This is a genomic window from Streptomyces sp. NPDC048612 (assembly GCF_043199295.1).
In the GTDB taxonomy this organism is placed as follows: Bacteria; Actinomycetota; Actinomycetes; order Streptomycetales; family Streptomycetaceae; genus Streptomyces.
In genome coordinates, this window is the sequence record NZ_JBICVV010000019.1 from 1 (window position 1) to 112,836 (window position 112,836).

Sequence of the window (112,836 nt, forward strand, 5' to 3'; positions counted from 1 at the left end):
AGTATCGGGGCGACCCTCCGCCTTGCGATCGCACGCACCAGACGCCGCGGGGCCGCCCTTCGGGCGAACGACGGGAGTTTGACGACAGGCCCTAGAAGAAGGTGCGGATGAAGTCCGTGACCGTGCCGTCCGCCTCGACCAGCGGGATCAGCTGCCACTTGTCGAAGGAGGTGCAGGGGTGCGACAGGCCCAGCCCGATCCAGTCGCCGACCTCCAGGTCGCCGGCCCGCTCGGTGCTGACCCAGGCGTGCTGGTCGGACAGCTTGGTGACGGTGAGCCCGTCCGCCGGGCGCAGGCTGCCGTCCCGGCCGGACCGGACGACCCGGGCCTGCGGCAGGTCCAGGTCGTACGCCGCGTCCCGCTTGCCCGCGTTGAGGAACGCCTGCTCGGGCGTGGGGCGGGAGACGACCTGGGACCAGAGGCGGAAGGCGGGCTGCAGGGCGCCCTCGTCCGGGACGCGGTTGAAGGGGGTCAGCCGGCGGTAGTGGCCGTCGTCGTGCGAGACGTACGCGCCCGAGCGCAGCAGCTTGAGGACCGGCGCGGACAGCTCCGGCAGCTCGTCGAAGACCTCGGAGACCGTATCGAACCACGCGCTGCCGCCGGCGCTGACGACGATCTGGTCGAGGTCGGCGAACCGGCCCGCCTCGTCCAGCGCGGCGGCCAGCGCGACCAGCCGGCGCAGCCAGGCGGCCACCCGCTCGGCGGTGGCGTCCGGGACCTCGCCCTCGTAGCCGGCCACGCCGACCAGCCGGAGGGTGTCCACGCCCGCGATGGCGTCGGCGAGTTCGAGGCACTCGGCCTCGGTCCGGACGCCGGTGCGGGCGCCCTCGCCGGCGCCGAGTTCGAGGACCACGTCCACCGGGCGGACCGCGCCGGCCTCGCGCAGCGCGGTGTCCATCAGCTCGATGCCGCGCAGCGAGTCGACGTAGCAGACGAAGCGGAAGCCGGGGTCGGCGGCCAGCTCGGCGGCGAGCCAGCGCAGCGCGGCCGCGTCCACCAGCTGGTTCGCCAGGAAGATCCGCTCGATGCCGAAGTGGCGGTAGACGCGGGCCTGGTGGGGGACGGCGGCGGTGATGCCCCAGGCACCGTGCTCCAGTTGGCGGGCGAAGAGCTGCGGGGCCATGCAGGTCTTGCCGTGCGGGGCGAAGGCCAGGCCGTGCCGGCTGGAGTAGGTCTCCATCAGCGCCAGGTTGTGTTCCAGCGACTCGGCGGAGAGCGCGAGGACGGGGGTGGTGAAGCCGTCGGTGAAGAGGTTCCGGCGCTCGGCGGCCAGCTCGCCGACGGTGCTGCCGTCGGCGTCCGGGGGGAGTCCCTTGAAGCGGTGATCGACCCGTTCGTCGGTGAGTCCCTTGAGTCCCTGTGCGAGCCGTTCGCCGGCCATGGGGCCTCCTCAAAAGATCGTGTTGCACCTTCTGCAACGCTCATTGCGCGTATCGCTAACCGCTGTCTAACATCCGCTGCATTGCCCGGTCAACGGTGGACGACGCGGCGGGCAACGACCGGATGACCGCGCCGCGCGCGGCCCGGACGCACCGCATCGAAGGAGCGGAACCGATCGTGATCCAGCCCCCCGAAGTCAGCGGCACCACCGGCCCGGACGGCGCGCCCGCCCCGGACGTCGATGCCGTCTGCCTCGGCGAGTCCATGGTCACCTTCCTGCCCCGCCTCCCCGGGCGGCTCGCCGACGTCCCCTCCTTCGACCGCGCCATCGGCGGCGCCGAATCCAACGTCGCCTGCACCCTCGCCCGCACCGGCCACACCACCCGCTGGATCTCCCGGGTCGGCACCGACGGCTTCGGCGACCACCTGCTGGCCGCCATCGCCGGCTGCGGCGTCGACGTCGGCCACGTCCGCCGCGACCCGCGGCGCCCCACCGGCGTCTACTTCCGCACCGCCGGCGACCGCGCCACCGCCACCCACGAAGTCGCCTACTACCGCGCCGGTTCCGCCGCCTCCGCCATGACCGCGGACGGTCTGGACACCGCCGCCGTGCACTCCGGCCGCATCCTGCATCTGACCGGCATCACGGCGGCGCTGTCCGCCGGCTGCCTCGGCCTGCTGCGCGAGCTGACCGCCCGCCGCCCCGGGCGCCCGCTCCTCTCCTTCGACGTCAACTACCGGCCGGGGCTGTGGCGGGACACCGCGCGGGCCCGGGTGCTGCTCGACCTCGCACGCGGCGCCGACCTGGTGTTCGTCGGCGGCGACGAGGCCCGGGACGCCTGGGGCCTCACCGGCCCCCGCGCCATCCGCGAGGCCCTGCCGGAACCGCACACCCTGGTCGTCAAACAGGGCGAGACCGGGGCGACCGTCTTCCGCCGTACGGGAGAGCCGGGCGCCCGCCGCGACGACACCACCTTCGTCCCCGCCCTGCACGTCGACCCCGTGGCGGCCACCGGCGCCGGCGACGCCTTCGCCGCCGGCTTCCTCTCCGCCACCCTCCGCGGCCTCCCGGACCGCGCCCGACTCCGGCACGGCCACCTCCAGGCCGCCGCCGCCCTCACCGTCCCCGGCGACCTCGCCACCCCGCCGGCCCGGCCGTACGCCGACCGCCTGGCCGCCCTGGACGACTCCGCCTGGGAGAGACTGCACCTCGCTCCTGGCTGGACCGACGCCGACGCATCCGGCCACAGGGCCGAGGAGGAGGTACCCACGCAATGAACGAGCGAGGCGACAGAACCCCCGGGCGGTGCGCGCCCGGCGCGGGCGGGGCCGGGCGAAGCGAGGTTCCGGCATGAGCCAGACCGTCGACCGGGCACTGAGCATCCTGCCGCTGCTCGCCGAGGGGCCCGCCGACCTGGGCCAGGTCGCCGACCGGCTCGGCGTCCACAAGTCCACCGCCCTCCGGCTGCTGCGCACCCTCCACGAACACGGCCTCGTCTACCGCCAGTCCGACCAGCGCTACCGCCTGGGCGCCCGGCTCTTCGCCCTCGCCCAGCAGGCCGCCGAGAACCTCGACGTACGCGAGATCGCCCACCCCCACCTCGTCGAACTCAACGAGAAGTGCGGGCACACCGTCCACCTCGCGGTCCACGAGGAGAACGAGGTCCTCTACATCGACAAGGTCGAGAGCCGCTACCCGGTCCGGATGTACTCCCGGATCGGCAAACCCGTCGCGATCACCGTCGCCGCGGTCGCCAAGCTGCTCCTCGCCGACCTCCCCGAACCCGAGCGCCGCACCCTCGCCGAGAAGCTCGACTACCCCCTCTACACGTCCCGTTCGACCCCGCACGCCACGGCGTTCCTCGCCGAACTGGCCAAGGTCCGCGAACAGGGCTGGGCCACCGACCTCGGTGGCCACGAGGAGTCCATCAACTGCGTCGCGGCCCCGGTCCGCGGCGCGGACGGGCGCCTGGCCGCCGCCATGTCGGTCTCCGCGCCGAACGTGGTCGTCAGCGCCGAGGAACTCCTCGGACTGCTCCCGCTGGTGCGCCGCACCGCCGACGCCATCAGCCGGGAGTACTCCGGAACCGCCGTACCCGCCACCGACCCCGTACAGGAAGCCTGAACACCATGACCGAGAAGACCGCGCTCACCCCGGCCACCCACACCACCCCGCCCGCGAAGTTCTCCCACGGGGTCAAGAAGGGCAACCTCCTCCAGGTCGCGGGCCAGGTCGGCTTCCTCCCCGCCGTCGAGGGCCAGGCCCCCACCCCGGCCGGGCCCACCCTGCGCGAGCAGACCCTGCAGACCCTCGCCAACGTCAAGGCCATCCTCGAAGAGGGCGGCGCCAGTTGGGACGACGCGATGATGATCCGCGTCTACCTCACCGACGTGGCGCACTTCGCCGAGATGAACGAGATCTACAACGCCTACTTCGAGGAGCAGGGCCTCAAGGAGGCCCCCGCCGCCCGCACCACCGTCTACGTCGGTCTGCCCCAGGGCCTCCTCATCGAGATCGACGCCCTCGCCGTCCTGAGCTGAGCCACCCGCCGCGCCCCTAGTGAGCCAACCGCTGTGCCGTTAGAACGTCCGCACCACCCGCCGCACGGCAGGGCACCCCGCACCGGCGGGGCGCCCTGCCGCGGTCCCCCCTACCTGGAAATCCCCTGCCTGCCGACGGAGTTCCCCCATGCACCTCGCCGCCACGACCGCCGCCCCGGCTGCCCCACCGCCTCCGCACACCGGCGGACTGCTCGCCCTGATACCGGGCACCGCGGGCCTCCTGACGGTCGCCGCCCTGGGCATCGCCCTGCTCCTCGTCCTCATCATCAAGGTCCGGCTACAGCCGTTCGTAGCGCTGCTGACGGTCTCCATCGCGGTGGGCCTCGCCGCCGGCCTCTCCGTCACCGAACTCTTCGGCACGGTCCAGAAGTCCGACGCCGTCTCCCTGATCGAGACCGGCATGGGCGGCATCCTCGGGCACGTCGCCATCATCATCGGCCTGGGCACCATGCTCGGCGCGATCCTGGAGGTCTCCGGCGGCGCCGAGGTGCTGAGCACCCGGCTGCGCCACCTCTTCGGCGAGCGGCGCGAACCCCTCGCCATGGGCCTGACCGGCCTGATCTTCGGCATCCCGGTCTTCTTCGACGTCGGCATCTTCGTCCTCGCCCCGATCGTCTACGCGGCGGCCAAGAGGTCCGGCAAGTCGATCCTGCTGTACTGCATGCCGCTGCTCGCGGGCCTCTCCATGACGCACGCCTTCCTGCCGCCGCACCCCGGCCCGGTCGCCGCCGCCGGCCTCTTCAAGGTCGACCTGGGCTGGATCATCCTGATGGGACTCGTCTGCGGCATCCCCGCGGTGCTCGCCGCCTGGGCCTACGCGGCGTGGATCGGCAAGCGCCTCTTCGTCGGCGTCCCCCAGGACATGGTCGAGGCCGCCGACGAGGCCAGGGCCGCGGTCACCCGCGAGAAGGCCGCGGCCGGCGTCACGGCACACGAGGCCCAGGTCCCCCTGGCCACCGTCCTCACCATCATCGGCACCCCGCTGCTCCTCATCCTCCTGGCGACCTTCTCCTCCATCGCCCTGGACCCCTCGCCCGGCCGCTCGGTCATCGAGTTCTTCGGCCACCCCTTCGTGGCCCTGACGATCGCCCTGCTGCTCTCGTACTACCTGCTGGGCCTCCGCCGCGGCTGGTCCCGCACATCCCTCCAGACCGTCTCCACCGCGTCGTTGAAGCCGGTCGGCAACATCATCCTGGTCGTCGGCGCCGGCGGGGTCTTCGGCGCCGTCCTCAAGGCCAGCGGCGTCGCCACCGCCCTCTCCGACACCTTCCACCACGTCGGCCTCCCCGTCATCGTCCTCGCCTACCTCCTCTCCCTCGTCCTCCGCGTAGCCCAGGGCTCCGCCACCGTCGCCATCGTCACCACAGCCGGCATCGTCGTCCCCCTCGTCGAGAACCAGGGCCTCTCCCCGGCGCACCTGGCCCTGATCATCATGGCGATCTCGGCGGGTTCGATCTTCGCCTCGCATGTGAACGACGGGGGATTCTGGATGGTCAGCAAGTACTTCGGCATCTCGGAACGCGACACCCTGAAGTCCTGGACGGTGCTGGAGTCGGTGCTGTCGGTGGCGGGGTTCGCGGTGGCGGCGGCGGTGAGTCTGGTGGTGTAGGCACCGGCGGGAAGGGCCCTCCACCTACGCGGCGGGACGGCCCGGCACGGCGTCTGAGGGCGGCACACCACTCCCGTACTGCCGCGCACCCGCACGCGGCAGTACGGCCCACAACCGCGTCCCGTTTCCGGGCTCCGCCGACGCCGTGACTACGAAGCGTCGAAGAGGGTCAATTCCTCTGCGGGTTCACGCTGGATGGGCGCATCCGGCATTGTTCCACTCGGCTCGTAGGTCGTGAATACCAGATCGACGCTACCTCGGCTCTTCGCCTGGAGATTGATGTCTCGGCGGGTCGCCATGGACAGAACGTGGAATTCTGCGAAGATGTCACGAGTCAAATCGGTATCACTGTTAGTCATCGTGACATAAACGCCTCGCCGGGCCGCTTCCCGCATGGATTCAGCTAGGCGACGCTGGTCTTCCTCGCCGAACTGGCCAGGCGTGTAACGCTTGAAGTCCGCCCAGCCGCCGAGAGGGATGTATGGAGGGTCCAGATAGACCCAATCACCGGCCTCTGCTTCCGCCAACGCTTCCGCAAAGTCGCGACATTGGACCTCCGCCCCCTGCAGCGCAGCGGACGCGTTGAGCAACGTCTTCCGATTGTAGTAGGGGCGGTCATACGCACCGTACGGCACGTTGAACTGCCCCTTCCTGTTGACTCGCCACAGCCCACGGAAGCCCGTTTTATTTAGATAGATCACTCTCGCAGCGCGCTCCAGATCAGACATGTCACCGATATCACGCGCACGCTCTTCGTTAAAGAACTCGCGATTGTTGGGCATGCGATCAAGAAGGTCCATGACCTTTTCTGGGCTCTCGGCCACTTGTTGAAAACAGACGGCCAATTCTGGGTTCGCATCCGAAAGCGACGCCCCCGATGGGCCGATTTCGAAGAATAGCGCCGCACTTCCCATAAAGGGCTCAAAATAGCGCCCCTTGAACGGAGGGGCCATCGTGGCGAGCCGATCCGCATACCGGGTCTTCCCGCCGGCCCACTTCAGGAAGGAGCGCCCATCGCCGGAGCGATTGCTACTCATAGTCTGTAGACCCATCGTCGTCACGACCGGAAGTGTACAGGTCTTATGGAAGATCGTTCAGTCTTGGCTCGGTTTGGACTGCGCGCTAGGGAGCTGCGCGAGGCCGCCGGCTTATCGCAAGAGGGGTTGGCGCACGCAGCCAGACTTCACCGCACATACATCGGCGGGGTGGAGCGCGGTGAACGCAATGTCAGCCTTTTGAACATCATCCGCATCGCGCGGGCACTTGACGTCAGCCCTGCGACGTTGCTGACCGGAATCTGCGAGGGTGATGACAAGTGAAGAGGGAGCCAGGCTTCGAGTCTCCACGATGGAGCGACCCTTTCTGGCATGTCGTTCGAATGCTGGCCGATCAAATCAACGCCAAACATCGATACGCCGAGAAAATCCCCGCACGTGAGATCATTCCGGTGTTGAGGAAAGCCAATTCGGGCGCTGCGGATGGACTCATCCAATACCTCGACGGGCATAGCAGCATACTTGACAAGCTGTCTGACTACTGGTGTCGGCGAGGGGAAGCCTCCAAAGAAGCCTTTTCCCTACTTCGCACGGAGGATGAGGCGAAAAGCGACTACAGCATGGTGTCGGACCGCGCCCTCCAAAGCTACGGGGTAAAGCTTGAGGGCTACCATAAGTCCTCCAAGGCGCTAGTGAATACCGTCGACGCCATCGTCTATGAAGAGCAAAAGGCATTCGAGGTAAGCGTCAACACGAACCCGCAGAGCCGTGCAGCCGTAGTGTCGGGTGAGCACATCTGGGTCTCCCCTCGAAGGCTCGACGGGGCTATTCCCGGACTCTTCAACCCTACAGCTCTCTGGGAGATTAAAGAATACTGGGGGAAAACCCTGGGCGGCTCAAAAATGTCAGACGCCATCTACGAATTGCAGCTGGTTGGGACGGAGCTGCGACTCTTCGAGGATGAATTCGACATTCATGTAAGTCACTTTGCAATTATCGACGGGCTCCGGCAATGGGAATCGCGAAAGTCCGACCTCAGGCGCGCGATCGATCTCCTGTACTCAGGCCTTCTCGACGAGCTGATTGTCGGCCGCGAGGTACTCACGGAGTGGCCGCGTGTCGTGCGTGAGTGCTTTGAGCTTGCGCACGCGCAAGGGAAGTCCGGTGCGAAGGGTGAGCAACAGGAATCGCTCTTCGAGTGATCGGCGCCAGTACGGCCGACGCAACCACTGGCCGGGGGCCAAGGATTAGCCTCGATCGTTCATGAGTCCTCGTCGGTTGGCTGACGGGGATTCTGTGCTTGTGTGGTGCGGTTACTTCTGCGCCGGGGCAGGGCTGCTGTCCCCGCCGCAGGTGTTTGGGGATGTGGGCCAGGGCGAGTTGGGCGGTGGTGATGTGGGCGTTCGCGGTGTTGGAGCCGGCGTTGCCGGGCAGCAGCAGCGCGGCCACCGGCTCTCCGGAACCGGCCTGGGAGACGACACCGCGGCCACTGCCCTGGAGCCGCACACGCGGATATCCCCGCTGCTCTTCTTTACCTGGACAGACCGGCGCTGATCAGCCAGATGCGTTCGCAGGTCGCGGATGCCCCTTGCAGCGTCTCGCGGGACTCTTGTGAGGCGTGGTAGAACGTCCGCTCGACCATCCAGCACAGGGCGCGTGCCATCGCTGAGGCTTGTTCTGGTTCGGTGCCGGCCTGGATGCCGGCCCGTTCCAGGACGGCGGTGATGGCCGTGATGAACAAGTCCGCTGTATGGCTCCACAGCTCGCCGATCTCCGGCACGGTCAACGACAGGTCGATCGCCGTGCGCATGACCAGGCCGTGCTCGTTCCACAGCTCTACCGTGCGCTGCATGGCTTCTGCGATGGCCTGGCGGGGCTCGTCGGTCTGCGCGGTGGTCCGGGACCGCTCCCACAGATGCTCGACGGTACGCGCCACGAGTGCCACCACTACTTCTTGCTTGGAGCCGAAGTAGAAGTACAGGGCGCCGCGTGTGATGCCGGCGCCCTGGGCGATGTCGCCGACGGTCATGGCGTTGTAGCCCTTGTCCGCGAGCAGGGCTTCGCAGGTGTCCAGGATGGCCCGCTCCCGCAGATCGCCCTTGCGTTCGGTGCTGCGCCGGCTCCGCGCGGGGTGGTGGCTGGGCATCAGAGCTGAGCACCCTCGTCGAAGTCGGTCGTGCGGGAGAGCGTCTCCCATGCGCGGATGTCCTCGTCCACGGCAGTGCGCGCAGTGGTGACCAGCCGCAGCGCGTCCGAGCCCAGGACGAGGTGGGCCGGCGGCTGGTCGACCGAGGCGATGCGCACGACGGCTTGTCCAGCCTTGGCCGGGTTGCCGAGCTGGTTCCCGCTTGCCTTCTGCCGCGCTTCACGGATGGGATCGAACAGCTCGTCGTAGTCGTCGATGGTCCGCGCGGCGCGTGTCATGGACCGTCCGGCCCAGTCGGTGCGGAAGGAGCCGGGCTCGATCGCCGTCACGTGGATCCCGAACTGTGCGACCTCCTTGCCCAGTGCTTCGAGGATGCCTTCCAGGGCGAACTTGCTGCCGCAGTAGGCGGACATGCCGGGCACGGCCATGAGTCCGCCCATGGAGGTGACGGCCATCAGGTGTCCGCGGCGGCGTCGGCGCATGTGGGGCAGTGCTGCCTGCAGGGTGGCCACTGCCCCGAATACGTTGATCTCGAATTGCCGCCGCACCTCGGCCAGCGGGGTTTCCTCGAAGGTGCCCTCCAGGCCGTAGCCGGCGTTGGCGATGACGACATCCAAGGGGCCGACGCCTCGCTCCACCTCCGTGATCACATCCGAGACGGCGTGGTCGTCCGTCACGTCCAGGATGCGGCCGCGAGCGTAACCGGGCTCAAGCCCCTCGAAGGCCCGCAGGTCCTCCTCGGAGCGGACCGTGCCGACAACGGTGTGACCGGCAGCCAGGGCGGCCTGGGCGAAGGCACGTCCCAGGCCCGTGCTGACGCCGGTGATGAGCCAGTTCTGCCTCTGCATTGCTCCTCCAGGAAGGTCTCGCTGGGAGCAGGACTGCTCCCCGCCCAGAAAGTCTACACAGCGTCAATTTTTACCTTCGCCACGTTGGTTCTGGGTTACTCAACGGCATCACGCCTGGCCGGGAGAGATCCGGCCGCACCGAGACCGGGGCCCGCCGGCGCAGGCCGCTGTGCGCACTGGCTGGTGAGCTGCGGTGCCGTCCCGCGAAGTCACTCCGGCCGTCACCGTCCACATCCGGCAGGTCGTGGCCTGGCATGGTCTGGCGTCGCGGATCATTACCAGGATGCCGAGTTGCGGTGGCTGAGGGACGCCTCGGTGGGTCCTGCCGGCGGAGACGGGCTGATCAGCGTCAGGTGGCTGTTCACCTCCGGGATCATTCCCACGTGTCTGGTGTGATCACGGCGTCGAAGTCATCCTGGACAGCCCCGTTCACCGGGCTGAGCCCACAGCAGTTCGGCAAGCTGATCACAGCCTTGCAGCGCGAAAGAACCGACCAGGCACGCAGGGGCCGGCCGTGGAGCTTGCCGCTGGAGGACCGGGTCCTGCTGGTCGTCGCGTATGGGCGGACGAACCTGACCTTTCGGCAGTTGGCGGTGGAAGATCCTGCGCGACTGCCGCCTCCAACGCGGCGGTGTCCACTACGCCATGCTCGGCATCGCCCGTCTGCACAATCTCACGCCGGCCGGATAGGAGGAGCCGCCCTGGCCCACCATCACACCGGAGGCCGTTACGGGACAGCCCTTAGGTGCACCTCGCACCCGTCCGGGGCGCGGCGGGCCGCGTCGTAGTGGACGCGGCCCGCCTGTCGTCCCGGTAGTGGTGGGTCAACTGCCTTGGCAGTACTGCCCTTCCTTCCCGATCGCCCGGTACGGGCAGTCGGCGATCTCCAGGAGTCGGAGGACCGCCTCCCTGTTCCGTGACGTCTCCTTCGGGATCACCGAGTCCTTCGGGTAGAAGCCGCCGCCGAGGAAGGACGACGGGTACATCTCGAAGGTGTAGGCGAACACTTTCTCCTGGCCCCACAGCCAGTCGTCGATCGAGCCGTCGGTGATGTACAGGTCGCTGGACTGCTCGGGGGTGTAGCCGTTGGTGGCGGCCATGTTCTTGCCGATGGTGGCGAAGGCGTCGTGGTCGTCCTGGGTCATGCCGGGGCCGGTGTCGTCGTCGGTGTAGCCGAAGGGCCAGAGGACGAGTTCGCTGTAGGTGTGGAAGTCGATGGCGGCCTTGATCTGCTGGGTGCCGCCCACGTTGCGGCTGTGGACGAACTTCGAGACGACCTGGACCTCGGGGGCGGAGGCGGGGGACTTGCCGCGGTAGGTCTCGGAGGAGGGGCTGGAGGAAGAGCCGCCGCAGCAGCCCCACTTGAAGTCCCAGTTGCGGTTGAGGTCGGTGCCCGCGCTGCTGGAGCCGGCGTTGGGCTGGCGGTTCTTGCGCCAGCTGCGGAACGAGCCGGAGGCGATGTCGTACGCGCCGCCGTCCGGGTTGAGGTCGGGGATGATCCAGATCTCGCGGGAGTCGAGCATCTTGGTGATGCGGGAGTCGCTGCCGTACTTCGAGGTGAACTCGTTGAGCAGGTAGAGGGCCATCTCGACGGTGAGGTGTTCCCTGGCGTGCTGGTGGGCGGTGAAGAGGACCTCGGGTTCCTGCTCGTCCTTGGTGACGTTCTTGCTGAGTTTGAGGGCGAGGAGGGCGCGGCCCTCGTGGGAGGTGCCGATGACCTGCTTGCTCAGGAGGGCCGGGTACTTGGCGACGAGGGCGTCGATCTCCTTCGTGGCCTCGTCGTAGGTGTGGTACTTCGCGTAGCCGGCGGGGAAGTCCCTGGCCTTGGTGCCGGAGGGCGCGGGCCTGGTGGCCGGGGGGTCGGGCAACCTGCGGAGTGCGTGGCCGAGTTGGCGGGCGGCGGCGGCCTGGGCGCGGTTCGCCGTGATGACGGCCTTGCCGGCGTGGACCTCGTCGATGGTGGCGCCGGTCGCGGTGAGGGCGGTGCGCTGGGCGGGGGTGGCGAGGCCCGTCACCTCGTACTGATGGGGGAGTTCGGTGCTCGCCGCGGAGTCGGCGGCGGGCCGGGGCGAAGGCGCGTCCTGCGCCTGTGCGGCGGCGATGGGGGCGGCGAGTGCGAGGGAGAGGAGTGCGGCGAGGACGGTGGTGCGTCCGCCGCGGATACGTGGTCGCATGCGGTCTCCTGTGGGGTGTGAGCGAAGCGACGGCGTCAGTTTTGGCCGATGTCATGGCCGTGACAAGGGCTCGGACGGCCATATGTGGGGCGCGCGGGAATCGGCCACCGAATCAGTCACCGGAACCGACCACCGGAACCGGCCACCGAATCAGCCACCGGAACCGGCCACCCGGACGTGGCGAATCCCTCAACTTCCTCCTGAGGGGCGGAAATTGATTGCCAGGCGGTGCCGAGTCGCCAACAATGCGCACGACAAAACCGAAGGCCCGCGCAGGGTTTTTGGTGACAGACACTGAGAGGACCCCCACATGAACCGACCTCTCGTCGGCACCCTGGCCACGGCCGCACTGGGCGCCGCAACCCTGCTGGGCACCGTCGGAACGGCGCACGCCGCGCCGCAGGACGGTGACCGGCACCCCACGCAGCAGAAGACCAAGGCGGTGGACTTCGCCGGCAGTGTCGCGCTGAGCAACTGCTCCGGCTCGGTCGTCCGGATGCCCGGATCGAAGGCGGACGACCCGGCGCTGGTGATGTCCAACGGGCACTGCCTGGAGGGCGGGATGCCCGGCGCCGGTGAGGTCGTCGTCGACAAGCCGTCCAGCCGCAGCTTCACCCTGCTGGACAAGTCGGCCGGCAAGCTGGGCACGATCAAGGCCACCAAGGTCGCCTACGCCACGATGACCGACACCGATGTCTCGTTCTACGAGACCGGGTCGACCTACGCCGAGATCGAGAAGAAGTACAAGATCAAGCCGCTGGAGCTGGCTACCGAGCACCCCACCAAGGGCGCGAAGATCAGCATCGTCTCCGGCTACTGGAAGAAGATCTACTCCTGCGGCATCGACGGGTTCGCCGCCACCCTCAAGGAGGGCGAGTGGACCTGGAAGGACTCGGTCCGCTACACCCCGGAGTGCAAGATCATCGGCGGTACGTCCGGCTCGCCGGTCGTCGACACCGCGACCGGCAAGGTCACGGCCGTCAACAACACGACCAACGAGAGCGGCGAGAAGTGCACCCTCAACAACCCCTGTGAGGTGGACAAGAACGGCAAGACCACGGTGCGCAAGGGCATCGGGTACGCCCAGGAGACGTACCAGATACCGAAGTGCTTCGGCGAGGGCAACAAGCTGGACCTGAACGCCGAGGGCTGTGCGCTGCCGAAGCCGAAGGCCGCGCGCCGCTGAGCTGAGGCAGGTGCCGCACCCCGGGTCCCGTGCACGCAAGGCGCGTGGGACCCGGGGCGCGGCGTCCGGCCCCGGACGGGATGCCCCGGACGGGATGCCCCGGAGGGGACGCCCCGGGACGGGGACGCCCCGGGGCCGGTTACGGGAGGCCATGGACGTGCGCGCCCACCTGGTTCGCGAAGGCGTTGCCGTTGGCCGCGTCCCAGTTGGTCGACCAGGTCATCGCGCCACGGAGCCCCGGGTAGGTCCTGGAGGGCTTGAAGGAGCCGCAGCCGCTGCCCCGGGTGAGGCAGTCCAGGGCGGCGTTGACGACGGACGGAGCGGCGTATCCGCCGCCGGCCGCACGGGCCGAGGCCGGTACCCCGATGCCGACCTGGGACGGGTCGAGCCCGCCCTCCAGCTGGATACAGGCGAGCGCGGTCAGGAAGTCGATCGTGCCCTGGGAGTACACCTTGCCGTCGCAGCCGTTCATCGAACCGCTGTTGTAGTACTGCATGTTGACGGCGGTCAGGAAGTCCTTGATGCCGAGCGCCGTCTTGAAGTACTCGTTCTGCGGTGACTGCATGTCGATGGTCTGCGGGGCCATGGTCACCACGACGCCGGCGTGCCGTTCGTGCAGCGCCTTGAGCGCCTGGGTCATATAGGTCGCGTTGAGGCCGTTCTCCAGGTCGATGTCGACGCCGTCGAAGCCGTAGTCGTCCATCAGGCCGCCGACCGAGTCGGCGAAGTTCTTCGCGGAGGCCGCGTCGTTGACCGAGATCGCGCCCCGCTCGCCGCCGACGGAGAGGATCACCGACTTGCCGGCCGCCTGCTTCGCCTTGATGTCCGCCTTGAACGCGTCGGCGGAGCCGTAGCCGACGGCCGGGTCGAGGCGGAAGGTGACCGCGCCGGGCTGTCCGGTGGCCTCGGCGAACGAGACCGCGATGATGTCGTAGGCGTCGTCGACGTCCTTGAGCTTCTGCACCGTGGCGCCGTTGTCGAAGTTCTGCCAGTAGCCGGTGACGGCATGCCGCGGGACGGCTGTGGCGGATGCGGCGATTGCGGTGGATGCGGTGGATGCGGCGGGGGAGTCCGCAGGTGAGGTGGCGGGATGTTTTCCCGAGGCCTGGGCGGTGCCCGTGGCGACGAGGCCGGACGAGGCCAGTGTCACCGCGGCGAGTGCGGTCAGCAGCCGTCCCGGCACTCCGGTGCCCGTCCTGACTGCGGGTCTTCCTGATCGTGCGCGAACCACGACTGCCTCCGTGTGGGGGGAAGTTGGGGAGTGTGCGGATGCGTGTTCAGGCGCCTCTGTGCGTGCCGTACAACGTGGTCCAGACCAATCGGCCTGTCAAGGGTCGGCGCGGAGACGGATGTTCCTGCGCGGGATGCCTGGCCGGTATCCGCTGTTTCCCCGCGGGGTGATGGTGATGACGAGTAGCCCAGAACGTGTTCTCTGGGACGTATCTCTGTGGATAAAGTGCTGAGCGAATGGCGCCGATGGCGCAGAGCTGTGCCGATCCGCGGTCCCGGGACCCCCGGCGGCCGGAGGGAGTGGGGGAGCGACGTGCCGACCGCGATTGCAGTCACCAGCCCGGACCTCGCGCTGCCGTCGGCCGACCGGCGGACCCCCGCCGCCGTCGTCCTGCAGGCCCCGCAACTCCAGCCGCTGGACGACGCCCTGACGGAGACCAGCGCGGTGCTGGAACACCACGGCCATCTCGTCGCGCTGTACTCCGCCGTCTGCCCGCCGGAACACATCCGCCGGCTGCACACCCTGCGCGCCGTCCTGGAGAGCGACCGGATCGCCATCGTGCCGCTGTCCCTGCCGCCGCTGGGCGTGGCCTTACTCGCCCGTCAGCTGCGGCAGTTGTCGTTGTGCGACTTCAGCCCCGGTGTACTGGCCAGCGCGGCGCGGCTGCTGGCCCACTACGTTCACGCCGGTGCCCTGCTGGGCAGCGTCAGCGGCCTGGACCGGATCGAGGTCGACCTGCGGGCCCACATGAAGTCCTGGCTGCCCGGTGCGCACTTCGCGGTGCTGGCCCATCCGCAGCCGCAGCTGCTGCATCTGGACCGGCACAGCACCGAGGCCGGACTGCCGGCGCCCGGATTCGCCACCGAGCTCGCGGTCGCCCGCGGCCAGCTCACCTCGGACTGGGTGACCGAGGCGCTCGCCCCGGCCTGGCAGGTGCAGGGGCTGTACGAGACCCGGCTGCCCGCCGAGTCCGCCCGGTGGTGGGGCACCCAGAAGCTGATCGAGTTCGCCGCTGCCGTACCGGACGTGGCGGTCCTGCACCAGCTGGTGTCCTCCGTACGCCGCGAGGAGTGCGGCTGGTGCGGCCGGGAACTCCTCGGTGACCGCTGTGCGTTCTGCGCGTCCCCGCTGGCGCGGGAGCGGGCGACGGGGGGTGGCGGCCCGGGCCAGGGGCCGGCGGCCATAGGCGGGATCACGGCCACGGGCGGGTCGACGGCGACAGGCGGGTCGGCGGCCACCGGCGGCTCGGTTTCCGGGCCGGTGCGGGGCGGCGCCCTCGCTCCGGCGGCGGGTTCGGCGTCTGTGCCGGGTGCTGTGTCCAGTGCTGTGCACAGTGCTGCGTCGGGTGCTGTGCCTGCTCCTGACGCCGCGTCCGGTGGCGCGCCGGCCCCGGGCGGTTCCCCGGCGCCGGCCCCGTCGTCCGTCCAGCCCCCGACTCCGTCGTCCGCCCCGGCTCCGGCACCCGCCCCGACTCGCGCACCCGACGCCCCCGACCCCTCCGGGAGCCCCGATCTCCCCACGGCCGCCACCACCTCCGCCGCCTCCCCGCCCCCGGCCGGGCCGCCTCCCTCGCCATGGGAGGAGCGCGCCCTCTCGCCGGGGGTGCCGGATGCGCCCGATGCGCCCGGTGTGGTGGGCGTATGGGGCGGGCGGGCCGGGCGCCGGGGTGAACCCGGGCAGCTGGACGTCCGTGGGCCGGACCTCTCGGCGGGTGGGCAGGCGGTGGCGGGGAACCCCTACGGGGCCGGCATCCCGGCCCCCGGGAACTCGTACGGGTCCGGCCGCCCCGTACCGGGAAACCCCTACGCGTCCGACACCCCCCGCGCCCCCGGCGTGTGGGACCTGCCCGGCCACCCCGACTTCGCCGGGCACCCCGATGCCACCGGTCAGCCGGACCTCTCCGGCCACCCTGAAGTCCCCGGCACCCCGCGGACGGTGGCCCGCGTGCGCTGAGCCCGACCGGGCCGCCGCGGCCCGCCACGCCGGCCGGTCCCGCCGGCCGTCCGCCGGGTGGTCCCGCCCGGTGACCCCCGTTCCCTGTCCGACCGCCCGCCCCTTCTCCCCGTCCCGATCGAGGTCCCTCCCCCATGAACTCACGCCAGCGCCGCGGAGTGATCCTGCTGCTCCTGTCGGTTCTCTGTGCGGTCGGCGCGTTCGTCGGCGTGCTGTCGGTGATCAAGAACGTCGAGTCCAAGGTCGGCCCGGAGCGGACGGCGTACCGGCTGAAGACCGATGTCGCGGCCTATAAGGAGCTGAGTCCCGGGCAGTTCGAGAAGGTGCGGATGCCGCAGCGCTGGCTGCCGCCCACCGCCGTGACCGACCTGGACCGGGTCAGCGGCAGGATCGCGGTGACCCCGCTGAAGAAGGGCTCGCTGCTCCAGGACGACATGATCGTCGAGCGGCCCGCGCTGAAGGCCGGGCAGCAGGAGATCGCCATCATGATCGACGCCGCCACCGGTGTGGCCGGCAAGATCAACCCCGGTGCCCGGGTGAACATCTTCGCCACGTTCGAGGGCAAGCGCCCCGAGGACAGGCCGGTCTCCAAGGTCATCGTCGCGGGCGCCCAGGTCATCGACGTCGGCAAGCTGACGCCCCTGGAGGCCAAGGACCCCGGCGACACCACCGCCAACAGCCGGCAGGCCGGTGAGGCCGTCCCGATCACCTTCGCGCTGAACACCCAGGACGCCCAACGCGTCGCGTACGCCGAGTCCTTCGCCTCCCACGTACGGCTCGCCCTGCTCGCCCCCGGCAACGAGAACGCCATCCCGCCCGGCCAGCGCAGCTACACCCTCGACGGAGACAAGTGACCCGGAGCCTCAGGTGACCATCCGCATCCTCCCGGCCATCGGCGACCCGGACGCCGCACGCGCCGTGTCCTCGCTGCTCAGCCAGCTGCCGGACGCCGAACCCGCGCCCGCCGTCGCGGACTCCGCCGCGCTGCTCCACGCGCTGGCCGCCGCCCAGGGGACCGGCGCACCGGCCGGGGGCGCGCCCGCAGGCGGCCAGCCGTCCGCCGTGGAGGCGCTCCCCGAGGTCGTGCTCGTCCACGAACGGATCGGGCCGGCACCGGCGCTGGAGCTGATCCGCGAGGTGGCGCTGCGCTTCCCCGCCGTCGGCGTCGTACTGATCACCACCGACGCCGGGCCCGCGCTGTTCTCCGCGGCGATGGACGCCGGCGCCCGGGGCGTCGTCGGGATGCCGCTCGGCTACGACGAGCTGGCCGCCCGGGTACAGTCCGCCGCCCAGTGGGCGACGGGCGTACGGGTTCACCTCGGGGGCGCCCCCGAGACGGCACCCGGCCCGGCCGGCACGCTGGTGACGGTGACCGGCGCCAAGGGCGGGGTCGGCACCACCGTCACCGCCGTGCAGCTGGCGCTCGCCGCGCGGGCCGCCGGGCGCAGCGTCGCCCTGGTGGACCTCGATCTCCAGTCCGGTGACGTGGCCTCCTACCTGGACGTGCAGTTCCGCCGCTCGGTCGTCGACCTGGCGGGAATCCAGGACATCTCCGTACGGGTTCTCCAGGACGCCGTGCACGACCACCACACCGGCCTCGGCCTGCTGCTGGCGCCCGAGGAGGGGGAGCGCGGCGAGGAGGTCGACGACCGGGCGGCCCGGCAGATCATCGGCGCGCTGCGCTCCCGCTACGAGGTGGTGCTGGTCGACTGCGGCTCCCAGATGCAGTCCGCCAACGCCGCGGCCGTCGAACTCGCCGATCTGGCGCTGCTGGTGGCCACCCCGGACGTGGTGGCCGTACGGGCCGCCAAGCGGCAGGTCCGGCTCTGGGACCGGCTCCAGATCCGTAAGGCGGAGGACACCACGACGGTGGTCAACCGCCTCACCCGGAACACCGAGATCCAGCCGCCGCTGGTCGCCAAGGCCACCGGCACCCAGGTCGCCCGCACCCATGTGCCGGCCGCTTTCAAGGAACTCCAGCCCTGTGTCGACGCGGGCCGGATGCAGGATCTGGACAACCGGTCCACGGTCAAGCAGGCACTGTGCGCGCTGGCCGGCGAACTCGGCCTGGTCGACGCGCCGTCCGCACGGCAGGGCCGCGGCAGCCACCGGGCCCGCCCGACGCTGACCGGGCGCAAGCGCAAGGCCATAGCGCCGGGGGCGGCTCCCGGTTCCGGGGGAATTCCGGGTCAGGCATCAGGGCCGGCCTCCGGGACGGCGCCGGGTGCCGGTGCCCGGTTCGGCGCGCGGCGCGGCTCCGGGGCGGCGTCCGGCGGTCCGGGGCCGTTCGACCCGTCCGGCCCGTATGAGGAGGGCTGAGCGATGCGGCGCCTGCGGGGCGGTGACCGGGGACAGGTCGCCGTGGAATTCATGGGGCTGCTCCCGCTGATCCTGCTGGTCCTCGCCCTGCTCTGGCAGTTGGTGCTCGTCGGGTACACCTACTCGCTCGCCGCGCACGCCGCCGACCGCGGCGCGCGGGCCGCCACCGCCACCGAGGGCGGCGGCGCGGGCGCCTGCCGCGCCGCCGCCGAGGAGCAGCTGCCCAGCGCCTGGCGCGCGACCGCCTCGGCATCCTGCGGAACGGAGTCGGGCCTGTGGAAGGCAACCGTCCGGATCGACGTCCCGGTGCTCTTCCCCGGCGCGGGCAGCTATCCCTGGCACGTCACCGGCTCGGCCGGCGCCGCGAAGGAGGACACCGGATGACCGCCCGCCGTCTGCCCGCCCGGCTCCGCGGCCACGGCCGCGACCGGGGCCAGGCCTCCATCGAGTTCCTCGGCTTCCTGCCGATCCTGCTGGTCGTCGGGCTGGCCGTGGTCCAGCTCGGCCTGGCGGCCTACGCCGTCCAGCAGGCCGGGACCGGAGCGCGCGCCGCGGCCCGTACCGCCTCGATGGACGAGGCGGACCGGGAGACCGGCCCGGAGGCCGCCGGGCGGTCCGCGATGAGCGACTGGGTCGCGGAGCGCGCGAGCATCTCGGTGGGCGGCGGGGGCGCGGAGGTCAGCGCGACCGCGCGGGTGCCGATCCCCTCGGTCGTCCCCGGCGTCGACGACTTCGGCACCGCCACCCGCACCGCCACCATGCCCCGGCCGCAGGAACCCGGAGCACTGGGCCTCCGCGCCGCGGACCCGTACGAAGGAGCACCCCCGCGATGAGCCTGAAATCCCGGATCGTCGCACCCGAACCGGCCGGTGAGGCGCGCGAGGACAGCCATATGGTCGCCCTCTACCGCGCCAAGCTGCTGGAGGAGATCGACCTCGCGGAGATGTCCTCGCTGGCCGCGGCCGAGCGCCGCTCGCGGCTGGAACGCGTCCTGGGCCACATCATCAGCCGTGAGGGCCCGGTCCTCTCCACCGCCGAACGCGCCCAGCTCATCCGCCGGGTGGTGGACGAGGCGCTGGGCCTGGGCGTGCTGGAACCGCTGCTCGAAGACGCCTCGATCACCGAGATCATGGTCAACGGCCCGGACCAGGTGTACGTCGAGCGGGCCGGCCGGGTCGAGCTGCTGCCGGTCCGCTTCGCCTCGCACGAGCAGCTGATGCAGACCATCGAGCGGATCGTCTCCACCGTCAACCGCCGGGTCGACGAGTCCAATCCGATGGTCGACGCCCGGCTGCCGTCCGGCGAGCGCGTCAACGTGATCATCCCGCCGCTCGCCCTGAACGGCGCCACCCTCACCATCCGCCGCTTCCCGCGCGCCTACACCCTCGCCGAACTCATCGGCATGGGCACGCTCGACGAGCAGATGCTGATGCTGCTGGCGGGGCTGGTGCGGGCCAAGTTCAACGTCGTCGTCTCCGGTGCCACCGGCGCGGGCAAGACCACCCTCCTCAACGCGCTCTCCGGCCTGATCCCGGACGGCGAGCGGATCATCACGGTCGAGGACGCCGCCGAACTCCAGCTCCAGCAGAGCCATGTCATCCGGCTGGAGTCCCGGCCGCCCAACGTCGAGGGCAAGGGCCGCATCACCATCCGCGACCTGGTGCGCAACTCCCTGCGGATGCGGCCCGACCGGATCATCGTCGGCGAGGTGCGCGGCGGCGAGACCCTCGACATGCTCCAGGCGATGTCGACCGGCCACGACGGCTCGCTCGCCACCGTGCACGCCAACAGCGCCGAGGACGCCCTGATGCGGCTCCAGACCCTGGCGTCCATGTCCGACGTCAAGATCCCGTTCGAGGCGCTGCGGGACCAGATCAACAGCGCCGTCGACTGCCTGGTCCAGCTCACCCGGCACGCCGACGGCTCCCGCCGGATCAGCGAGATCGCCATCCTCGACTCCCGCGGCCACGAGGACTACCGGATCGCCACAATCTGCCGCTTCGACGCCGAGCCGATGGGCGCCGACCGGATCGTGCACGGCCGGTTCCGCTACTTCCCGCTGCCCCGCCGGGTCGCCGAACGCCTCTTCATGGCGAGCGAACCCACCCCGCCCGCCTTCGGCGTCGCCACCCACGACGACCAACTCGCCACCCGGAAGGCCCACTCATGACCGGCGGGAACCCCCTCGCCCTGTTCGCCATCGGCGCCACGCTGCTGTGCGGGCTGCTCGCGATCGCCGGCGTCCGGACGTTCGCGGCCGGGCGCGCCCAGCGGCAGGCCATCGTCGACCGGCTGGCCGACGAGCGGGGGCTGCCGGAGTCCGGACGGCGGCGCCGCTTCCCGTCCGTCGACCGGGCGCTGCACGGCACCCGCCTCGGCCGCCGCCTCGAACTGCGGCTGACCGCCACCGGCCTGGACGTCACCCCCGGCGAGTTCCTGGTCTCCATGCTCGGCGCGGTCCTCGTGCTGTGGCTGGTCGCCCAGGCCGTCCTCGCCCCGTTCTTCGGACCGATCGCCGCGCTGGTCGCCGTCTGGGCGGCGTTCGCCTTCCTCAACTGGCAGCGGCAGAAGCGCATCGAGCGGTTCATCAACCAGCTGCCCGAACTCTCCCGCATCCTCGCCAACGCCACCCAGGCCGGCCTGGCGCTGCGGACGGCGCTGGGCATGGCCGCCGAGGAGCTGGAGGCACCGGCCGGTGAGGAGCTGGCCAAGGTCTCCGACAAGCTCGCCGTCGGCCACTCCATCGACGAGGCACTCGGCGAGCTGGCCGAACGCCTGCCCTCCCGGGAACTCGTCGTGCTGGTCACCACGCTGGTGCTCGCCAACCGGGCCGGCGGCACCGTCGTCGGCTCGCTGCGCAACCTCACCAAGACCCTGGAGGAGCGCAAGGAGACCCGGCGCGAGGTCCGCACCCAGCTCTCCCAGGTCGTGGTCACCGCCTACGTCGTCCCGCTGCTCGGCATCGGCACCCTGCTGCTGATGAACCGGATCGCCCCGGGCGCCATCGACCGGATGACCTCCTCCTTCCTCGGCCAGCTCGCGGTGGTGGCGGCCTTCGTCCTCTACGGGTTCGGGTTCTTCTTCATCCGCCGCCTCTCCAAGATCGACGTCTAGGTATCGGTATCGCCATGACACTCGGAATCCTGCTGGCCCTCGCCTTCGCCCTCTCGGTCGCCGGTGTCTGCTGCGGTGTCGCGCTCTACCGGCGCGAGGCCCGGCTGCCGCCCGACCTGGCGCTGTCCCTGGAGGTCGGCGCGACCCGCACCACGGTGGTCGGCTCGGCCGTGGACCGCACCGGCATGCGCTACGCGCCGCTGGTGCTGCGGCTGATGGGCGACAAGCGCACCGCCCGGGTCCGCCGCCGCATCGACCTGGCCGGCAACCCGGGCGGGCTGACCGTCGACCGGTACGCCGCCCGGCGCGCCGTCTACGGGGCCCTCGGCTTCTTCGGCGCGCTGGTGATGTTCCTGCGCGGCCAGCCGCTGCTCGGCGTGCTGATGGTGCTCTTCGGCCTCTTCTGGAACGAGGTCGGCATCTGGGCCGCCATCCGTCAGCGCAAGGACACCATCGAACGCACTCTTCCGGACTTTCTCGATGTGCTGGCCGTCGTGGTCAGCGCCGGCCTGGGCTTCCGCCAGGCCCTGGACCGGGTCGCGGAGAGGTACGAGGGACCCTGGGCCGACGAACTCCGGATCACCCTGCGGCAGATGGACATGGGCGTCAGCCGCCGGGCGGCCTTCGAGGAACTGCGCAAACGCAATGACTCCGAACAGGTCGCACAGTTCGTCACCGCCCTCCAGCAGGGCGAGGAACTGGGCTCGCCGATCGTCGAGACGCTGATCCAGATCGCCGACGACATGCGCCGGACCGACGCCCAGAACGCCCGGCGCCGGGCCGCCCGCGCGGTTCCCAAGGCCACCATGGTCGTCACCACCTTCATGGTCCCGGCCACGATGATCCTGCTCATCGCCGGCTTCTTCCTGGGCTCCGGCACCAACTTCGGCTCCCTGATGGGCAGGTGACCCCCTTGCGGATGCACATCTCCGGGTGGGCGGGCCCGCCCGGCGCCGTTCCGTCCGGGGCGGCGCCCCCGCACTCGGCCGGATGAGTGCGGCGGCGGCCGGCTTCCCGTCAACTCCTTCGCAACAGCAACGAGTTGTGTCACAGTGGGTGGGCGGACGGTTGCGCTCGCACTATGGTGCGGAAGGATTGTCCGGTCTGCATGGGTGACAGAACGGGATGCGGTCCCGGAGGGGGAGCGGGGGTGGGTAGAGTGCGACCGAGTGGCCGAAATGCGACGTTGTGCCTGTCATCCTGGTCCCCGAACGAGGACGGGGTAGGGAATCCCTGTTCCGGGCACGCTGTTCCGGCGTACTTTTCTGGTGTCGTGAGCGCGGTCGAGCGCGCCGGCACCACGGGGACAGACCAGCCGGACCAGAGCGGTACGGCCGCCCATGGAGGGGAAGACGATGGCGAAGCGGGTTTTGGGGAACGACCGGGGACAGACCTCGATCGAGTACCTCGGCATCATCGCGGTGGTCGTGGCGATCGTCCTGGTCCTGTCGACCACGGACTTCGGCAGCCAGATCGCCAACGCCATCGCCAACAAGATCTCCGACGTCGTCGGCATTTAGCCCGCACCGCCCTCACCGTGCCGGCCACGACCCCACGCAACCGCCGGCGCGACGCAGGTCAGGCCTTCCCGCTCTACATCGTCGCGGTCGGGGGCCTGCTCTTCCTCGCGCTCGCCTTCTTCGCCGTCGGACAGGCGGCGGCCACCCGTAACGGCGCGCAGACCGCCGCCGACGCGGCCGCGCTCGCCGCCGGCCAGAAGTACCGCGAACTGCTGCGCAAGGGCGTGCTCGACGGGCTCCGCGACGGCAGCTACCGGACCGATCCGACGGCCTGGGAGGAGCTGCTGAACGGGCGCGGCGTCCTGTCCCCGGAGGCCTGTGAGAGCGCCAGCTGGTTCGCCGGCCGCAACGGCGCCCGGCTCTCCGGCCCCCGCTGCACCCCCGACTCCTGGCCCACCTCGTTCGCCGTCCAGGTCACCACCCACCGCACCGTGGGCGATTCGGTCATCCCGGCGACCAGCAGCGCGCATGCGTCGGCCGAGGCGACCTCGGTCGTCGACCCCCGCTGCACCCTCGCCCCCGCCACGGACGACACCGGCGGGACGGACGGCACCGGGGGGACGGACGACAAGGGCGGCAAGGACGACGACGGGGGCAAGGACGGCGAGGACGGCGAGGACGACGACGCCGCCCCCGTCGAGCTCACCTGCGACGGCAGGCGCTGGACGCTCGACCCCCGCCACCTGGAGGAACTGCCCGACGCCGCCGACCTGTTCTCCGTACACCTCGCCCATTGACCGCCCGCACCCCGACCACTCCCTTGAGACGACCCGACGACGATCAAAGGAATCGCATCCCATGAGCATTCGGCGCACCACGAAGGCCGCCAGGGGAGCGGTCGCCCTCGCGAGCGCGGTCGCCCTGGCGCTCGTCGTGGTCGGCTGTGGTGGCGACGGCGGCGGTGCGAAGTCGTCGGACGGCGACAAGCCACCGGCCCGCAGCACCGCCCCCAAGGACAGCGGCCCCGGCAGCCCGGCGGCCGACTCCGACAAGGTGATCGGCGAGATGAAGGGGCCGGACGGCGTGGTGGTCACCCTGCACTCCGTCGTCCGCGACTCCGGCGGCTTCGTCACCGTCAACGGCACGGTCACCAACCGCGGCACCCGCGCCTTCAACGCCATCGACTGGCGCTCCAACGAGACCGAGGTGCGCTCCCGTTCCTCCATCTCCGGGGCGACCCTGGTCGACAAGGCGGGCAAGAAGCGCTACCTGGTGCTGCGCGACACCAACGGCGAATGCCTGTGCACCACCGGCCTCAGCGGGCTGATGCCGGGGGCCAGCCGGCCGGTCTTCGCGCAGTTCCCGGCGCCGCCGGCCAAGGTGACCGAGGTCGACTTCCAGCTGCCGACCCTGCCGCCGGCCAGCGTGCGGATCACGGACTGAGCCCGATGACCGCGACCCAGATGCCCCGAGGCCGCCGCACGCTCCGGGCGCCCCGCGCCGCCGCCACCGCCGCCGCACTGCTGCTCACCGCGGCTCTGACGGCCCCCGTCGCCCATGCCGACCCGCCGGGCGTGACCGAGGACTCCAGCCCCCCGGTGCGCATCGACCCCGACGACCCCGATCTGCGGATGGTCCAGGGCGCCGAACTGGCCCCGTCCAAGGTGCTCAACATCAAGTCGATCGTCGAGGCCGACGACGGCTCCGAGCGCCGCCAGGACACCAACGACAACGTGACCTTCGCGCTCCAGGCTGAGGTCCTCTTCGGCAAGGACAGCGCCAAGCTGTCGTCGGACGCGCTGTCCCGGATCGGCACCATCGCCTCCGAGGCCAGGAAGCAGAACGCCACCAACCTGCGGGTCTTCGGCTTCACCGACAACCTGGGCTCATCGGGCCACGGCCTGGTGCTGTCCAAGAAGCGCGCAAGCGCCGTCCAGCAGGAGCTGGCCAAGGACCTCGGCTCGTCCGCCGGCTTCCAGATCCGCGGCTACGGCGAGCAGTACCCGATCGCGGACAACAGCACCGAGGAAGGCCGCAAGAAGAACCGCCGGGTGGAGGTCAGCTTCCCGCGGGCCTCGTGACGGGCGGCGGGGGCGGGGCGGTCGCCGGGGCCGGCCGCTTGCGGCGGCGGATGACCAGGCTGCCCGCCGCCTTGTCGTGCAGGGTCCGGCGCAGCGTCCGGTCCCAGAGGCAGGCCAGCGGGTCCAGCAGGCTGACCACCGGCACCAGCGCCATCCCCAGGTGGGCCAGATGCCGCCCCAGGGCGTTCCCGTAGGGGAGCGGGCCCCCGTCGGCGAGCCGTACCACGCTCAGCCCGCACAGCAGCTTGCCCGGCGTGCCGCCGCAACGGGCGGTCAGCAGCGGCGAGTAGAGGAAGAGCAGCGCCAGGGCCACCAGACCGGGCACGTAGAGGGGGGTGTGGTCCGTGCTGCCGCCGGAGGCGACGGCCAGGCCGACGCCCATGGTGACCAGGGTCAGCACGACGGCGGTGAGCACCGTGTCGAGCAGCAGCGCCAGCAGCCGCAGCCAGGGGCTACCGATGACGCCCGGCGCCGGGCCGGGGGACGCCGCAGGTCCGGGATGCGCCGGGCCCGCCGGAAACCCGGGGCCGGCCGGCGGCAGGTGCGCGGGCGGAGGAGTCGCGTTCATGCCGCGCATAGGACCATTCCCCGCTGCCCGGCGGCAACTTGATACCGGACGGGAGGCGCGCGGGCGGCCCTCAGCGGCGGGGTTCGACGGCCAGCCGCAGTCCGGGGCGCACGCCCCAGCGTGCCATCGCCCCGGCTTCCGCCTCCAGCACGTGCCGGGCGCGCGGGCGGGGGAGGCCCAGCCGCCCCGGGCGCATGGTGCGGACGGCCAGCACCGTGAAGTCCCGGCTCAGATAGGCGACATCGATCGCGAACCGCATCCGGAAGGTGTGCACCCCGCTCGCCGGGGTGAGCAGCAGCGCCCCCTCGACACCGTCACGCCGCAACAGCCCCCGCGCGCGGGCACGGTACGACGCCGCGATCTCCACCGCGATACCGTCCCCCACCCCGTACAGGACCCCCGGACCGTTCTCCCAACGCGCCATACCCAGCGTTCTATCAGCCCCCACCGCCGGCCCCCGCACTCCGCCCTTTCCGCGCGGACCGGCGCCGGACCGCTCTAGGGTCGACCCGTGTCACTGATGCTGATCGTTCTCGCCGCCGTCTACGGGGCCGCGGCCGGGCTGCTCATTCCGCGGCCCGTCCACCGGATGACCGTCGAGCCCGAGGAGGAGTGGCGCGCGGTCTGCCCCGGGGGACACGCGATCACCGGGCCGGCCCGGGGCTGGCTGGGGCGCGGGCGCTGCCCGGACTGCGGGCCGTACGGACCGGGCCCGCTGCCGGTGGCGGCGGGCACGTCGCTGGTCTGCGCGGCCCTGGCGGCGGCCACCGGGCCCCGGCCGGAACTGGCCGCCTGGCTGGTGATGGCGCCGGTCGCGGTGCTGCTGGCCGCCGTCGACTGGCGGGTCCGGCGCCTCCCGGACGTGCTGACGCTGCCGCTCGCCGTGGCGGGCGCGGCGCTGCTGGGGCTCGGCGGCCGGCTCACGGGGGAGACCTGGCCCTTTTGGCGGGCCCTGCTGGGCGGCCTCCTCCTCGGTGCCTGCTACCTCGTCCTCTACCTCGTGAACCCGCGCGGCATCGGGCTGGGCGACGTCAAGCTCGCGGTCGGCCTGGGGATCGCCCTGGGGTGGTACGGCCGGCAGACCCTCGTGGTGGGCGGCGCGGCGGGCGTGCTGCTCGGCGGGCTCTACGCCGCGGTGTTGCTACTGGTCCGGCCCGGAGCCCGGAAAACGGTCATGCCGCTGGGCCCCTTCATGATCATCGGGGCGTTCTGCGGGCTGCTCCTGGGCGCCGCGGCGACGGCCTGACCCACCGGGCCGGCGGCCTCCCGGAGCGCCCCGCCCCACCCGAGCCACGCCGCAGAGCGCGCCGGTGCACGCAGCACCCCACCCACGGGGTTATGGTGGAAACCCCCCCTCGGGCCGGTCCGTATCCCCCCCACGGACCGGCCCGCTTTTTTGTGCCCGCACCGGCGGGGCAGGACACGGGGGCTTTTTCCCGCCAGGCGCCTACCGGCGCGCCCAGATGTTCACACCGTCCGTGGTCCTGGCGAACTCATCGATCTCGGCCAGCTCGGCCGCCGTGATCTCCGGGGCGTCGAGCGCGGCGATATTGGCCTCCAGCTGGGCGACGCTGCTGGCGCCGATCAGGGCCGAGGTCATCCGGTCGTCGCGCAGCACCCAGCGCAGCGCGAGCTGCGCCAGAGACTGGCCACGGCGGCCGGCGATCTCGTCGAGGCCCCGGAGGCGGCGGACGACCTCGTCGGACAGCAGCCCCGGGTCCAGCGACTTGCCCTGGGCGGCACGCGAGCCCTCCGGGATGCCGTGCAGGTACTTGTCCGTGAGCATGCCCTGGGCCAGCGGCGCGAAGGAGATGCAGCCCATGCCCTCCGCCTCCAGGGTGTCCAGCAGCAGATCGTCCTCGGTCCAGCGGTTGATCATCGAGTACGAGGGCTGGTGGATCAGCGCCGGTACGCCCATCGCGCGCAGGATGCCGGCCGCCTCCCGGGTCTGCTCGGCGCTGTACGAGGAAACACCGGCGTACAGGGCCTTGCCCTGCTGGACGGCGGACGCCAGCGCGCCCATCGTCTCCTCCAGCGGCGTGTCCGGATCGAAGCGGTGCGAGTAGAAGATATCGACGTAATCGACGCCCATCCGCTTCAGTGAGGCATCCAGCGACGAGAGGAGATATTTCCGTGAACCCCATTCGCCGTAGGGGCCGGGGTGCATCAGATATCCGGCCTTCGTCGACAGAATCATCTCGTCGCGGTAGCCGCGGAAGTCCTGTGCAAAGATCTTGCCGAAGTTCAGCTCGGCGGACCCGGGTGGCGGACCGTAGTTGTTGGCCAGATCGAAGTGGGTCACGCCCAGGTCGAAGGCGCGGCGCAGGATGGCGCGCTGGGAGCTCAGGGTGCGGTCGTCCCCGAAGTTGTGCCAGAGTCCAAGGGAGATAGCGGGGAGTTTGAGTCCGCTGCGACCCGTTCGCCGGTACTTCATCGAGTCGTAGCGGGAATCCGCCGCACGGTAGTCGGTGCCAGTCATGCTCATCTCCCTATCACGTACTTGTGACCTACCTGATTGGGCTGTCGAGACAGCCGAGAAGTAAAGTTGCCCACTTGAGGCGACGGGGCGACCGCCATTGGCACGGAGGGGCTGGACCACACATGCTGCGATCTTCCGGGATGCGCATCCCTTATCCGCCTGCACTGCGCAATCTGGTCTACCGGCTGTACGCGCGCAGAGTGGAGGGTCGCCTGGATCACACCCAGGTGCCCAAGCACATCGGCGTCATCCTGGACGGCAACCGGCGCTGGGCGCGGGCCGACGGCCGGACGACCGAGCAGGGCCACCAGGCCGGCGCGGACAAGATCAGCGAGCTGCTCGGCTGGTGCGAGGAGACCGATGTCGAGGTGGTCACGCTGTGGCTGCTGTCGACCGACAACCTCGACCGGCCCGAGGCCGAGCTGAAGCCGCTGCTGGGCATCATCGAGAACACCGTCCGGGGCCTGGCCGCCGACGGCCGCTGGCGGGTCCACCACGTCGGCAACCGCGATCTGCTGCCCACCGCCACGCAGCAGGTGCTCAAGGATTCCGAGCAGGCCACCCGCGACAACACCGGCGTCCTGGTGAACGTCGCGATCGGCTACGGCGGCCGGCAGGAGATCGCCGACGCGGTGCGTTCGCTGCTGCTGGCCCACGCCGAGCGCGGCACCTCCTTCGAGGAGCTGGCCGAGGTCGTCGACATCGACCTGATCTCCGAGCACCTCTACACCCGCGGCCAGCCCGACCCGGACCTGGTGATCCGCACGAGCGGGGAGCAGCGGCTGTCGGGCTTCATGCTCTGGCAGAGCGCCCATTCGGAGTACTACTTCTGCGAGGTCTTCTGGCCGGCGTTCCGGAAGGTCGACTTCCTGCGCGCCCTGCGCGACTACGCCGCCCGGCACCGGCGCTACGGCTTCTAGGACCTGCCCGGGGCCCGAGCCCTCCGGCCGAGCCCCTTCGGGCCGCACCCACCCCGTCAGGCGTGTGACACCTCATACGCCCCCTGCGTCATCTGACGCCCCCTGACCTTCACCGGTGTCACGGGGCGTCACCAGGCCCCGCCGACTCCACGACCCGTCGGCGGGGCCTTTTCTGACGCTTCCTCCTCTGTGGACTCACCCGAATGCCGCCGTCGCTCGGTGCTCGTGTGTCACCCAAGGTTCATCGTCCGTGCGTCATTTGCCGTGGCATGGCGACGGGGGTTCGAGGGAATATCCCTTCCAGGTCGGCGTCAGGAACAAGCCATCAGACGCCGTATCTCAGCGGACGACATGGGGTCGTCCGCCCGGGAGGCCCTTTGCACATCACGGAGAGCCGTGCGCCTCGCACGGTCGACGCGGAGGGCCGGCGCCCGGCCCGCGCAATGCGGCCCGAGCCCGGTCCGGTCATGAGATGGCCGGGGGTCCCGGGGACGCCGCCCAGCAGCAGCTGGGAGAGCGGCGGTCCCGGGAGCACACCGCCCCGCGACGCCGTCGCACCCCAACCTCATCCGAGGGGGTTCGTCCACCCGTGGTGAACATCAAGCAGCGCCGTGAGCACGACCGGCGCACTTATGTCCTCGACACCAGTGTCCTGCTGGCAGACCCAGGCGCCATGGCCCGCTTCGACGAGCACGAGGTCGTACTGCCGGTCGTGGTGGTCACCGAACTGGAGGCCAAGCGGCACCACCCCGAGCTCGGCTACTTCGCACGGCAGGCGCTGCGCCTGCTGGACGAGTACCGGGTGCAGTTCGGGCGGCTGGACTCGCCCATCCCCATCGGGGATCTCGGCGGGACACTCCGGGTCGAGCTGAACCACTCCGACCCCGGCATCCTGCCCGCGGGCTTCCGGCTCGGCGACAACGACTCGCGGATTCTCGCCGTGGCACGCAACCTGCAGGCCGAGGGGTACGACGTCACCGTCGTCTCCAAGGACCTGCCGCTGCGCATCAAGGCGTCCTCGGTCGGGCTGCTGGCCGAGGAGTACCGCGCCGAGCTGGCGATCACCGACTCCGGCTGGACGGGGATGGCCGAGCTGACCATCTCCGCCGAGCAGGTCGACGATCTGTTCACGGACGAGACCGCCCATCTGCCGGAAGTCTCCGAACTTCCCGTACATACCGGACTTGTGCTGCAGTCCGAGCGCGGCAAGGCGCTCGGCCGGGTCACCGCGGACGGCGCGATCCGGCTGGTGCGGGGCGACCGGGAGGCCTTCGGCATCCATGGCCGCAGCGCCGAGCAGCGGATCGCGCTGGATCTGCTGCTCGACCCGGACGTCGGCATCGTCTCCATGGGCGGGCGGGCCGGTACGGGCAAGTCGGCGCTGGCGCTGTGTGCGGGTCTGGAGGCCGTGCTGGAACGCCGGCAGCACCGCAAGGTGATGGTGTTCCGCCCGCTGTACGCCGTCGGTGGCCAGGAACTGGGCTATCTGCCGGGCAGCGAGGCGGAGAAGATGAGCCCCTGGGCGCAGGCCGTCTTCGACACGCTGTCCGCGGTGACCACCAAGGACGTCATCGAAGAGGTGGTGGGGCGCGGCATGTTGGAGGTCCTGCCGCTGACCCATATCCGCGGGCGGTCGCTGCACGACGCGTTCGTCATCGTGGACGAGGCCCAGTCGCTGGAACGGAACGTCCTTTTGACGGTTCTGTCCCGTATCGGCGCCAACTCGCGGGTGGTGCTGACCCATGATGTCGCGCAGCGCGACAACCTCCGGGTCGGGCGGTACGACGGCGTGGTCGCGGTCGTCGAGAAGCTGAAGGGGCATCCGCTGTTCGCCCACGTCACGCTGAACCGCTCGGAGCGCTCGCCGATCGCCGCGCTGGTGACCGAAATGCTGGAGGAAGGCCGGATCTGACCGGCTGTGAAGGCGGCGCCGTCCGGTAAAGCGAAGGAGCTTAGCCGGGCGGCGTCGTGCTGCGCGTGGATATCCGAAAATCATGAGGCGTAAACGAGGTGTGAGCTTTCACACCCAGCGGGGAATTGCCTCGCGGCATCTCGTTCGGGCAGAGTCTGGGTCCTGTCAGGCCCCGCATACGGCAGCTCAACACCCCATGGGGGTGCCCCCGGCCGAACGAAGGTGAGGCTGGGGGAGGTGTGGAACGAACTCGAACTTCATAGCGAACAGCCGTATGCCGCCCGAGCACCACGCGGACCCCGAGGGGGACGTACCGGGCCAGTGCCTCCCGTGACCAGCCGGACCCACCCCGCTCAACCGGGCCCGGAACAAGGGGAGACCAGCGCCAGGGGCACGATTGCGTCCGCGAGGTCACCTATGCGGGCGATGCTGGAAGGAAAACGCGTGAGCCGGATCTCGGTCCGGGGATTCGCCGTGGCATCCGCCACCGCGGTCACCACCGTCGGCGCCGTAGTCGGCGTCGCTGCAGGCAACGAGCCCGCCTCGGTCAACAACACCGAGGCCACCGCTGCCGACGCGACGATCGCCGACATCCCCGCGGGCGCACAGGCCCAGGTGCAGACGGCTTCCCTGACGCAGCAGGCGGACGACCAGTCCACCCAGGCGGATGCGGCAGCCCTCAAGTCTGCGCAGGAGTCGGCCCGCAAGGCCGCAGCTGAGACCGCGCAGAACAAGAAGGACGCCGCGGACGAGGCCAAGGCGAAGAAGGAAGCCGAGGCGCGCGAGAAGAAGGAACAGGCCGCGACCCGGTCCTCCTCGCGCGGTGACCTCGGCGACCTCCTTGGCAAGGGCTCGTACTCCGTCGCCGACACGCAGGCCATGGCGCGCCAGATGATGGCGGGCGACCAGTTCCAGTGCTTCAGCAACATCGTGGACCACGAGTCCGGCTGGAACTACAAGGCCACCAACGCCAGCTCGGGCGCCTACGGGCTCGTGCAGGCGCTGCCCGGGTCCAAGATGGCCTCGGCCGGTGCCGACTGGCAGACGAACCCGGCCACCCAGATCAAGTGGGGCCTGAACTACATGAACGACCGCTACGGCAGCCCCTGCGGCGCCTGGTCGTTCTGGCAGGCGAACAGCTGGTACTAGGCCGTACGCCGCACCACAGCACTTCCGAAACCCCCGAACGCGCCCGCGTCGGGGGTTTCGCGCGTGCCGCCCAGGTAACGTCGTGCCGTCAGTGGTGGCGCGTGGGAGGGGAAGAGGAAGGACATGTCCAGATTGCCTCAGTGGGTCGGTGGCCTCGGTGCCGGTCTGACACGGCTCTCGCAGCGGCTGGAGGACCAACGCCGCCGAGCGGAAGCCGCGGCGGTCGCCGACGACACGGATGAGCTGAGGCGTGCCGGGCACGCGGACGCCCCCGCGGTCGAGGGCTCCGCAGCAGGCGGCCCGGTGGCCGACGGCCCGGTGGGCACGCTCACCGTGCCCCGTACACAGCTGCCCACGGCCGGGGACGGGGTGCCGGGGCCCGGGACCGAGCAGGAGCCCGCGCCCGCCGCGGGCCGCCCGCCGGAGTCCGTTCCCGCGCCGCCGTCGTACGCGCCGGCCGTCGCGGCCCGCCCCGATCCGGTGGACGCGGTGCCGTGGGGCGTACGGGTCGCCGCCGAGGCGGGCTGGCGGCTGCTGGTGCTGGCCGCCACCCTCTGGGTGCTGGCCCGCGTCATCACCACCATCGAACTGGTCGTGCTGGCCTTCGTCGCGGCGACGCTGATCACCGCGCTGCTCCAGCCCAGCGTGGGCTGGCTGCGCGCGCGGGGGCTGCCGCGCGGGCCGGCCACCGCGCTGACCTTCATCAGCGGGTTCGTGATCATGGGCCTGGTCGGCTGGTTCGTGGTCTGGCAGGTCCAGGACAACATCGACTCGGTCTCCAGCCGCATCCAGGAGGGCATCACCGAGCTCAAGGGCTGGCTGCTGAAGAGCCCGTTCCATGTGACCGAGAGTCAGATCAACCACATCGCGAAGAACCTGCAGGACGCGGTCGGCGCCAACACCGAGGCGATCACTTCGGCCGGCCTGGAGGGTGTCACCGTCGTCCTGGAGGTGCTCACCGGCATCCTGCTGGCGATGTTCACCACGCTCTTCCTGCTCTACGACGGCCGGCGGATCTGGAACTGGCTGCTCAAGCTGGTCCCGGGCGCGGCCAGGGAGGGCGTGGCCGGGGCCGGGCCGCGGGCCTGGCGCACGCTGACCGCCTATGTGCGCGGCACGGTCGTCGTCGCCCTGATCGACGCCATCTTCATCGGCATCGGGCTCTACTTCCTCAATGTGCCGCTGGCCGTCCCGCTCGCCGTCTTCATCTTCCTGTTCGCGTTCATCCCGCTGGTCGGCGCGGTGGTCTCGGGCGCGCTGGCCTGTGTCATCGCGCTGGTCGCCAACGGGGTGTTCACCGCCCTGATGGTGCTGGCGGTGGTGCTGGCCGTCCAGCAGATCGAGGGCCACGTCCTCCAGCCGTTCATCCTGGGCCGGGCGGTCCGGGTGCATCCGCTGGCGGTGATCCTCTCGGTGGCCGCGGGCGGACTGATCGCGGGCATCGGCGGCGCGGTCGTCGCCGTCCCGCTGGTGGCGGTCACCAACACGGTGGTCGGCTACCTCCGTTCCTACTCCACGGAACAGGCGCTGCGGATGTCGGTGGCCCCGCGCGGCGCCACCGCGCTCTCCGTGGCACCGACCCCGCCGCCCACGCCGCGTCCCGCCGGCGAGCCCCCGGAGTAGCCCCCCCGCGCACCGGACGCACAGAACCCCCGCAGACCTGAGGTCTGCGGGGGTTCTGCGCTGCGGGTGTCCGCGCCGCCGGAACTACTCGGCGAGCGCGGCCTCGGCGTCGAGGGTGGCGCCGACGGCCTGCAGGACGGACGCGATCTTGACGGCCTCCTGGATCGTCTCGCGGTCCACACCGGCCTTGCGGAGCACCTGCTCGTGCGAGTCCAGGCACATACCGCAGCCGTTGATGGCCGAGACGGCCAGCGACCACAGCTCGAAGTCGACCTTGTCCACGCCCGGGTTGCCGATGACGTTCATCCGCAGACCGGCGCGCAGGTTGCCGTACTCCGGGTCCGACAGCAGGTGCCGGGTCCGGTAGAAGACGTTGTTCATCGCCATGATGGCGGCGGCCGACTTGGCGGCGGCGTACGCCTCGGCGGAGAGGTTGGCCTTCGCCTCCGGCTCCAGCTCGCGCAGCACCTTCGGCGAGCGCGAGGCGATCGCGCAGGCCAGCACGGTGCCCCACAGCTGCTGCTGCGGAAGGTCACTGTTGCCGATGACCGAGCCGAGGTTCAGCTTGAGGTCCTTGGCGTAGTCCGGGACCGCGGACTTCAGTTCGTCGAGAGCCATGTCAGATCTGCCTCCAGTTCGCTAGCTGCGGTTCACTCGCCCGAGAGAAGCGCGACCGGGTCGAGGGTGTCGTCGCCCTTGGACCAGTTGCAGGGGCACAGCTCGTCGGTCTGCAGGGCGTCGAGGACCCGCAGGACCTCCTTGGGGTTACGGCCGACGGAGCCGGCGGTCACCATGGTGAACTGGATCTCGTTGTTCTGGTCGACGATGAAGACGGCGCGCTGCGCGAAGCCGTCCTCGCCCTCGATGCCCAGGTCGCGCATGAGCTCGTGCTTCGAGTCGGCGAGCATGGGGAAGGGCAGGTCGGTCAGGTCCGGGTGGTCCTTGCGCCAGGCGTGGTGCACGAACTCGGAGTCGCCGGAGAAGCCGAGGACCTGGGCGTCACGGTCGGCGAACTCGTCGTTCAGCTTGCCGAAGGCGGCGATCTCGGTCGGGCACACGAAGGTGAAGTCCTTGGGCCACGCGAAGACGATCTTCCACTTGCCCTCGTAGGTCTTGTGGTTGATCTGCTCGAACTCCTGGCCCTGCTCCAGCGAAACGCAGGCGGTCAGGTCGAACTCGGGGAACTTGTCACCGACAGTGAGCACGTACTCTCCTTGTTGCGCAGAAAGTCCCTTTTGGGGACTTTCCTTGAGGCTTGGACGGGTTACACAGTGGCACAGCAAGCATTGATCAGGGAAATAGCTAGACTGGTTGATGTTGATCGGAGGTGGTTATCAGTGGTGTCACCGGCAAGCCTGGGAGGCCGTCCCCGCCAGCCCAGCCTGGCGCAGCTGCGGGCGTTCGCGGCGGTGGCTGAGCATCTGCATTTCCGCGAGGCGGCGGCCGAGATCGGAATGAGCCAGCCCGCACTGTCCGGGGCGGTCTCCGCACTGGAGGAGACCCTCGGGGTGCAGCTGCTGGAGCGTACGACGCGCAAGGTGCTGCTGTCGCCCGCGGGGGAGCGGGTGGCGGCCCGGGCCCGTGCGGTCCTGGAGGCCGTCGGGGATCTGATGGAGGAGGCGGAGGCGGCCCGCGCGCCCTTCACGGGCGTGCTGCGGCTCGGCGTCATCCCGACCGTCGCCCCGTATCTGCTGCCGGCCGTGCTGCGGCTGGTCCATGACACCTACCCCGACCTGGACCTCCAGGTGCACGAGGAGCAGACCGCCTCCCTCCTGGACGGTCTGGCCCACGGGCGCCTCGACCTGCTGCTGCTCGCGGTGCCCCTCGGCGTCCCCCAGATCGCCGAACTCCCGCTCTTCGACGAGGACTTCGTCCTGGTCGCCCCCAAGGAGCACTGGCTCGGCGGCCGCGGGGACATCCCGCGCCAGGCCCTCCAGGAACTGGATCTGCTGCTGCTCGACGAGGGCCACTGCCTGCGGGATCAGGCCCTGGACATCTGCCGGGAGGCCGGACGGGACGAGAACACCCCCGTGACGACCAGCGCGGCCGGACTGTCCACCCTGGTGCAGCTGGTGGCCGGCGGACTCGGCGTCACCCTCCTGCCGCGCACCGCGCTCCGGGTCGAGACCGCCCGCAACGACCAGCTCACCACCGGCTACTTCGCCGACCCGGCCCCCTCGCGGAGGATCGCCCTGGCCATGCGCACGGGCGCCGCCCGCCAGCAGGAGTTCGAGGAGTTCGCCACGGCCCTGCGGGGCGCGTTGCGGGGGCTGCCGGTGCGGATCGTGGCGGGGTGAGGGTCAGGGGCGGCCCACTGCGAGGATCGCCTCGACGTCGAGGGTGATCTCGGCCCCGACGGAAGCAGGGAGGACGACGCGTTGTCCGGGGGCGTGGACGCGGTGGCAGCGGTATTCGTTGGCGAACGGGTCCGTCAGGACGTGGATGCGGCCCTTCTTGCGGTCGATGACCACATAGACCGGGATCTTGGCGATCGCGTAGGCGGTGACCTTCTTCTTGAGGTCGGTGGCGTAGTTGGATGAGGTGACTTCGAGTACCAGGCGGAAGACGGCCGGGTCGTAGCAGTTCTCCGCGACGAGGTGCTCACGGTAGTCGGCGTCGACGACGACGAGGTCGGGGACGGCGTAGTCCTCGGGACCCTCGGGGAGCCATACGCCCATGGCCTGCGTCACTCTGGTCTCCGCGCCGTGCGCGGCCGCGAACGCGAAGGTGAGGTCGGTCAACGCATCCCCGTGCGGGCCGTCCGGCGGTGGCGTCACGGTGAGCTCTCCCCCGATGATCTCGATGCGGTAGCCGGGAAGCTTGTCGGCGAGCCGGGCCGCTTCTTTGAGCAGCGCGGATTCGCCGTCACAGGGGTGCTCGACCGCTGCGGCAGACATGGCGCCTCCTAGTGGCTGGTATCGAGAGCATCATCGTAGGCCGGGCAGGCTTGCGCGTCCCGTACCACGATGTTCACCCGTTCGAGAGTGTCACCGCTGCCCTGATGCCCCCGCCCCCCGCGCATACGTCAGAAACGCCGCGCCGCTCTGGAGGACGGTGTGTTCGGTCAGCTCCCAGGTGCGGGGGTCGAAGGCGGTGTCCCGGGAGAAGAGCGGGATGCCGGTGCCCAGGGTGAGGGGGCTCAGCTTGACGATCAGCTGGTCGATCTCCGGGTAGAGCACACCGGCGAGTTCGCTGCCGCCGAGCAGCCAGATGTCCTTGCCGTCCGCTTGCTTCAGCTCGCGTACCTTCGCCACCGGGTCGGTGGCCACCAGCTCCACCGCCGGGTCCGGGCTCTCCTTCATGGTCCGGGAGAAGACCAGGTGCCGCAGGTGGGGATAGGCGTCGGTGAGGCCGGCCCGGAGGCCGATCTCGTAGGTGCGGCGGCCCTCCAGGACGGTGTCGAAGCGGGCGCCCTCGTCGGTGATGCCCAGCGCCGACCGGGCCTGCACCGGCAGGACTTCCGGCAGCTCGGCGGCCAGGTGCTTGACGTAGTCGTCGGCGATCGGCCAGAAGCCGTCCGGACCGGTGGGGTCGGCGCCGTCGGGGCCCGCGATGAAGCCGTCGAGAGTGGATGCGATGCAATAGACGAGTCGGCGCATTGGAGGGCCCCCCTTGGGCAGTTGGTGTGCACTGCTGCGCTGGAATGATCTCGCAGATTCACTCCGTACGCAGGCCATCCGGGCGCATCAGCCGCCACAGCGGCGGCAGGCTCAGGGCCGTCACGAACAGGATCACGCCGCCGCCGGTGGCGGTCATCCCCGCCACCACGGGGACGTCCACCGTCACCGGACTGCCGGTCATCGTCAGCAGCAGGGCGCCCAGCGCCAGCCCGCAGCCCAGTGCCAGGCCCAGACCGAGCACGACCGGGATGGCGGTCTGCCACAGCACCGACCAGCCCAGGGTGGTGCGGCGGGTGCCGTGGGCGTCGAGGGCGGACAGCGCCCGGCGGCGCTCGTGGAACTGCTCGACGGTGGAGATGACCAGGCCCGAGCCGATCAGCAGCAGGGTGATCACCGCGCCGGCGAACAGGCCGTCGCGGACGCTGGAGTACTGCGCGTCATGCGGGTTGTCGACCACGGACGCCTCGTTCATCGTCGGGTCGATACGGGCCGCGGCGTTGCGGATGTGCTCCACGGCGTCCGGGGTGGAGCGGTCGAAGCGGATCTTGAGTTCCGCGGTGGCGGACCGGAAGCGGCCGAGGTCGACCGCGGCGGGGGTGGCCAGCAGGTCGTAGCGGATGTGGTCGGGGGCGCGTCCGGGGTGGCGCAGCCGGGCGTCGCGGGCCGCCGTGGGGATCGTCCAGGGGTGCGGTCGCACCGGGTCGTACCTGGTGAACGCGGGGTTGAGGTCGACGGTCGTGCCGGGCGCCAGGGCGAGGGATCGGCCGCGGAGGCCGGTGAGGAACACCTCGCCGTCCCGACAGGAGTCCAGCCGGGCCAGGGCGCGCAGCTCGGCGCAGCTGCCGACGGCGATCGTCGCGGAGGGGCCGGCGGGTTCGTCGTGCCCGGCGGACCGGGAGCGCCCGGCGGCGGGCAGCGGGCCGATGTTCGCGTCGACCGTGCCGCGGACGGCGGTCACCCCCGGGGTGGCGCGCAGCGCGGTCAGCGCCCGCTGGACCTGCGGCCAGTCCCGGACGTCGCCCCACAGGCCGATCCGCGGCACCTTGCCGGACGCGGCGTACGCCTGGGCGAAACCGGTCTGCATCCCGGTCAGCAGCATGTGGACCGCGATGGCGCCGGCCACCGCGACGGTGATGCCGCTGACCGCGCGGGTGGCCGGGCCGCTGTTCAACTGGAGGCGGCGGACGGCGAGTTGCCAGGGGACCGGGCCGCCGCGCAGCCGGCCGACGACCGCGTCGACCAGCCAGGGCAGCAGCGCGGTGACCCCGAACAGCAGCAGCATCGCACCGGCCGCGAGCCGGACGGTGTGGAGCGGGGTGTCCCGCCACGGGTACTCCCGGACCAGCGGCACCAGCAGCGCGGCACCCGCGGCGGGCAGGGCCACCCGCCACCACAGACGGCGGCGGACCGGCGGACGGGAGCGGACGACGCCCAGCGGCTCGACGGTGGCCCCGCGCTGCGCGAACAGCGTCACGGCCACCGCCGCCGCCGGGACGAGCAGCGAGATCAGCGCCGTGGCGAGCGGGCCGGGGGTCACGTCCGAGGGGAAGACGTTGATGTCCCACAGCGTGATCAGCGGGGCCAGCTGCCGGCCGCCCAGGAACAGCGCGGCGCCCGCCACCAGCCCCGGCAACGAGCCGAACAGCGCCTCTCCCGAGGCGATCCGGCGGGTCGTCCGGACGTCGGCGCCGATCAGCCGGAGCGCGGCCAGCCGGCGCTCCCGGCGCTCGTTGCCGAACCGTACGGAGGTGCCGATGAAGACCAGCACCGGCGTCAGCAGCGCCACACAGGTCATGATCACCAGGACCACGGCGGGCGCCTGCACCGGCGGTCCGTGCCCGTTCCCGCCGAAGTGGTCGATGCGGGTGGCGTTGGCCAGGGACGGGGCGGCGCGCCGGGCGAGATAGGTGAGCTCCCGCGGGCCGCGCAGCCCCTCGTCACCGATGACGCCCGCCACCCGGTAGTCCAGCCGCTCGCGCAGCAGCGCGCCCCCGGGGGACGCCAGCAGGTCCCTGAGCGCGGGGGAGACCAGCATCCGGCCGGGGCCGGGGAGCCGGCGGACGCCGGGCGGGACCGGCGGATGCGCGCCGTCCGGGCGCACCAGGCGGCCGCGGATCTGCGCACCGCGGAACACGGTGTCGGCCGAGGCGTAGCGCAGGGTGTTGTCGGCGGGCGGGGGCTCATGGGTCCGGCCCAGGCTCTCGCGGGCCTGCTCCCGGCCCTGCCAGGCGTCCATCAGGGCCGGCACGGACGCGCCGAGCAGCAGGACGGCCACGCCCAGGGCGACACCGGCGGCCGTCAGCGCCGTCCGCAGCCGGCCCTCGCGGCCGCCGCCGGCCGCGAACCGCATCCCCATCGCGAGGTCCCGGGCCCAGGCCGCGGTGCCGGCCCGCAGGCGCGGCGGGCTCATCGCAGGCCCGCCGTCAGGTCCTTCACTCTGCCGTCGCGGACGACGACCTCCCGGTCGGAGTAGGCGGCGACCCGGGCCTCATGGGTGACCAGGACCACCGCGGCGTCGCTCTCCCGGGCGGCGTCGGTCAGCAGGGTCAGGACGCGTTCGCCGTTGAGGGAGTCCAGGGCGCCGGTGGGCTCGTCCGCGAAGAGCACCCGCGGCCCGGTGACCAGGGCGCGGGCCACCGCGATCCGCTGCCCCTGGCCGCCGGATATCTCTCCGGGCCGCCGGTCGTGCACGGACTCGACCTCCAGCCGCTCCAGCCACTCGCGGGCCCGCCGCTCGGCCTCCCTGCGCCTGGCGCCGTTCAGCCGCAGCGGCAGCGCCACGTTCTCCACTGCGGTCAACTCCGGTACGAGCTGCCCGAATTGGAAGACGAAGCCGAAGTCGGTACGGCGCAGGGCGCTGCGCCGGGCGTCGCTGAGGGCGGTCAGGGTGTGCGGGCCGTAGCGGACGGTGCCGGTGTCCGGGCGGACTATCCCGGCGAGGCAGTGCAGCAGTGTCGACTTGCCGGAGCCGGACGGGCCCATGACGGCGACGACCTCACCGGCGTGCACCGCGAACTCCACCCCGTCCAGCGCCGGGGTCGCCCCGTAGGCCTTGGTGAGCCCCTCCGCCGCGAGTAGGGGGCACCTCCCGGCGGAGCCGGGGGACGAGCCCTCCGGCGTCACCCGCGGACCGTTTCCGCCAGCTTGTCCAGCCGGGCGGCGGTCAGCTCCAGCCAGCGCAGATCGGCTTCGAGATGGAACAGCGCGTGGTCACAGATCAGCTGGTCGGCGAGGTCGCCGGTGCGCTTGCGCTCGGTCAGTGCGCGCATCAGCCGCAGATGCTCGGCGCGCTGGGCGTCCAGCAGGTCGGCGGCGTTCCGGCCGGTCATCAGGGCCAGTACGACCTTGGTGTAGAGCGTCGACTGGAGGTACGGCTCGGGCTTCTCGGGGCGGGCCAGCCACTGGGCGACGTCGGTGATCCCGGCGTCCGTGATCGCATACCGCTTGCGCTCCGGTCCGGCACCGGCCTCCACGGCGTCCACCTCTACCAGGCCGTTCTTCAGCAGCCGGGACATCGTGGAGTAGACCTGCCCGTAGTGCAGCGGGCGGTCCTGGCCGAAGCGCTCGTCGAAGGCCCGCTTGAGGTCGTAGCCGTGGCGGGGACCGGACTCCAGAAGGCCCAGCAGCGTGTGACCGATTGACATGCCGACCACCCTACTCGCGGGTGTACCGGCGGTGTATACGCGTACTGCATAGCGGCTCCCCGTGGCCGCCGTGCCCGTTCCCCGGCCGCCGTCCCGGCCGCTCAGCCGTCGCCCGGCTCCTTCGGTGGCCGGCCGCGCCGCGGCAGCGCCCCCGCTCCCTTCGGCAGCCGTCCCGCCTCGGCCAGCGCCTTGCGGAGCAGGAACTCGATCTGGGCGTTGGCGCTGCGCAGCTCGTCGCCGGCCCAGCGCGCCAGAGCGTCGTGGATCAGGGGGTCCAGCCGCAGCAGCACCTGCTTGCGCTGCTGCGGCCGCCGCGCGGGGGCCGGCCCGTCGCCGGAGCCGGCCTCCCCGGAGGTGTCGGGGTGCTCGCTCACTGGTAGAGCGAGCCCGTGTTCAGGACGGGCTGGGCGGCCCGGTCGCCGCACAGCACCACCATCAGGTTGCTGACCATGGCCGCCTTGCGCTCCTCGTCCAGCTCGACGATGCCCTGCTCGTTGATCCGTGCCAGTGCCTGCTCGACCATGCCGACCGCGCCCTCGACGATCTGCTGGCGGGCCGCGACCACCGCACCGGCCTGCTGGCGCTGGAGCATCGCCGAGGCGATCTCGGGCGCGTAGGCGAGGTGGCTGAAGCGGGACTCGATGATGCGGACGCCGGCGGCCTGGACCCGGGCGGTCAGCTCCAGGGCGAGCTTCTCGGTGATCTCCTCGGCGTTGCCGCGCAGCGACAGCGCGTCCTCGTCGTGGGCGTCATAGGGGTACTCGATCGCGATGTGCCGGACGGCCGCCTCGGTCTGGGTGGCGACGAACTCCAGGAAGTCGTCGACCTCGAAGAGCGCCTGGGCGGTGTCCTCGACCTGCCAGACCACGATCGAGGCCAGCTCGATGGGGTTGCCGTAGGCGTCGTTGACCTTCAGTACGGCGGTCTCGTGGTTGCGGACCCGGGTGGAGATCTTCCGGGCGGTGGTGAGCGGGTTGACCCAGCGCAGGCCGTCGGTGCGGATGGTGCCGACGTAGCGGCCGAAGAGCTGGATGACGCGGGCCTCGCCGGGGGCGACCATCTTCACGCCGGTCATGCAGAAGAGCGAGGCGAGCAGCAGCAGGATGCCGCCGATGAACATCGGGACGGCGACGGCGTTGTTGCCGCCGTCGCCGAGTATGCCGCCGACGACGATCACGGCGACGCCCAGCGCGACGCCGAGCACGGTCAGCAGCAGGGCGAGGCCGCCCGGAATGCTGTGCGCCGGGACCTCGCGGACCTGCGGTCTGGGCATCTCGGGCGCGTCGACGGCGAGGTCGCCGCCGGTGCCGCCGGTCTGGTCGGCCGGAGTCTGGTCGGTCATGTGGTCCCCGTTTCTCCAGGTGCGGTGCGTGATGTCCACCGCATTTGGTGATGTCGCTGGTCTAGCAAAGTGTTAGCACTTTAACGCCCGACGGGCGGCGCCGTCCAGAGGTCCGCGGGGGATTCGCGGCGGCAAGGTCGCAGGTGAGGGGGTGGTGACGAGCAAAACCCACTCCATGGTTCCGTCATGGCGGGTGCTGTTTGTCACGTCGGGAAAAGCCTTGATCGATGAGTATTTGTTTACAGATGCGGTGTTAGCTTCAACAGCTGAGTTAGCTGGGGGCGGAACGACTGGAGTTGCTGAAGCGATGGGCCGAGCGGAAGCGAGACGGGCGCGACAGGGGAGCGCTCGCCGTGCCAAGCAGACCGACGGGAAGTCCGGCATACGCCGCTTCTTCACCTGGAAGAAGCTCCTCGGAGCCTTTCTCGGGGTGTGCCTGCTGGGCATCCTCGGATTCATCGGTCTGTACCTGTACGTGGACATTCCCAAGGGCAACAGCGCCGCCAAGCTCCAGAGCAATGTCTACAAGTACGCCAACGGCAAGGTCATGGCCCGGGTCGGCCAGGTCAACCGCGAGAGCGTCCCGATCGACCGGATACCCAAGGACGTCCAGCGCACCTTCGTCGCCGCGGAGAACAAGACCTTCTACGACGACTCCGGCGTCGACCTGAAGGGCACCCTGCGCGGTGTGCTCAACACCCTGCGGGGCCAGGGCAAGCAGGGTGGCTCGACGATCACCCAGCAGTACGTCAAGAACTACTACCTGAGCCAGGAGCAGACGGTCTCCCGCAAGCTCCAGGAGATCGTCATCTCGCTCAAGGTGGACAACAAGTTCAAGAAGGAAGACATCCTCGCCGGCTACATCAACACCAGCTACTACGGCCGCGGCGCCTACGGCATCCAGGCCGCCGCCCAGGCCTACTACGGCGTGGACGTCGAGAAGCTCACCGTCTCGCAGGGCGCCTACCTCGCCTCGCTGCTCCAGGCGCCGAGCCAGTACGACTGGTCCAGCGCGACCAAGGCCGGCCAGAAGCGGGTCAAGGAGCGCTGGGCGTACACCCTCGACAACATGGTCGAGATGAAGTGGCTCCCCGCGGCGGACCGGGCCAAGCAGAAATTCGACGTGCCCCAGGACCCCAAGCCGCTGCCCGGCGTGAGCGGCCAGACCAGCTACCTGGTCAAGCAGGCCAAGCAGGAACTCTTCGCGCAGGGCGTCGACGAGAACGAGTTCGAGGCCGGCGGCTGGACCGTCACCCTCGGCATCGACCGGAACAAGCAGCAGGCGCTGGAGAAGTCCGTCAAGCGCAAGCTCACCGACGACCTCGACTCCAAGAAGCGCAAGGTCGACGGGGACGCCCAGCTCGGCGCCACCTCGGTGGACCCCAAGACCGGGCACATCGTGGCGATGTACGGCGGTGAGGGCTATCCGAAGCACTACACGAACAACGCCACGCGCTCCGACTACCAGCCCGCCTCCACCTTCAAGCCGCTGATCCTGGCGTCGGCGATGGAGAACAACGCGGTCACCCAGGACGGCAACCCGATCAACCCGAACACGATCTACGACGGCCGTAACCGCCGCCCGGTCGTCGGCGGGGACATCGGCTTCGCACCGCCCAACGAGGACGAGCACACCTACGGGAAGATCAGCGTCCAGGCGGCGATGAACAACTCCGTCAACGCGGTCTTCGCGCAGATGGGCGCGGACGTCGGCCTGGAGGAGATCAAGAAGACCGCGGTCAGCCTGGGCATGGACGGCTCCAAGATCGACGCCAAGCCCGCGATGACCCTGGGCACCATGGGCGCCAGCCCGCTCCAGATGGCCGGGGTCTACGCCACGCTCGACAACCACGGCGAGAAGGTCACCCCGACCCTGGTCAAGAAGGCGGTGCACCCGGTCAACGGCGTCCAGACCGAGGTCCCGCTCAAGGACCCGATCGGCGAACGCGTTCTCAGCAGCCGCACCGCCGACACCCTCACCTCGGTCCTGACCGGTGTGGTCAACGACGGCACCGCCTCGCAGTCCGTGAAGAACACTGCGTACGAGGCGGCCGGCAAGACCGGTACCTCCGACGACAACAAGTCGGCGTGGTTCGTCGGTTACACGCCCAAGCTGGTCACCGCGGTCGGCATGTTCGGCGAGTCCCCCAAGGGCGGCACCCAGGTCACCCTCAAGGGCACCGGCGGCGGCGGCCGGGTCAACGGCGGCGGCTACCCGGCCCGGGTGTGGGCCGACTACACGGAGTCGGCGCTGGGCGGCAACACCGGCGCGGAGTTCGACCTCGACACCGACCTCGGTGCCGGTGTCCCGCCGACCCCCACCCCGACGCCGAGCGACACCCCGTCGACCAGCCCCTCGCCGTCCGAGACGCCGAGCAAGAGCCCGTCGCAGACCCCGTCGAGCCCGAGCGTGCCGCCGACGAACAGCCCGAGCGGCAAGCCGTCGGACCCGGCCACCCCCACCGACCCCAGCTCCCCGCCGCCGCCCGACGGCGAGGACGGCGGGGACACCGGCGGCAAGCCGGCCGGCGGGGCCGCCGGCGGCGGTGGCACCAACCAGGACAGCCTGACCGGCTTCAACTGACGCCGGTCCCCGTGCACGCGCCGCGGCCCCCACCGTCGAGGTGGGGGCCGCGGCGCGTGCACGGGGGAGGCGGGGTCTCAGCCCCCGTTCACCTTGTGGGCGATCCGGTCGCCCACGTTCTTGTCGATGTTGCGCCAGTACTGCAGCGCCCGGTCCAGCACCGGACGGCTGACGCCGTTCAGCAGGTGGCCGGCCACATTGCCCACGAGCCGGTCGCGGGCCGCGTCGTCGAGGACCTGGCGGACCATGGTGCCCGGCTGGCCGAAGTCGTCGTCGTCCCGGCGCAGCGTGTAGGCCTCGCGGACCATCTCGCCGCCGGTCTCCCAGCCCGCGGGCTCCCCGTACCGCAGGGTGTCCGCGGCCGGGCCGCCGTAGCTGTTCGGGGCGTAGGGCCGGGCCGCGCGGGACGGCTCGAACCGCATCGGGCCGTCCTTCGCGTACGAGTGGACGGGCGCGTGCGGCCGGTTGGGCGGCAGCTGGGCGTAGTTGGGGCCGATGCGGTAGCGGTGGGTGTCCGCGTAGGAGAACAGCCGGCCCAGCAGCATCTTGTCCGGCGAGGGACCGACACCCGGCACCATGTTGGACGGCTCGAACGCCGCCTGCTCGATGTGGATGAAGTAGTCCTCGGGGTTCTTGTTGAGCGTCATCCGCCCGACCTCGATCAGCGGGTAGTCGCCGTGCGGCCACACCTTGGTCAGGTCGAACGGGTTGAACCGGTAGTCCGGGGCGTCCGCGAACGGCATGACCTGCACATACAGCGTCCACGACGGAGCGTTGCCGCCGTCGATGGCCTCGAACAGGTCCCGCCGGTGGTAGTCGCCGTCCTCGCCGGCGATCCGGTCCGCGTCCTCCTGGGTGAGGAAGTCGATACCCTGGTCGGTCTTGAAGTGGTACTTGATCCAGAACCTCTCGCCGCCGGCATTGACCCACATGTAGGTGTGCGAGCCGTAGCCGTTCATGTGGCGGTAGGTCTTCGGGATGCCGCGGTCGCCCATCAGCCAGGTCACCTGGTGGGCGGACTCCGGGGAGAGCGTCCAGAAGTCCCACTGCATGTCGTTGTCGCGCATCCCGTTGTCCGGGCGGCGCTTCTGCGAGCGGATGAAGTCCTGGAACTTGATCGTGTCCCGGACGAAGAAGACCGGGGTGTTGTTCCCCACCAGGTCGTAGTTGCCGTCCTCGGTGTAGAACTTCAGCGCGAAGCCGCGGGGGTCGCGCCAGGTGTCGGGGGAGCCCTGCTCACCCGCGACGGTCGAGAACCGGGCCAGCATCTCGGTGGTCCTGCCCGGCTGGAACAGATCTGCCCTGGTGAACTGGCTGACGTCGTTGGTGACCTGGAAGAAGCCGTACGCGCCGGCGCCCTTGGCGTGCACCACCCGCTCGGGGACCCGTTCGCGGTTGAACTGGGCCATCTTCTCGATGAGGTAGTGGTCCTGGAGCAGGATGGGGCCGTCCGGGCTCACGGTGAGGGAGTGTTCGTCGCTCTCCACCGGAACGCCGGCGTTGTTCGTCGTGCGAGGGACGTGCTGCGCGGAGCTGGTCATGGAGGAGTGCCTCCTGGTTCGACGGCGTGGAAGGAGGGCGGCCAGTCCCGTATTGGGGCAGTCAGTCCCTTTCGTCCACCCAAGCAGTCAACTCCCCCGACGGCATGTCGGCAAGAGTTGGACCCCGTCCGGTCTCAGACGGGGTCCAACATGTGGGACGGGCGCCGGAAGCGCGGCGGGGCTCAGCGGCGCGGCGTCCCCGCGGGCATCGACAGCTCGAACCAGACGACCTTTCCCATGCTCAGCCGGGTCGCGCCCCAGCGCCGCGCCATCCGGTTCACGAGGTAGAGGCCCCGCCCGCCCTCGTCCGACGGCCGGGCCTGGCGCAGCCGCGGCAGCTGCGGGACGTCGTCACCGACCTCGCAGCGCAGTACGTCCGTTCGCAGCAACCGCAGCGTGATCGGCCGCTCCGCGTACCGCACGGCATTCGTCACCACCTCGCTGACCAGCAGCTCCAGCTGGTCGGTCAGCTCGTCCAGACCCCAGCGCGCCAGCGCCCGCCGGGCCAGCCGGCGGGCCTGCCCGGCGGTCTGCGCCTTCGGGTCCAGATACCAGTACGCGACATCGCTCGGCGCGATCCCGTCGAACCGCGCCGCCAGCAGCGCGATGTCGTCATCGCGGTCGCCGGGGCCCAGCATGTCCAGCACCTCGTCGCACATCGGCTCCAGCGGCGGCGGGTTGGGGCCGGTCAGCCGGGCCGTCTCCGCCAGCCGCTCCCGCAGCTGCTCGATGCCGGTCCACACGTCCCGGATGCGCGACTCGACCAGCCCGTCCGTATACAGGACGAGCGTGGCGCCCGCCGGGGCGTCCAGCTCCACCGCCTCGAAGTCCACCCCGCCGACGCCGATCGGCGCGCCGGACGGCACCCGCAGCACCTCGGCGCGCCCGCCGCGGTGCAGCATCACCGGCGGCGGATGCCCGGCGTTGGCGATGGTGATGCGGTGCGCGACCGGGTCGTAGACCGCGTACATGCAGGTCGCCATGCGGTCCGTGCCCAGCCGCTGGGCCTGCTCGTCGAGGTGGTGCAGCACCTCCTGCGGCGGCAGGTCCAGCCCGGCCAGCGTCTGGGCGGTGGTCCGCAGCTGGCCCATGATCGCCGCCGAGGTCATCGAGTGCCCCATGACATCGCCGACGACCAGCGCCACCCGGCTGCCCGGCAGCGGAATCGCGTCGTACCAGTCGCCGCCCACCCGCGCGGTCTCCGCGGCCGGCAGATAGCGGCTGGCCAGCCGGACCCCGGTGGGCTGCGGCAGCGAGTCGGGCAGCATGGTGCGCTGCAAGGCGTCGGCGATGTACGCCTCGCGGCCGTAGAGCACCGCCTTGTCCACACCCAGCGCGGTGTGCGTCGCCAGCTGCGCCGCCACCAGCAGATCGTCCGGCTCGAAGGCCGGCCGGTCCGGGCGGCGCAGGAACACCGCGGCACCGATCACCCGGCGGCGCCCGCGCAGCGGCGCCAGGATCACCCGGTGTCCGCTGGGCAGCCGCGGGTCCGGACCCAGCAGCTCGGGCAGCGCCGTCCGCGCCGCCTGCGCCTCACCGAACAGCGGCCGTACGCCCCGCAGCACCTCGGCCAGCGGACCGCCGGGCTCCACCTCGGCCAGCTCGGCCGCGCTGCCGCCCATCGCCGGACCCAGATCGGGCTGCGCGGGCAGCACCGGCAGCCGGCCGCCGTTGGTGTCCGGCTCCTCCGGAATCCGGTCGGTACGGCGCAGCCGCAGCACCACAGGACCGGTCGGCCGCTCGTCGCCCACCGGCAGCGGGTCGCGCAGATAGACCAGGATCGCGTCGGCGAACGTCGGCACCGTCGCCCGGCACAGCCCCAGCACGATCTCGTCGAGGTCGATACCGCGGGCGATCCGCCGCGTCGCCGCCCCGATGAAGCGCAGCCGGTCACCGCCCGCCTGCCGGGCCGCGGCGACCTCACCGCTCTCGCCGGGATGGGCCGACCGGGCCGGCGGCGCCGGCAGCGGACCGGGCGGCGGACCGGCCGGCGCGGGCACCTGCGCCCCGGCGTCCTCCCCGGCCGCCGGCCGCGAGGTCTCACCGTGCGGGACGCCGGGCACCGCGGACCGGCCGCCGTGCGGCGCCTGCTCCGGCACCGTCCCGCCCGGCTCCGCACCGCGCGGCCGCGGCCGCCCGGCGCCCGAAGGGCCGCCCTCCCGCGGCCGCCCGACACCGTCACCGCTGTGCCGCGGGTGCGCCCCGTGATGCGGCTCCTCGCCCGGCTCGGGCGCCTCGGCGCGACCCACCGCGCCCTGCGCCACCCGCCGTCCGGAACGGGCCGACTCCCGGCCCGCCCCGTCCGGCCGTCCGTTCGCCGGCATGGACACCTCCCCGTACGAGTCGCCGTACGCCTCCCCATACGGGACCGAGGCGTCGCGTCCGGCGGCCTGGCCGCCGCGGTGCGCGGCGGAGTGATCGGTGGCGCGCCCGCCGGAGTGCCCGGCGGCGGCGCGGTCGGCGTCCGCCGACGGGTCCCGCCGCGCCGCGCCGTGGTCCGCGGCCGGCTCGCCGTCGCCGAGCCCGCCCGGCGAGCCGGCCGAGGCCGTGACCGTGCCGCCGGCGAGACCTATGTCGTCACCGCCGCGCACCGCGAAGCCGGTGCCGGGCCCCGGCACGCACCCGGCCGCGCCGGGCTGCTGGAGGGCGCTGCGCGGGTCGGGGACCGCGCCGAGCGGCGCCGTCCCGGCCGGCCCCCGGGCAGGGGACAGCGAGGACGCGGCGGTCGGGGCCGACTGCCGCGATTCGTGGGAGGTGGGGTGCTCCGTCACGCGTGGGATTCCATCCGTCCGGGGCTGCGCGCCCGACGTGCCGCGTTCCGGGCGCGCCGACCGTGCGGCCGCGCCCGACGCGCTGCGTCTCAAGCGCGTCGCAGGTGCAGAAAGAGCTGGATCTCGGGTGGTACGTCCGTACTTGACGGGGCGTATGCGTACGCATCCTCCCCGACGACGTCGAAACCCGCGGCGTGCACGACCCGGCGCAGATCGTCCCGCAGGTAACCCGATACCCGGACCGAGTTGCCCAGGAACGGAATCGTGAAGTCGTCCACATCCGCCTCGACCATCGACAGGGCGAGCAGCCCCTCAGGACGTAGGAGATCATGCAGCATGCCCAGTGCGTAAGGGATTTCCGCACGGGGCAGCATCAGCAGGGAGAAAAAAGCGGCAATACCGTCGAAGGAGCCGGTGCCGCCGAGCCGGCCGCCGCGCAGATCGGCGATGTCCAGCCGGTGGAAGTCGGCGCCGGGGACGTGCTGCCGGGCCAGTCTGATCATCGAGGGGGAGAGATCGACACCCACGACACGGTGCCCGGCGTCCGCGAGCTGGCGGGCGGTCGGCAGGCCCGTACCGCAGCCGAGGTCCAGGACGCGTGAGCCGGCGGGCAGGGTGTCGGCGAGCCAGGCGCCCGAGGCGAGCTGGCCCTCCTTGTGCGGAAAGGCGTCGTCATAGCGGTTGCCGATGGCGTCGAACGCCTCGGCCTGGCCCGCCCGGTCCAGTGCTAACCGGTTCAGCCCGTCGTATCCGTCGTAGCTAGTCGCGCTCACGACCTCGCCCCTCCTGCGACCGCGGTCAAGTTCGTTTTCCAGTTCTGGAGTTGCGCCTGTGCAGTCTTGCGGAGGACGATCCTACGTTTGAAGGCCCGGGGCGCAGCAAGGGGGCTCGGCCCCGTCTCCCGGCCCGCGGGAAACAGCTTTGCCCATAGGCGCACCTTTCCACGGTTCGCCCCCTTCACTCACGTTGTTTCACTTCACTCCCTCACGACCGCAAACGCTCCGGTGCGCGGTCCCAGTCCTCCGGGAGCCGGGGAACGTCCCAGGCCGGGTCGGGCCGCCAGTCCTCCCAGCCGTCGGCGAACGGTGCGCGCCAGGCCGTGATCTGTGCGATCGCGGCCCGGCCCGCCGATCTGACCTCGGCGGCCTGCGCGTCGGTCATCAGCCCGTCCCGCTGCGCCTGGGTGAACTCGTCCTCGTCCCGCCACTCCCAGTGCCGGTCCGGATAGACACAGATGTCGAGAAAGTGATCCTCGGAGTCAATGCCGCCCGCCCAACGGCGGCGCGGCTCCTCCAGATTGACGTACCAGTTCTTGAACTGCCAGCCGCGCTCCCAGAAGAGCCACACCGACCAGGGGTCACCGGGCCGGGCCAGTTTCAGCACACCGGTGCCGAACCAGTGGTCACGGGCGGTCCGGCGCGGCTTGGTGTAGCGGGTGGACAGCGGCTCACGGTGCACCGGAGTCCCGTCGGCGAGCACGGGTTTGACGACGGCGGTGCCGGGCGCCATCCACACCGCCAGCAGGTCATCGGTGTCCTGGACAACGGTCACGGGACGGCAGATGTGGAACCGCCCGGCGTCGGCGTTGTCGCGGTAGCGCCAGAGGACGTGGTCCCCCGGTGCCCAGCGCGCCCCGTCCGCCGCCCGCTTCGCCCCGGCCGCCCCGCGACCGCCGGCCGCCTCGCCTTCCGTCGTGTCCACCATGTCCGCTGTCATGAGCAGAGCTTAGTGGCGCGACAGGACGCGCGCCGTGACGTGAGCCGCACCGGGCGTGACGAACGCGGTATCCTTCGCCGCCCCGTTGTTACGGGTGCGTCATCCGCAGCACATCCAGCGCCTCGTCCAACTGCGCCTCGCTCAGCAGCCCCCGCTCGACGTAGCCGCCCTCCAGGACCACCTCACGAATGGTCTTCCGCTCCGCGAGGGACTTCTTGGCGACCTTCGCGGCCTCCTCATAGCCGAGGAACTTGTTGAGCGGGGTGACGACCGAGGGCGACGACTCGGCGTACTCCCGGGCCCGTGCCACGTTCGCGGTGATCCCGTCGACGGTACGGTCCGCCAGCAGCCGCGACACGTTGGCCAGCAGCCGCACCGACTCCAGCACGTTCTTCGCGATCACCGGCAGCATCACGTTCAGCTCGAAGTTGCCGGCCGCTCCGGCCGCCGCCACCGTCGCGTCATTGCCGGTGACCTGCGCCGCCACCATCAGCACCGCCTCCGGGATCACCGGGTTGACCTTCCCCGGCATGATCGACGAACCGGGCTGCAGATCCGGCAGCGCGATCTCCGCGAGCCCGGTCCGCGGCCCCGAGGCCATCCACCGCAGATCGTTGGCGATCTTCGTCAGCCCGACCCCGATCGTCCGCAGCTGCCCGCTGGTCTCGACGATCGCGTCCCGCGCCCCCTGCGCCTCGAAGTGGTTGCGCGCCTCGGTCAGCGGCAGCCCGGTCGCCCGCGCCACCTCCGCGATGACCGCGGCCGAGAACCCGGGCGGGGTGTTGATCCCCGTCCCCACCGCCGTGCCGCCCAGCGGAAGTTCCGCCAGCCGCGGCAGCGAGGCCCGCAGCCGCTCGACGCCGTACCGCACCTGGGCGGCGTAGCCGCCGAACTCCTGCCCCAGCGTCACCGGCGTCGCGTCCATCAGATGCGTCCGTCCCGACTTCACGACCTCGGCGAACTCCTCGGCCTTCCGCTCCAGGCTCTCCGCCAGATGCTCCAGCGCCGGGATCAGCTCGTCGAGCACCGCCGAGGTCGCCGCGATGTGGATCGACGAGGGGAAGACGTCGTTGGACGACTGGCTCGCGTTGACGTGGTCGTTCGGATGCACCTCCTGCCCCAGCCGCTCGCTCGCCAGCGTCGCGATGACCTCGTTGGCGTTCATGTTCGACGAGGTCCCGGAACCGGTCTGGAACACGTCGATGGGGAAGTGGTCGTCCCAGCGCCCCTCGGCGACCTCGGCCGCCGCCTCCTGGACGGCCGCCGCGATCTCCTTGTCCAGCACCCCCAGCTCGCCGTTGACCAGGGCGGCCGCGCCCTTGATGCGGGCCAGCGCCGCGATGTGCGCCCGCTCCAGCCGCTGCCCGGAAACCGGGAAGTTCGCCACCGCCCGCTGCGTCTGCGCCCGCCATTTCGCGTCTGCCGGCACCCGCACCTCACCCATCGAGTCGTGCTCGGTCCGGAAGCCGTCGGAGTCGCCGAATGCGCTGTTGTCGCTCATACCTATGTCAGTGCCCGGGAACCGCGATCTGTTCCCGGCCACCGCCCGGATGTCACCTGCCTGCGGGGCATCCCCCGTGCGGACACGCCCCCTTCGCGCACCCCGTCCCGCGCCCTTCCCCGAATATCCCCCGATGCCCCCTCCCGGACCGGAGCAACCCCCGCCCCGGACAACCGCCTTGAGCGAGTGCTCAAAACGCTCTACGCTGCGTTTTGAGCAACCGCTCAAAACGAGCAGGAGGGGGAAGTCGCATGGGGCTGTACGTGGAAGCCCGCATCCGTGCCGGGCTCGACGAGGTCTGGGACCGCAGCCAGCTGCCGGACCGGCACCAGCGCTGGGACCTGAGATTCACCGAGATCGACTATCTGCCGTGCGTGCCGGGGGAGCCGCAGCACTTCCGCTACGCCACCCGCGTCCTGCCGCTGCTCACGGTGCACGGCACCGGTGTCTCGGCCGGTGAGCGCAACCGGCCCGACGGCACCCGGACTTCTGCCCTCCGCTTCTCCTCCGCGCACCCGCTGTCGCTCATCGAGGAGGGCCGCGGCTACTGGCGGTACGTCCCGGACGGCGACGCGCTGCGGTTCCTCACCGGATACGACTACCGGCCGCGCTGGGGGCGCTTCGGCCGGATCGTCGACCGGCTCCTCTTCCGGCCGCTCATGGGCTGGGCCACCGCCTGGTCCTTCGACCGGCTGCGGCTGTGGTGCGAGCGCGGAATCACCCCCGAGCGGTCGCTGCGCCACGCCCTCGCCGAGCTGTTCGTCCGTATCGCCGCCGTCCTCGTCACCGCAGCCGTGGTCCCCGCCGCCGTGGCCGTCGGCCCCGTCCTCGCCGTGGCGGGCGCCGCGCTGCTGGTGCCGCCGCGGTCCGTCACCCCCGCGGCCCGCCGCTGTCTGCGACGGCCGCCGAAGCGGGCCGCCGGACGCGGCGGCAACGCCGCCCCCACCGCCCTCCTCGCCACTCTGGAGCAGTCATGACCTCCCTCTTCCAGCGCGCCCTGGGCGCCGACTTCGACCGGCTCCACCCGCAGATCCAGCGGCGTTTCTCCGTCGGGACCGACAGCGGTGAGGCCTGTGTCGGCCGGGGCACGATGGACCGGATCTGGCACGGCCGCAGCTTCGTCCGGCCGTTCCTCGCCCTCGGCAGCAGCCGCAACATCCTCGTCCCGCAAACCGGCCGTAACGTCCCCTTCGTCATCGAGAACGTCCCCTACACGGACTCCTTCGGCCGCGAGACCGTCACCTTCGTCCGGACCTTCGCCTTCCCCGGCCGCCCGCGCCGCTTCGACGCCACCATGGTCTTCAGCCCGGAGCGCGGCTGCGTCGTCGACTACCTCGGCACCCACCAGCACCTCGCCACCGACCTGCACTTCACGGTGGACGACAGCGGCGCCCTGATCATCCGCTCCGGCGCACACCGCTTCCGGGAGGGGCCGGTCGACGTCCGGGTGCCGGACCTGATCGGGGGCGACGCCGTGGTGCGCGAGTCGTACGATGAGACGGCCGGGCGTTTCCGTATCCAGGTACGGGTCGCCAACCGGTGGTTCGGCCCGCTCTTCGGCTACGAGGGGTCCTTCTCCGCCGAGTTCGTGAACGTCGCCGAGCGCGGAGTGCGCGCCGGGCTGCGTCCCCTGCGCGAGGAGATCAGAACATGAGCGCCGACACCCGTACGAAGCTGCTCGCCGGCGCGCTGCAGACACTCATCGAGCAGGGCATCGCCAAGACCTCGGCCCGCAGCATCGCCGCCGCCGCCGGGGTCAACCAGGCCCTGGTCTTCTACCACTTCGGCAGCGTCGACGAACTCCTCGCCGCCGCCTGCCGGCACGGCGCGGAACAGCGCGTCGCGCACTACCGCGAACGCTTCGCGCAGGTCACCAGCCTCGCCGAACTCCTCGAACTGGGACGGGAACTGCACACCGAGGAGCGCGCCGCCGGCCATGTCGCCGTCCTCGCCCAGCTCCTGGCCGGCGCCCAGAAACAGCCCCGCCTCGCCCCCGCGACCGTCGCCGGCCTCGCCCTGTGGATCGAGGAGATCGAACAGGTGCTGGCCCGGGTACTGGCCGGGACCCCGATCGCCGCGTTCGTGGACGTCGCCGGCCTCTCCCGGGCACTCGCGGCGGGCTTCGTCGGCCTGGAACTGTACGAGGGCGTCGACCCGGAAGGCGCACTGGGAGCCCTGGACGCACTGGAACAACTCTCCGGCCTCCTAGGCGTCCTGGAAGACCTGGGCCCGGTCGCCCAACGAGCGGTCCGCGCGCAGCTGCGGCGGGGCACCGCCCGACGCGCCCGAACGGCACCGGACGCCCGTTAGCCGCGGCCAGCTTCGGACGGGAAGGGGAACATCTCGTTTCCCCCTACGGACAGGCCGCGCTGTGGTCAACTGAGCGCTATCTAGCTGTAGACGAGGGGATGATCGTGGATGCCGAGCGTCTCTGTGCACACCTGCGGCAAGGGCCGGAGTGCGTTGACCGGGTGGGGTCCCCACCGGGGATTTCTTCGCGCGCTTCCGCTGGTGGCCGTCCTGCTCACGGGCACCGTTTCCTGCGGAGGGGGTTCCGAGCCCGCGTCGAGCGGCAAGGACCGTTCGACGAAGCCCGTGGCGAGTCCCTCGGCGGAGGCCAAGTCCCCCCGGCCGAAGGTGAAGGGACTGGTCACCTTGGCGGGCACCAATTTCGCCGTCTTCGACGTGAAGACCGGCAAGGAGACAGTGGACGCGTTCCTGCCGCATGACGCCAAGCCCAATGTGTGGAAGAGGGAAGCCTTTTCTTCCGACTGGCGCAACGTCGTCTGGACCACCGGCGAGGGCGAACTCTTCATCGGGGGCTACACAGATGTCGGGCGCGGGACCGGTCTCTACGGGAAGAAGCCCTTGAGGATCGGCGGTCGGCCGACATACTCCGGAGGGAAGCCCGGATACGCCCAGCCTCGATTCGGCCCCGATGGGACGAGGGTGTATTTCCTGGCCAACAACGAAGCGGTGTACTCCGCTGACCCGGAAAAGCCTGAGGACCTCAGGAAGGAACTGGCTCTCCCGAAGGGCACATTTTCCGCAGACGATGAGCTGACCTGGGGCATCACGGACGCCGGTGACGTGGTGAGGACCAAGGTCAGTCGCCCCGGGAAGACACTTGAGGCGACCAGCTCCGACGGGACGAAAACCATCGTCCACACCGACCACGGCTGGTTCCTGAAGGAGAAGGGCAGTTCCGCGGAGCCGAAGCTGCTGTTCGAGAAGCTCGTGACCTCCGACGGAAAGCCCGTGCAGGTCTACGCTGACTTCGGTCCGGGGCTCGACATCATTGGTTGGTACTGAGCGCGGCCGGCCGTCGCGGGTCAGTCTTCTCCCGTACCGCCGTAGTCGGCGGCGGCATGTCGTCCCAGGTATGACAAGAGCCCCCGGCACGCGCCAGGGGCTCTTGGGGCGGAACGGGAGCGTCAGCTTCCCGAGCGCACCGGAATGCTGGTGAACGTCGGGGCCGGGGCCGGGTCCTGGAAGAAGTCGTTGCCCTTGTCGTCGACGACGATGAAGGCGGGGAAGTCCTCGACCTCGATCTTCCAGACGGCTTCCATGCCGAGCTCCTCGTACTCCAGGACCTCGACCTTCTTGATGCAGTCCTGGGCCAGACGTGCCGCGGGGCCGCCGATGGAGCCGAGGTAGAAGCCGCCGTGGGTGCCGCAGGCGTCGGTGACCTGCTGGGAGCGGTTGCCCTTGGCGAGCATGATCTTGGAGCCGCCGGCGGCCTGGAACTGCTCGACGTAGGCGTCCATCCGGCCCGCGGTCGTCGGGCCGAAGGAGCCGGAGGCGTAGCCCTCGGGGGTCTTGGCCGGGCCCGCGTAGTAGACGGGGTGGTTCTTCAGGTACTCCGGCATCTCCTCGCCGGCGTCCAGGCGTTCCTTGATCTTCGCGTGGGCGATGTCGCGGGCGACGACCAGCGTGCCGGTGAGGGCCAGACGGGTCTTGACCGGGTGCTTGGTCAGCTCGGCCAGGACGTCGTCCATGGGGCGGTTGAGGTCGATGGCGACCGCGTCGAGGTCGGGGCCGGCGCCCTCGGTCAGCTCCTCGTCCGTCGTCTCCGGGAGGAAGCGGGCCGGGTCGGTCTCCAGCTGCTCCAGGAAGACGCCCTCGGCGGTGATCTTCGCGACGGCCTGGCGGTCGGCGGAGCAGGAGACCGCGATGGCGACCGGGCAGGACGCGCCGTGGCGCGGCAGGCGGACCACGCGGACGTCGTGGCAGAAGTACTTGCCGCCGAACTGGGCGCCGATGCCGATCTTCTGCGTCAGCTCGAAGACCTTCTCCTCCAGCTCCTTGTCGCGGAAGCCGTGGCCCGTGGGGGAGCCCTCGGCGGGCAGCTCGTCGAGGTAGTGCGCGGAGGCGTACTTGGCGGTCTTCATGGCGTACTCGGCGCTGGTGCCGCCGACGACGATCGCCAGGTGGTACGGCGGGCAGGCCGCGGTGCCCAGCGAACGGATCTTCTGCTCCAGGAACTTCATCATGGAGGCCTCGTTGAGGACCGCCTTGGTCTCCTGGAAGAGGAAGGACTTGTTGGCGCTGCCGCCGCCCTTGGCCATGAAGAGGAACTTGTAGGCGCCGCCGTCGGTCGCGTACAGCTCGATCTGCGCCGGGAGGTTGGAGCCGGTGTTCTTCTCGTCCCACATCGTCAGCGGGGCCATCTGCGAGTAGCGCAGGTTCAGCTGGGTGTAGGCGTCGTAGATGCCGCGGGAGAGCGCTTCCTCGTCGCCGCCCTCGGTCAGGACCTGCTGGCCGCGCTTGCCCATGACGATCGCGGTGCCGGTGTCCTGGCACATGGGCAGGACGCCCGCGGCGGCGATGTTGGCGTTCTTGAGCAGGTCGAGCGCGACGAAGCGGTCGTTGGCGCTGGCCTCGGGGTCGTCCAGGATCTTGCGGAGCTGGGCGAGGTGGGCCGGGCGCAGATAGTGCGAAATGTCGTGCATCGCCTCGGCGGCCAGCTTGCGCAGCGCCTCCGGCTCGACCTTGAGGAACGTCCGGCCGTCGGCCTCGAAGGTGCTCACGCCCTCCGAAGTGACGAGACGGTACGGGGTGGTGTCCTCACCTACGGGGAGCAGGTCGGTGTAGGCGAATTCCGGCATTGAAGGTCATTCCTTACTCGGAGAGGTCCGGCTGGCATCTACGGCAGCGCCTGCACAGCGTAGAACCCTGGCGTCGGTGCGCCGCTGTGAGGTAAGGCTCAGTTGGCGTGTGGCCGGGTCTGTTCGATCCCTGGTCGCGATCTATCGCGTTTCGCTACGCTGAGCCGGTGGATGCAGACAACGGGGGACGTCCGGGCCCTGAGAACCCGCCCGGACCGCTTCAGAAACAGGACCGGACCCAGGAGCGGCAGCCGCTGGACCTGACCAAGACGGCGGCCGGGGCGCCGGCGCCGCCCGCGGTGGCCGAACGCGATATCCGGGCGTCCGACGCGGACCGCGACCGGATCGCCGAGATCCTCCGCGAGGCACTCGCGGAGGGCCGGCTGGACCCGGAGGAGCACGCGGAGCGGATCGACGCGGTCTACCGCGCCAAGACCATGGGCGATCTGGAGCCCGTGGTGCGTGACCTGCCCGCCGGGGGCGGCAGCCGGCCGCGGCCGGACGCGGGCGGCCACGCCTACGGGCCCGCCGCCCCGGTTCCCGGCCAGAATCTCGTCGCCGTCTTCAGCGCCGCCGTCCGCAAGGGCCGCTGGCAGGCCCCGGCGCGGATCAACGCCGTGGCGTTCTTCGGCAGCGTCGAGATCGACCTGACCGAGGCGGTCTTCCCGCAGCAGCAGATCCAGATCAATGTCACGGCGGTCTTCGGCAGCGTCGAGATCCGGGTCCCGGAGAACGTCACGCTGCACAGCAACGGCTCCGGCATCCTCGGCAGCTTCGAGGTCGAGACCCATGACGCGGAGGATGCCGACGCCCCGCAGGTCCAGGTCGACGGCTATGCGGTGCTGGGCAGTGTGGAGGCCAGGCCCAAGCGCGGCGCCTGGATTCGCGATCTGCGCGACCGGCTGCGCGAGGGGCACCAGGAGCTGCGCCGGCAGCTGCGCGACGACCAACGCGACCGCCACGAGCGGCTGCTGGACGACCAACGCGACCGGCGCCGGCGTCTGCGTCAGGAGCAGCGGGAGTGGCGCGAGTGGCACCGCGCCGAGCGCCGTGAGCGCCAGGAGCGCCGGGACCGGTTCCGTAAGGGCGAGGACGGCTGAAGGCGACGGGACGGCCGGCGAGCGTGACCGGCGGGCGGGCCGAGGGGGCGCGCGGAGGCGGGAACGGGCGGACGTTCCGGGGCAGTCCGCCGGTGGGTGTGGGCGTTCTCGGGAGGTTTGTCCGTCGGCGCTTGTCCCGTTGTCGCACGATCGCCACGGTGTGCATAAGCGTGCGCACAGCGGGTAGGGCTGGTGCATCGTCTCTCGTACGGCTGCGGGGTGCGGAAAAAGGCCGTGCGCAGCGAGACGGGCAAGGGTGATTCTCGCGCCGAAGCCGTCGTCAGGAGTAGACCGTGCTGCTACCGCAACAGCCCCTGCAGGATGCCGCTGTCGTTCCGTCCCAGCAAGTGCCTGCTCGCGACGAGGCCGGCCCCTGGCATTCGGAGGCGGTGTGCCGCCGGGACGAAGCCGGGCTGTTCTTCGCCCCGTCCAAGGAGCCCACCGCCGCCCGGCTGGCCAGAGAAGAGGCCGCGAAGCGGGTCTGTGCCCGCTGCCCCGTGATGGTCGAGTGCCGGGAGCACGCGCTGCTCCAGCCCGAGCCGTACGGCGTGTGGGGAGGTCTGACCGCGGCCGAGCGCCGGGTCGTGCTCACCCGTCGGCGCCGCCGCGAGAGCGAGCTCCAGCGCACGGCCCGTATGCCCGCGGCGGGCTGACCGCCGCGGCACCGGCTCCGGCCCGCACGGCGCATCACAGACGCAGGGGTCACCTCGCCCCCGCCGGAGACTCTCCGGCGGGGGCGAGGTGTGTGTACGGGGCGGGCCCTCGGGCCGCCGCCTAGCTGGGGCGCTCGAAGTCCACCGAGCTGTAGGCGCGCAGCTTCGACAGCCGGTGCTGGGAGTCGATCTGGCGGATGGTGCCGGACTTGGAACGCATCACCAGAGACTGGGTGTAGGCGTTCTCGGCGCGGTAGCGGACACCGCGGAGCAGTTCGCCATCGGTGATGCCGGTGGCGACGAAGAAGACGTTGTCCCCGCGGACCAGGTCGTTGATCTCCAGCACCTTGTCCAGGTCGTGCCCGGCGTCCAGCGCGCGCTGCCGCTCCTCGTCGTCCTTGGGCCACAGCTTGCCCTGGAAGGTGCCGCCCAGGCACTTCAGCGCACAGGCCGCGATGATGCCCTCGGGGGTCCCGCCGATGCCCAGCAGCAGGTCCACGCCGGTGCCCTCACGGGCGGCCATGATCGCGCCCGCGACATCGCCGTCGGAGATGAACTTGATCCGCGCCCCGGCCTCCCGGACCTCCTTGACCAGCCCGTCGTGGCGGGGACGGTCCAGGATGACCACCGTGACGTCCTCGACGGCGGACCGCTTCGCCTTGGCGATCCGCTTGATGTTCACGGCCACCGGGGCGTTGATGTCGACGTAGTCGGCAGCCTCCGGGCCCGTGGCCAGCTTGTCCATGTAGAAGACCGCGGACGGGTCGAACATCGAGCCGCGCTCGGCCACCGCCATCACGGAGACGGCGTTCGCCATGCCCTTGGCGGTCAGCGTCGTGCCGTCCACGGGGTCCACGGCCACGTCGCACTCCGGGCCGGTCCCGTCGCCCACGCGCTCGCCGTTGTAGAGCATCGGGGCGTTGTCCTTCTCGCCCTCCCCGATGACCACGACGCCGTTCATCGAGACGGTGTGGATCAGGGCACGCATGGCCTTGACCGCCGCGCCGTCCGCGCCGTTCTTGTCACCGCGCCCCACCCAGCGGCCCGACGCCATGGCACCGGCCTCGGTCACCCGGACGAGTTCCAGGGCGAGGTTGCGGTCCGGAGCCTCCGGGCTGACCTCGAGGGGGGACGGGAGATGATGCTCGGTCATCGAGCGCACCTTTCTGATACGGCGACGGCCGTGGAGGATGAGGGTGATACCGACCTTATCCGTACCGCGCCAAAATGAGCAGAGGGCCCTACGCATGAGCGGCGGCGGGGGAGTGGGGTACCGGGCGTTTGCGCAGGTGACGGGCATCACCGGGGGGCCTGTCGGGTCCGCTCCGGCCATAGGGGACCATAGGGATGTGGCAGGTATGCGAGGCAGGCAAACGGTGCGGGACATGGTCCTGTCGCTGGCGGTGATCGGCATCCTCGTCGGGGCGATCTACATCTTCATCCCGCACGACGAGAGCGCGGACGCGGCGAAGGACGCGGTCAAGACGGTCGACTACCGCGTCGAACTGATCACGGCCCGGCGCACGGCACCGTACGCGGTCGCCGCGCCCGAGGGGCTGCCCAAGACCTGGCGCGCCACCTCCGTGTCGTACAAGGCGAGCGACGACGGCAAGGGTGGCGCCTGGCACCTGGGCCTGCTCGACCCCGAGCAGGAGTACGCGGCCGTCGAGCAGAGCGACGGCGTGCCGCGGAAGTTCATCAAGGACGTCACGCTCGGCGCCACCAAGGCCGAGGGCAAGCAGGCCGTCGGCAGCAAGAAGTGGGACCGCTACCAGGGCGACAGGTACCGCGCGCTGGTCCGTGAGGAGTCCGGGGTGACCACGGTCGTCACGGGCACCGCGCCGTACGGGCGGCTGGCCGACCTGGCCGCCGCGCTGGTGGCGAAGAAGGGCTGAAAAGCGGGGCCTGACGGTCCGGAAACGCGTAGGAGGCCGCCGCACCCGGGAGGGGTGCGGCGGCCTCACGCGTGGAGCGGGGCACCGCGGCCGGCTTCCGCCGGGCGGGCTCAGACGGCGGTGACGGCCTCGTCGAAGGCCAGCCGCGGCGAGCGCGGGAAGAAGGCGTCGTCGCCCGGCTTGCCGATGTTGATGACGAGGAAGGACTTCTGCTTGCCGTCGCCGAAGAACTCCTTGTCGATGCCGGAGAAGTCGAAGCCGGTCATCGGGCCGGCGGCGAGACCGGCGGCGCGGACGCCGACGATGAAGTAGCCGGCCTGGAGGGTGGCGTTCTGGGTGCCGGCCACCTCGCGGGCCGCGGCCTCGGAGAAGAAGGAGTCCTTGATGCCCGGGGCGGCGGGGAAGAGCTTCGGCAGCTTCTCGTGGAAGTCGAGGTCCACGGAGAGGACCGCGGTCAGCGGCGCGCTCAGGGTCTTCGGGCCGTTGGCGCCCATGGCGTGGGTGACCAGGCGCTGACGGGCCTCCTGGGAACGGACCAGGGTGATCCGCAGCGGCGTCTGGTTGAAGGCGGTCGGGCCGTACTTGACCAGGTCGTAGACGGCCTGGATCTGCTCGTCCGTCACCGGCTCGTCCGTGAACGTGTTGGCGGTCTGGGCCTCGCGGAAGAGGAGGTCCTGGGCGGCGGCGTCAAGGGCGAGAGACATAAAGGCACCTCGGTGAGTCAGCTGGGGGGTTCGGGTTCGGCGGTCCCGGCGGCGCCGGTGGGTGCGGAGCCGTCGCAGGGTGCCACCAGGAGTCACTGTAGACGAGATAGATTAAGGTTCAACTAAAATCAGGTTGCTGTGAGTCGGCTCACAGGAACCGGCTCCGCCCCGGGGTCCGGGGCGTGACGGAAGCCTAAGGGTGTGTCCGCGGGAGTCCCGTCCGGCGCGTGGCGCCTAGGTGCGCTCCGCCCCGGCCTCGTCCGACGGCTCCGCCAGGGCCGCGTCCAGCCGCGCCCGGGCACCATCCAGCCAGCGGCGGCAGACCTTCGCCAGCGCCTCGCCGCGCTCCCACAGGGCGAGCGACTCCTCCAGCGTCGTGCCGCCGGCCTCCAGGCTGCGGACGACCTCGATCAGCTCGTCCCGCGCCTGCTCGTAGCCGAGCGTGGAGTCCACCGGGGCCACCTGGGCCGCGCCGGCCGCCGCACCCTGCTCCGTGTCCGCCGCGTCGTCCGTCTTCGCCTTCGCCATGTCTCCCACCCTAAGAGTCCGTCCCTGCACTATTCCGCGGCCGTGGCGGCACCCGGGGCGCCGTCCACCCGCACCCTGAACTCGCCCTCGGCCACCCGGGCCCGCAAGCCGTCGTCCGCTGCGACCTCCCCGGGGGAGCGCACCGCCGTCCCGTCCGGCTTCTGCAGGACCGCGTAGCCGCGCTCCAGCGTCGCCTTGGGGGAGAGCGCGACCACCCGCGCCAGGGTGTGCGCCAGCTCCGAGTCGGCGCGGTCCAGCAGATGGCCCAGGGTCCGCCGGCCGCGCTCCAGCAGCGCCGTGACCTGCTCCTCGCGCTCCTCGACCATCCGCTGCGGCCGCTGTATGGAGGGCCGGTGGAGCGCCGCGGCCAGCCCCCGCTCCTCGCGCTGCACGAAGCCGTCGATGGCGCGCCGCGCCCGCTCCCGCAGCTGCTCGACCCGGGCCAGCTCCTCACCGACGTCCGGCACCACCTTCTTCGCCGCGTCCGTCGGCGTCGAGGCGCGCAGATCGGCGACCAGGTCCAGCAGCGGGGAGTCCGGCTCATGGCCGATCGCCGAGACGACGGGCGTCGCGGCCGCGCTCACGGCCCGTACGAGCTGTTCGTCGGAGAACGGCAGCAGGTCCTCCACGCTGCCGCCGCCCCGGGCCACGATGATCACGTCCACTTCGGGCAGCGCGTCCAGCTCCTGGACCGCCGCGACCACCTGGGGGACCGCGTGCACCCCCTGCACGGGGACGTTGCGCACCGCGAAGCGGACGGCGGGCCAGCGGTGCCGGGCGTTCTCCAGGACGTCCCGCTCCGCGGCGCTCGCCCGGCCGCAGACCAGGCCGATCAGCTGCGGCAGGAACGGCAGCGGCTTCTTGCGGTCCGCTGCGAACAGGCCCTCCGCCGCCAGCGACTTCTTCAACTGCTCCAGGCGGGCGAGGAGTTCACCGACCCCGACCGGCTTGATCTCGGCGGCCCGCAGCGACAGCTGGCCGCGCGGCGCGTACCACTCCGGTTTGGCGTGCACCACCACCCGGGCGCCCTCGCTCACCACATCGGCGACCTTGTCGAAGACCTGGCGGTAGCACGTCACGCTCACCGAGATGTCGTACGACGGATCACGCAGCGTCAGGAAGACCACCCCCGCGCCGGGCCGCCGCGAGAGCTGGGTGATCTGCCCCTCGACCCACACCGCGCCGAGCCGCTCGATCCAGCCGCCGATGAGCCGGGACACCTCGCCGACCGGGATCGGCGTTTCCGGGGACGTAGAAACAGCCATACGAGCGAGAGTAGCGGCGGGCACCGACAGCGGCGGCGGCCGCACGGCCCGTGGCCGGCCGGGAGGCTCCCCGCGAGGGGCGGGCGGAGGCCCGGCGCCTGGCCCGGTCCCCGGCCACCCCGCCCGTCGTCCGCCCCCTCAGCCCCCCGCCCGCGCCCGCCCGCCGTGCTGCACCGCCAGCACCACCAGCCCCGCCACCAGCCAGACCCCGCCCACGAGCTGCGCGGTGCCGGACGCCTCGACGAGCACCGCGGCCACCACCACCAGCCCCAGCAGCGGCACCACCGCGTGCCGCAGCAGACCCTGCCGCCCGCCCCCGGCCTCCCGGCCCCGCCCGGCCGGCGGGCGCCCCCGTCCGCGGAGCCGGAACCAGCCGATCACCGAGGCGTGCAGCAGGCCGAACGCCGTCAGCGCCCCCACGTTCACGATCGACGACAGCTGCTCCAGCCCGTCGTCCCTGCGGGCCGCGCCCACCGCCGCCACCAGCGTCACCAGCGCCGCCGCCAGCAGCGCCCGGCGCGGCGTACCGCTGCCCGCGTCCACCTTCGACATCGCCCCCGGCAGCCGCCGGTCCCGGGCCATCGCGAACAGCAGCCGGCCGGCCGCGGCCTGCCCCGCCAGCGCCGCGAACGCCGCACCGACCGCCTTGCTCACCGCCATCAGATCGTGCAGCCACCGGCCCACCGCCGCGTCGACCGTGGTGTAGAACGCCGTGCCCTGCTCCGCCGGGCGGGCCGCCAGCTCCGCCGCGCTCATCGGCATCAGCAGCGCCGCCAGATACGTCTGCACCGCGAACAGCACACCGGCCACCACCAGACAGGCGAGCACCGCCCGCGCCACCCGGTCGGGACCGGCCGTCGCCCGGCCGCCCGGCCCGCCCCCGGCCTCCTCCGCGAACGACGCGATCGCGTCGAAGCCCAGATAGGACAGCACCGCCACCGACACCGCGGACAGCACCGCCCCGACCGAGAAACCGCCCTCACCGGTCAGCGGCGCGGCCCAGTCCCGCTGCGCCCCGTGGGCGACCAGCTCGGCCACCGCCGCCACCACGAACACCGTGAGCACCACGATCTCCATCGCCAGCACCGCGAACCCGGCCCGCGCCGCGGTCCGTACGCCCGACAGGTTCAGCAGCGTCGTCACGATCACCGCCAGCGCCGTCCACACCCACGGGTGCACCGCCGGCACCAGCGCGTGCAGCGCGATCCCGGAGAACAGATACGCCACCGCCGGAATCAGCAGATAGTCCAGCATCGCCATCCACCCGGCGACGAAGCCCGCGCCCTCGCCCAGCGCCACCCGGGCGTAGGTGTAGACCGAGCCGGCCCGTGGGGCGACCCGCACCATCTGGGCGTACGAGAAGGCGGTGAACGCCATCGCGACCGTCGCGACCAGGTAGACGACGGTGATCGCGCCGTGCGACGTGGCCTCCAGGGTGCCGAAGATGCCGACCGGCGCCATCGGGGCGATGAACAGCAGACCGTAGACGAGCAGATCCCGGAACGTCAGCGTCCGCCGCAGCTCACCGGAAGCGCCGGAGCCCCTGCCGGCGGCGCCGTCCGCCGCCCCGCCCGCCCCGCTGCCGCCCGTGCCCGGCATCCGTGCCTCCTCGCTGCGTGCCGACCTCAGTCTGGGCCAGTGGTGCGATCTTCGGGGGCGGAGGCACGCCCTTACGATGGGACGCATGACTTCCTCGCCCAGCCCGACTCCCGCCACCACCCCGGGCGAAGCCGCTTCGCGCCGCAGGGTCCTGCTCGCCGCCCCCCGTGGTTACTGCGCAGGCGTGGACCGCGCCGTCATCGCCGTCGAGAAGGCCCTGGAGCAGTACGGCGCCCCGGTCTACGTCCGCCACGAGATCGTGCACAACAAGTACGTCGTGAAGACCCTGGAGAAGAAGGGCGCCATCTTCGTCGAGGAGACGGAAGAGGTGCCCGAGGGCAACATCGTCATCTTCTCGGCCCACGGCGTCGCCCCGGTCGTCCACGAGGAGGCCAAGCGCGGCAAGCTCGCCACCATCGACGCGACCTGCCCGCTGGTCACCAAGGTGCACAAGGAAGCCGTCCGCTACGCCAAGGAGGACTACGACATCCTCCTGATCGGCCACGAGGGCCACGAAGAGGTCATCGGCACCAGCGGTGAGGCCCCCGAGCACATCACCCTCGTCGACGGCCCCAAGGACGTCGCCAACGTCGAGGTCCGCGACCCGGAGAAGGTCGTCTGGCTCTCCCAGACCACCCTCTCGGTCGACGAGACCATGGAGACGGTGGACGCCCTCAAGGGCCGCTACCCCAACCTCCTCTCGCCGCCCAGCGACGACATCTGCTACGCCACCCAGAACCGCCAGATCGCGGTGAAGCAGATGGGCGCCGAGGCCGACCTGGTCATCGTCGTCGGCTCCAAGAACTCCTCGAACTCCGTACGCCTCGTCGAGGTGGCACTGGGCGCCGGCGCCCGCGACGCCCATCTGGTCGACTACGCCGAGGAGATCGACGAGGCCTGGCTGGAGGGCGTCGGCACGGTCGGTGTCACCTCCGGCGCCTCCGTCCCCGACGTGCTCGTCCACGGTGTCCTTGACTGGCTCGCCGCCCGCGGCTACGAGGACGTCGAGACCCTCACGGCCGCCGAGGAGTCCATCCACTTCTCGCTGCCCAAGGAACTCCGCCGGGACCTGCGCGCCGAGGCCAAGGCCGCCACCGAGGACTGAGCCGCCCCGCCGCCGGTTCGCCGCCCGGGGCCACGAGTCGCCGCATCCCGGGGGCGAGCCGCCCCGTCCGCGCCTAGCCTTTTCCCATGAAGGTCTTCGGTGTGGACATCGGCGGATCGGGCATCAAGGGCGCCCCGGTGGATCTGGCGCGCGGCGATCTCGCGGAGGAGCGCTACAAGGTACTGACCCCGCACCCGGCCACCCCGGAAGCGGTCGCGGACTCCGTCAGGGAGGTCGTGGACCACTTCGGCTGGTCGGGGCCGGTCGGTGCGACCTTCCCCGGGGTGGTCACCGACGGCAGGACCCGTACCGCCGCCAACGTCGACAAGGGCTGGATCGGGCTCGACGCCGACGGCCTGCTCACCGGCCGGCTGGGCGGCGAGTCCGGCGGCCGCCCGGTCACCCTGCTCAACGACGCGGACGCGGCCGGTCTGGCCGAGATGCGCTACGGCGCGGGCCGCGGCCGGACCGGCACGGTCATCGTGCTCACCCTCGGCACCGGCATCGGCAGCGCGGTCTTCACCGACGGCCGCCTCGTCCCCAACAGCGAACTCGGCCATCTGGAGCTGCACGGCCACGACGCCGAGAAGCGCGCCTCCACCAAGGCCAAGGAGGACGAGGGCCTGACCTGGCAGCACTGGGCGCACCGGGTCCAGAAGTACCTCGCCCATGTGGAGATGCTCTTCTCGCCCGAGCTGTTCGTGCTCGGCGGCGGGGTGAGCCGCAAGGCGGAGAAGTTCCTGCCGCTGATCGAGGGCATCAGCGCCGAGATCGTGCCGGCTCAGCTTCAGAACAATGCGGGGATTGTGGGGGCCGCGATGGCTGCGCACGCCGCTCGGGCTGGCGAGCCACCTGCCGCGGACGGTTCGCCGGCCGCGGCCGGGAGCGCGAAGGGGTCCGTGCCGGCGGCCGGCTCTGCTGCCCGTGCGGTGCGTTCCGCGGTCGACTCACCGGTCGGCTGGCCCGACGCCGGGCGATGAGCAGCACCCGCCGGACGAGCGCCAGCAGCGCGCAGACCAGCGTGCCGGCGTAGAGCCAGCCCGCGTTCAGCGCGAGGACGGTGAAGAGGCCCATCAGCAGCCCCTCGAAGCCGTCCCCGCCGTGCTGGATCGGCAGCGCACCGAGCGTGAAGGCGATCGGCAGCGTGACCGGCGCACAGACCAGGTCGTACGGCCTGACCCACACCGCGGCGCCGATGCCCACCAGCAGATAGCAGACGCCGTACACGGCCGGCGCACCGCCGAACAGCAGCCGGTCCACGAAGGCGCAGGCCAGCAGCGCCAGCGTCGCCAGCAGCCAGCAGCCGAGCCCGGTGAGCCTGGCGGCCGGCCTCCGGCCCCGTGGACCGTCCGGCGGGCCGCCGTCCACCGGGCGCCGGGGCCGCGTCCGGCGGACGGCGGAGGAATCCGGGCCCGCCGGGGCAGCCGGGGCGCTCCCGGGGACCGCGGCCGTCGTCGGCCGGGTGGGCGCCCGCAGGGCACCGGCCGGCGACGGACCGCGCGGCGGTGCGTGCACGGCGGCGCTCGCGGAGGCCGGTACGGACGCGAAGCCGGAGGCCCGCATCGCGGAGAGAAAGGCGTCGTCGGGATCGGGGGTCACGGCCTCCGCGGGGCGCGGGAGCCGGGCGTCCTGGCCCGCCGGCGGCCGTCCGGACCGCGGCGGGCTGTGCTGGGGCGTGCGCGCTTCGTGTTGCTCCACCCGGCAACGGTAGGCCGCTAAGTGGTATTAACCGGTCGCGGGACACGCGCTTTCGCCGACCTTGCGGCCGAGTTCGCGACCGCCCGGGGCGGGGCGGGGCGCGGACCGGTCCCGGTGGCGGCCGCCCGGACCCCGTCGCCCCGTAGACTGGTGGATCGGCCCTCCGTGGGCCGTGCCCACCCCACCACCTCGCTCGGAAGTCGAGTCGCCACGTGTCGCTCACGATCGGAATCGTCGGTCTGCCGAATGTCGGCAAGTCGACCATGTTCAATGCCCTGACCAAGAACGACGTGCTGGCGGCCAACTACCCGTTCGCCACCATCGAGCCGAACGTCGGCGTGGTCGGGGTCCCCGACCCCCGCCTGGCCAAGCTCGCCGAGATCTTCGACTCCCAGAAGGTCCTCCCGGCGACCGTCGACTTCGTCGACATCGCCGGCATCGTCCGGGGCGCCTCCGAGGGCGAGGGCCTGGGCAACAAGTTCCTCGCGAACATCCGCGAGTCCGACGCGATCTGCCAGGTCATCCGCGCCTTCAAGGACGAGAACGTCGTCCACGTCGACGGCAAGGTCTCGCCCAAGGACGACATCGAGACCATCAACACCGAGCTGATCCTCGCCGACCTCCAGACCATCGAGAAGGTCCTGCCGCGCCTCCAGAAGGAGTCGCGCATCAAGAAGGACGTGGCCCCGAAGGTCAAGGCCGTCGAGGAGGCCAAGGCGATCCTGGAGAAGGGCGACACCCTCTTCTCCGCGGGCATCGTCCAGGGCTCCGGCAACGAGGAACTCCTGCACGACCTCCACCTCCTCACCACCAAGCCCTTCCTCTACGTCTTCAACGTCGACGAGGACGAGCTGACCGACGAGGACTTCAAGAACGAGCAGCGCGCCCTGGTCGCCCCCGCCGAAGCGATCTTCCTCAACGCCAAGCTGGAGGCCGACCTCGCCGAACTCGACGAGGACGAGGCCCTCGAACTCCTCCAGTCCGTCGGCCAGGAGGAGCCCGGCCTCGCCACCCTCGCCCACGTCGGCTTCAACACCCTCGGCCTGCAGACCTACCTGACGGCCGGCCCCAAGGAAACCCGCGCCTGGACCATCAAGCAGGGCGCCACCGCCCCCGAGGCCGCCGGAGTCATCCACACCGACTTCCAGAAGGGCTTCATCAAGGCCGAGGTCATCTCCTTCACCGACCTGGTGGAAACCGGCTCGGTAACCGAAGCCCGCGCCCTCGGCAAGGCCCGCATGGAGGGCAAGGAGTATGTGATGCAGGACGGGGATGTGGTGGAGTTCCGGTTCAATGTCTGAGCCGATGACGTGACGCCACGTCCCTGACTGGCGAACACGCAGATGAGAAGGGGCCGACTCCTCCGGGAGCCGGTCCCTCGCTCGTTCCCTCTCCGGAGGGTGCCGGTCTCCTGCGCCGTCCGGCTCACGGTTTCCCGTGTCAGAACAAGGGCAGAGTGGTACGTTATCCCGTACCACCGGTGAAGGGAGTCAGGCATGTCCATAACCGCGAGTGAGGCTCGTAAGGCTCTCTTCCCGCTGATCAAGAAGGTCAACGACGATCACGAGGCCGTCGAGATCGTCTCCAAGCACGGGAACGCCGTACTCGTCTCCGCCGAGGACTACGCCGCGCTGCGCGAGGGCTCCTACCTCCTCCGCTCGCCGGCGAACGCCCGCCGCCTGCTCAAGGCGTACGAGAACGCCCTGGCGAACGCCAACGTCTCGGAGCGCGAGCTCATCGACCCTGACGCGGCGGATTTCGGTGCGGGTGCTGAGTGAGGCTCGTCTTTGAGGACCAGGGCTGGGAGGACTACACGTCCTGGCTCAGGAACGACCGCAAGATGCTCGCGCGGATCAACCGGCTCATCGAGGACGTCAAGCGGGACCCCTTCACGGGGATCGGTAAACCCGAACCGCTGAAGTACCACTTGCCGGGAGCCTGGTCGCGGCGCATCGACGACGAGCACCGACTGGTCTACCTGGTCACGGAGAAGGACATCGTCATCCTCGCGGCGCGGTACCACTACTGACCGGGACGCGCGCCGTGACGGCCCCAGAGGCCGGGCCCGCCCGCACCCGGCCCCGTCGCGCTCCATGCCCCCGCCGGTAACGCCCTCTCCTACGACGGCGCCCCCGACAGAACCTCCACCTTGCCCGTGTCGAGGGAGTAGTAGGCGCCGACCACGGCGAGGGTGCCTTTGCGGACGAGGGGGGCCAGGTCCTGGTTGGTGCGGAGGCCGGAGGCGGTCAGGGTGACCTGGGCGCGGGCCATGGTGTCGACCGGGTCGCTGCCGCCTTCCCGGACCGCCTGGTCGTAGGCCGGGCGCAGCGCCTGCGCGATCGCGTTCAGGTTGCCGGGGAGCGGCTTGCCGTCGCGGAGGGAGGTGTAGGAGGCCTCGACGGCGCCGCAGCGCTGGTGGCCGAGGACCACGATCAGCGGGGTGCCGCTCGTCATGGGGCCGTACTCCACGGAGGCCGTGACCACCGGGCCGATCGCCTCCCCGCCGGTGCGCATCACGTAGAGGTCGCCCAGCCCGGTGTCGAAGAGGAGCTCCGGCGGCACCCGGGAGTCGATGCAGGCGAGGACCGACCCGAAGGGCTTCTGTTCCTGGGCGACGAACTCGCGGCGGTCCGGGTCCCGGTCGGGGTGCTGGAGGTCCCCGTTCACCCAGCGCTCGTTGCCTTCCATCAGGCGGGTGAAGGCCGCCTCGGGCGTGGTCGGCCGGTTCGTCGGCTGCATGGTCGGCCGGGCCTGCGGTGAGGCGCCGGCCGCGGCCGGGGTGCTGCGCGTCGAGGAGCACCCGGTGAGTGCCGCTGTGGCGATGCACAGTCCGCCGGCGAGCAGGGCTCTGCGGTCCGGCTGTCTCGCTCCGTCCATCGGTCGTTCCCCTCAGTCCGCTGAGACGTCTGCATGCGTCCTGGTCAGGGCGGATTGTTCAGGGCGGAGGGGGAGCCCAGCGGGAGGCGCAAGCGGGCGGCGTCCGGTGTGCCACCGACGGCCCACAGATCCCGTCCGGTCGGCGGTGCCCCCCCCGGGGCCGCGCTCCCGAGGTGGCTGCCGCACTCCCGGCGTAGCATCGAAAAACAGGCAAAGTGTGAATTATGGGGTGGGTGGAGAGTCGGCTGAGGGACGGGTGGAGCGTCGAGAGTCCGGCGACGGGCCGACGTAATGACGGATGACGGGCCGGATGGAGCACAGGGGGCGGTCCCAGGGGCCGTCGGCGCCGCGGGGGCTCGCGTCGTGCCGTTCTCCGGATGTGGGAGGAGTGGGCGATGGCGGAACGGGGTCAGGAGCCGGTGCGGCAGGAGGAGTTCGCGGACCGGATGCTCCGGATGCTCAACGAAGCCTGTCTGGGGCATCTGTGCAGCCTCGGTCACCGGGCGGGGCTGTTCGACGTGATGGCCGGTCTGCCGCCGGCGAGCAGTGCGCGGATCGCCGGGGCGGCGGGGCTCGACGAGCGCTATGTCCGGGAGTGGCTCGGCGGGATGACGGTCGGCGGCATCGTCGAGTACGCCCCCGAGGACGGCTGCTACCGGCTCCCGCCCGCGCACGCGGCCGCGCTGACCAGGGCGGCGGGAATGGACAACACGGCCGCGTTCTTCCAGTACTTGGCGATGATGGGCGACGTCGAGGACGAGGTCCTGGCGGCGTTCCGGGCCGGCGGCGGGGTGCCGTACGCGTCGTATCCGCACTTCCAGGACGTGCAGGCCGAGGAGACGGCCCGGGTGTACGACGCCTCGCTGGTCGACACCATCGTGCCGCTGGTGCCGGGCCTCACGGAGCGGCTGCGCGACGGGATCGACGCCCTGGACATCGGCACCGGGCAGGGGCGCGCCGTCACGCTGCTGGCCGGCGCCTTCCCCCGCAGCCGGTTCACGGGAATGGACATCTCCGAGGCGGGCATCGAGGCGGCGCGTGCGGAGGCGGCGGACCGGGGGCTGGACAACGCCCGCTTCGAGGTGGCCGACACGGCCGAACTGACCGGCGCCTACGACCTGATCACGGCCTTCGACGTGATCCACGACCTGGCCCGCCCGGCGCGCACCCTCGCCGCCGTCGCGCAGGGGCTGCGGGCGGACGGCGTCTTCCTGATGGGCGATGTCGCGGCCTCCAGCGAACTCTCCGAGAACGTCGGCCATCCGCTGGGCCCCACCCTCTACGCCCTGTCCGTCTTCTACTGCATGACGGTGTCCCTCGCCGAGGGCGGTGCCGGGCTGGGAACCGTCTGGGGCCGGCAGACCGCGCTGCGGATGCTGCGGGAGGCGGGCTTCGGCGAGGTCGCGACGCGGGAGGTGCCGGGGGACATCCTGAATGTCTACTACGTGGCCCGGAAGGGGCGTTGAGGGGGCGTTGGGGGGCGTTGAGGGGGCGTTGAGGGACCGCCAAGGGGCCTGTGGCAAAAGGGGGTTGATTCAGTGTCACTCGGGAGGGGCGGCCGGGGGGGCGGTGCGGTGCCGTGGACCTTCGGCGTGGCGGCCGGCGACGTGACGGCGGTGCCGGCCGCGTGCGGGGCGCCGGACGCCGTGGTGGTGGGGCATTCGAGGGGCGGGATGATCGCCGCGCGGTGCCTGGAGCGGGACGGGCGGGTGCCGGCGGCGGTGAACCTCGACGGCCACGGCATGGGCCGCCCGGAGCAGTACCTGGGACTGGACACCGCACTACGTGCGGGAACGGCTCGCGGAGGCACGGCGGGTTGCCGACGAGGCGGGCGGACGGCCCTTCCCGCCCGAGGCGTTGGACACCGTCCTCGGCCATCAGGCCACGATGGCGGCGGAGTTGGGCATTCCAGCGGAGCTGACGGCGGCCGGGGTGCGGCGGTCGCTGGGTGAGACGGCGGACGGGCAGCTCTTCCTGCGGCCGGGGCCGCAGCGGGAGCGGGAGACACCGGACGCGATGGCGGGCCTCGATCTCTTCGCGCTGTACCGGGCGTGACCCGGCCGCTGCTGATCGCCCGCGCGCGGCGCCCCGGCCCCTCGGTGCCGGGCATGCCCCCGTGGGTCGACGAGCTGATGGCCGCCTACGTGCGGGGCCTGGCGCGGGATCTGGCGGACCTGGCGCGGAGCAGGCCGGAGGTGACCGTCGCCGGTGTGGACGGGACCCACGCCATGCTGCTGGAGCGGCCGGCGGAGATCGCGGAGCTGGTGTCCGGGTTCGTGGGCGGGCTGCCCCGGCGGCCGTGAGGCTCAGCGGGGGAAGAGCTGGAAGAGGGTGGCGGGGCGCCCCCGGTAGCGTTCGCCGCCGTTGCGCAGCATCTGCTCGATGAAGCTGCGGGCGTAGGCGCGGGGGTCCTGCCCGGTGCCGCCCAGGCCCTTGATGTAGGTGCTGTGGGCGGCCAGCGAGTCGACGGCGCGGTCGATGCCGGGGCCGACCTCGGCGGCGTGCGTGGGGTGCGGGGAGCCCGCCACGGCCACCCAGCGCACGCCGTTCCAGGGCGCCAGCCCCTGTGCGCCGGCCAGTTCGGGGAAGATCCAGCGGTTGCCCGCGTCGCCCGCCGCGTCCAGGACGGCCCGGCCCACCACCCGGTGGTCCGCGCTGTTCCACTGGACGCCGCCCCAGGTGTCGTGGTGGTTGAGGGTGATCAGCAGCTCCGGGCGGTGGCGGCGGATGGCCGCGGCCAGATCGCGGCGCAGCGCCGGGCCGGCCTCGATGACCCCGTCGTGGTGGTGGTCGAGGAACTCCACGGTGTGGACGCCGACGAGCGCGGCACCGGCCCGCTGCTCGGTCTCGCGGACCGCGGCGCTCTCGGCGGGCGGCAGCCCGTCGATACCGGCCTCGCCGCGGGTGACCAGGAGATAGCTGACCTGGCGCCCGGCGGTGGTCCACTCGGCGACGGCGGCCGCTGCGCCGTATTCGAGGTCGTCGGGGTGGGCGACGACGGCGAGTGCCCGCTGCCAGTCGCGGGGCATGGGGGAGAGGTGCGGTTCGGCGGGCATGGGGTCCCTTCCTTCCCGTCCTGGTGCCGCGTCCCGCGTTCCCGGTGCGGCGTCGGGGTGCCGTGCCGTGTTCGGTATGCCGTTTCGGAGGTGTTCCTCGAACGTGGTCCCGTTTCGATCGTGACATGTATGGGTCGCGTCCACCCGGGTGGAAAGAAACCCTGGGGTGGCGCGGGGTGGGGATGCGGGCGCCTCTGGACCCCGATCTCGCTCGATACACCTGCTGAGCTGGGATTCATCACATCAGGTGAACATCTGGCCCAAGGTTGCGGTCGGCGACGGGCGGTTGCCACGCTGTTGCTGACTGTCAAGCTGTTGGGAGGGGCACGTGCCTTTCGGTGAGCAGCCCGCGTACCTCCGCGTCGCCGGCGACCTGCGCCAGAAAATCGTCGACGGCGTGCTGCCGCCGCACACCCGTCTTCCCTCCCAGGCGCGCATCCGCGAGGAGTACGGCGTCTCGGACACCGTCGCCCTGGAGGCGCGCAAGGTCCTGATGGCCGAGGGGCTGGTCGAGGGCCGCTCGGGGTCCGGGACCTATGTGCGCGAACAGCCCGTCCCGCGCCGTATCGCCCGCGTCGGCTTCCACTCGGCGGGGGGCTGCACGCCCTTCCGGCAGGAGCAGACGGACGAGCGGGTGCGCGGCACCTGGGAGTCCCACAGCGAGCAGGAGGCGGCCGGCCCCGCGGTCGCGGCCCGGCTGCGCATCCCGCACGGGGACAAGGTCATGCGGACCCGCTACGTCTTCCGGGCGGAGGGTGAGCCGTCGATGCTCTCGACCTCCTGGGAGCCGCTGGAGGTGACCGGGCGGACGCCCGTGATGCTGCCGGAGGAGGGGCCGCTGGCGGGCCGCGGGGTGGTCGAGCGGATGGCGGCCATCGAGGTGGTGGTGGACAACGTCGTCGAGGAGGTCGGCGCGCGGCCCGCGCTGGCCGAGGAGGCGATGACGCTGGGCGGGGTGCCGGGGCATGCGGTGCTGGTGGTCTCGCGGACGTACTTCGCGGGCGGTCGGCCGGTCGAGACGGCCGATGTCGTGACCCTCGCGGACCGGCATCGGGTCACCTACCACCTGCCTGTGAAGTAGATGGTGTGTTGGTTCGGTGCCCTGTGTGTGTCGCCTAGACGCACCTGACCGGCCTTTGGTTCTCAGGCTGGCGTCCCATTTCTCCCTCTCTATGGGTAAATGCCGCCCCCGTGGCGGAGTGGGATACCTCACAGACTCTCAACTGGGCGCAATTTTTGCCCGGGTGAGGGAAGCCGACCGTCCGATTCGCTCTTACGATGGCGAAGTTTGTGCACGGCACGGGGGAAGACCAGGAGACCAGCACGTGAGCACGACGAAGACCCCGAGCGCGGAGCAGGGTGCGCACTCGAATTACCGTCGGTCCCTCGGGACCATCGCCCTGACCGCCACTGGTCTCGGGTCCATCATCGGTTCGGGCTGGCTCTTCGGAGCCGAGCGGGCCGCCGCCATCGCCGGCCCCGCCGCGATCCTCGCCTGGGTCATCGGCGCGCTCGTCGCCCTGACGATCGCCCTCACCTACAGCGAGCTCGGCGCGATGTTCCCCAAGGCCGGCGGCATGGTCCGCTACGGCCAGTACTCCCACGGCTCGCTCGCCGGCTACCTCGCCGCCTGGGCGAACTGGATCGCCATCGTCTCGGTGATCCCCGGTGAGGCCACCGCCTCCGTGCAGTACATGAGCTCCTGGGACTTCGGCTGGGCGCACGCGCTGTACGACGGCAAGGAGCTGACCGGCACCGGTGTCGCACTCGCCAGCGTGCTGCTGATCTTCTACTTCTTCCTCAACTGGTTCGCGATCTCGCTGTTCGCGAAGACCAACACCGCGATCACGGTCTTCAAGGTCGTCGTCCCGGCCATGACCGCGGGCGCGCTGATGCTGGCGCACTTCGACACCAGCAACATCACGCACCACGGCGGCTTCACGCCCAACGGCTGGAGCTCGGTCTTCACCGCCGTCGCCGTCTCCGGCATCGTCTGGGCCTACAACGGCTTCCAGTCCCCGCTGAACCTCGCCGGCGAGGCCCGCAACCCCGGCAAGTCGCTGCCGAAGGCCGTCATCTGGTCCATCGTGATCGCGCTGGTCATCTATGTCGCGCTGCAGGTCGCGTTCCTCATGGCGGTGCCCGGCGACAAGCTGGCCGCCGGCGGCGGCTGGGCCGGTCTCGGCTTCAACTCGCCGCTCGCCGACCTCGCCATCGCCTGGGGCCTGAACTGGCTGGCGCTGCTGCTGTACGCGGACGCCTTCGTCTCGCCGTCCGGCACCGGCATGATCTACGCGGCCACCACCTCGCGCATGATCCACGGTGTGCAGGAGAACGGCCATCTGCCGGGCGTCTTCGGCAAGGTGGACAAGAAGACCGGTGTGCCGCGCCCCGCGCTGCTGCTCAACCTCGTGATCGCCTTCCTGTTCCTCGCGGTCTTCCGCGGCTGGGGCTCGCTCGCCGAGATCGTCTCGGTCGCCACGGTCATCTCGTACATCACGGGCCCGGTCGCGGTGATGTCGCTGCGCCGCGTGTCGCCGGACCTCAAGCGCCCGGTGAAGCTCAAGGCCATGCCGTTGATCGCGCCGATCGCGATGATCTTCGGCTCGCTGGTCCTGTACTGGGGCCGCTGGCCGCTGACCGGCAAGGTCATCCTGATCATGGCCGTCGGACTGCCGGTCTGGGCCTGGTACGAGATCGGCAAGCCGCTGACCCAGGGCCGCAAGCCGTGGGCGGACCTGCGCCCGCACCTCAAGGCCGGTGCCTGGATGGTCGCCTATCTGCTGGTCATGGCCGCCGTCTCGTACATGGGCGGCAAGGAGTTCGGCGGTAAGGGCTATGTGCCGGAGGGCTGGGACATCCTCCTGGTCACCGCGATCGCGCTGGCCTTCTACTTCTGGGGCGTGCGCAGCTCCTGGCGCAACCCGACGCTGGTCCGCACCGAGGCCGAGATGGCCGAGGAAGAGGCCGCCGAGGCCGAGCGGGCCGGCGAGCCCGAGGGCGCCAAGGCCTCCGTCGGGGCCTGACCCCGCTCGCGCCGTCCGGCGCGGCTCCGTACGTCCGCCCGAGTCCCTCGGGCACCACCGGCCACTCGCAGGCCGCTTCCGGTTCGCCGGGGCCCGCGGGTGGCCGGTTCGGTATCTCTTTGTGTAAATCCATATCCGGTGAGTGAAGGTCGGGCGTACGCTCGGGCATATGCGGATTGCGATTTCGGCATCAGCAGAGACGGAGCGCGTGACGGCGCGCTACCCGGCGGACGGAGGGGCGCAATGACTGAAGGTGGGGCGGTGCTCCCCTGGCTCGTCATCCGCCAGGACGAAGGGGGCAACCGCTATCGCGTGGGCCGCTATGCCACCCGGGCGGAGGCGGAGCGGGTGGCCGACCGGCTGGAGACCCGTGGCCGCCAGCAGCTCTACGTGGTCGAGAAGGCCGACCGGGCGGTGACCTGAGGGGCGGCGGGCGAGAAGCGGGACCGGAGCGGGGGACGTAGGCTGCCGCGCATGACGACCGTGCGCGTAGTGGTGGGCGGAGCGGTGTGCGAGCGCGGGCGGCTGCTGGCCGCACGGCGCAGCGCACCGCCCGCGCTGGCCGGCCGCTGGGAGCTGCCCGGCGGCAAGGTGGAGGACGACGAGACACCCGAGCAGGCGCTGGAGCGTGAGCTGCGCGAGGAGCTGGGTGTCCGGGCGGCGGCCCAGGAGCGGATTCCGGGCGAGTGGGTGCTGCGGCCCGGCTATGTCCTGCAGGTGTGGACGGCCCGGCTGGTGTCCGGGGTGCCGCGGCCCCTGGAGGATCACGACGAGCTGCGCTGGCTGCTGCCCGGCGAGGAGAACCAGGTCGACTGGCTGGACCAGGACCGCCCCGCGGTCGCCGAGGCGATGCGCCGGCTGGCCGCCACGGCCGGAGCGACGGGCGTACGGCCGTAACGAACCCCTGGCCGCCCCCGGGTCCGTACGCCCGCGGCGAGCCGCCCTGTCGCGGCAATATGTTGCATTTGTGCCACAGTGCGGCACCGCGTGCGATATGTGGGGTGGGATACCGGGTATGTCCTGAATGACCCCCTCGACGCAGGTAAGACGCCGGGGATGCCATCTGCTGGGATGTGATCGGCGTGAGCGACAGCGCAGCGGCAGGGGTCCCTGAGCCCGGCTCCGGCAGCGCGCGCAGGCGCGGCAAGACCCCCGGTTCCGCCACCGCCGAATGGAGCTTTCCGGCCGACCCCGGAGCGGTGCGCACCGCCCGCACGGTGGTCCGGCGGATGCTCGACGACTGGGGCCTGAACGGCGCAGCCGACATGGCCGTACTACTCGTCAGCGAGCTCGTCACGAACTCCCTGCGCCATGCCAGCGGGCCGATCGGGGTCCGCATGGTGCTGCTCAGCTCCGACGGGCTGCTCGTCGAGGTATCCGATCCGCTGCCCGACCCGCCACTGGAGCGCGACGCCGCTCCCGACGACGAGGGAGGCCGGGGATTGCAGCTGGTCGCATGCAGTTCGCGACGGTGGGGGACCCGTCGCGGAAAGAGCGGTAAGACAGTGTGGTTCGAGCTGTCGGTGGCTGGTTAGGAGACAGATGAAAGTCCTGATCGTTGCCATTCCATCGACATTTCGTCGACCGGCCGCGATCGAGACTGTGCTGTGATCGTGAAGACCGTGTTCCGGATAGCCCGGGTATTGGATACTCGGGCTGGTCCGGTCCGGGCACGATGAGCTGGAGGGGACGGGGCTCGTGAGCAAGATGTCATCCGGCGGGGCAGAACCCGCGCAGGCCGAGGGTCAGGGCGGTGCGGACAGCCCCGGTGACCCAGGTGGCCGTGCACCCGTGCGCGACCTCCAGGGGCCGCCCGTATGGCAGAGCAGCCGGCCCGGATCGATCTACGACTACATCCGTGTGGCCTCCTTCTCGCTCGGCCCCGACGGGCGGATCGAGCAGTGGAGCGAACGGGCGGAGCAGATGCTCGGCATCCCCGCCCGTTACGCGCTCGGCAAGGACCCCGTCGAGGCGTTCGTCCCCCGGGAGTTGCGGGAGACCGGCCACCGCAAGGTGTCCGAGATACTCGACGGCCGGGAGTGGACCGGCCTGGTGCCCTACCGCAGGGAAGTGAACGGCACGGCCGACGGCCTCGCCGAGATCTATGTGATGCCGTCCCGCAACGAGGACGGCGAGCGCGCCGCGGTCTGTCTGGTCGTCGACGTCCGGGCGCTGCGCGGCATCGAGACCGACCTCGCCGCCTCGCAGGCAGTTTTCGGTCAATCTCCCATGGGCTTCACCCTGTTCGGCACGGACCTGAAGCTGCTGCGGGTCAACGAACGGTTCGCCTCGGTCTTCGGCGGCCCGGCGAGCAAGTACCGCGGCTGCGGACCGCACGACTTCCTGCCGCGCTCCGAGGCCGAGCGGATGACCGCCGCACTGCGCCGCGTCCTGGACACCGGCGAGCCGGTCGCCGAGATGCAGCTGGTCGGTCTGCCGTCCGAGGACGAGGACCGCCGCCGCTGGTCGGTGTCGCTCTACCGGCTGCACGGCGCCAGCGGCCGCCCCATCGGTGTCGCGGCGCTCGCCGCCGACGTCACCGGCCGCCGCCGGGCCGAGCGCGAGGCCGCCAGCGCCCGCCGCAACCTCGCCCTGCTCAACGAGGCCGGCGCCCGGATAGGCAACTCCCTCGACCTGGAGACCACCGCCCGCACCCTGCTGGACGTCGCCGTCCCGCAGTTCTGCGACCTGGCCTCGGTGGACCTCTACCAGGGCCTGCTGTCCGGCGACGAGGCCCCGCCAGGGATGAGCGACGGCAGCGCCGAACTCCGCCGGGTCGCCTTCGCCAGCGCCGTCTCGGACGCCCCGCTCGCCACCGCCTCCGGCGTCCTCGGCGACACACCTGCCCCGGTCGCGGTCGGAGCCGTCCACCGCTACCCCTTCAACTCCCCCTGCGCGGGCGCCCTGCGCACCGCCCAGGCACAGATCATCCCGGCCCGGGAGAGCGACGACGGGCCCGAGCTGGGCGCCGTCGTGCACTCCACCCTCGCCGTCCCGATGGTCGCCCGGGACACCGTCGTCGGGCTGGTGCAGTTCTCCCGCACCAAGGGCAGCGAGCCCTTCGGTGAGCGCGACACCGCGCTCGCCGTCGAACTGGCCGCGCGCGCCGCGGTCTGTATCGACAACGCCCGCCTCTACCGCCGGGAGCACGAACGCGCGCTGATATTGCAGCGCAGTCTGCTGCCGCCCGGCGACCCGGAGGCGGCCGGCCTGGACATCGCCTGCCGCTATCTGCCCGGCACCACCGCCACCGAGGTCGGCGGCGACTGGTTCGATGTCATCGAACTCCCCGGCCACCGCACCGCACTCGTCGTCGGCGACGTCATGGGGCGCGGACTGCGCGCCGCCGTGGCCATGGGCGAACTGCGCACCGCCGTCCGCACGCTGGCACTGCTGGACCTGGAACCGGCCGAGGTGCTCTCGGCCCTGGACGAGATCGCCCGCGGGCTCGGCGGCGACGGCGACGGCCGGTCCACGGTCCGCTCCGCCCGCGGCCGCTCCGGAAGCGCCGAGAACACCCCCGAGAAGGGCTCGGCCCGCACCGCCGACCTCTCCGAGGTCTACCTCGCCACCTGCGTCTACGCCGTCTACGACCCGGTCACCCGGCGCTGCACGATCGCCAACGCCGGGCATCTGCCGCCGGTGCTGGTCGAGGACGGCGAGGACGCGCTGCTGCTCGACGTCCCGCCGGGGATGCCGCTGGGCGTCGGCGGGGAGCCGTTCGAGGAGATCGAGGTCGAGCTTCCGGACGGCGCGCTGCTGGCCCTCTACACCGACGGCCTGGTGGAGTCCCGCCACCACCCGCTGGACGAGGGGCTCCGGGCGTTCCGTACGGCCCTCTCCGGCGCCGACCGCCCGCTGGAGGACGCCTGCGACCACGTCCTCAACGCCCTGGACACCTCGCACGGCGAGGACGACATCGCGCTGCTGATGGCACGGGTCCACGGGCTGCCCAAGGACGCGGTGGGCGACTGGAACCTGGCGCCCGAGCCGCGCTCGGTGGCCCGCGCCCGCGAACTCGCCCGCGACCAGCTCACGGACTGGGGCCTCCAGGACCTGGTCGACACCACCGAACTGCTGGTCAGCGAGCTGGTGACCAACGCGCTGCGGCACGGCCACGGCGAGATCCGGCTGCGGCTGCTGCTGGACCGCTCGCTGGTCTGCGAGGTCTGGGACGCCGACCTCGCCCAGCCGCGCCGCCGCCGCGCCCGCGACACCGATGAGGGCGGCCGCGGCCTCCAGCTCGTCGGGCTGCTGAGCGAGGGCTGGGGCAGCCGCCGCACCCCGCGCGGCAAGACCGTGTGGTTCGAACTCGCCCTGCCCGACGGGAAGTCCACGGCGGTGGACCCGGCGGAGGCCCTGCTGAGCCTGTTCTGACAGGCGGGCGGACGGACGCGGCGCGCCGCGGGGGCCGGGAGTGACACCGGCCCCCGCGTGCGCACCCGACGGATCACTCCGAACGGCGCCGGATCTTGTTCCCGAGCCACACCAGCGGGTCGTACTTACGGTCCGCAGCGCGCTCCTTCAGCGGGATCAGCGCATTGTCGGTGATCTTGATGTGCTCGGGGCAGACCTCGGTGCAGCACTTGGTGATGTTGCAGTAGCCCAGGCCGTGGTCGTCCTGCGCGGTCGCCTTGCGGTCGAGCCCCGACTCCGCCGCCGCGTCCAGCGGGTGCATGTCCAGCTCGGCGATCCGCATCAGGAACCGCGGACCGGCGAACGCGGCCTTGTTCTCCTCGTGGTCGCGCACCACATGGCAGGTGTCCTGGCACAGGAAGCACTCGATGCACTTACGGAACTCCTGCGAGCGGCCGACGTCCTCCTGCTGCATGCGGTACTCGCCCGGCCCCAGATCCGGGGGCGGCACGAACGACGGGACCTCACGGGCCTTGGCGTAGTTGAAGGACACATCCGTGACCAGGTCACGGACCACCGGGAAGGCCCGCAGCGGCGTGATCGTCAGGGTCTCCGTACGGTCGAAGACCGACATCCGGGTCATACACATCAGCCGCGGCCGCCCGTTGATCTCCGCGCTGCACGAACCGCACTTGCCCGCCTTGCAGTTCCAGCGCACCGCGAGATCGGGGGCCTGGGTCGCCTGGAGACGGTGGACGATGTCCAGCACCACCTCCCCCTCGTGCACCTCGACCGTGAAGTCCGCCAGCTCCCCGGCGTCCGCGTCGCCCCGCCACACCCGGAAGTGCGCCTGGTAGGCCCCGGACTGCTGTTCTGTCTGCGCCTGGCTCACCGGCTCAGCTCCTCGTCGGTCAGATACTTCGCCAGCTCGTCCTTCTCGAACAGTTCCAGCAGATCGCGGCGGATCGGCGGGTTCTCGCGGCGGGAGAGCCGGATCTGGCCCAGCGCCGGGTCCGCCGCCCGTGAGTCGCCCAGCGGATCGGCGAGTTCACAGACCAGGTTGATCTGGCGCCAGTGCCGGTCCATCGCCGGATGGTCGTCACGGGTGTGCCCGCCCCGGCTCTCCTCACGCTCCAGCGCCGCCCGCGCCACACACTCGCTGACCAGCAGCATGTTCCGCAGATCCAGCGACAGGTGCCAGCCCGGGTTGTACTGCCGGTGCCCCTCGACACCGGCCCGCCGGGCCCGTACCCGCAGATCGGCCAGCCGCTTGAGGGCCTCGAACATCTCGCCCTCCTTGCGGATGATGCCGACCAGGTCGTTCATCGCCTGCTGGAGCTCCTGGTGCAGGGTGTACGGGTTCTCCGCCGGGACCCGGCCGCCGTCCGCGGTGCCCCCGGCGGCCTCGGTGTCCTCGGCGCTGAACGGGCGCAGCGCCTCCGCCTCCGCCGCGTCGATCTGCAGCGGGTCGGGCACCGGCCGGTCGGTCAGCGACTGCGCGTACTCGGCCGCGTGCAGCCCCGCCCGGCGGCCGAACACCAGCAGGTCGGACAGCGAGTTGCCGCCCAGCCGGTTGGAGCCGTGCATCCCGCCGGCCACCTCACCGGCCGCGAACAGCCCCGGCACCCCGGTCGCCGCCGCGGTGTCCGGATCGACGTCCACCCCGCCCATCACGTAGTGGCAGGTCGGGCCGACCTCCATCGGCTCGGCGGTGATGTCCACGTCCGCCAGCTCCTTGAACTGGTGGTGCATCGAGGGCAGCCGACGGATGATCACCTCGGCCGGCATCCGTGTGGAGACATCCAGAAAGACCCCGCCGTGCGGGGAGCCGCGGCCCGCCTTGACCTCGGCGTTGATGGCCCGCGCCACCTCGTCGCGGGGCAGCAGCTCGGGCGGGCGGCGGTTCTGCTCCGGGTCCTCGTACCAGCGGTCGCCCTCGTCCTCGGTCTCCGCGTACTTCTCCTTGAAGACGTCCGGGACGTAGTCGAACATGAAGCGCTTGCCCTCGCTGTTGCGCAGCACCCCGCCGTCGCCGCGGACGGACTCGGTGACGAGGATGCCCTTCACCGACGGCGGCCAGACCATGCCGGTCGGGTGGAACTGCACGAACTCCATGTTGATCAGCGGCGCCCCGGCCAGCAGCGCCAGCGCGTGCCCGTCGCCGGTGTACTCCCAGGAGTTGGAGGTCACCTTGAAGGACTTGCCGATACCGCCGGTGGCCAGCACCACCGCCGGTGCCTCCAGCACGAAGAAGCGGCCGGACTCCCGTTCGTAGCAGAAGGCGCCGGAGACCCGGCCGTCTGTCTTGAGGACGCGGGTGACCGTGCACTCCTGGAAGACCTTCAACCGGGCGTCGTACGCGCCGTGTTCCTTCTCGTCCTCCTGCTGCAGCGAGACGATCTTCTGCTGGAGGGTACGGATCAGCTCCAGGCCCGTACGGTCGCCGACGTGGGCGAGGCGCGGGTACTCGTGGCCGCCGAAGTTGCGCTGGGAGATCCGGCCGTCGGCAGTGCGGTCGAAGAGCGCGCCCCAGGTCTCCAGCTCCCACACCCGGTCGGGAGCCTCCCGGGCGTGCAGCTCGGCCATCCGCCACTGGTTCAGGAACTTGCCGCCGCGCATGGTGTCCCGGAAGTGGACCTGCCAGTTGTCATGCTCGTTGGCGTTGCCCATGCTGGCCGCGATACCGCCCTCGGCCATCACCGTATGGGCCTTGCCGAACAGGGACTTGCAGATCACGGCCGTCCGCATGCCGGCTTCGCGGGCCTCGATCGCGGCCCGCAGTCCGGCGCCGCCGGCGCCCACCACGACCACGTCCCATGCCTGCCGGTCCACATGCGCCATCAGGGGGCACACCTTTCCTTAGGAGTTGTTGTCGTCAGAAGAAGCGCGGGTCCGCGAACGCCCCGCTGGCCAGCAGGAAGACATAGAAGTCCGCGACGGCCACGCTGATCAGGGAGGCCCAGGCGAGCAGCATGTGCCGCGCGTTGAGCTTGCCGACCCAGCCCCACAGCCGGTAGCGCACCGGGTGCTTGGAGAAGTGCCGCAGCCGGCCGCCGACGATGTGCCGACAGGAGTGGCACGACAGGGTGTACGCCCAGATCAGCACGATGTTGACGAGGAAGACGAGGGTGCCCAGGCCCATGTGGCCCCAGGCGTAGTTCTCGTCGCGGAAGGTCAGCGCGGTGTCGTACGTCAGCACGCCGGCGACCAGGATCGCGAAGTAGAAGAAGTAGCGGTGGATGTTCTGCAGGATCAGCGGGAAGCGGGTCTCACCGGTGTACTTCTTGTGCGGTTCGGCGACCGCGCAGGCCGGCGGCGAGGCCCAGAAGCCGCGGTAGTAGGCCTTGCGGTAGTAGTAGCAGGTCAGCCGGAAGCCCAGCGGGAAGATCAGGATCAGCAACGCGGGGGACAGGCCCCACCAGCTGCCGAAGATCTCCCAGTTGGGGCCGCCGCGCATGGTGTGGCAGTTCTCCGCCAGGCACGGCGAGTAGAACGGCGAGACATAGGGCGCGGCGTAGTAGTCGGCGTTCGAGAAGGCCCGCCAGGTCGAGTAGACGATGAACGCGAGCAGCCCGGCGGCGGTGCAGGCCGGCGCCAGCCACCAGCGGTCGGTGCGCAGATGACGGGCGGGGATGGCGGCGCGCGAGGCGCTGTGCACGCCGGTCGCGCCCGCGTGCGAGGAGGGTTCGGTGCCAGTGGCCAACGTCGGTCTCCGTGAAGGGCGCTCCGGCCGGATGCTTCCACCGGGGCGGCAACGGGGTAGGGGTCTGAGTGGGGCGAAGCCACCCCCTAAGGGGCCTCCACCAGGGGTTCTCCCCTAGGGCGCGTGGCCGTTCCGGCAGCCGAGACCCTCGTCCTGGGCGTCGGTCCACAGCGCGGAGTTGTAGGGGGCGTCGGAGATCGGCACCATCTCGGCCTCGGGCGTGCGCCGGTGCGCGGGGGGAGCGGCCGCGACGCTCTGCTTCAGCAGGGTGAGACTCTCGCGCAGATGGTCGGTGTCCGTACGGACCCGGCGGATGTCCAGGCCGGCGCCGAGCTGCGTCTCCAGTTTTCCCACCGACCGGACCAGGTCGTCCACGTTGCGCTCAACCGCCGTCATTGCGTCCTGAAGGGACATATAACGTGCCCTCACTTTTGAAGGTGTGGTGGGCGATCTCATGCGCCCGAGAGTGTCGCGCGTCACAGTAGGGGTTGGGAAGGGGTCCAGCGTGATTACGACTCGAACCGGTGCGTTTCGGCAACCATGCGCCTCGGCGTAGGTCGAACGCGGTTACGGGAGAGGGCGGGGCGGAGCGGTGCCCGCACCCCCGTGAACCCCTGGTGAACCCCCTGCGAACCCCGTCGTGACGTGCTCCGGGGGCCGGATGTTGGGCCGGGCGGGTGGCCTTGGCGCGGTGGCCGCCGTGTCGGGTCGCCGGTCCGGCCGCGGTCGCTTTCAGTAGGGGAGCCATAGATGTGATGAGCCGCAAAGTCGGCCGAACGTGGTGCGCCGGTCAGCCCGAGGCGGCGCTCGGCGCGGCGCGGGCGAGCCCGGAGGTAACCGTCATGACCGACCACGACCACCCCGCAGGCCGCCGCGCGGTGTGCCGCAGACGCCGCTGTGCCGCGCTCATCGCGGCGGGGGCGCTGCTCCCGCTGCCGGCCCTGGCCGGATGCAGTGAGGACGGCCGGGGGGCGTCCTCCGCGGCGTCCCAGGACATCGCCCCGGCACCCCGCGGCGAGCTGAAGAACGGCGGCACCCTGCGCTGGGCCGTCGACGCGATGCCCGGCACCCTCAACGCCTTCCAGTCCGACGCCGACGCGACCACCGCGCGGATCGCCGGTGCGGTGCTGCCCAGCATGTTCACCATCGACGCGAGCGGCAGGCCGCAGCGCAACGCCGACTTCCTCGACGCCGCGGACGTCAGCGCCCGTGACCCCAAGCAGGTCGTCACGTACAAGATCAACCCCAAGGCGCGGTGGAGCGACGGCCGGGCGGTCACCGCCGCCGACTTCGTCGCCCAGTGGACCGCGCTGCGCGGCAAGGACAACGCGTACTGGACCGCGCGCAACGCCGGCTACGACCGGATCGGCAAGGTCGAGCAGGGCGCGAACGCCCGCGAGGTCAAGGTCACCTTCGCCCGCCCCTACGCCGACTGGCGGTCCCTGTTCACGCCGCTCTACCCCAAGAGCGTGATGGGCAGCGCCGACGCCTTCAACGACGGCGCACGGGAGCAGCTCAAGGTCGGCGCCGGCCCGTTCCTCGTCCAGAAGCGGGACGCCAAGGAGGGACGCGTCGTCCTCGCCCGCAATCCGAAGTGGTGGGGCGACACCGCCAAGCTCAAGCGGATCGTGCTGCAGTCGCTGCCCGGCGACAAGCGGGCCGCGGCGCTGGCCGACGGCAGCGTCGACGTCGCCGCGGTCGACCAGGTCGCCGCGAAGCGGGTGGCCTCCGCCCGGCGGGCCGGCCCCGGCCCGCACGCGCCCGCCGACGGCAACGCCGGCCCGCAGGGCGACGGGAAGCGGGCCGGCGCCAAGGCCGCCCCCGCGGAGAACTCCGCACTGCGCGGCTACACCATCCGCAAGGCGCTGGAGCCCGCCTACACCCAGCTCGCCCTCAACGGCAGCAGCGGGCCGCTGGCCGACGACCGGGTGCGCCGGGCGGTGGCCCGCGCCCTCGACCGGCAGGCGCTCGCCGACACCGTCCTCAAGCCGCTCGACCTGCCGTCCAAGGCGCTCGGCAGCCATCTGCTGATGGCCGGGCAGTACGGCTACGCCGACCACAGCGCCGCGCTCGGCGAGCAGGACGCCGGGGCGGCCAAGGCGCTCCTCGCGGACGCCGGCTGGAAGAGTGACGGCGCCGACCGCCAGCAGGCGGGCGCGCCGGGACCCGACGGGCGGTCGTCCGACGAGGGCGACGAGCGGTCGGACGGCCGGTACGCCGACGACGGGTACGGGGACGACGGGTACGGGGACGAGTCCGCGGACGACCGGGCGGACACCGGCTCCGACGACCGGAACCCGGGCCGTGCCGGACGGGTCCACGCCGCCGCGCCCGGCCGGGGCGACCGGCCCGCCGCCGCCGAGGCCCCGCTGTCCTTCACCGGCGCGGTCGGCTCGGAGGTCCAGCAGTCCGCGCTGCTGCGGCAGAGCGCCTCGTTCTACAAGCAGGCGGCCGCCAGTGAGAAGGCCGAAGCGGACGGTGACACCGGGTCCCGGGCGTACGACAGGTACAAGCGGTACAAGAAGCGGGCGGCGGAGTCGCTCGGCGCGGCCGAGATGATCGAGACCGGGCAGGCCCGGCAGTTGCCGGGGTCCGGCGGGCACCCGGGCGCCCGGCACGCCGCCGTGGAGCGCGCCGGGGACGCGGTGGCCGCGCCGCAGCCGGCCGACGGCAAGACGTCCCGGATCGCCGCCGTCAAGAAGAACGGCAAGCCGCTCACCCTGCGCTTCGTGCTCCCCGACGGCGCCGGCTCCGAGCAGCTGCGCACCGTCGGACGGCGGATCGCCTCGATGCTCGGCAAGATCGGCGTCCAGACCTCCCTCCAGCGGGTCTCCGACGCCAGCTACTTCCAGGACCACATCGCCTCCGGCGACTACGACCTGGCGCTGTACTCCTGGCCCGGCACCGCCTACCCGGCGACCGACGCCCGCCCGATCTACGCCAAGCCGCAGCCCGCGCCCGACGGTTCGCTGACCGTCGAGCAGAACTACACCCGGGTCGGCACCGACCACATCGACCAGCTCTTCGACCAGGCCGCCTCCGAGCTGGACGAGGGCGCAGCGCACACCCTGGTGGCGCAGGCCGACGCCCGGATCTGGGCGGCCGCCGGTTCGGTCCCGCTCTACCAGCGGCCCGAGCTGGTGGCGACGAAGAAGTCGCTCGCCAACGTCGGCGCCTTCGGCTTCGCCACCCCCCGCTTCCAGGACATCGGCTACCAGAAGTAGGGTGCCGCGCAGGCGGATATAGAGTAAGAAACCGCAGGTCATAGCGCATATGTACGGGCCGCGGCGGCCCTTGCCGCCGCGGCCCCGTACGATGGGGTGAGGCCGTGGCTTCGTTATGCCCGGCGGGCGCGCGTGCCGGATGGCCGCGTCGCCACCCACGATTCCGGGAGAAGCGCCGCCAGTATGCCCACCCGTCACGACATTCGTAACGTTGCCATCGTCGCCCACGTCGACCACGGGAAGACCACCCTCGTCGACGCCATGCTCAAGCAGGCCGGCTCGTTCGCCGAGCACGCCGCCGAGAAGCTCGACGACCGGATGATGGACTCCAACGACCTGGAGCGTGAGAAGGGCATCACGATCCTCGCCAAGAACACGGCGGTGAAATATCACCCCAAGGACGGCGGGGACCCGATCACGATCAACATCATCGACACCCCCGGCCACGCCGACTTCGGTGGCGAGGTCGAGCGCGGTCTGTCGATGGTCGACGCGGTCGTCCTGCTGGTCGACGCCTCCGAGGGTCCGCTGCCGCAGACCCGCTTCGTGCTCCGCAAGGCCCTCGCGGCCCGGATGCCGGTCATCCTGTGCATCAACAAGACCGACCGCCCCGACTCCCGGATCGACGAGGTCGTCAACGAGACCTACGACCTGTTCCTGGACCTGGACGCGGACGAGGACCAGATCGAGTTCCCGATCGTCTACGCCTGCGCCCGTGACGGCGTCGCGTCGCTGACCAAGCCGGAGGACGGCACCGTCCCGGCCGACAGCACCAACCTGGAGCCGTTCTTCACCACGCTCCTGGAGTCGGTCCCCGCCCCGCAGTACGACGCGGAGGCCCCGCTCCAGGCGCACGTCACCAACCTGGACGCGGACAACTTCCTCGGCCGTATCGCGCTGCTCCGGGTCGAGCAGGGCGAGCTGCGCAAGGGCCAGAACGTCGCGTGGATCAAGCGTGACGGCAGCATCGCCAACGTCCGCATCACCGAGCTGATGATGACCGAGGCGCTCACCCGCAAGCCCGCCGAGGTGGCAGGCCCCGGTGACATCTGCGCCGTCGCCGGTATCCCCGACATCATGATCGGCGAGACCCTGGCCGACCCGGAGAACCCGGTCGCGCTGCCGCTGATCACGGTCGACGAGCCGGCGATCTCCATGACCATCGGTACCAACACCTCGCCGCTGGTCGGCCGGGGCGGCACCGGCAAGGGCGCGGACGCCAAGGCCGCGGTCAAGGACCGCAAGGTCACCGCCCGCCAGGTCAAGGACCGCCTGGAGCGGGAGCTGATCGGTAACGTCTCGCTGCGCGTCCTGGAGACCGAGCGCCCCGACGCCTGGGAGGTGCAGGGCCGCGGTGAGCTGGCGCTGGCCATCCTGGTCGAGCAGATGCGCCGTGAGGGCTTCGAGATGACCATCGGCAAGCCGCAGGTGGTCACCAAGCAGGTCGACGGCAAGACCTACGAGCCCGTCGAGCGGATGACCATCGACGTGCCCGAGGAGCACATGGGCGCCGTCACCCAGCTCATGGGTGTCCGCAAGGGCCGGATGGACAACATGTCCAACCACGGCTCCGGCTGGGTCCGCATGGAGTTCGTCGTCCCGTCCCGCGGCCTGATCGGCTTCCGTACGGAGTTCCTGACCAACACCCGCGGCACCGGCATCGCGCACTCGATCCACGAGGGCCACGAGCCGTGGTTCGGCACGCTCACCACCCGTAACAACGGCTCCCTGGTCGCCGACCGCTCCGGTGCCGTCACCGCCTTCGCGATGACGAACCTCCAGGAGCGCGGTGTGCTGTTCACCGAGCCCGGCACCGAGGTGTACGAGGGCATGATCGTCGGCGAGAACTCCCGCGCCGACGACATGGACGTGAACATCACCAAGGAGAAGAAGCTCACCAACATGCGCTCCTCCTCGGCCGACTCGTTCGAGGCGATCGTGCCGCCGCGGAAGCTGTCGCTGGAGCAGTCCCTGGAGTTCTGCCGCGACGACGAGTGCGTCGAGGTGACCCCGGAGGCCGTGCGCATCCGCAAGGTCGTCCTGGACCACAAGGAGCGCGGCCGCACCGCTTCCCGCGCGAAGCGGTAACGGCTTCCGCCGGTACTCCGGCAGGCTCTGATGGGGCGTCCCTCCGTGTGAGGGGCGCCCCATCGCCGTGCGGGGGCCGTTCCGCGGCCGTGTTGTCAGTGGCCGGCGGTTCGCGGTGGCGTCCGTGTCTCACAGAGAGGGGTCTCCGGGGGCTCCCCGGGGCGCCCCCGTTTCCTCCCCGATCGGGCATCCGAGGGGTTTCTCAGGTTTCCGGAGCAGTGGCGCACGCCGCCGGAGTGCGGTACCTCCCGCTGTGCGGTCTTATGTGGCCCTAGGCATGATCCCGGAGCTGAGGAGGCGTCATGCGGAGAGCCACGTGCGCGAAGTGGGGCGCGTGCGCCGTCACCGTCGCCCTCGTGGCCACGGGGTGCGGGGGAGGGAGCGCCGCGAACCGCTCCGGGGTCGTCAGCGCCTCCTGGGGAGATCCGCAGAATCCGCTGGAGCCGGCGAACACCAACGAGGTCCAGGGCGGCAAGGTCCTGGAGATGCTGTTCCGCGGGCTCAAGCGCTACAACCCGAAGACCGGCGCCGCGGAGAACGTCATCGCGGACCGCATCGAGACCACGGACTCACAGAACTTCACCGTGACGCTGAAGGACGGCTGGACCTTCAGCAACGGGGAGAAGGTCACCGCCAAGTCCTTCGTGGACGCCTGGAATTACGGCGCGCTGCTGACCAACAAGCAGAAGAACGCACCGTTCTTCCAGTACATCGACGGCTTCGCGCAGGTGCACCCGGACAAGGGCGTCCCGCGGGCCAGGACCCTGTCGGGGCTGGTGGTGAAGGACGACCGGACCTTCACCGTCAGGCTCAACCAGAAGTTCTCCAGCTGGCCGGACACGCTGGGCTACTCGGCCTTCATGCCGCTGCCGCAGTCGTTCTTCCGCGACCACGACGCCTGGATCGACAAGCCGGTCGGGAACGGGCCGTACACCGTGGACTCCTACGAGAAGGGGTCCGTGCTGCGGATGCGGAAGTGGGACGCCTATCCGGGGGACGACCCGGCGCGCAACGGCGGCATCGACCTGCGGGTCTACACGGACAACAACACCGCCTACACCGACCTCCAGGCGGGCAACCTCGACCTGGTCGACGACATTCCGGCCGCACAGCTCAAGAACGTACGGGCGGATCTCGGCGGCCGCTACATCAACCAGCCGGCCGGGATCATCCAGACCCTCACCTTTCCCATGTACGACAAGCGCTGGGGGCGGCCGGGCGCGGAGAAGATGCGCCGCGGCCTCTCGATGGCGATCGACCGCGACCAGATCACCCGGGAGATCTTCCAGAAGACCCGCACGCCCGCCACGGACTGGACCTCACCGGTGCTGGGGGAGGAGGGCGGCTACCGGGCCGGGCTGTGCGGCGAGGCCTGTGAGTTCCACCCGGCGCAGGCGAAACAGCTGGTCAAGGAGGGCGGCGGGCTCCCCGGCGGCAGCATCTCCCTCGCCTACAACGCCGACACCGGGTCCCACAAGGACTGGATCGACGCGATCTGCAACAGCATCAACAAGTCGCTGGGAGACGACCAGGCATGTGTCGGCGCCCCCGTCGGCACCTTCGCCGACTTCCGGAACAAGATCAGCGCCAGGCGGATGAGCGGCCCCTTCCGGGCCGGCTGGCAGATGGACTACCCGCTGATCCAGAACTTCCTTCAGCCGCTGTACTACACCAACGCCTCCTCCAACGACGGAAAGTTCAGCAACGCCTCCTTCGACAAGCTGGTGAACGAGGCGAACGCGGACACCGACCCGCGGCAGGCCGTCGCCACCTTCCAGGACGCGGAGAAGATCCTCGCCACCCAGATGCCGGCCATTCCGCTCTGGTACCAGAACGGCAGCGGCGGCTACTCGGACCGGATCAGCAATGTCTCGCTGAACCCCTTCAGCGTGCCGGTCTACAACGAGATCAAGGTCAACTGACCGTGCCCACGGGCCGTGCGGCGAGAGAGGCCGGTGTTCCATGGGACGCTATGTGATCCGGCGGCTGCTCCAGATGGTCCCGGTGTTCCTCGGCAGCACCTTCCTCATCTTCTTCATGGTGTACGCCCTGGGCGACCCCGTGGCCGCGATGTTCGGCGAACGGGCACCCGACCCCGCCACCGCCGCCCAGATCCGCCGCGAGCTCTACCTCGACGAGCCGCTCTGGAAGCAGTACCTGCACTACATGGGGCAGATCTTCCAGGGGAACTTCGGCACCGCGTTCAACGGCCAGCCGGTCACCGAGCTGATGGCCTCCGCCTTCCCCGTCACCCTCCGGCTCACCCTCGTCGCCCTCGTCATCGAGATGGTGGTGGGCATCGCGCTGGGCGTCGCCAGCGGGCTCCGGCGCGGCCGGGACCTCGACACCACCGTCCTGGTCCTCACCCTCGTCGTGGTGTCCATCCCCACCTTCGTCAGCGGCTATCTGCTGCAGCTCCTGTTCGGGGTGCAGTGGGCCTGGGCCGCCCCGTCCGTCGCCCCCGAGGCGCCGCTGAACGAACTCCTGCTGCCGGGGCTGGTGCTGGCGCTGGTCTCGCTCGCGTACGTGACCCGGCTGACCCGGACCTCGATCGCGGAGAACGCCCGCGCCGACTACGTCCGCACCGCCCTCGCCAAGGGCCTGCCCCGGCACCGGGTCATCACCCGCCATCTGTTGCGCAACTCGCTGATCCCGGTCGTCACCTTCATCGGCACGGACATCGGCGCCCTGATGGGCGGCGCCATCGTCACCGAGCGCATCTTCAACATCCACGGCGTCGGATACCAGCTCTACCAGGGCATCCTGCGCCAGAACTCACCGACCGTCGTGGGCTTCGTGACCATCCTCGTGCTGGTGTTCCTCCTCGCGAACCTCCTCGTCGACCTGCTGTACGCCGTCCTCGACCCGAGGATTCGTTATGCCTGAGCCCTACGTGCCCAAGGAAGCCATCGGCCACGGCGACGGCGGGTCCGCCGCGCTGGCCATCGGCGAGGCGGAGTCGCTGGAGCGGCGGCCCGGCGCGGCCCCGCCCGGCGCCGGACCACCCGGCGGGGAGCCCACCGGCAAGCCGCGCAGCCTGTGGAGCGACGCCTGGCACGACCTGTACCGCAACCCGGTCTTCGTGCTCTCCGCGCTGGTCATCCTCTTCCTGGTGATCATCGCGATCTGGCCGCAGCTGATCGCCACCGGCAACCCCTACCGCGCCGACCTCGCCAAGGCCCAGCAGGGCTCGCAGCCCGGCCACCCCTTCGGCTTCGACACCCAGGGCCGGGACGTCTACACCCGGGTCGTCTACGGCGCCCGCGCGTCCATCACCGTCGGCGTCTGCGCCACGACCGGTGCGGCGCTGCTCGGCAGCCTGCTGGGCGGGCCGGCCGGGTTCTTCGGCGGCTGGGGCGACACCCTGCTCTCCCGGCTCGCCGACATCTTCTTCGGCATCCCGGTGATCCTCGGCGGCCTGGTCTTCCTCTCCATGGTCACCAGCACCACGGTCTGGCCGGTCGTCGGCTTCATCGTGCTGCTCGGCTGGCCGCAGGTCGCCCGTATCGCCCGCGGCTCCGTCGTCACCGCCAAACAGAACGACTACGTCCAGGCCGCGCGGGCGCTGGGCGCGGGCAACGGACGGCTGCTGCTGCGGCACATCGCGCCGAACGCGGTCGCCCCCGTCATCGTCGTCGCCACCATCGCCCTCGGCACCTTCATCGCGCTGGAGGCGACCCTGTCGTACCTGGGCGCCGGCCTGAAGCCGCCCACCGTCTCCTGGGGCATCGACATCTCCACGGCCTCCCCCTACATCCGCAGCGCGCCGCACATGCTGCTGTGGCCCGCGGGCGCGCTGAGCATCACGGTGCTGGCGTTCATCCTGCTCGGCGACGCGGTGCGCGACGCCCTCGACCCCAAGTTGCGCTGAGGAGCCGGACGATGACGACGACGAGCGACGACACGCGGCCCGCCGGCGCCGGCACGGCCCCCCTGCTCGACGTGCGGGACCTGCGGGTCGAGTTCCGCACCCGGGACGGCGTGGCCAAGGCCGTCAACGGCGTCAGCTACGGGGTGGCGCCCGGGCAGACCCTGGCGGTGCTCGGCGAGTCCGGCTCCGGAAAGTCCGTCACCGCCCAGGCCGTGATGGGCATCCTCGACTCCCCGCCCGGATACGTCACCGGCGGCGAGATCGTCTTCCAGGGCCGCGATCTGCTCACCCTGCGCAAGGACGAACGGCGCAGGGTCCGCGGCGCGAAGATGGCGATGATCTTCCAGGACGCGCTGTCCGCGCTGAACCCGGTGGTCAGCGTCGGCGCCCAGCTCGGGGAGATGTTCCAGGTCCACGAGGGGATGTCCCGCAAGGACGCCCGGGGCAGAGCGGTGGAACTGATGGAGCGGGTCGGCATCCCGGCGGCCAGGGAGCGGGTGGGGGACTATCCGCACCAGTTCTCCGGCGGGATGCGCCAGCGCATCATGATCGCGATGGCGCTGGCCCTCGGCCCTGAGCTGATCATCGCGGACGAGCCGACCACCGCACTGGACGTCACCGTGCAGGCCCAGGTGATGGACCTGCTGGCCGAGCTCCAGCGCGAACTGACCATGGGTCTGATCCTGATCACCCACGACCTGGGCGTGGTCGCGGACGTCGCCGACACGATCGCGGTGATGTACGCCGGCCGGATCGTCGAGACCGCCCCCGTCCACCAGCTCTACCGGGCGCCCGCCCACCCGTACACCCGCGGCCTGCTGGACTCCATCCCCCGCCTGGACCGCAAGGGCCGCCGCCTGTACGCGATCAAGGGCCTCCCGCCCAGCCTGACGGCCATCCCGCCCGGCTGCCCCTTCCACCCGCGCTGCCCCCTGGCCCAGGACATCTGCCGCACCGACCCGCCACCGCTGTACGAGGCCGGCCCCGGCCGCGCCAGCGCGTGCCACTTCTGGAAGGAGACGCTCGATGGCGCACGCTGACGGCGGCGGCCCGCCGCCCGGGGCCGGGACCCCGATTCTGGAAGTCCGTGATCTGGTCAAGCACTTCCCGCTCACCCAGGGGGTGCTCTTCCGGAAGCAGGTCGGTGCGGTCAAGGCCGTCGACGGGGTGTCCTTCGACCTCCATCAGGGCGAGACGCTGGGCATCGTCGGGGAATCGGGGTGCGGCAAGTCCACCGTCGCCAAGCTGCTGGTCGGCCTGGAGCGGCCGACGGCCGGTCAGATCCGGTACCGGGGCGAGGACATCAGCACCCTCTCGGACCGGGCGCTGAAGGCCGTACGGCGCAACATCCAGATGGTCTTCCAGGACCCCTACACCTCCCTGAACCCCCGGATGACCGTCGGGGACATCATCGGCGAGCCCTACGAGATCCACCCCGAGGCGGCCCCCAAGGGGGACCGCCGCCGAAAGGTGCAGGAACTCCTGGAAGTGGTGGGGCTCAACCCCGAGTTCATCCACCGCTATCCGCACCAGTTCTCCGGCGGCCAGCGCCAGCGCATCGGGATCGCCCGCGGCCTGGCACTGCGCCCGGAGATCATCGTGGCCGACGAGCCGGTGTCCGCGCTGGACGTCTCGGTGCAGGCCCAAGTGGTCAACCTGCTGGAGCAGTTGCAGCGGGACTTCGCGCTGTCGTACGTCTTCATCGCGCACGACCTGTCCGTCGTGCGCCACATCTCCGACCGGGTCGCGGTGATGTACCTGGGCCGGCTGGCCGAGACCGGGACCGACGAGCAGATCTACGGGCACCCCACGCACCCGTACACCCAGGCCCTGCTGTCCGCCGTGCCCGTCCCCGACCCGGACGCCCGCGGCCACCGCGACCGCATCCTGCTGGCGGGTGACGTCCCCTCACCCGCGAACCCGCCCTCCGGCTGCCGCTTCCGCACCCGCTGCTGGAAGGCCCGGCAGCTGTGCGCCGAGGTCGTACCGCCCCTGGAGGTGCCCGGGGGCCTCCGGGAGCCGGCGGGGCCTGCCGGGCACGCCTCGGCCTGCCACTTCGCGGAGGAGCGGCATGTGGTGCCGAGCGAGTAGCCGTACGGACCGGGCCGGGCGGCGACGCGGCGACGGGCCCGGCGGGGCGCCGGCGCGGCCCCCGGAGCGCTGAACGACGGAGCCCGCCTCCCCTGGGGGAAGCGGGCTCCGGCCGTGGCGCGGGACGCCGGGCTACGCGGTCTTGCCGGTGTCCCCGGACTCCTCGGCCGGGGCCGCGTCCTCCATGGCCGCCAGGGCCGGGTCGAGCACGATGTCCTCGTCCCGGGCCGCGGTCGTCGGCTCCTCGGGGAAGTGGCAGGCGGTGAGGTGGCCGTCCGCGTTCCCGCCGATCCGGACCAGCGGCGGCTCCTCCGTGGCGCACTTGTCCTGCGCCTTCCAGCACCGGGTACGGAACCGGCAGCCGGAGGGCGGGTTGACGGGGGAGGGGACGTCACCGGCGAGGCGGATGCGCTCGCGGTCCTCCTCGTCGTCCTCCACCAGCTTGGCCTCCGGCACCGCCGAGAGCAGCGCGTGGGTGTACGGGTGGCGCGGCCGGTTGTAGATCTCGTCGCGGGTGCCGACCTCGACGATCTTGCCGAGGTACATCACCGCGACCCGCTCGCTGAAGTGCCGCACGATCGCCAGGTCGTGGGCGATGAACAGGAACGCGATGCCCAGTTCCCGCTGGAGCTTCTGGAGCAGGTTGACGACCTGCGCCTGGATGGAGACGTCCAGCGCGGAGACCGGCTCGTCGGCGATGATCAGCTTCGGTTCCAGGGCGAGCGCACGGGCCACGCCGATGCGCTGCCGCTGGCCGCCGGAGAACTCGTGCGGGAAGCGGTTGTAGTGCTCCGGGTTGAGACCGACGGTCTCCAGGAGCTCACGGATGCGCTTCTCCCGGCCGCCGGCCGGGTTGATCCCGTTGATCTCCATCGGGCCGCCGATGATGGTGCCCACCGTCTGCCGCGGGTTCAGCGAGGCATACGGGTCCTGGAAGATCATCTGGATCTCGGAGCGGATCGGCGCCAGTTGCTTGCGGCCCGCGTGGGTGATGTCCTGGCCGGCGTAGCTGATCTTGCCGGAGGTCGGCTCCATGAGCCGGGTGAGCAGCCGTCCGGTGGTGGACTTGCCGCAGCCCGACTCACCGACCAGACCGAAGCTCTCGCCGGCGTGCACGGTCAGGTCGACGCCGTCGACCGCCTTGACCGCGCCGACCTTCCGCTTGAACGGGAAGCCGCCGTAGATCGGGAAGTGCTTGGTCAGGCCTTCGGCGGTGAGCAGCGGCTCGCCCTGGGCGGGCGCGGCGCCGCGCGGCGCCGGGAGGGTGACGTTCTCTGACATGGTGGTCGCTCCCTAGCCCAGCCGGGGCTTGATCTGCTCGGTGAAGAGGGTCTGCTTCTGCTCGGCGCTCAGATGGCACGCGGCCGCGCGCCCCAGTTCCAGCAGGGGCCGCTCGTCGGTGCAGCGGGCACCGCCGACCTCGCCGGTGAATCCGCAGCGCGGGTTGAAGGCGCAGCCGGACGGCGGGTTGAGCAGGCTCGGCGGGGAGCCGGGGATCGGGTGCAGCGACTCGCTGACGTCCGAGGAGAGCCGCGGCATGGAGCTCAGCAGGCCCCAGGTGTACGGGTGCCGGGGCTGGGTGAGGATCTCCTTCACCGAGCCCCGCTCCACGGCCCGGCCGGCGTACATCACCAGCAGGTCGTCCGCGGTGTTGGCGACCACGCCGAGGTCATGGGTGATCAGGATGATCGCGGAGCCGAACTCCTGCTGCAGGTCCTTGAGGAGGTCGAGGATCTGCGCCTGGACGGTGACGTCCAGGGCGGTGGTCGGCTCGTCCGCGATCAGCAGCTCGGGGTTGCAGACCAGCGACATGGCGATCATCGCGCGCTGGCGCATACCGCCGGAGAACTGGTGCGGGTAGTCGTCGACCCGCAGGTTGGGCTGCGGGATACCGACCTTGGTGAGCATCTCGATGGCGCGCTGCCGGCCCTCGCGCTTGCTGGCGCCGGTGTGCTTGATGAACGGCTCCGCGATCTGCCGGCCGACCGTGTAGTACGGCGACAGCGCGGTCAGCGCGTCCTGGAAGATCATGGCCATCTTGTTGCCGCGGAGCTTCTCCAGGGTCTTCTCCTTGGCCCCGGTCAGCTTCTCGCCTTCGAGCGTGATCTCGCCGGAGATCTCGGTGCTCTTGGGGTTGTGCAGCCCCAGCACGGCGAGGTTGGTGACGGACTTGCCGGACCCCGATTCGCCGACGATGCCGAGCGTCTGCCCGCGTTCCAGGTCGAAGGAGAGGCCGTCGACCGCCTTGACGATGCCGTCCTCGGTGGAGAACCGGACGTGCAGGTCGCGGACGGAGAGGAAGGGGTCCGATCCGGCCGGGACCGGCGTGTCCTCGGTCTTGGTGAGTGTGGTCACTTCAGGCTCTCCTAGGACAGGCGCACGCGCGGGTCGATGAAGGCGTACGTCGCATCCACGATGATGTTGAACACCAGGATCAGGGCGGCGCTGAAGATCAGCACGCCCAGGACCATGGGCAGATCGAGGGTGGTCACGGAATTGATCGCCAGCCGGCCCAGGCCTGCCAGCGAGAAGGTGTACTCGGTGATCATGGCACCGCCGAACAGCGAGCCGAGGTCCATGCCGAGGATGGTGACGATGGGGATCAGCGAGCCGCGCCAGGCGTAGCGCATGAAGACGTAACGCGCCGGCATGCCCTTGGCCTTGGCCGTACGGACATGCTCCTCCTGGAGCTGCTCGATCATCGTCGAGCGCGACATACGGGTGTACTGCGCGGTGAAGATCGTCGACATGACGAGCCACGGCAGCAGCAGGCCCATGAACCAGCCGGCGGGGTTCGAGGTGAAGTCGACGTACTTGGGAGAGGCCATCACGCCGCTGTAGACGAAGATGCCGAGCACGATCGGCCCGAGGATGTAGATCTGCACCGAGCTGAGGATCATGGAGGCGCCGGTGACGGTCTTGTCCAGCATCGAGCCGCGCTTCCAGGCGGCGAGCAGGCCGGCGCCCAGACCGATCGCCAGGAAGACCACGGCACCGCCGATGGCCAGCGACGCCGTGGTGGGCAGCCGGTCCATCATCGTCGCCCAGACGTCCTGCTTGGTGGCGAAGGAGTAGCCGAAGCAGGGGGCGCTGCAGTGGCCGACGGAGAAGTCCCGGCCGACGAAGATGCCGGAGAGGAAGTCCCAGTACTGCGTCGGGAGCGGCTTGTCGAGCCCGAGGTTCTGGTGGATCAGGGCGACGTTGTCAGCGGTGCAGTTCTTACCGCACGCCATCAGGGCGGGGTCGCCCACGGCGAAGAACACGAAGAAGGTGAAGGCGCTCAGCAGGACCAGAGTGATGACCGCGCCGAACGTCCGGCGAAATAGGAATTGAAGCATGACAGTTCGCTGCTCTCAGGACGGCGGCGGCAGTGGGGTGAGGGGTGGCGGGAAAGGCCCCGGAGGGCGCGCGCCCCGCCGTGCGCGCGCTCTCCGGACTGCCTTCGCAGGTGCTTACTTCTTGAGGAACAGCGTGTTCGGGTCGAGGTAGCTGACGTCGGTGTTGTACCGGGCGCCGCCGATGTTCGAGCCGTAGAGCTGGAGCATCTTGGTGTAGAAGACCGGCGCGGCCGGGTTGACCTTCTCCACGATGTACTGGTGCAGCTTCTGCCACTCGGCGGTCGACTTGTTGACGTCCGTGATCTTCGAGATACGGGCGATCTCGGAGTTCACGTGCTTGTCGTTGACGTGCGAGTAGTTGGCGGCGCCGTCCTGGATCTGGGTGCCGTCGTAGGACGGCGGGATCACGGTGGACGGGTCGGCCCAGTCCTGGCCCCAGCCGGTCATGTAGATGTCGAAGCCGTTCTTGACCTTGCCCATCTGCTCGTACCAGGAGGCGGCGTCGACCTCCTTCTTCTGCACGTTGAAGCCGGCCTTGGTCAGCGCGTCCTCGATGACGACGGCTTCCTTCTGGCGCGCCTCGGTGTTGGAGTAGGCGTAGACGAGCTTCTTGCCCGTCGCACCGGCCTCCTTGAGGAGCTTCTTGGCCTTCTCCGGCTCACCGTTGGGGTGCTTCAGCTTGCCGTAGGGGTCGTAGCCCTTCTTGTAGCCCGCGACGGTCGGGGCGAGCAGACCACCCGCGATCTCACCGCCGTAGCTGCCGCCGTTGACCCGGACGATCTGGCCGTTCGGCAGGGCGTAGGTGATCGCGTCACGAATCCGCTTGTCCTTGATGCGGTCCATGTTGAAGTTCATCTGCCAGACGTAGGGCTGGTAGCCCTGCACCAGGCGCTTGCTGGCGCTCTCGTTGTCGAGCACCTGCTTGGTCTGCGTCGGCTCCACCGCGTTGGTGAGGCTGACCGCGTCCTTGGACTCGCCCTGGTCGGCCATCAGGCGCTTCGTGGAGTCCGAGGCCTGGTGGTTGAAGGTGAGGTCGTACCCGTCGGGGTACTGGTGCCGCATCGCGTCGGTCTTCGGGTCCCAGTTGGTGTTGCGCACCAGCTTCATGGACTTGCCCGACTTGAAGGACGCGATCTTGTACGGGCCCGAGCAGACGGGCGCGACGTCGTAGTTGTCCTTGGTGTCCTTCGCGCCCTCGGGGACCACGCTGTAGCCCGGCATGGTCAGGGCGTACGGCAGCTGCGACTGCGGCTGCTTGAAGTGGAAGACGATGGTCTTGTCGTCCGGGGTGTCCAGCACGGTCTTGGGCAGGTGGTCACCCTTGTACGGGCCGTCCGGCAGCGCCTTGCGGTACGTGGTGCCCGCACCGGACAGCCAGGTCTGGACGTAGGTGGGACCGTCCGTGATGAACTTGGCGTACGTGCGCTCGATGGTGTGGCGGATGTCCTTCGAGGTGATCGGCTTGCCGTCCTCGAACTTGATCCCGTCCTTGAGCGTGTACTTCCAGGTCTTGCCGCCGTCGGACATCTGGCCGGAGTCGGTGGCGAGGTCGCCGACCACCTTCTCCTTGCCCTGGTCGTCCTGCTTGAGGCTGGTCAGACCGCGGAAGATCAGCTGCGACAGCGCCTTCATGTCGCTGACGTACATCTGGCCCGGGTCGAGGTGGTTGAAGCTGTCCCGCTGGAAGACACGGATGGTGCCGCCGGACTTGGCGCCCTTGACCGCGACCGCCGGGCCGGTGGAGTCGGCGGCCGTGCCGAGCGGCACCGCCTTCGACTGCGAGGCGGCGTCCTTGTCCGTCTGGGCGTTGTCCTTGCCGTTGCTGCCGCCGCTGCTGCAACCGGTGAGCGCGAGCGAACCGGCCGCCAGGGCCACGATCACCGCGCGTGCTCTGCGCGTAGATTGAGCGTTCATTGGGTCCAAGCACCTGCCTGTCAGTTGGTGTCCAGTAGTGCTGTCGGACGCATCCGGTCAGAGCCCGGCGCGGGGGTGACAGCAACCCCCTTCAAGAGGTCGATCAACGCCCTGACTTGGGGTCGAAGGCGTCCCGGACCGAGTCCCCGAGCAGGTTGAAGCACAGCACGAAGATCACCATCGCGGCACCGGGGAAGACCAGGAAGGTCGGGTCGTTCTCGTAGACCATGCCGGCCGTGTGGAACAGCCGTCCCCAGTCCGGGGTCGGCTCCATGATGCCGACGCCCAGGTAGGACAGGCCGGCCTCCGCCGTGACGAACAGCGGGAGCATGTAGGTGCTCTGCACCAGGATCGGCGTCACCACATTGGGCAGCAGCTCCTTGCGGATGATCCGCCAGGGGGACGCCCCGGTGATCTTCGCGGCCTCGACGAACTCCCGCTCCCGCAGCGACAGCACCTGGCCGCGCAGCAGTCGGGCCAGACCCATCCAGCCCAGCGCCCACTGCACGAGGATCAGCGCCACGACGCGTACGTAGGTGGGGGTCTCGTCCGACGGCGGCACGAAGATCGCGACGACGACCGGCATGAACGCCACGAACGTCAGCTGGCTGGGGAAGGCGAGCAGGAAGTCGATGATCCGGCCGAGCCAGTAGTCGGTCCGGCCGCCCACGTAGCCCGCGGTGACACCGAGGATGGTGCCGGTGACGACCACCAGCAGGGTCACCGCCACGGAGATGCCCAGCGAGGTCCGGATGCCGTAGAGCAGCTGGGTGAACAGGTCACGCCCCAGCGAGGGCTCGATACCGAACCAGAAGTCGCCGGAGATACCGCCGTTGGGACCCACCGGATAGCCGAACTCGTCCAGCAGGTCGAAGTTGTCGTTGCCGTAGAGGGTGTACGGGTTCTTCCCGTACAGCGCTCCGATCACCGGGGCCAGCGCCGCGATGACGAAGAACGCGAGAACGACGATCGCGCACACCACACCGGTGCGGTCGCGCTTGAAGCGCATCCACATCAATTGGCCGGGGGACCGGCCGACGAGCTCACCGCCCTTGCCCTTCTTTTCCTTCTTCAGACCCTCGGGCCCAAGTCCTTGCGAAACGGACTCGCTGGCCGCGGTCTGGGATGGACTAGTCATCGCGAAGTGCCCCCGCGCCGAGTTCTCTTGGAACGTGAAGCGGCACCTGGTCGCACCGCTGGATGAGCGGACTTTCGCAAGTGATTTATGGCGGAGTCAAGGGGATCGGGTGTGCTCGTGAACAGGTCGTCTACTTCTTGAGCGAAGATTGCGCAGATCGTCTCCCGGGCGTGCTTGACAGGAGGGCGTGATATGCGGCATGAGGGACATATCCGCATCAACTTCTTTAACGTGAAGGCAACTTCACTGTCGCAACACCGATATACGGACGCGCCATGATGAACAACGTACGGCCGTGCGGGTGCCGTAGACCGGCCGGAGCGTCAGGCGACGCTCCGGCCGGTTGCTGCTTTGTCCGGGTTTCACCCGTCGTCCGGAACGGCTCTGTTGTCCCCGGGCCGGGACTGGAGTAGACCTGCGGAAGGCGCCTCCCGTAGGGGGTGCCGCGGACGACTCGGGTACTACGACACGGACGGGGGGCGAGCCGTGTCCACAGTGCGGGACGGCGTTCTCACCCGCGGCGCGCGCGGCCTCGGCGCACTGGTCTGCCTGCTGCTCGCGCTGCTCAGCGCGCTCTGGATCATCCGCGACCTGACGATCGCTCAGCAGGCTGCGGACGTGGGCCGGTTCTGGCTCGGGGAGACGCCCCGGCCGCGGGAGTTCACCGCCTGGGCCACCTCGGCGCTGGACCCGCTGCTGGTGCTCGGCGCACTCGTCGCCGCCGTCGCCGTCCTGCGCACCGCGGTCCCCTCGGCCGTGGCCACCGGCGCGCTGCTCTCCCTGGCCGCCGCCACCGCGCTGCTGCGGACCCCGCTGGTGTGGATGCTGGGCGCGGGCTGGCTCCAGGGACTGGACAGCGGTCTCACGGCGCGGGCACGGCTGACAGCCCTGGCCCAACTCGCGCTGGCGGTCGCCCTGCTCGTGGTGAGCGTGCGGGGCCGGCAGCCGGACGGCTCCACGGCACGGGGTGCGCACGCACTGCAGCGGCCCGTGACCCCGGCGTACGGAGTGGTCCGCGCGGTGTCGCCGGGAGCGGCCCCCGAGGCGCCCGGCAGGCCGTTCAAGGGACCGGCCGTCACCACCGCCGTCCTCCTGGGGGCCGCCGGACTGGCCGTCGCTGGCTGGGAGCTGCACTGGTGGGCGCGGCTCGGCGGGGACCTCTACGGCAAGGGGCTGTTCGGTGACGCCTCCGTCTTCCGCGCGCTGCTCCAGCCCCCGGTGCACTGGCAGGCGCTGGCGCTCGCGCTGTCGGCCCTGACGGCCGCGGCCGCCGCGCTGCGCCGGGCGGCGTGGGCCCGGCCGGCCGCACTGACGGCCGCGGCCCTGCTCTGTGTGCACGGGGGTGTGGCGCTCGCCTTCGCCCTGCACACCGGCAAGCTGGGCCGCTTCGCCGCGCTCCCCGCCCCGGCCCGGCTGGAGGTGGGCACCGCGGCCTTCGTGGCGGCCGCCGGGCTGGCCGTGCTGATCGCGGCGGCCCGGCCCGGCGTCCCGGCAGCCGTCCCGGAGGCGGTGCTGGCCTACGGCGGCGCCCCGGGCGAGGCCCGCCCGCCGCATGCCCCACCCCCGCCGTCCACGCTCCCGCCGGGCTGGTGAGACGCGGCGGGGGCGGGGGCCGGGGCTTAAGGGGCGGGCGAACAGATCCCGTAGGGGGTGCGGGTGCCCCCTGCGGAGCCACAACGGGGCGGCGGCGGAGGGTATTCCCGCGGCCGGTCCCCGGTCAGTCCCGCATCCCCAGCGACCGCTTGAGGAAGTCGACTTGGAGCAGCAGCAGGTTTTCGGCCACCTGCTCCTGTGATGCCATGTGGGTCACCCCGGACAGCGGCAGCACCTCGTGCGGGCGGCCCGCCGCCAGCAGCGCGGAGGACAGCCGCAGCGCGTGGGCCACCACCACGTTGTCGTCCGCGAGGCCGTGCACGATCAGCATCGGGCGGTGCGGCTCCCGCGCACCGGACAGCCCCTCGTCCGTGATCAGCGAGTTCGCCGCGTAGACCGCCGGCTCCTCGCCCGGGTGGCCGAGGTAGCGCTCCTGGTAGTGGGTGTCGTACAGGCGCAGATCGGTCACCGGTGCGCCCACCACGGCCGCGTGGAAGACATCGGGCCGGCGCAGCGCGGCGAGCCCGGCGAGATAGCCGCCGAAGGACCAGCCGCGGATGGCCACCCGCTCCATGTCGAGGGGAAAGGATTCGGCCAGCGCCTGGAGTGCGTGGACCTGGTCGTCCAGCGCGTACTCCGCGATCCGCCGGGAGACCGACTTCTCCCAGGAGGGGGAGCGGCCCGGAGTGCCCCGGCCGTCCGCGACGATCACCGCGAACCCCTGGTCGGCGAACCACTGGGAGGTCAGATGGGCGTGGTGCGCGGCGACCACCCGCTGGCCGTGCGGACCGCCGTACGGGTCCAGCAGTACGGGCAGCGGACCGTCGCCCTCCCGGTAGTCGCCGGGCAGCAGCACCGCACACGGAATCTGCCGCTCCCCGGCCAGGACGAGCCGGGGGCGCGCGGTCAGGGACGGCTCCTCGGCGTGCGAACCGATCGTGGCGACCGTCTTCTCACCGCCGTCACCGTCCGTCCGCACCACCTCCACCCGGGTGCCGGGCCGCTCCAGGGACGCCTGGGACAGCACGGTCAGCGCACCGCCGCGCACCGCGGAGGACACCGTCGGGTACGGCCGCTCGCCCACCCGCTCCCAGCCGCCCTGGTCGCCGCTGCCGCGGAACCAGGCGCGGTAGACCCCGATGTCGTGCATGTCCGTGCCGCTGGCCGAGAAGAGGACGTCGTCCTCGCCGATGTCCAGGACGGCCCGGACGTGCAGCGGCGCCCCGGTCAGCGGGCGGTCGCCGACGAACAGCTTGCGCGCGCCGCCCTCGTCGGCGATCCGCACCAGCCGGCCGTCCGGCGTCCAGGCCGGCACCCCGGGGAACGGCTCGACCCAGGCCTCGTCCTCGTCCTCGTGCACCGTCCGGGTCGCGCCGGTCGTCGTGTCCACGGTCAGATAGCGCTGGTCGCGCTGGTCGCGGGCCTGGACGAGCAGCAGCGGCGGCCCGGCCGCCGACCAGTGGACGCGGGCGAGATAGGGGTAGCGCTCGGTGTCCCAGCCGATGTCGGTGCGGCTGCCGTCCAGGCCGAACAGGGTCAGGGTGACCACGGCGTTGCGGGTGCCCGCCGCCGGGTACGCGACCCGGGCGGGCTCCCGGTCCGGATGGGCGGGGTCGGAGATCCACCAGCGCTGCACCGGCGCCTCGTCGACCCGGGCGGCCAGCACCGCGTCGCTCTCCGGCGACCACCAGAATCCCCGGTAGCGCCCCATCTCCTCGGCCGCGATGAACTCCGCGAGCCCCCAGGTCACTTCGGGCCCGTCGGGCTCGGCCAGCACCCGGTCCGTCCGTCCGCCGTCCGCCGGGCCGCCGTCCCCGTCCGACGTCGTGGCGCCGTCCACCGCCACCACCCGCAGCCGGCCGTCCGCCACGAAGGCCACCTGCCGGCCGTCCGGTGACGGCCGGGGGTCCACCACCGGTCCGTGGACGGGCAGTTCCCGGGTGGTGCCGGCCCGCAGCTCGGAGACGAACAGCCGGCCGGACAGCGTGAACGCCGCCAACTCCACCGCGGAGTCCGTCGCGTAGCCGACGATGCCCGCCGAACTCTCCCGGCTGCGCTCGCGGCGGGCCCGCTCCTGCGGGGGAAGCTCCTCGTCCGCGCCGGCCAGCAGGGCCTGCGGATCGGCGGCCGGGAACTCCCGTCCCGAGTCCAGGTCGAGTACCCACAACTGCTGACTGCGGTCGGTGCCCGAACCGGAGCGGAGGAAGACGACGCGCGCGCCGTCGGGGGAGAGGGCGTAGCTGCGTGGCGCACCCAGGGTGAAGCGCTGCGTACGGGCGTACTGCCGCGGGAACGAAGGCTGTCCGGTCATGGTGCCGAGCCTAAGGGCTGTCCCGCCGCTCGGGGCCTGGCCGTGAAATCCCGTCGGCCGGCCGCCGGGGGGAGGAACGGCTCACCCTGGTCGCACTCGTGAAGATCATGTGCGCCCCCGCTCTGCTTCCGTGCTCCGACTTATGCGCTAGCGCGGAAAGTTATGATCCCTTGGGTGCCGTGGGTACGGGGTAAAGAGCCCTTGGCATACCCGGGTGCGCGGGTCGTGAGGACGGCTCGGGCACCCTCAACTCTGTCCGGACCGTGAGTACTTGGAGGTGAGCCGCCGTGGCACTCTCGATTTCGGCGGTGGTGCTGCTGGCGATCATCGTCTTCTTGCTTGTCAAGAAGTCTGGACTGAAGGCCCCGCATGCCCTGGTCTGCATGCTGCTGGGCTTCTATCTGGCCAGCTCGTCCATCGCCCCGACGATCAAGCAGCTGACGACGAACGTGGCCGGCATGCTCGGGAACATCAAGTTCTGAGCCGCCGCCGGCCGGACCCGTCCGCCGTGCGCCCGCCTCCCGGCCGGGTGCACCGGCGGCGGCCGGGATCGCCTGCGGGCGGGTGAGCCGGCGGCTCGTAGGCTGTCGGTATGACCGCTCAGCCCGCCCGTCCCCCGCAGCCGCCCGCCGAGGGGAGCGCCGCACCCGCCGCCTTTTCCCGGCGGCTGCTGCTGGTGCATGCGCACCCCGACGACGAGTCGATCAACAACGGCGTGACCATGGCCAAGTACGCGGCCGAGGGCGCGCTGGTCACCCTGGTGACCTGCACCCTCGGCGAGGAGGGCGAGGTCATCCCGCCCGAGCTGGCCCGGCTCGCGCCGGACCGTGACGACACCCTCGGCCCGTACCGCGCGGACGAGCTGGCGGCCGCGATGGCGGCCCTGGGCGTCACCGACCACCGCTTCCTCGGCGGACCGGGCCGCTACCGGGACTCCGGGATGATGGGCGCCCCCCAGAACGACCGGCCGGACGCCTTCTGGCAGGCCCCGCTCGACGAGGCGGCCGGGCATCTGGTGGCGGTGCTCCGCGAGGTCCGGCCGCAGGTCCTGGTCACCTATGACCCGAACGGCGGCTACGGCCACCCCGACCACATCCAGGCGCACCGGGTCGCCATGCGCGGTGCCGAACTCGCCGCCCGCGCGGACTTCCGGCCGGAGCTGGGCCCGGCGCACGCGGTCGGGAAGATCTACTGGAACTGCAACCCCCGCTCGGTGGTCGAGGAGGGCTTCGCCCGGCTGCGCGCGGCCGGGCACCGCTTCCCCGGTGTGGCCGCCGTCGACGATGTGCCCGGGGCGGTGCCGGACTCCGAGGTCGCGGCGTCCCTCACCGGCGCCCCCGAGTACGCGGCCGCGAAGGCCGCGGCGATGCGGGCGCACTACACCCAGATCGCGGTGGACGGGCCGTTCTTCGCGCTCTCCAACGACCTGGGCCAGCCGCTGTTCGGTACGGAGCACTACCGGCTGGTGCACGGCGCCCGGGGTGCCGCGGACGGCGTCCGGGAGGACGATCTCTTCGCGGGTATCGGCGATATGACGGGTATGGAGGAAAGTGCCCGGATCGAGGAGGCGGCGGAATGAGTGCGGCGAAGGGCGGCGGGACCGCCGGTGAGGGAAACGGCGGCGCGGCCTCCGGCAAGGGAAAGCGCTCACGGGCGGGCTCGGGCGCGACGCCCGGTGCGCGGTCCGGGGCGCCGGTGCCGCCGGTGGCCGGTGCCGTACCGGCCGCACCGCTGACGGTGGGACGGATCGGCATATACGTACTGCTCCTGGTCGCGGGCGTCCTGGTGGCCGGGGCCGGAACGCTGGTGCAGGCGGCCTGGTTTCCCGGCGGTCTGGCGCTGGCGCTGGGCGGCGTCGTCGGGCTCTTCTACGGGGGCGCCCGCGCGACCGGCACCTCGGCGGGCGTGCTGGTGCCCGGCGCGGCCTGGCTGGTGACGGTGTTCCTGCTGCTCAGCAACGTCCGGCCGGAAGGCGACTTCCTCTTCGGTGCGGGGCTCGGCTCGTACATCTTCCTGCTGGGCGGCATCGTGGTCGCTGTGATCTGCGCCACCGCGCGGCAGCTGCGCCCGATGGGCGTGGGGCACGGCCGAGTTGGCGGATGACGTGGCCCATACCGGGACGGATGCCGTGCCGGTCCGGGTGAACCGACCGGGTACCGGGGGTTCGCCCGTGGCGGCGGTGTTCGTACGCTCCCGGGGTGGCCGCCCGCGGCGGACAGTATGGTGGTGCGCGCCGTCGCGCCGCCCTGGGGGCACCTCCCGGCCTGTGGCCGGGGATCATCTCTGACGAGCGGCGGAGCCAACCGGGAGAACCTGCTTTGAGTCGTGAATCTGACAGTTCGTCCTCCGGCCCCCAGGGCCGTGGCGGAGCCGCGTACCCGTCCGGGACGCCGCCCTACGGCTCGCCCAGGGGAGAGACCGGCGAGCCGGCGCCCGGTGCCGCGGAGCACCCGGAGGAGCCCAAGACCGAGACCACGCTGACGACGCGGATCAAGATCAACATTCCGGGGTCGCGCCCCATCCCGCCGGTCGTCGTGCGCAAGCCCGTCGGTGAGGAGTCCGGCATGAGCGGATCTGCTGGTTCCGGCGGTGCCGCCGGTTCCCGGAGCACGCCCCGCGGCGGTGAGCGGAACGCGGAACGGACGGCGAACACGCCCCGGCCCGAGGCCCCGGCGGACGACGCCCCCACGGGCGGCCGGCCCGCGAAGGCCGGCCAGACCGAGAAGACCAGCGACTGGTTCGCCCCGCGCAAGCCGCAGGGCGGGGCCGGCGGCCCGTCCTCGTCCACCGGCTCGCACGCGGTGCCGCCCGCCCCCGGCGGGACGACCCCGCCGGGCGGTCCGTCCGGCAGCACCGGTGCGCCGCAGCGCCCCGACCTGCCGTACTTCTCCGACGGCCCGGCCCCGAAGAAGGACGGCGCCGCCTCGCCGTTCGACGGCGGTGCCCGGACGGGCGACCCCACGCCGTTCGACGGCGGTCCGCGGAGCGGCGCCTCGCCCTTCGACGGTGCCGCGCCCGGCGGCGCCTCGCCGTTCGACGGCGCCGGCGCGCCCGCCCGGGACCACAGCCCGTTCGACACCCCCGGGGCCGGCCCGAGCGGTCCGACCACCGGACCGGCCCGCGGCACCTCCGCGCTCAACCTCCCGCCCGGCTTCAGCGACCCCGGCGCCGGCGGCACGCCCCGGATCGACGACACCGCGGAGCTGACCCCGCAGCCGCCCGCCCCGCTCACCGGACCGGGCAGCGGCGGCGGCATCACGGGCGGCCTGCCCGGCGGCCCCCAGGGCACCGGCCCCGGAGCCCCGAAGGGGCCGCGCGGGCCGAAGGGCCCCCAGGGCGGCGCCTCCGGCGGCCGTGACCGGGTGTCCGGCGACACGCTGGTCAGCGGCATCCCGAAGGTCCCCGGGACCGAGAAGCCGTCCTCGCCGTCCCCCTTCCCGGCTGCCCCGGCCGGTGCGGGCGACAGTGCCGCCCCCAAGCCGCGGCCCAAGATCCCCGAGCCGATCAACCCGCCCAAGAAGGGCCGCAACAAGCTCGTTCTCGTGGGTGTCGCCGTCGTGGTGCTGGCCGGTGTCGCCTACGGCGCCGGGCTGCTGCTCGACCACGCCGACGTGCCCAACGGCACCACCGCGCTCGGCGTCGACATCGGCGGCGCCAGCAAGGAAGAAGCCGTCAAGAAGCTGGAGACGGCCCTCAAGGACAGCCGCACCGCACCGCTCAAGCTCACCGTCGACGGCAAGTCCACGAGCCTCCGGCCCTCCCGTGCGGGCCTGGACATCGACCCGCAGGCGACGGTGCGCAGGGCGGCCGGCCGGGACTACAACCCGGTCTCCGTCATCGGCTCGCTGTTCGGCGTGCACCGCACGGCCGACCCCGCGGTCGTCGTCGACGACGAGAAGCTGCAGATCGCCCTGGAGAACGCCACCGGACCCGGGGGCGCCGCCGCGGACGGCGGGATCACCTTCGAGAACGGCAAGGCGGTGCCCCACTACGGCGCGCCCCACAAGGCGATCGACATCGGTACGTCCAAGAAGAAGGTCGCCGACGCCTACCGCAAGCGCGCCGCCACCGGCACCGACGCCCCCGTGGTGCTGGCCGCCGGCACCCAGCAGCCGAAGGTGACCAAGGCCGCGGTGGACCGGGCGATGAAGCAGTTCGCCGAGCCCGCGATGTCCGGCCTGGTGACGGTCCGCACGGACGCGGCGCACACGGTCTCCTTCAGCCCGCAGAAGTCCATCCCGAAGTTCCTGTCGTTCAAGATCGTCAACGGCGCCCTGGTGCCGTACTACGACCGGCCGGCCCTCAAGGCGCTGTACGGCGACACCTTCAACGGCGTCCTGGTCACCAAGGGCGACGGCTCCAAGCACCCGGTCAGCGTCGAGGAGGTGGCGAGCGCGGTCGGAAAGGCGCTGCAAGGCACCGGCCCGGCCCAGCGGGTCCAGACCATCGCCACCGACGGCAACTGACCGCCGCACCGCGAAACCGCAGGTGAGAGGCCCCCACAGGGCGTCGTCCCGGCTCGACCGGGACGCCCCCGGGGGCCTCTCGCCTGTGAGGGCGGCGCGCGGGCCGGCCGCCCCCGGTGCGGCGCCGGTCGGTTTCCCGCAGGCTGGAAGGGTGATGGCCGCCGACCGACCCACGGAGAGCCGCCGCCTGGCTCCCGTGCTGCTGATTCTCGCGATCCTCGTCGTCACCCTGCTGGACTCCACGACCGGACCGGAGCTGCACATCTCGGCCTTCATGGGCATCGCCCCGCTGTACGCCGCGCTGCGCTGCCCGTTCCGGCAGACCGTCGCGGTCGCGGCCGTCTTCGTGGTGTGCCTGACCTACGTCGACATCTTCACCGTGCCCGACTGGGGCCTGGCCAGCCGGGTCGTCGGCATCTTCGGCGTCTTCCTGGTGGCGGCCTTCTCCCTGACGCTGTGCCGCACCCGGCTCCAGCGGGAGGCGCTGCACGCCCGGACGAGCCTGGTGGCCGACACCGTCCAGCGGGCGATGCTGCGCGAGCTGCCGATCGGCGCCGGGCAGATCGAGGCGTACGGCTTCTATGTCTCCGCCGAGGAGGGGGCCCGGGTCGGCGGGGACATCTACGAGGCCATCGACACGCCGTACGGCATGCGGCTGATGATCGGCGACGTCCAGGGCAAGGGCATGCCGGCGATCGGCGCGGGCCTGGAGGTGCTGGCGTCGTTCCGGGAGGCCGCGCAGTACCAGGAGTCACTGGAGTCGGTGGCCGGGCGCATGGAGCAGGCGCTGGCCCGCTACAACACCCGCTCCGCCGAGGAGGGCACCGACGAGCGCTTCGTGACCGCGCTGCTGCTGGAGCTGCGCGGCGCGGACGGGGTGACGGAGGGCCGGGTGCTGTCCTGCGGCCACATCCCGTACTACCTGGTGCGGCACGGCGAGGTCCACGAGCGCCGGGACGGCGAGGGCGCGCTGCCGCTCGGCCTGGGCGCGCTCAGCGGCGAACCCCGCCACGGCGTCCGGGTGCACCCCGAGCCCGACGACTGGATCGTGCTGTGCACGGACGGGGTGACCGAGGCGCGCGGCACGGACGGCACGTTCTACCCGCTCGCCGAGCGGCTCGCCCGGTGGACGGACCTGGAGCCCCCCGACCTGGCCCGCACCCTCCGCGCCGATCTGGAGGACTTCACCCACGGCAGCCTCAAGGACGACGCGACCGTGCTGGTCGTCCGGCGCCGGGCACACCCCGACCCCGCCGGTCAGTTGAGCATGGCCCGCGCCGCCGCGGCCTGACGCCGCAGCGCCTTCGCCGCGGCCGGATCGACCGCCTCCACCACCCGCGCGTACTCCTCCAGCTCGGCCGCCCCGTCGAGGAACTCCCCGCGCTCGACGAGGAGTTGGGCCCGCTCCTGGCGCAGCCGCGCCGGATGGCTCGGCAGCAGCAGCGACAGCTCCAGCGCCCACAGCTGCACCGCGCTGTGCTCCGGGCGGGCCTGCGCCCAGGCACGGATGTTGTTGAGCATCCGCAGCACGATCTCCAGCGGATCGGCGGGCTGCGTCATCCGCGGGCTCAGCGGCTCCCCGGTCGCCCCCGTGACCAGCAGCTCCGCGTCCTCGTCGGTGAGCAGCCGGCCGCCCGCGAACGGATCGGCGAGGACGTGCCGTCCGGCGGGATCGCCGAAGCCGACGACGAAGTGCCCCGG

The 112,836-nt window shown here is 71.2% G+C and carries 102 protein-coding genes and 2 pseudogenes (1 of these 104 only partly in view); 61 read left to right on the forward strand and 43 right to left on the reverse strand.

Features of this window, described 5'->3' with window-relative positions; genetic code table 11:
• Nucleotides 1-91: 91 nt before the first annotated feature.
• A complete protein-coding gene (locus tag ACGFN2_RS25340; protein WP_393364184.1) occupies nt 92-1,381 on the reverse strand; it encodes an amino acid deaminase in 1,290 nt (429 codons plus the stop codon).
• Nucleotides 1,382-1,557: 176 nt separating this feature from the next.
• Here ACGFN2_RS25340 and ACGFN2_RS25345 point away from each other — a divergent pair, with 176 nt between their 5' ends.
• The 4 genes from ACGFN2_RS25345 (at nt 1,558) to ACGFN2_RS25360 (ending at nt 5,551) form a co-directional block, all read left to right on the forward strand.
• Nucleotides 1,558-2,658: a sugar kinase gene (locus ACGFN2_RS25345; protein ID WP_393364187.1), complete on the forward strand. Its 1,101-nt coding sequence runs from the start codon at nt 1,558-1,560 to the stop codon at nt 2,656-2,658.
• Nucleotides 2,659-2,731: 73 nt separating this feature from the next.
• A complete protein-coding gene (locus ACGFN2_RS25350; RefSeq protein ID WP_362613168.1) occupies nt 2,732-3,505 on the forward strand; it encodes an IclR family transcriptional regulator in 774 nt (257 codons plus the stop codon).
• A gap of 5 nt (nt 3,506-3,510) precedes the next feature.
• The gene (locus tag ACGFN2_RS25355; protein WP_393364191.1) at nt 3,511-3,921 is read left to right on the forward strand and encodes a RidA family protein; all 411 of its coding nucleotides are present in this window, start codon (nt 3,511-3,513) and stop codon (nt 3,919-3,921) included.
• A 148-nt stretch (nt 3,922-4,069) separates the two neighbouring features.
• Nucleotides 4,070-5,551, forward strand: coding sequence for a GntP family permease (locus ACGFN2_RS25360; protein ID WP_393364194.1), 1,482 nt, complete (start codon nt 4,070-4,072; stop codon nt 5,549-5,551).
• 149 nt (nt 5,552-5,700) lie between these two features.
• On the opposite strand, the gene ACGFN2_RS25365 is transcribed toward ACGFN2_RS25360, so the two are convergent.
• Complete coding sequence (locus tag ACGFN2_RS25365) at nt 5,701-6,603, reverse strand: DNA adenine methylase (RefSeq protein WP_393364425.1); 903 nt, start codon at nt 6,601-6,603, stop codon at nt 5,701-5,703.
• A gap of 30 nt (nt 6,604-6,633) precedes the next feature.
• On the opposite strand from ACGFN2_RS25365, the gene ACGFN2_RS25370 reads away from it, so the two are divergent.
• On the forward strand, nt 6,634-6,870 hold the full coding sequence (locus tag ACGFN2_RS25370) for a helix-turn-helix domain-containing protein (protein ID WP_393364197.1): 237 nt from the start codon (nt 6,634-6,636) through the stop codon (nt 6,868-6,870).
• 59 nt (nt 6,871-6,929) lie between these two features.
• Entirely contained in the window at nt 6,930-7,748 is an 819-nt protein-coding gene (locus ACGFN2_RS25375; RefSeq protein WP_393364200.1) for a hypothetical protein, read from the forward strand.
• Between the two features lie 329 nt (nt 7,749-8,077).
• Here ACGFN2_RS25375 and ACGFN2_RS25380 read toward each other — a convergent pair whose 3' ends face one another.
• A complete protein-coding gene (locus ACGFN2_RS25380) occupies nt 8,078-8,692 on the reverse strand; it encodes a TetR/AcrR family transcriptional regulator (RefSeq protein WP_393364203.1) in 615 nt (204 codons plus the stop codon).
• Complete coding sequence (locus ACGFN2_RS25385) at nt 8,692-9,540, reverse strand: oxidoreductase (RefSeq protein ID WP_393364206.1); 849 nt, start codon at nt 9,538-9,540, stop codon at nt 8,692-8,694. The genes ACGFN2_RS25380 and ACGFN2_RS25385 overlap by 1 nt, the downstream gene beginning before the upstream one ends.
• Before the next feature lie 383 nt (nt 9,541-9,923).
• Here ACGFN2_RS25385 and ACGFN2_RS25390 point away from each other — a divergent pair.
• A pseudogene (locus tag ACGFN2_RS25390) lies at nt 9,924-10,133 on the forward strand (IS5/IS1182 family transposase); the annotation flags it as partial.
• 231 nt (nt 10,134-10,364) lie between these two features.
• On the opposite strand, the gene ACGFN2_RS25395 reads toward ACGFN2_RS25390, so the two are convergent.
• Nucleotides 10,365-11,714, reverse strand: a complete 1,350-nt coding sequence (locus tag ACGFN2_RS25395; protein ID WP_393364209.1) for a M14 family metallopeptidase — start codon at nt 11,712-11,714, stop codon at nt 10,365-10,367.
• Nucleotides 11,715-12,024: 310 nt separating this feature from the next.
• On the opposite strand from ACGFN2_RS25395, the gene ACGFN2_RS25400 reads away from it, so the two are divergent.
• Nucleotides 12,025-12,900 (forward strand): trypsin-like peptidase domain-containing protein, encoded by an 876-nt coding sequence (locus ACGFN2_RS25400; RefSeq protein WP_393364212.1) that lies wholly within the window; start codon nt 12,025-12,027, stop codon nt 12,898-12,900.
• 139 nt (nt 12,901-13,039) lie between these two features.
• On the opposite strand, the gene ACGFN2_RS25405 is transcribed toward ACGFN2_RS25400, so the two are convergent.
• Nucleotides 13,040-14,083: a chitinase gene (locus tag ACGFN2_RS25405; protein WP_393364215.1), complete on the reverse strand. Its 1,044-nt coding sequence runs from the start codon at nt 14,081-14,083 to the stop codon at nt 13,040-13,042.
• A 360-nt stretch (nt 14,084-14,443) separates the two neighbouring features.
• On the opposite strand from ACGFN2_RS25405, the gene ACGFN2_RS25410 reads away from it, so the two are divergent.
• The 12 genes from ACGFN2_RS25410 (at nt 14,444) to ACGFN2_RS25465 (ending at nt 25,058) form a co-directional block, all read left to right on the forward strand.
• Complete coding sequence (locus tag ACGFN2_RS25410; RefSeq protein WP_393364218.1) at nt 14,444-16,084, forward strand: hypothetical protein; 1,641 nt, start codon at nt 14,444-14,446, stop codon at nt 16,082-16,084.
• Nucleotides 16,085-16,218: 134 nt separating this feature from the next.
• Nucleotides 16,219-16,938 carry a Flp pilus assembly protein CpaB gene (cpaB, locus tag ACGFN2_RS25415; protein WP_362613153.1) on the forward strand — a complete coding sequence of 240 codons (720 nt, stop codon included), beginning with the start codon at nt 16,219-16,221 and terminating at the stop codon, nt 16,936-16,938.
• 13 nt (nt 16,939-16,951) lie between these two features.
• A complete protein-coding gene (locus ACGFN2_RS25420) occupies nt 16,952-18,403 on the forward strand; it encodes a CpaE family protein (RefSeq protein WP_393364221.1) in 1,452 nt (483 codons plus the stop codon).
• A 3-nt stretch (nt 18,404-18,406) separates the two neighbouring features.
• Nucleotides 18,407-18,787: a TadE/TadG family type IV pilus assembly protein gene (locus ACGFN2_RS25425; protein ID WP_393364224.1), complete on the forward strand. Its 381-nt coding sequence runs from the start codon at nt 18,407-18,409 to the stop codon at nt 18,785-18,787.
• Complete coding sequence (locus tag ACGFN2_RS25430; protein ID WP_393364227.1) at nt 18,784-19,236, forward strand: TadE/TadG family type IV pilus assembly protein; 453 nt, start codon at nt 18,784-18,786, stop codon at nt 19,234-19,236. The genes ACGFN2_RS25425 and ACGFN2_RS25430 overlap by 4 nt, the downstream gene beginning before the upstream one ends.
• Nucleotides 19,233-20,573 (forward strand): CpaF family protein, encoded by a 1,341-nt coding sequence (locus tag ACGFN2_RS25435; protein ID WP_362613142.1) that lies wholly within the window; start codon nt 19,233-19,235, stop codon nt 20,571-20,573. The genes ACGFN2_RS25430 and ACGFN2_RS25435 overlap by 4 nt, the downstream gene beginning before the upstream one ends.
• A complete protein-coding gene (locus tag ACGFN2_RS25440) occupies nt 20,570-21,517 on the forward strand; it encodes a type II secretion system F family protein (protein WP_393364230.1) in 948 nt (315 codons plus the stop codon). The genes ACGFN2_RS25435 and ACGFN2_RS25440 overlap by 4 nt, the downstream gene beginning before the upstream one ends.
• A 14-nt stretch (nt 21,518-21,531) precedes the next feature.
• Nucleotides 21,532-22,425 carry a DUF5936 domain-containing protein gene (locus ACGFN2_RS25445; protein WP_362613137.1) on the forward strand — a complete coding sequence of 298 codons (894 nt, stop codon included), beginning with the start codon at nt 21,532-21,534 and terminating at the stop codon, nt 22,423-22,425.
• 447 nt (nt 22,426-22,872) lie between these two features.
• Nucleotides 22,873-23,037, forward strand: coding sequence for a membrane protein (locus tag ACGFN2_RS25450; protein ID WP_033266190.1), 165 nt, complete (start codon nt 22,873-22,875; stop codon nt 23,035-23,037).
• Nucleotides 23,038-23,054: 17 nt separating this feature from the next.
• Nucleotides 23,055-23,774, forward strand: coding sequence for a pilus assembly protein TadG-related protein (locus ACGFN2_RS25455; RefSeq protein WP_362613134.1), 720 nt, complete (start codon nt 23,055-23,057; stop codon nt 23,772-23,774).
• 61 nt (nt 23,775-23,835) lie between these two features.
• Entirely contained in the window at nt 23,836-24,420 is a 585-nt protein-coding gene (locus ACGFN2_RS25460) for a hypothetical protein (protein WP_362613132.1), read from the forward strand.
• 5 nt (nt 24,421-24,425) lie between these two features.
• Nucleotides 24,426-25,058, forward strand: coding sequence for an OmpA family protein (locus tag ACGFN2_RS25465; protein WP_362613129.1), 633 nt, complete (start codon nt 24,426-24,428; stop codon nt 25,056-25,058).
• On the opposite strand, the gene ACGFN2_RS25470 is transcribed toward ACGFN2_RS25465, so the two are convergent.
• Together ACGFN2_RS25470 and ACGFN2_RS25475 are read right to left on the reverse strand one after the other, a co-directional pair.
• Nucleotides 25,036-25,626, reverse strand: coding sequence for an RDD family protein (locus ACGFN2_RS25470; RefSeq protein WP_362613127.1), 591 nt, complete (start codon nt 25,624-25,626; stop codon nt 25,036-25,038). The two genes, ACGFN2_RS25465 and ACGFN2_RS25470, sit on opposite strands and share 23 nt — an antisense overlap.
• 70 nt (nt 25,627-25,696) lie before the next feature.
• Nucleotides 25,697-26,050, reverse strand: a complete 354-nt coding sequence (locus ACGFN2_RS25475; RefSeq protein WP_393364236.1) for a DUF192 domain-containing protein — start codon at nt 26,048-26,050, stop codon at nt 25,697-25,699.
• Between the two features lie 96 nt (nt 26,051-26,146).
• Here ACGFN2_RS25475 and ACGFN2_RS25480 point away from each other — a divergent pair, with 96 nt between their 5' ends.
• Nucleotides 26,147-26,872 carry a prepilin peptidase gene (locus tag ACGFN2_RS25480; protein WP_393364428.1) on the forward strand — a complete coding sequence of 242 codons (726 nt, stop codon included), beginning with the start codon at nt 26,147-26,149 and terminating at the stop codon, nt 26,870-26,872.
• Nucleotides 26,873-27,073: 201 nt separating this feature from the next.
• Here the strand turns inward: ACGFN2_RS25480 and mgrA are convergent, their stop codons facing one another.
• Nucleotides 27,074-28,105 (reverse strand): L-glyceraldehyde 3-phosphate reductase, encoded by a 1,032-nt coding sequence (gene mgrA, locus ACGFN2_RS25485; protein ID WP_362613455.1) that lies wholly within the window; start codon nt 28,103-28,105, stop codon nt 27,074-27,076.
• Nucleotides 28,106-28,245: 140 nt separating this feature from the next.
• Between mgrA and ACGFN2_RS25490 the strand changes: the two genes are divergently transcribed.
• From ACGFN2_RS25490 to ACGFN2_RS25505, 4 genes are all read left to right on the forward strand, one after another.
• A complete protein-coding gene (locus ACGFN2_RS25490; protein ID WP_362613459.1) occupies nt 28,246-29,025 on the forward strand; it encodes an isoprenyl transferase in 780 nt (259 codons plus the stop codon).
• 589 nt (nt 29,026-29,614) lie between these two features.
• Nucleotides 29,615-30,937 (forward strand): PhoH family protein, encoded by a 1,323-nt coding sequence (locus ACGFN2_RS25495; RefSeq protein WP_362613453.1) that lies wholly within the window; start codon nt 29,615-29,617, stop codon nt 30,935-30,937.
• 426 nt (nt 30,938-31,363) lie between these two features.
• A complete protein-coding gene (locus ACGFN2_RS25500; RefSeq protein WP_362613450.1) occupies nt 31,364-32,086 on the forward strand; it encodes a transglycosylase SLT domain-containing protein in 723 nt (240 codons plus the stop codon).
• 123 nt (nt 32,087-32,209) lie between these two features.
• Nucleotides 32,210-33,709, forward strand: coding sequence for an AI-2E family transporter (locus tag ACGFN2_RS25505; RefSeq protein ID WP_362613448.1), 1,500 nt, complete (start codon nt 32,210-32,212; stop codon nt 33,707-33,709).
• An 84-nt stretch (nt 33,710-33,793) separates the two neighbouring features.
• Here the strand turns inward: ACGFN2_RS25505 and ACGFN2_RS25510 are convergent, their stop codons facing one another.
• On the reverse strand, nt 33,794-34,327 hold the full coding sequence (locus tag ACGFN2_RS25510) for an alkyl hydroperoxide reductase (protein WP_086718421.1): 534 nt from the start codon (nt 34,325-34,327) through the stop codon (nt 33,794-33,796).
• Nucleotides 34,328-34,359: 32 nt separating this feature from the next.
• Complete coding sequence (locus tag ACGFN2_RS25515) at nt 34,360-34,914, reverse strand: peroxiredoxin (protein ID WP_362613446.1); 555 nt, start codon at nt 34,912-34,914, stop codon at nt 34,360-34,362.
• 132 nt (nt 34,915-35,046) lie between these two features.
• Here ACGFN2_RS25515 and ACGFN2_RS25520 point away from each other — a divergent pair, with 132 nt between their 5' ends.
• Nucleotides 35,047-36,006, forward strand: a complete 960-nt coding sequence (locus ACGFN2_RS25520) for a hydrogen peroxide-inducible genes activator (RefSeq protein ID WP_362613443.1) — start codon at nt 35,047-35,049, stop codon at nt 36,004-36,006.
• Between the two features lie 3 nt (nt 36,007-36,009).
• Here the strand turns inward: ACGFN2_RS25520 and ACGFN2_RS25525 are convergent, their stop codons facing one another.
• The 7 genes from ACGFN2_RS25525 to ACGFN2_RS25555 all read right to left on the reverse strand — a co-directional run bounded on the left by ACGFN2_RS25525 (nt 36,010) and on the right by ACGFN2_RS25555 (nt 42,315).
• Complete coding sequence (locus tag ACGFN2_RS25525; protein WP_362613441.1) at nt 36,010-36,606, reverse strand: Uma2 family endonuclease; 597 nt, start codon at nt 36,604-36,606, stop codon at nt 36,010-36,012.
• Nucleotides 36,607-36,696: 90 nt separating this feature from the next.
• Entirely contained in the window at nt 36,697-37,308 is a 612-nt protein-coding gene (locus ACGFN2_RS25530; protein ID WP_393364243.1) for a dihydrofolate reductase family protein, read from the reverse strand.
• A gap of 58 nt (nt 37,309-37,366) precedes the next feature.
• Nucleotides 37,367-39,739, reverse strand: coding sequence for an FtsX-like permease family protein (locus tag ACGFN2_RS25535; protein ID WP_393364246.1), 2,373 nt, complete (start codon nt 39,737-39,739; stop codon nt 37,367-37,369).
• The gene (locus tag ACGFN2_RS25540; protein ID WP_393364249.1) at nt 39,736-40,452 is read right to left on the reverse strand and encodes an ABC transporter ATP-binding protein; all 717 of its coding nucleotides are present in this window, start codon (nt 40,450-40,452) and stop codon (nt 39,736-39,738) included. The genes ACGFN2_RS25535 and ACGFN2_RS25540 overlap by 4 nt, the downstream gene beginning before the upstream one ends.
• On the reverse strand, nt 40,449-40,973 hold the full coding sequence (locus ACGFN2_RS25545; RefSeq protein ID WP_393364252.1) for a PadR family transcriptional regulator: 525 nt from the start codon (nt 40,971-40,973) through the stop codon (nt 40,449-40,451). Before ACGFN2_RS25545 ends, ACGFN2_RS25540 begins: the two co-directional genes overlap by 4 nt.
• Nucleotides 40,974-41,074: 101 nt before the next feature.
• Nucleotides 41,075-41,347, reverse strand: coding sequence for a hypothetical protein (locus ACGFN2_RS25550; protein ID WP_362613429.1), 273 nt, complete (start codon nt 41,345-41,347; stop codon nt 41,075-41,077).
• Nucleotides 41,344-42,315, reverse strand: coding sequence for an SPFH domain-containing protein (locus ACGFN2_RS25555; protein ID WP_393364255.1), 972 nt, complete (start codon nt 42,313-42,315; stop codon nt 41,344-41,346). The genes ACGFN2_RS25550 and ACGFN2_RS25555 overlap by 4 nt, the downstream gene beginning before the upstream one ends.
• A 307-nt stretch (nt 42,316-42,622) precedes the next feature.
• Here ACGFN2_RS25555 and ACGFN2_RS25560 point away from each other — a divergent pair, with 307 nt between their 5' ends.
• The gene (locus tag ACGFN2_RS25560) at nt 42,623-44,899 is read left to right on the forward strand and encodes a transglycosylase domain-containing protein (protein WP_362613423.1); all 2,277 of its coding nucleotides are present in this window, start codon (nt 42,623-42,625) and stop codon (nt 44,897-44,899) included.
• 77 nt (nt 44,900-44,976) lie between these two features.
• Here ACGFN2_RS25560 and ACGFN2_RS25565 read toward each other — a convergent pair whose 3' ends face one another.
• The 5 genes from ACGFN2_RS25565 to ACGFN2_RS25585 form a co-directional block, all read right to left on the reverse strand.
• A complete protein-coding gene (locus ACGFN2_RS25565; RefSeq protein ID WP_393364258.1) occupies nt 44,977-46,440 on the reverse strand; it encodes a catalase in 1,464 nt (487 codons plus the stop codon).
• A gap of 182 nt (nt 46,441-46,622) precedes the next feature.
• Entirely contained in the window at nt 46,623-49,211 is a 2,589-nt protein-coding gene (locus ACGFN2_RS25570) for a SpoIIE family protein phosphatase (protein ID WP_393364261.1), read from the reverse strand.
• 89 nt (nt 49,212-49,300) lie between these two features.
• Nucleotides 49,301-49,984 carry a methyltransferase domain-containing protein gene (locus ACGFN2_RS25575; RefSeq protein WP_362613715.1) on the reverse strand — a complete coding sequence of 228 codons (684 nt, stop codon included), beginning with the start codon at nt 49,982-49,984 and terminating at the stop codon, nt 49,301-49,303.
• Between the two features lie 211 nt (nt 49,985-50,195).
• Complete coding sequence (locus tag ACGFN2_RS25580) at nt 50,196-50,927, reverse strand: DUF402 domain-containing protein (RefSeq protein WP_393364264.1); 732 nt, start codon at nt 50,925-50,927, stop codon at nt 50,196-50,198.
• 88 nt (nt 50,928-51,015) lie between these two features.
• Nucleotides 51,016-52,428 (reverse strand): class II fumarate hydratase, encoded by a 1,413-nt coding sequence (locus ACGFN2_RS25585; protein ID WP_393364267.1) that lies wholly within the window; start codon nt 52,426-52,428, stop codon nt 51,016-51,018.
• 251 nt (nt 52,429-52,679) lie between these two features.
• Between ACGFN2_RS25585 and ACGFN2_RS25590 the strand changes: the two genes are divergently transcribed.
• The 4 genes from ACGFN2_RS25590 to ACGFN2_RS25605 all read left to right on the forward strand — a co-directional run bounded on the left by ACGFN2_RS25590 (nt 52,680) and on the right by ACGFN2_RS25605 (nt 55,740).
• On the forward strand, nt 52,680-53,405 hold the full coding sequence (locus ACGFN2_RS25590) for a hypothetical protein (protein WP_393364270.1): 726 nt from the start codon (nt 52,680-52,682) through the stop codon (nt 53,403-53,405).
• Nucleotides 53,402-54,082, forward strand: a complete 681-nt coding sequence (locus ACGFN2_RS25595) for a DUF4166 domain-containing protein (protein WP_362613707.1) — start codon at nt 53,402-53,404, stop codon at nt 54,080-54,082. The genes ACGFN2_RS25590 and ACGFN2_RS25595 overlap by 4 nt, the downstream gene beginning before the upstream one ends.
• Nucleotides 54,079-54,738, forward strand: a complete 660-nt coding sequence (locus tag ACGFN2_RS25600) for a TetR/AcrR family transcriptional regulator (protein ID WP_362613704.1) — start codon at nt 54,079-54,081, stop codon at nt 54,736-54,738. Before ACGFN2_RS25595 ends, ACGFN2_RS25600 begins: the two co-directional genes overlap by 4 nt.
• A 201-nt stretch (nt 54,739-54,939) precedes the next feature.
• Complete coding sequence (locus ACGFN2_RS25605; RefSeq protein ID WP_362613703.1) at nt 54,940-55,740, forward strand: hypothetical protein; 801 nt, start codon at nt 54,940-54,942, stop codon at nt 55,738-55,740.
• A gap of 122 nt (nt 55,741-55,862) precedes the next feature.
• On the opposite strand, the gene ACGFN2_RS25610 is transcribed toward ACGFN2_RS25605, so the two are convergent.
• Nucleotides 55,863-57,536, reverse strand: a complete 1,674-nt coding sequence (locus tag ACGFN2_RS25610; protein WP_393364275.1) for a fumarate hydratase — start codon at nt 57,534-57,536, stop codon at nt 55,863-55,865.
• A 167-nt stretch (nt 57,537-57,703) separates the two neighbouring features.
• Between ACGFN2_RS25610 and ACGFN2_RS25615 the strand changes: the two genes are divergently transcribed.
• Nucleotides 57,704-58,636, forward strand: a complete 933-nt coding sequence (locus ACGFN2_RS25615) for a DUF1707 domain-containing protein (protein WP_393364278.1) — start codon at nt 57,704-57,706, stop codon at nt 58,634-58,636.
• A 293-nt stretch (nt 58,637-58,929) separates the two neighbouring features.
• Nucleotides 58,930-59,289 carry a WhiB family transcriptional regulator gene (locus ACGFN2_RS25620; protein ID WP_362613696.1) on the forward strand — a complete coding sequence of 120 codons (360 nt, stop codon included), beginning with the start codon at nt 58,930-58,932 and terminating at the stop codon, nt 59,287-59,289.
• Between the two features lie 121 nt (nt 59,290-59,410).
• Here the strand turns inward: ACGFN2_RS25620 and glpX are convergent, their stop codons facing one another.
• A complete protein-coding gene (glpX, locus tag ACGFN2_RS25625) occupies nt 59,411-60,442 on the reverse strand; it encodes a class II fructose-bisphosphatase (protein WP_362613693.1) in 1,032 nt (343 codons plus the stop codon).
• Nucleotides 60,443-60,647: 205 nt separating this feature from the next.
• Here glpX and ACGFN2_RS25630 point away from each other — a divergent pair, with 205 nt between their 5' ends.
• Nucleotides 60,648-61,184: a DUF4245 domain-containing protein gene (locus tag ACGFN2_RS25630; RefSeq protein ID WP_393364282.1), complete on the forward strand. Its 537-nt coding sequence runs from the start codon at nt 60,648-60,650 to the stop codon at nt 61,182-61,184.
• Between the two features lie 110 nt (nt 61,185-61,294).
• Here ACGFN2_RS25630 and ACGFN2_RS25635 read toward each other — a convergent pair whose 3' ends face one another.
• From ACGFN2_RS25635 to ACGFN2_RS25650, 4 genes are all read right to left on the reverse strand, one after another.
• On the reverse strand, nt 61,295-61,888 hold the full coding sequence (locus ACGFN2_RS25635; RefSeq protein ID WP_393364285.1) for a malonic semialdehyde reductase: 594 nt from the start codon (nt 61,886-61,888) through the stop codon (nt 61,295-61,297).
• Between the two features lie 234 nt (nt 61,889-62,122).
• Complete coding sequence (locus ACGFN2_RS25640; protein WP_393364288.1) at nt 62,123-62,416, reverse strand: exodeoxyribonuclease VII small subunit; 294 nt, start codon at nt 62,414-62,416, stop codon at nt 62,123-62,125.
• Between the two features lie 29 nt (nt 62,417-62,445).
• Nucleotides 62,446-63,681 carry an exodeoxyribonuclease VII large subunit gene (xseA, locus tag ACGFN2_RS25645; protein WP_362605552.1) on the reverse strand — a complete coding sequence of 412 codons (1,236 nt, stop codon included), beginning with the start codon at nt 63,679-63,681 and terminating at the stop codon, nt 62,446-62,448.
• 138 nt (nt 63,682-63,819) lie between these two features.
• Complete coding sequence (locus ACGFN2_RS25650; RefSeq protein ID WP_393364291.1) at nt 63,820-65,280, reverse strand: APC family permease; 1,461 nt, start codon at nt 65,278-65,280, stop codon at nt 63,820-63,822.
• 85 nt (nt 65,281-65,365) lie between these two features.
• Between ACGFN2_RS25650 and ACGFN2_RS25655 the strand changes: the two genes are divergently transcribed.
• On the forward strand, nt 65,366-66,385 hold the full coding sequence (locus ACGFN2_RS25655; RefSeq protein WP_362605549.1) for a 4-hydroxy-3-methylbut-2-enyl diphosphate reductase: 1,020 nt from the start codon (nt 65,366-65,368) through the stop codon (nt 66,383-66,385).
• 86 nt (nt 66,386-66,471) lie between these two features.
• Nucleotides 66,472-67,365, forward strand: a complete 894-nt coding sequence (ppgK, locus tag ACGFN2_RS25660) for a polyphosphate--glucose phosphotransferase (RefSeq protein ID WP_393364294.1) — start codon at nt 66,472-66,474, stop codon at nt 67,363-67,365.
• Nucleotides 67,366-67,375: 10 nt separating this feature from the next.
• On the opposite strand, the pseudogene ACGFN2_RS25665 reads toward ppgK, so the two are convergent.
• Nucleotides 67,376-67,948, reverse strand: a pseudogene (locus ACGFN2_RS25665) (DUF6542 domain-containing protein); the annotation flags it as partial.
• Nucleotides 67,949-68,295: 347 nt separating this feature from the next.
• On the opposite strand from ACGFN2_RS25665, the gene ychF reads away from it, so the two are divergent.
• The 3 genes from ychF (at nt 68,296) to ACGFN2_RS25680 (ending at nt 70,112) form a co-directional block, all read left to right on the forward strand.
• Entirely contained in the window at nt 68,296-69,384 is a 1,089-nt protein-coding gene (ychF, locus tag ACGFN2_RS25670; RefSeq protein WP_362605548.1) for a redox-regulated ATPase YchF, read from the forward strand.
• Nucleotides 69,385-69,579: 195 nt separating this feature from the next.
• Nucleotides 69,580-69,861 (forward strand): type II toxin-antitoxin system Phd/YefM family antitoxin, encoded by a 282-nt coding sequence (locus ACGFN2_RS25675; protein ID WP_393364298.1) that lies wholly within the window; start codon nt 69,580-69,582, stop codon nt 69,859-69,861.
• On the forward strand, nt 69,858-70,112 hold the full coding sequence (locus ACGFN2_RS25680; protein WP_393364301.1) for a Txe/YoeB family addiction module toxin: 255 nt from the start codon (nt 69,858-69,860) through the stop codon (nt 70,110-70,112). Before ACGFN2_RS25675 ends, ACGFN2_RS25680 begins: the two co-directional genes overlap by 4 nt.
• Nucleotides 70,113-70,201: 89 nt before the next feature.
• Here ACGFN2_RS25680 and ACGFN2_RS25685 read toward each other — a convergent pair whose 3' ends face one another.
• Entirely contained in the window at nt 70,202-70,960 is a 759-nt protein-coding gene (locus tag ACGFN2_RS25685) for a carbonic anhydrase (protein ID WP_393364304.1), read from the reverse strand.
• A 395-nt stretch (nt 70,961-71,355) separates the two neighbouring features.
• Here ACGFN2_RS25685 and ACGFN2_RS25690 point away from each other — a divergent pair, with 395 nt between their 5' ends.
• From ACGFN2_RS25690 to ACGFN2_RS25700, 3 genes are all read left to right on the forward strand, one after another.
• The gene (locus ACGFN2_RS25690; protein ID WP_393364307.1) at nt 71,356-72,426 is read left to right on the forward strand and encodes a class I SAM-dependent methyltransferase; all 1,071 of its coding nucleotides are present in this window, start codon (nt 71,356-71,358) and stop codon (nt 72,424-72,426) included.
• Nucleotides 72,427-72,745: 319 nt separating this feature from the next.
• On the forward strand, nt 72,746-73,015 hold the full coding sequence (locus ACGFN2_RS25695) for a hypothetical protein (RefSeq protein ID WP_393364310.1): 270 nt from the start codon (nt 72,746-72,748) through the stop codon (nt 73,013-73,015).
• A complete protein-coding gene (locus ACGFN2_RS25700) occupies nt 73,012-73,263 on the forward strand; it encodes a hypothetical protein (protein ID WP_393364312.1) in 252 nt (83 codons plus the stop codon). Before ACGFN2_RS25695 ends, ACGFN2_RS25700 begins: the two co-directional genes overlap by 4 nt.
• 3 nt (nt 73,264-73,266) lie before the next feature.
• Here ACGFN2_RS25700 and ACGFN2_RS25705 read toward each other — a convergent pair whose 3' ends face one another.
• On the reverse strand, nt 73,267-74,016 hold the full coding sequence (locus ACGFN2_RS25705; RefSeq protein WP_362605515.1) for a PIG-L deacetylase family protein: 750 nt from the start codon (nt 74,014-74,016) through the stop codon (nt 73,267-73,269).
• Between the two features lie 328 nt (nt 74,017-74,344).
• On the opposite strand from ACGFN2_RS25705, the gene ACGFN2_RS25710 reads away from it, so the two are divergent.
• The 6 genes from ACGFN2_RS25710 (at nt 74,345) to ACGFN2_RS25735 (ending at nt 81,419) form a co-directional block, all read left to right on the forward strand.
• Nucleotides 74,345-75,097 carry a GntR family transcriptional regulator gene (locus ACGFN2_RS25710; RefSeq protein ID WP_362605513.1) on the forward strand — a complete coding sequence of 251 codons (753 nt, stop codon included), beginning with the start codon at nt 74,345-74,347 and terminating at the stop codon, nt 75,095-75,097.
• Nucleotides 75,098-75,341: 244 nt separating this feature from the next.
• Nucleotides 75,342-77,042 (forward strand): APC family permease, encoded by a 1,701-nt coding sequence (locus tag ACGFN2_RS25715; protein WP_393364315.1) that lies wholly within the window; start codon nt 75,342-75,344, stop codon nt 77,040-77,042.
• 243 nt (nt 77,043-77,285) lie between these two features.
• The gene (locus ACGFN2_RS25720; RefSeq protein WP_362605509.1) at nt 77,286-77,465 is read left to right on the forward strand and encodes an SPOR domain-containing protein; all 180 of its coding nucleotides are present in this window, start codon (nt 77,286-77,288) and stop codon (nt 77,463-77,465) included.
• A gap of 51 nt (nt 77,466-77,516) precedes the next feature.
• Nucleotides 77,517-77,939, forward strand: coding sequence for a (deoxy)nucleoside triphosphate pyrophosphohydrolase (locus ACGFN2_RS25725; RefSeq protein ID WP_393364319.1), 423 nt, complete (start codon nt 77,517-77,519; stop codon nt 77,937-77,939).
• Between the two features lie 176 nt (nt 77,940-78,115).
• Nucleotides 78,116-78,577 carry an ATP-binding protein gene (locus ACGFN2_RS25730; protein WP_362605505.1) on the forward strand — a complete coding sequence of 154 codons (462 nt, stop codon included), beginning with the start codon at nt 78,116-78,118 and terminating at the stop codon, nt 78,575-78,577.
• A gap of 172 nt (nt 78,578-78,749) precedes the next feature.
• Nucleotides 78,750-81,419, forward strand: coding sequence for a SpoIIE family protein phosphatase (locus ACGFN2_RS25735; RefSeq protein WP_393364432.1), 2,670 nt, complete (start codon nt 78,750-78,752; stop codon nt 81,417-81,419).
• Nucleotides 81,420-81,492: 73 nt separating this feature from the next.
• On the opposite strand, the gene ACGFN2_RS25740 is transcribed toward ACGFN2_RS25735, so the two are convergent.
• The 4 genes from ACGFN2_RS25740 to ACGFN2_RS25755 form a co-directional block, all read right to left on the reverse strand.
• Nucleotides 81,493-82,290, reverse strand: coding sequence for a succinate dehydrogenase/fumarate reductase iron-sulfur subunit (locus tag ACGFN2_RS25740; protein ID WP_362605503.1), 798 nt, complete (start codon nt 82,288-82,290; stop codon nt 81,493-81,495).
• Entirely contained in the window at nt 82,287-84,239 is a 1,953-nt protein-coding gene (locus tag ACGFN2_RS25745) for a fumarate reductase/succinate dehydrogenase flavoprotein subunit (protein ID WP_362605501.1), read from the reverse strand. The genes ACGFN2_RS25740 and ACGFN2_RS25745 overlap by 4 nt, the downstream gene beginning before the upstream one ends.
• Before the next feature lie 34 nt (nt 84,240-84,273).
• Nucleotides 84,274-85,101: a hypothetical protein gene (locus ACGFN2_RS25750; RefSeq protein WP_362605499.1), complete on the reverse strand. Its 828-nt coding sequence runs from the start codon at nt 85,099-85,101 to the stop codon at nt 84,274-84,276.
• Between the two features lie 114 nt (nt 85,102-85,215).
• The gene (locus tag ACGFN2_RS25755; RefSeq protein ID WP_362605497.1) at nt 85,216-85,515 is read right to left on the reverse strand and encodes a hypothetical protein; all 300 of its coding nucleotides are present in this window, start codon (nt 85,513-85,515) and stop codon (nt 85,216-85,218) included.
• A gap of 428 nt (nt 85,516-85,943) precedes the next feature.
• Between ACGFN2_RS25755 and ACGFN2_RS25760 the strand changes: the two genes are divergently transcribed.
• From ACGFN2_RS25760 to ACGFN2_RS25790, 7 genes are all read left to right on the forward strand, one after another.
• Entirely contained in the window at nt 85,944-88,325 is a 2,382-nt protein-coding gene (locus ACGFN2_RS25760; protein ID WP_393364435.1) for an ABC transporter family substrate-binding protein, read from the forward strand.
• A 183-nt stretch (nt 88,326-88,508) separates the two neighbouring features.
• Nucleotides 88,509-90,413, forward strand: coding sequence for a translational GTPase TypA (gene typA / locus ACGFN2_RS25765; RefSeq protein WP_362605495.1), 1,905 nt, complete (start codon nt 88,509-88,511; stop codon nt 90,411-90,413).
• A 302-nt stretch (nt 90,414-90,715) separates the two neighbouring features.
• Nucleotides 90,716-92,335 carry an ABC transporter substrate-binding protein gene (locus tag ACGFN2_RS25770; protein WP_393364324.1) on the forward strand — a complete coding sequence of 540 codons (1,620 nt, stop codon included), beginning with the start codon at nt 90,716-90,718 and terminating at the stop codon, nt 92,333-92,335.
• A 40-nt stretch (nt 92,336-92,375) separates the two neighbouring features.
• A complete protein-coding gene (locus tag ACGFN2_RS25775; RefSeq protein WP_362605492.1) occupies nt 92,376-93,299 on the forward strand; it encodes an ABC transporter permease in 924 nt (307 codons plus the stop codon).
• Nucleotides 93,292-94,284: an ABC transporter permease gene (locus ACGFN2_RS25780; RefSeq protein ID WP_362605490.1), complete on the forward strand. Its 993-nt coding sequence runs from the start codon at nt 93,292-93,294 to the stop codon at nt 94,282-94,284. Before ACGFN2_RS25775 ends, ACGFN2_RS25780 begins: the two co-directional genes overlap by 8 nt.
• 11 nt (nt 94,285-94,295) lie before the next feature.
• Entirely contained in the window at nt 94,296-95,324 is a 1,029-nt protein-coding gene (locus ACGFN2_RS25785; RefSeq protein WP_393364329.1) for an ABC transporter ATP-binding protein, read from the forward strand.
• Entirely contained in the window at nt 95,311-96,375 is a 1,065-nt protein-coding gene (locus ACGFN2_RS25790) for an ABC transporter ATP-binding protein (protein WP_393364332.1), read from the forward strand. The genes ACGFN2_RS25785 and ACGFN2_RS25790 overlap by 14 nt, the downstream gene beginning before the upstream one ends.
• Before the next feature lie 132 nt (nt 96,376-96,507).
• Here the strand turns inward: ACGFN2_RS25790 and ACGFN2_RS25795 are convergent, their stop codons facing one another.
• From ACGFN2_RS25795 to ACGFN2_RS25815, 5 genes are all read right to left on the reverse strand, one after another.
• On the reverse strand, nt 96,508-97,656 hold the full coding sequence (locus ACGFN2_RS25795) for a dipeptide ABC transporter ATP-binding protein (protein ID WP_362605485.1): 1,149 nt from the start codon (nt 97,654-97,656) through the stop codon (nt 96,508-96,510).
• A 12-nt stretch (nt 97,657-97,668) separates the two neighbouring features.
• Nucleotides 97,669-98,730, reverse strand: coding sequence for an ABC transporter ATP-binding protein (locus tag ACGFN2_RS25800; RefSeq protein ID WP_362605483.1), 1,062 nt, complete (start codon nt 98,728-98,730; stop codon nt 97,669-97,671).
• An 11-nt stretch (nt 98,731-98,741) separates the two neighbouring features.
• Complete coding sequence (locus tag ACGFN2_RS25805) at nt 98,742-99,713, reverse strand: ABC transporter permease (RefSeq protein ID WP_362605481.1); 972 nt, start codon at nt 99,711-99,713, stop codon at nt 98,742-98,744.
• Between the two features lie 114 nt (nt 99,714-99,827).
• Nucleotides 99,828-101,627, reverse strand: coding sequence for an ABC transporter substrate-binding protein (locus ACGFN2_RS25810; RefSeq protein WP_362605479.1), 1,800 nt, complete (start codon nt 101,625-101,627; stop codon nt 99,828-99,830).
• Nucleotides 101,628-101,730: 103 nt separating this feature from the next.
• Nucleotides 101,731-102,765: an ABC transporter permease gene (locus ACGFN2_RS25815; RefSeq protein WP_362605478.1), complete on the reverse strand. Its 1,035-nt coding sequence runs from the start codon at nt 102,763-102,765 to the stop codon at nt 101,731-101,733.
• 486 nt (nt 102,766-103,251) lie between these two features.
• Here ACGFN2_RS25815 and ACGFN2_RS25820 point away from each other — a divergent pair, with 486 nt between their 5' ends.
• Complete coding sequence (locus ACGFN2_RS25820) at nt 103,252-104,358, forward strand: hypothetical protein (protein ID WP_393364337.1); 1,107 nt, start codon at nt 103,252-103,254, stop codon at nt 104,356-104,358.
• 124 nt (nt 104,359-104,482) lie between these two features.
• On the opposite strand, the gene ACGFN2_RS25825 is transcribed toward ACGFN2_RS25820, so the two are convergent.
• Entirely contained in the window at nt 104,483-106,669 is a 2,187-nt protein-coding gene (locus ACGFN2_RS25825; RefSeq protein WP_393364340.1) for a prolyl oligopeptidase family serine peptidase, read from the reverse strand.
• Nucleotides 106,670-106,956: 287 nt separating this feature from the next.
• On the opposite strand from ACGFN2_RS25825, the gene ACGFN2_RS25830 reads away from it, so the two are divergent.
• From ACGFN2_RS25830 to ACGFN2_RS25850, 5 genes are all read left to right on the forward strand, one after another.
• On the forward strand, nt 106,957-107,151 hold the full coding sequence (locus ACGFN2_RS25830; RefSeq protein ID WP_006603310.1) for a hypothetical protein: 195 nt from the start codon (nt 106,957-106,959) through the stop codon (nt 107,149-107,151).
• A 110-nt stretch (nt 107,152-107,261) separates the two neighbouring features.
• A complete protein-coding gene (mshB, locus tag ACGFN2_RS25835; RefSeq protein WP_393364344.1) occupies nt 107,262-108,248 on the forward strand; it encodes an N-acetyl-1-D-myo-inositol-2-amino-2-deoxy-alpha-D-glucopyranoside deacetylase in 987 nt (328 codons plus the stop codon).
• Entirely contained in the window at nt 108,245-108,772 is a 528-nt protein-coding gene (locus ACGFN2_RS25840) for a DUF6113 family protein (protein WP_362605470.1), read from the forward strand. The genes mshB and ACGFN2_RS25840 overlap by 4 nt, the downstream gene beginning before the upstream one ends.
• A 215-nt stretch (nt 108,773-108,987) precedes the next feature.
• Nucleotides 108,988-111,135 (forward strand): hypothetical protein, encoded by a 2,148-nt coding sequence (locus ACGFN2_RS25845; protein ID WP_393364347.1) that lies wholly within the window; start codon nt 108,988-108,990, stop codon nt 111,133-111,135.
• A gap of 154 nt (nt 111,136-111,289) precedes the next feature.
• On the forward strand, nt 111,290-112,426 hold the full coding sequence (locus ACGFN2_RS25850) for a PP2C family protein-serine/threonine phosphatase (RefSeq protein ID WP_393364350.1): 1,137 nt from the start codon (nt 111,290-111,292) through the stop codon (nt 112,424-112,426).
• Here the strand turns inward: ACGFN2_RS25850 and ACGFN2_RS25855 are convergent.
• Nucleotides 112,393-112,836: the 3' portion of a transglutaminase-like domain-containing protein gene (locus tag ACGFN2_RS25855; RefSeq protein ID WP_362605465.1), read on the reverse strand. Its footprint extends 432 nt past the window's final position; 444 of the gene's 876 nt are visible here — the last part of the coding sequence; its start codon lies off the right edge, out of view — the gene reads right to left on this strand; the stop codon is at nt 112,393-112,395. The two genes, ACGFN2_RS25850 and ACGFN2_RS25855, sit on opposite strands and share 34 nt — an antisense overlap.

Excerpts from the sequence above, each read along its gene's own strand:
- ACGFN2_RS25340 (WP_393364184.1), bottom strand. The coding sequence starts at position 1,381 with ATGGCCGGCGAACGGCTCGCACAGGGACTCAAGGGACTCACCGACGAA.
- ACGFN2_RS25350 (WP_362613168.1), top strand. The coding sequence starts at position 2,732 with ATGAGCCAGACCGTCGACCGGGCACTGAGCATCCTGCCGCTGCTCGCC.
- ACGFN2_RS25355 (WP_393364191.1), top strand. The coding sequence starts at position 3,511 with ATGACCGAGAAGACCGCGCTCACCCCGGCCACCCACACCACCCCGCCC.
- ACGFN2_RS25360 (WP_393364194.1), top strand. The coding sequence starts at position 4,070 with ATGCACCTCGCCGCCACGACCGCCGCCCCGGCTGCCCCACCGCCTCCG.
- ACGFN2_RS25365 (WP_393364425.1), bottom strand. The coding sequence starts at position 6,603 with ATGGGTCTACAGACTATGAGTAGCAATCGCTCCGGCGATGGGCGCTCC.
- ACGFN2_RS25370 (WP_393364197.1), top strand. The coding sequence starts at position 6,634 with ATGGAAGATCGTTCAGTCTTGGCTCGGTTTGGACTGCGCGCTAGGGAG.
- ACGFN2_RS25375 (WP_393364200.1), top strand. The coding sequence starts at position 6,930 with ATGCTGGCCGATCAAATCAACGCCAAACATCGATACGCCGAGAAAATC.
- ACGFN2_RS25380 (WP_393364203.1), bottom strand. The coding sequence starts at position 8,692 with ATGCCCAGCCACCACCCCGCGCGGAGCCGGCGCAGCACCGAACGCAAG.
- ACGFN2_RS25385 (WP_393364206.1), bottom strand. The coding sequence starts at position 9,540 with ATGCAGAGGCAGAACTGGCTCATCACCGGCGTCAGCACGGGCCTGGGA.
- ACGFN2_RS25395 (WP_393364209.1), bottom strand. The coding sequence starts at position 11,714 with ATGCGACCACGTATCCGCGGCGGACGCACCACCGTCCTCGCCGCACTC.
- ACGFN2_RS25400 (WP_393364212.1), top strand. The coding sequence starts at position 12,025 with ATGAACCGACCTCTCGTCGGCACCCTGGCCACGGCCGCACTGGGCGCC.
- cpaB (WP_362613153.1), top strand. The coding sequence starts at position 16,219 with ATGAACTCACGCCAGCGCCGCGGAGTGATCCTGCTGCTCCTGTCGGTT.
- ACGFN2_RS25425 (WP_393364224.1), top strand. The coding sequence starts at position 18,407 with ATGCGGCGCCTGCGGGGCGGTGACCGGGGACAGGTCGCCGTGGAATTC.
- ACGFN2_RS25430 (WP_393364227.1), top strand. The coding sequence starts at position 18,784 with ATGACCGCCCGCCGTCTGCCCGCCCGGCTCCGCGGCCACGGCCGCGAC.
- ACGFN2_RS25435 (WP_362613142.1), top strand. The coding sequence starts at position 19,233 with ATGAGCCTGAAATCCCGGATCGTCGCACCCGAACCGGCCGGTGAGGCG.
- ACGFN2_RS25440 (WP_393364230.1), top strand. The coding sequence starts at position 20,570 with ATGACCGGCGGGAACCCCCTCGCCCTGTTCGCCATCGGCGCCACGCTG.
- ACGFN2_RS25445 (WP_362613137.1), top strand. The coding sequence starts at position 21,532 with ATGACACTCGGAATCCTGCTGGCCCTCGCCTTCGCCCTCTCGGTCGCC.
- ACGFN2_RS25450 (WP_033266190.1), top strand. The coding sequence starts at position 22,873 with ATGGCGAAGCGGGTTTTGGGGAACGACCGGGGACAGACCTCGATCGAG.
- ACGFN2_RS25460 (WP_362613132.1), top strand. The coding sequence starts at position 23,836 with ATGAGCATTCGGCGCACCACGAAGGCCGCCAGGGGAGCGGTCGCCCTC.
- ACGFN2_RS25465 (WP_362613129.1), top strand. The coding sequence starts at position 24,426 with ATGACCGCGACCCAGATGCCCCGAGGCCGCCGCACGCTCCGGGCGCCC.
- ACGFN2_RS25470 (WP_362613127.1), bottom strand. The coding sequence starts at position 25,626 with ATGAACGCGACTCCTCCGCCCGCGCACCTGCCGCCGGCCGGCCCCGGG.
- ACGFN2_RS25475 (WP_393364236.1), bottom strand. The coding sequence starts at position 26,050 with ATGGCGCGTTGGGAGAACGGTCCGGGGGTCCTGTACGGGGTGGGGGAC.
- ACGFN2_RS25480 (WP_393364428.1), top strand. The coding sequence starts at position 26,147 with ATGCTGATCGTTCTCGCCGCCGTCTACGGGGCCGCGGCCGGGCTGCTC.
- mgrA (WP_362613455.1), bottom strand. The coding sequence starts at position 28,105 with ATGACTGGCACCGACTACCGTGCGGCGGATTCCCGCTACGACTCGATG.
- ACGFN2_RS25490 (WP_362613459.1), top strand. The coding sequence starts at position 28,246 with ATGCGCATCCCTTATCCGCCTGCACTGCGCAATCTGGTCTACCGGCTG.
- ACGFN2_RS25500 (WP_362613450.1), top strand. The coding sequence starts at position 31,364 with ATGCTGGAAGGAAAACGCGTGAGCCGGATCTCGGTCCGGGGATTCGCC.
- ACGFN2_RS25505 (WP_362613448.1), top strand. The coding sequence starts at position 32,210 with ATGTCCAGATTGCCTCAGTGGGTCGGTGGCCTCGGTGCCGGTCTGACA.
- ACGFN2_RS25510 (WP_086718421.1), bottom strand. The coding sequence starts at position 34,327 with ATGGCTCTCGACGAACTGAAGTCCGCGGTCCCGGACTACGCCAAGGAC.
- ACGFN2_RS25525 (WP_362613441.1), bottom strand. The coding sequence starts at position 36,606 with ATGTCTGCCGCAGCGGTCGAGCACCCCTGTGACGGCGAATCCGCGCTG.
- ACGFN2_RS25530 (WP_393364243.1), bottom strand. The coding sequence starts at position 37,308 with ATGCGCCGACTCGTCTATTGCATCGCATCCACTCTCGACGGCTTCATC.
- ACGFN2_RS25535 (WP_393364246.1), bottom strand. The coding sequence starts at position 39,739 with ATGAGCCCGCCGCGCCTGCGGGCCGGCACCGCGGCCTGGGCCCGGGAC.
- ACGFN2_RS25545 (WP_393364252.1), bottom strand. The coding sequence starts at position 40,973 with ATGTCAATCGGTCACACGCTGCTGGGCCTTCTGGAGTCCGGTCCCCGC.
- ACGFN2_RS25555 (WP_393364255.1), bottom strand. The coding sequence starts at position 42,315 with ATGACCGACCAGACTCCGGCCGACCAGACCGGCGGCACCGGCGGCGAC.
- ACGFN2_RS25560 (WP_362613423.1), top strand. The coding sequence starts at position 42,623 with ATGGGCCGAGCGGAAGCGAGACGGGCGCGACAGGGGAGCGCTCGCCGT.
- ACGFN2_RS25565 (WP_393364258.1), bottom strand. The coding sequence starts at position 46,440 with ATGACCAGCTCCGCGCAGCACGTCCCTCGCACGACGAACAACGCCGGC.
- ACGFN2_RS25580 (WP_393364264.1), bottom strand. The coding sequence starts at position 50,927 with ATGACAGCGGACATGGTGGACACGACGGAAGGCGAGGCGGCCGGCGGT.
- ACGFN2_RS25585 (WP_393364267.1), bottom strand. The coding sequence starts at position 52,428 with ATGAGCGACAACAGCGCATTCGGCGACTCCGACGGCTTCCGGACCGAG.
- ACGFN2_RS25590 (WP_393364270.1), top strand. The coding sequence starts at position 52,680 with ATGGGGCTGTACGTGGAAGCCCGCATCCGTGCCGGGCTCGACGAGGTC.
- ACGFN2_RS25595 (WP_362613707.1), top strand. The coding sequence starts at position 53,402 with ATGACCTCCCTCTTCCAGCGCGCCCTGGGCGCCGACTTCGACCGGCTC.
- ACGFN2_RS25600 (WP_362613704.1), top strand. The coding sequence starts at position 54,079 with ATGAGCGCCGACACCCGTACGAAGCTGCTCGCCGGCGCGCTGCAGACA.
- ACGFN2_RS25610 (WP_393364275.1), bottom strand. The coding sequence starts at position 57,536 with ATGCCGGAATTCGCCTACACCGACCTGCTCCCCGTAGGTGAGGACACC.
- glpX (WP_362613693.1), bottom strand. The coding sequence starts at position 60,442 with ATGACCGAGCATCATCTCCCGTCCCCCCTCGAGGTCAGCCCGGAGGCT.
- ACGFN2_RS25630 (WP_393364282.1), top strand. The coding sequence starts at position 60,648 with ATGCGAGGCAGGCAAACGGTGCGGGACATGGTCCTGTCGCTGGCGGTG.
- ACGFN2_RS25635 (WP_393364285.1), bottom strand. The coding sequence starts at position 61,888 with ATGTCTCTCGCCCTTGACGCCGCCGCCCAGGACCTCCTCTTCCGCGAG.
- ACGFN2_RS25640 (WP_393364288.1), bottom strand. The coding sequence starts at position 62,416 with ATGGCGAAGGCGAAGACGGACGACGCGGCGGACACGGAGCAGGGTGCG.
- xseA (WP_362605552.1), bottom strand. The coding sequence starts at position 63,681 with ATGGCTGTTTCTACGTCCCCGGAAACGCCGATCCCGGTCGGCGAGGTG.
- ACGFN2_RS25650 (WP_393364291.1), bottom strand. The coding sequence starts at position 65,280 with ATGCCGGGCACGGGCGGCAGCGGGGCGGGCGGGGCGGCGGACGGCGCC.
- ACGFN2_RS25655 (WP_362605549.1), top strand. The coding sequence starts at position 65,366 with ATGACTTCCTCGCCCAGCCCGACTCCCGCCACCACCCCGGGCGAAGCC.
- ppgK (WP_393364294.1), top strand. The coding sequence starts at position 66,472 with ATGAAGGTCTTCGGTGTGGACATCGGCGGATCGGGCATCAAGGGCGCC.
- ACGFN2_RS25675 (WP_393364298.1), top strand. The coding sequence starts at position 69,580 with ATGTCCATAACCGCGAGTGAGGCTCGTAAGGCTCTCTTCCCGCTGATC.
- ACGFN2_RS25685 (WP_393364304.1), bottom strand. The coding sequence starts at position 70,960 with ATGGACGGAGCGAGACAGCCGGACCGCAGAGCCCTGCTCGCCGGCGGA.
- ACGFN2_RS25690 (WP_393364307.1), top strand. The coding sequence starts at position 71,356 with ATGGCGGAACGGGGTCAGGAGCCGGTGCGGCAGGAGGAGTTCGCGGAC.
- ACGFN2_RS25705 (WP_362605515.1), bottom strand. The coding sequence starts at position 74,016 with ATGCCCGCCGAACCGCACCTCTCCCCCATGCCCCGCGACTGGCAGCGG.
- ACGFN2_RS25720 (WP_362605509.1), top strand. The coding sequence starts at position 77,286 with ATGACTGAAGGTGGGGCGGTGCTCCCCTGGCTCGTCATCCGCCAGGAC.
- ACGFN2_RS25725 (WP_393364319.1), top strand. The coding sequence starts at position 77,517 with ATGACGACCGTGCGCGTAGTGGTGGGCGGAGCGGTGTGCGAGCGCGGG.
- ACGFN2_RS25735 (WP_393364432.1), top strand. The coding sequence starts at position 78,750 with ATGTCATCCGGCGGGGCAGAACCCGCGCAGGCCGAGGGTCAGGGCGGT.
- ACGFN2_RS25745 (WP_362605501.1), bottom strand. The coding sequence starts at position 84,239 with ATGGCGCATGTGGACCGGCAGGCATGGGACGTGGTCGTGGTGGGCGCC.
- ACGFN2_RS25755 (WP_362605497.1), bottom strand. The coding sequence starts at position 85,515 with ATGTCCCTTCAGGACGCAATGACGGCGGTTGAGCGCAACGTGGACGAC.
- ACGFN2_RS25760 (WP_393364435.1), top strand. The coding sequence starts at position 85,944 with ATGACCGACCACGACCACCCCGCAGGCCGCCGCGCGGTGTGCCGCAGA.
- typA (WP_362605495.1), top strand. The coding sequence starts at position 88,509 with ATGCCCACCCGTCACGACATTCGTAACGTTGCCATCGTCGCCCACGTC.
- ACGFN2_RS25770 (WP_393364324.1), top strand. The coding sequence starts at position 90,716 with ATGCGGAGAGCCACGTGCGCGAAGTGGGGCGCGTGCGCCGTCACCGTC.
- ACGFN2_RS25775 (WP_362605492.1), top strand. The coding sequence starts at position 92,376 with ATGGGACGCTATGTGATCCGGCGGCTGCTCCAGATGGTCCCGGTGTTC.
- ACGFN2_RS25780 (WP_362605490.1), top strand. The coding sequence starts at position 93,292 with ATGCCTGAGCCCTACGTGCCCAAGGAAGCCATCGGCCACGGCGACGGC.
- ACGFN2_RS25785 (WP_393364329.1), top strand. The coding sequence starts at position 94,296 with ATGACGACGACGAGCGACGACACGCGGCCCGCCGGCGCCGGCACGGCC.
- ACGFN2_RS25790 (WP_393364332.1), top strand. The coding sequence starts at position 95,311 with ATGGCGCACGCTGACGGCGGCGGCCCGCCGCCCGGGGCCGGGACCCCG.
- ACGFN2_RS25795 (WP_362605485.1), bottom strand. The coding sequence starts at position 97,656 with ATGTCAGAGAACGTCACCCTCCCGGCGCCGCGCGGCGCCGCGCCCGCC.
- ACGFN2_RS25805 (WP_362605481.1), bottom strand. The coding sequence starts at position 99,713 with ATGCTTCAATTCCTATTTCGCCGGACGTTCGGCGCGGTCATCACTCTG.
- ACGFN2_RS25810 (WP_362605479.1), bottom strand. The coding sequence starts at position 101,627 with ATGAACGCTCAATCTACGCGCAGAGCACGCGCGGTGATCGTGGCCCTG.
- ACGFN2_RS25815 (WP_362605478.1), bottom strand. The coding sequence starts at position 102,765 with ATGACTAGTCCATCCCAGACCGCGGCCAGCGAGTCCGTTTCGCAAGGA.
- ACGFN2_RS25825 (WP_393364340.1), bottom strand. The coding sequence starts at position 106,669 with ATGACCGGACAGCCTTCGTTCCCGCGGCAGTACGCCCGTACGCAGCGC.
- mshB (WP_393364344.1), top strand. The coding sequence starts at position 107,262 with ATGACCGCTCAGCCCGCCCGTCCCCCGCAGCCGCCCGCCGAGGGGAGC.
- ACGFN2_RS25840 (WP_362605470.1), top strand. The coding sequence starts at position 108,245 with ATGAGTGCGGCGAAGGGCGGCGGGACCGCCGGTGAGGGAAACGGCGGC.
- ACGFN2_RS25850 (WP_393364350.1), top strand. The coding sequence starts at position 111,290 with ATGGCCGCCGACCGACCCACGGAGAGCCGCCGCCTGGCTCCCGTGCTG.